Origin of the sequence: Tepidibacillus sp. HK-1, assembly GCF_001748485.2 — a bacterium.
GTDB classification, from domain to species: Bacteria; Bacillota; Bacilli; order Tepidibacillales; family Tepidibacillaceae; genus Tepidibacillus_B; species Tepidibacillus_B infernus.
The window spans coordinates 1-115343 of the sequence record NZ_BDGM02000005.1 but is presented as its reverse complement, the minus strand read 5'-3'; the positions used below and the strand labels follow the sequence as shown (position 1 = coordinate 115343).

The following is a 115343-nucleotide window of genomic DNA, read 5'->3' as shown; positions in this document are numbered from 1 at the left end:
ATTATCAGGCTTTTTTTCGTAAATACTGTTTATACGCTTTTGCTTTTCCATGCACATTAGAGGATGATCAAGCTCAAAAATTTGGAGTCGGGAAGCCCATTCAGGCTGCCTGTAAGCAAAGCTATCATATCCTGCGGCAAAGATCAGATATTGTCTCGCTCCAGAATTAACCGCGTTTTTTAATGCTTGCTCGGTAAAAGCCGATCTTCCCAGCGGTGAAGGTGACAATTGATTGTCAACAATCCACCTCAAGGCATCAACATCGCTCCCGCTAAATCCAGGGTTAAAAAACTGAATGCCTTGTGCCATGCTTTTTTCAATTTGACTGTACTCCTGTTCGGATAAGAGTAACCTGGCAACGCTGTCATTAAATATTTTGACATCGTTGTTTTCAGAATGATACGCTCTTGAAAAGGCACTAACAAGAGCGGTCATACTTTTCTGTTCCATATAAACATCACCTCTTATACTTAATACACCTTAAGCGGGAACACTTCAAGACTTGAAATTATTGGTATTTTATGGTATAGTAAGCATAGAAAATTAAAGGAATTTACATTTTCATCATAAATAATATGTGACAGATTCATGAGTCTTAACTATCATTCTTGAAATAACGGAATTGAAAAATCAGCGGGTATATTTTCTAACGAAGATATCCCGCTTTTTTAATGCTCTTTTTAGGGCTTCAAATTAACCATGTCAATAAAGAATGGAGGAAACCGAAATGGCAAACTAAACAATGCGTATCTTTTTCCCTTTGAAGATCATCACCTACCCCCAAGGCGAGTACGGATTGGATGACAATCCAATGGAAATCACACCCGCAGAGGCTGTGTCTTATGAGGAGGCTATCCTCGCTGCCATCGTCAAAGAGAACCGATTTTTTGAAAATGACCGAGGACTTGCAGAATACATCCATGACGAGTCAATAAATAAAAAGGTGTATAGCCTGTACCCGTCAGTTGAAATCGTCGACGGTGAGCTGTGGGGAGTCATGACCGCAGGGTTAAGAGACCCCCTTTCAGGTGAAGTAACCGCCGAGCTTCTTGACTTTGTGACTGGACAAAACAGTGACGGCTACGGCGAAGGTCTTGAACAGCGTCCGATTAAAACTCCTGACGGCGAGATCTACGTCAGCTTTTGGAATCATGAAAACTATTCCTTAAACTTTTACAGAAGATTTTATGACGGGTAAAAAAGCCAAGAATATCGGATAACGCAACGGGTATTATGTAAAAGAAAGCCATCCGGCCATTGTTTCCGCCGAAGTCTTCGATAAGGTGCAGGAAGAAATGTCACGGCGTGCAAGATTAATTTATAAAGAAGATGGAAAAGTGAAGCCTAGCGCAAGTAAATATAACGGTAAATATCTTTTGGGGAATTTGCTTGTGTGCGGCGATTGCGGAGCGTCTTATCGGAGAAGAACAGAAAGGGGTAAGGTTGTCTGGAAATGCGCGACAAGGATTGAAAAAGGGAAAGATTCATGTGCCAATTCGCCTACGTTAGATGAGGGGTGGATCAAGAAAATTCTTGGTGAAAAGGTATGCGAGAATGGCGTTTATGATGAAAGCGTAATCAGGAATAAAGTTGATAGAATTAGATCTTTAATTCGTATAGCATAATTTGTTATAAAAATGAAGATCAGGCTAAGATATTTTTTTAGAAAGATAGATGGCTGAAAAGTTTATATTATAATAATAGGAATATTGGTAAAATATAGTATAATTGAAATGATTATATCGGCTATTCGAAGATTAAGGTACGAAGAAAGAGGGTGATCCAATGGCAAAGAAACCTGTAAAAGAAACTATTCACGCCAAAGGTATGGATATTGCTATCTATACTGAAGATTTTCAAAATGAATTTATTTCACTTACAGATATCGCACGTTATAAAAGTGATGAACCCAAAGATGTCATTAAAAATTGGATGAGAAGTAAGGACACAATTGAATTTTTGGGTCTCTGGGAACAATTACATAATGATAAATTTAAAGGGGTCGAATTCGACTCCTTTAGAAATCAAGCTGGTTCAAACGCTTTTACATTGTCACCTCAAAAATGGATTGATAGTACGAATGCAATCGGTATTGTTTCCAAATCAGGCAGAAATGGTGGTACCTTTGCTCATTCTGATATTGCTTTTGAATTTGCTTCTTGGATTTCGGCGGAGTTTAAGCTCTATATAATCAAAGACTATAAAAGGCTAAAAAACGATGAAAGCAGTCGGCTTTCCCTAGGATGGAATCTCAATCGTGAGATTTCAAAACTGAATTACAGAATTCATACTGACGCTATCAAAGAAAACTTAATTCCGCCGGAATTGACACAATATCAAATATCTATAACCTATGCTAACGAGGCCGATGTACTTAATGTCGCACTGTTTGGTATAACTGCTAAGCAGTGGCGCGAAAAAAATCCGGATAAAAATGGAAACATCAGAGATTATGCAACTTTGAATCAATTACTGGTATTGGCTAATATGGAAAGCTATAATGCGATTTTAATTGAGCAGGGTAAATCACAATCGGAGAGGTTGCAGCTTTTGAATAAGCTAGCCATACGTCAGTTAGAAGCAATTCGAGAAATCAATACGGATACAATTAAGAAATTAGAAGGGAAAAAAGGTACTTGACAAATAATTCATTTGGATTGTAGATACAATCATTTAGTAGTAAGGCTTTTTGTATTAAGAATAGCTGTAATGAAATCAAGGAGGTGTTTGGTATGCCATATGAATTAGGGGGTAGAGCTGATAAAAGTGGAAATAGGTTTGAAATTAGATGGGTAATATACCAAATACTTAAAGTGTTGGATGAAAAATTAGATTATGTTGTTTTGGAGGCTCTTGGTGACGATGAACGTGGTGTTGACATCTGGATTGGTCAAAAAAATGGCAGCAGAGAAGGTCAGCAATGCAAAGGAAGAAATGGGAGTAAAGAATCTTGGGATTATGGAACTGCTAATGCCAAAGGGGTATTCACGAATTGGAAGTGTCAATTGGATAGAGATGAATCGAATACTGTTGCTTTAGTCTCACCTTTAGCTTTCACACTATTAGAGGATTTAATTGAAAGAGCAAAAAATACTAGTGAAAATCCTAATGATTTTTATAATAACCAAATACTCAATGCTAGCAAAGAATTTGTAGATTTCTTTAAAAATTTTTGCAAAGTGATGGAGATAAATCCGGAGCAAGATTTGGATTTAATAAAATGCATTTCTTATTTAAATAGAATAGCTTATCGTCAATTCCCGGATACAGAATTAAAAGAACTGATTTTATCTAAACTTAGTTATTTATTAATAGGTAATGAAGAAGAAATTTATGAGACATTTATTGCTTGGATAGTAGATGGAGATATTTTAGGGAAAACAATTAACCAGTCCGTTTTGTACACGTTTTTAAAAGAAAAGAATATAAAGTTTAAAAATCTTGCCACTGATGAACGCATTATGCCTAGGCTGGAGGAATTGAATCAGGAATATAAAAAAGCGTTTATTCCGTTAAACGATGGACTGATTAAGAGAAAAGAATTTTCTGTGTGCAGAGAAGCAATTGATTTAGGAAACTCTTTGATAATACATGGGAAGGCTGGAAGAGGGAAAAGTGGATGTACAATAGACATTATCAATTATTGTCAAGAAAAAAACATACCATATTTGGCAATTAAATTAGATAAACGAATTCCGAATGGAACTGCAGAGAAGTGGGGTAAAGATTTAGGATTACCTGCATCTATAGCTCATTGTATTCACAGTGTTTCTAAAAATGAAAGTGCAGTAATTATTTTGGATCAGTTGGATGCTCTGCGTTGGACTCAGGCACATTCCAGAGATGCTTTATTGGTATGTGCTCAGATTATTAATCAAGTAGAGAAATTAAACTTTGAAAGACAGTATAAAATATCTCTTATTCTTGTATGTCGAACCTATGACTTGGAAAATGATAATAATATTAAGTCATTATTTATAAATAATGATAAGAAAGATGAAGCTATTCAATGGGAGAGGGTTCCGGTTAATGAATTAGATGAGGATATAGTAAAGAAAGTTATCGGAAAGCGCTATGGACAATTAACCAATAAATTAAAAGATATATTAAGGATCCCAAGCAATTTATTTATTTGGCAGCAGCTAAATCCAGATAAGTTGTATTCTGAATGTTCGACTGCAAGCCATTTAGTATCAGAATGGTGGAGCCAATTGTCCGAAAAATGTTTGGAATTTGGATTGAGTGAAACAAATCTAAATGAAACAAAAGGGAAAATGGTAACATTGCTGGAAAAACATGGTAGAATATTTGTTCCAAGTAGCATATTAAATGTTAATAAGTCATGTCTAGATTTTCTATCTTCAAATGCTTTCTTAATTATACAAGACAATAAAGTATCATTTGCTCATCAATCAATATTAGACTGTTTTTTAGCTGAAAAAATGCTTAAGAGATATTATGACGGCGAAGACATTGTAGATATTATTGGAAGCAAAGAAAAACAAACCCCTGGGAAAAGATATCAAGTACAAATGTTTATGCAAAATTTATCTGAGTTTGATAGTCAGGATTTTATTAACGCAGGGCAAAAAATGTTTGGAGCAAAGCAAATCAGATATTTTGTCAAATTTGTTTTCCTTGAGGTATTAAACCAGATAGATACTTTGGATGAAAATATACAGAATTTTATTATAAGTAATTGTGAAAACGAAACCTATGGTAATCATATTATAAATAATGTTATATTCTCCCGGCCTAAATATATTAGGTTACTTAGGCAATATGGTATTTTAGATAAATGGTTTAACAACCCGCAAAAAAAGGATATTGTTTTCAATTTACTTATAAGTATGAGTCCGGATTATGATAATGATGATATTACATTCATTGACAAGTATGCATTTCATTCACAAGAAGATGATAATAAATTCTCTCGATGTTTTTCGCATGACATAAATCAAGATACAGATGAGTTGTTTGAATTGCGGATGAAATTTTATAACCGATATCCAGAAATGGCTAATATGTATCTTGACTTCAAGTCGATGCTCAAAAATTGTGAAATAAGAACAATACAGCTATTGGCATTTTTATTGCACAATAAAATTAAAAGCAAAGAGAAAAACATTTACAGATATGAAGAGGAATTTTTACGTGAAGATTCTGAAATTCTAATTGAAAATGGGATGGAGGTAATAAATTTATTATTGCCGTACATTCCCACGGAAAAAAATCAAAGCTTGCTCTATAGTGATTGGTCTGGCAGATATTTTCATAAAAGAAGTCTTGAGAGGGCATGTATTCAAATTATAAAAAAAGCAAACGCAGCAGTTATTGCCTTAAAACCAGAAGCGTTTTTGGAACGTTATAGCGAATTCATGGGGAAAGGCAATGATTTATATAATGAAATTATACTAGATGGATTATACCGATTGCCAGAGAGATATAGTGATGTAGTGATTACATATTTATGTAGTGACTTTGATAGCAACATATTTGATAAGACAAGCGGCAATGGTGATAAATTACTTCTTGCCAAACAAATATTAGGTAAGCATTCGGAATACTGTAGTGAGAATGTTTTTATTAGACTAGAAAAAACAGTTTTGAGTTATCTATCACCACGAGCTAAAGATATATACCAACATAGATTTAATTATAATAGAGAAAAAAACGGCAATACAGTATATTGGAGTTTCTGGGGCGATTTGCAGAAAGAAATTCTCGAAATTCTTCCCTATGACCGATTGAGCGATCAAGCAAAAGATTTACTGTGTGTTTTAAAGCGTAAGTTCCCTAAAGGAACAACTTTATATAAAGGTTCAAATGGACATGGCGGATGGGTGAGATCACCTATTGATGGGAAAAAAATAAATAACAAAAAGTGGCTAGAGATTTTAACCAACAAAAAACTTAAGAATAAAAGTCATTCCCATTGGAAGGAGGTCCCAGGGGGATTTATAGAAAATTCTATTGAACAATTTTCAAGTAGCTTCAGAAATGCCGTTTCTGAAGAACCTGAAAGAATGATAAAGTTAGTTATTTCATATAAGGATGAAATTTTGGATGCATATATCGATTCGTTATTTAGCGGAGTTGCATATAGTAAGGCTTTGGATAGTGTGCCGGTAGAGTTGCTAGAAACAATGATTTTGAGCTATCCTTATGATTATGCCTCATACCGAGCAAACTACATTTGCACACTGATTGAAAACAGGAAGAACGCGAAATGGTCTCAAAAGGTATTGGATATTCTTAAGGATATTGCGATTAATCATAAAAACCCGGAAATAGGTAAACCAAATGTAACTAATAATGAAGATAAAGAAATGCGTAGCTTTGATATGCTGCAAAGTAATGCAATAAACTGCGTAAGAGGCAACGCAGCTAAAGCAATAGCTCAGCTACTATGGAACGATAGTTCTTTATTTACACAGTTTAAAGGTACAATTGAAAGATTGGCGTTGGATGAAAACCCAGCAGTAAAATTGGCGAGTTTATTCGCATTATGGCCTTCGTATAACATTGAAAGAGATTGGGCATCAGAAATAATCTTAAATCTATATGAACACGATTACAGGCTATCGGGCTTCTACGATACGAAAAATATGCTCTTTTTGTTGTATCCGAAATATCGTGAACGTGTACTCGAAGTTATTAAAAAATGTTATGAGTCAGAAGATAAAGAACTGATTAAAATAGGAGCATATTGTCTATCGGAAATGTTTATTCTGAATAACGAATTTGCCGATATAATGAGTAATGTGGATACAATGAGTGAAACACAAGCAGAATCAGTTCTCCATATGGCTATTCTTTATTTCAATAAGGATGAATTTAACTCATTAGCTAAAAACATAATACTCAAATTTAAGACAAGTTCATTAGATCTGGAAATGCCTATTTCAAGATTATTTTATGATAACCTTATTGATTTAAAGAGAGACAAGGATTTTTTAATTGAAATAATGAATTCCAACTTAAGTCGCAGAACAGTGCATGCATTTGTACATTATCTTGAAGAAGAATCAAAGTCAGTAGTTGATTATAAAGATATTATTCTATCAATGAGCTATCACTTAATTAAAAATGGATACGGTAAAAACGAAGGCATTTGGGGAATCGAAGATGAAATCTCTAAGTTGGTAATTGGATTATATGACGAGACTTCTGGTTCACCAATACCTGAAATAAAAAATATTGCCAAAGAATGTCTTGATGTATGGGATTTGATGTTTGAAAAGCAAATTGGGCCAATTAGATTCTTAAGTCAAAAGCTGATGGAAAGGTGAAGTATTTTTAGAGTGATTTCATAAATGTAGGATTGCTTGCGGCTATCTACGGAGAAAATACAATGATTCATAAATAGAATACAAAGAGAATTTATCTGATTCCTATATAAACATTATCCCCGCCAAGGCCTCACTAGCGCCAAGCAGCATCATTTTTGTACACTCAAGGCATACAGAATGTTGCGTAAAAATTGAACGGGTGAAAGGCTGATGAATGGAGGGTTTGGTGGACTTTAATATTTTGCTATTCTTGGTTAACCCTTGAGTACATAAAAAAATATATCGTCAAGGTAATAGGGCTGCAATTAATATTGTGATAAATTTGATGTAGTATTTTACGAATAAGAATAAAATGTATATAATAATAGCAAAGAAGGAGGCGGTTATAAATGCCAAACATTAAACCCATATCAGATTTAAGAAATTACAACGAAATCCTGCGGGACATTGCCATAGGTGAGCCAGTGTTTTTAACAAAAAATGGCAGAGGAAAATTTGCTATTATTGATATTACTGAATATGAGAAATTAAAGGCTTCACTAAAGCTGATGTCACAGCTTGCCCAAGGAGAACTGGCCGGGAAAGAGAAAGGATGGATGACAATAGAGGAAGTGGAAGCAGAACTGGGGATTGAGGATGTATAAGTTGAAAATTTCACCTGAAGCTAAAGATGATTTAGCACAAATTAAAGACTATATTTCTAAAGAACTTGGCAATCCACAGGCAGCTATAAATCTTGTTTCTAAAATCACCAAAAAGATACGTGGGTTGACAGAGTATTCTGGAATAGGTGCGCCACTATCTTCCGTCCTAGATATACAAATAGATTACCGTTTCCTTGTTTGTGACAATTACTTGATATTTTACAGGTACGAAGATGGAATTGTTTTCGTGTCAAGAATCTTATACGGTAGACGGAATTATACGCGTATCCTATTCGGTGATTTGCATGAGGATGAAGAAATATAGAATATAAAATTTTATTTGATCAACTATTATATCGACTTAGATCCGGCAGAAAGCCTTGAGGATGTTTGCATGAGAATAAAAATAGTTGATATTCTTTCTAAAAAGGAATCAGAAAGAAATACAATAGAAGCGGCGACATTATTTTTGTACACTCAAAGCATTCAGAGACGGTTTGTCTGCTTGAAAGGCCATAAAGTCTTGCAAATAAAGGGTTAGGACAGTATCTTATAAGGAATAAGACTCAGAAATTTCAATGCTTTATGATGAATTATCGAGGGTTAATTGAAGAGTTAATAAAACCGTGGCTGCTTGTCACGGTTTTATTATTTGTAAGGGTTTATTTGTGAGGTTTAGTTTTCATATTGCAGATAGAACGTGTGTTTGGTATGATATATTTATGGCGCACATCAGGATATTGCTTTCGAATTTGCATCATGGATTTCGTGTCCCCTGGTCCTTGAACAGTGGAATAGCTGAGTTTGTGTAAAAATAGGTTTGGTGGTGTTATTTTGTCAAATCAGACTACTCATAACAATCATTATATACCACAATTTTATCTTAAAACTGGAGCAAAGACGGTAATAGTATCTTTGTTTACAGTTTACTTGTACCTGATTCCAGAATCCCTTATTAGAATCATAGAAAAATCTATTAAAAGGTCATAGCTTGGATGAAGCTGAATCAAAAAAGCTCGCCCGCTTTATTGGCGCTCAATATATGAGGACACCTCAAAGTAACGGTTGTTAAAGATATGAACAAGGTGAACGTTGATTCGTTAATAGGTAAAGGAATGTATCTATTTGCATTAAAGCATCTACTTACGAAAACGGTAAATGTTCTGGAAAAACATAAATGGTACTAAGACAAGTTGGAACAAATGTTGTTTTTAAAAGATTAAGAAAGTATAACTTTCTTCCATTGGTCATTTAAGGGTTTGTATATTCCATAAGCTGCGACATAGCGTGACTAGCAGCTTTAGCTGTGTAGCACGACTTGTACACTTTGTGTGCCTTCAGAAGTGCCCTTCTCTCCGTAATCTTTATTCATAGAAGGGCACGGATGACGGAGCGCGATGGAATATACAAACCTTTTTTAACCAATCGCCGGCCAACGGATTTTCTATATAAAAATATAGCATGTTTAATAGCTTGGCCGATTACGGCAGCTGCAGATAGTTTTCGATATCAAAAGCCACATATTTTCCATTTCAGCAGCACGGTGAAGATGGATCGAAATATTCTGACGCAGGAGTCTCAAATATCCTGGGAGACTTTTTAAAACTTTATTGGTATGAGGCAGATGAATATAATACGCAAACAATACCCTGCCGCCAAGGCCCCATCAGGCTCAGATATACAGATAACAAAAATCATTCCATAGTATAAACAGCAGATGCATCATACAATAATTTGTTATTGCATGATGGTAGAATATTGCGAACTTATTAACTATTTTTAAGCAAGGAGTGCAGTTAAATAAAATTGTACTCCTTTTTGTTAAAAGTGTTTGACTTGGAGTTAACTCCAAGTATTAAACTAATACTACAAAAATATTAAGGAGGTTTATTATGCTAAACTTTGATTTTTACAATCCAACACATATTATTTTTGGTAAAAGTAGATTAGAGGAACTAAACAATCATATTCCAGCCGATGCTACTGTTTTAATAACCTATGGAGGTGGAAGTGCTAAAAAGAGTGGCCTTATCGACAAGGTTAAAACTGTACTTGGAAACAGGAAAGTTTATGAATTCGGCGGTATTGAGCCGAATCCTCGTTACGAAACATTAGTAAGGGCCGTAGAAATTGTGCGGGATAAAAATATTGATTTTCTGCTTGCAGTTGGCGGAGGGTCTGTTATTGACGGAACTAAATTCATAGCACTTGCTTCTTCTTACAAAGGAGATTCTCGTGATCTGCTGAAGTACGGCTTTACTCCTATTACTTCTGAGATAGTAGGTGAAGTAGTTCCAATTGGAACAGTTCTTACATTACCTGCTACTGGTTCTGAAGCAAACAGCGGAGCTGTAATAAGCTATGAACATGGAAAATTTCCAGTTATGAGCCCACTAGTTTTTCCTAAGTTTTCAATATTAGATCCGACCATTACTTTTACGCTTCCAAGGATTCAGGTTGCAAATGGAGTAATTGACGCATTTGTGCATGTAACTGAGCAATATATTACATATCCTGTTGATGCCAAGGTGCAGGATAGAATAGCTGAGGGAATATTACAAACATTGATTGAAATAGGTGAAACTACAGTTAATGAATCGGAAAATTATGATGCGCGTGCAAACCATATGTGGTGTGCTACACTTGCATTGCAAGGTTTAGTCGGTGTCGGTGTTCCACAGGATTGGTCGGTTCATATGATCGGACATGAACTTACCGCGTTATTTGGTATAGATCATGGACAGACTTTAGCCATTGTATTGCCAGCACTACTGGAGATAAGACGGGATAAAAAACGGGCTAAACTTCTGCAATACGCAGAACGTGTATGGCATATAGAGAGTGGCAGCGAAGAGGAAAAGATAGACTTGGCAATCCAGAAAAGCAGAGAATTCTTTGAAAGCTTGGGTGTGAAGACTCGTCTGTCCCAATATGGCGTTGGAGCAGATCAAATACCGGTTATTGTTGAAAATCTAAAGGCTCATGGTTTGACAGCGCTTTCTGAAACTCAGGATCTTACATTGGATATAAGCCAAAAGATTCTTGAGAGAGCACTGTAGTTTTATGTCATAATTTGGCATGGTGCTACGCCAGATAGTTGGTTTGTGCATGTCGGAATAAACACTAATCCTCAAAAAGGGGATGCTGAATGTCTGGAACCCGTAACGGATGAAGAGTATTTTAAACAAAAAGCTGGATGATTCGCAAGGTGATTTGTCATTCAGCTTTTCTTATAGGTCAATGAAGTTAAACTGAAAAGTGAGTAAGAATTTCTTTTTTTCAAAGGACTTGACTTGGAGTTAACTCCAAGTGTTATGATATCGGATATCAGGAGATGAAACCATATGACTATTACAGAAGTGAGTGAAAAATTTAATGTTTCACAGGATACACTCCGCTATTATGAACGCATCGGACTGATTCCTCGTGTGAACCGTAATAAAAGCGGAATCAGGGATTATACTGAAGAAGACTGTAAGTGGGTCGAGTTTATCATATGTATGCGGAATGCAGGTCTTCCGATTGAAGTATTGATTGATTATGTTGAGCTGTTTCAACAGGGTGATGCGACCATTGAGGCCAGAAAAGAACTTTTGATCGAGCAGCGTAAGCAGTTAATTGCAAGAATGGAAGATATGCAGAAAACGCTGGAACGCCTGAATTATAAAATTGCAGTATATGAACAGATAGTAGTTGAAAAAGAAAAAGAACTAAAGAGATCGGAGAATTAATTATATGGGCACCAAAATGTATTGGCACGCAAAATCAAAGGAGGATTTATTATGCAAAATGTAATTTTGAACAATGGTGTCGTGATGCCTATTTTGGGCTTTGGGTTTATCAGATTACTGATGAGAAGGAATGCGAGCAGTGTGTTTATGACGTGCTTATAACAAATGAAGAGCAGGTGCAACAATGCACAATAGGTATGTTTCGTTCTACGGTAAAGAACCAGGGGATCCAGCAAAACTTGCTATGGCACGGATTAATAAAAATCTTAAATCTATAGGAAAGTGAGGACTATTCAAGTGGAATATACGAAACTTGGTAATACGGGATTAGATGTATCTAGACTTTGCATTGGGTGTATGGGTTTTGGAGTAGCGGAACGTTGGATTCATCCATGGGTAATTGATGAGGAGAGCAGTCGTCCTGTTATTAAAAAAGCTCTTGAATTAGGTATCAATTTTTTTGATACTGCGAATGTGTATTCCGACGGGACAAGCGAGGAAATAGTTGGACGAGCTTTAAAGGATTTTGCTAATCGTGATGAAATTGTCATTGCGACCAAGGTTTATTTTCCAATGCATGAAGGTCCAAACGGTAAAGGTCTTTCTCGAAAGCATATCATGAGCGAAATTGATAAGAGTCTTAAACGTCTCGGAACAGATTATGTGGATCTGTATCAGATTCATCGCTGGGATTATAATACTCCGATTGAAGAAACAATGGAAGCACTCCATGATGTAGTAAAGGCTGGCAAGGCAAGATACATCGGTGCTTCTGCGATGTATGCATGGCAGTTTTTGAAGGCGTTGCATGTGGCTGAGAAAAATGGCTGGACTCGGTTTGTATCGATGCAAAATCATCTTAACCTCATTTACCGTGAAGAGGAACGAGAGATGCTACCACTATGTAAGGAAGAAAAAATTGGTGTGATTCCATATAGCCCGCTTGCATCAGGAAGATTGACCCGTGATTGGTCGGAAACCACCCTCCGTTCTCAAACGGATCAAGTTCAAAAATCTAAATACGGTGCCACTGAAAATACCGACCGTATTGTTGTAGAACGGGTTGCGGAAATCGCCAAAAAACATGGTGTACCAAGAGCCCAAATCGCACTCGCCTGGTTGCTACAGAAAGAACCAGTAACAGCTCCTATTATTGGTGCTACGAAAATTTCCCATCTTGAAGATGCGGTTGCTGCTCTTTCAGTGAAGTTAACAACTGAAGAAATTGCCTATTTGGAAGAACCTTATGTTCCGCATCCTGTAGTTGGTCCTATAAATTTTTAAGTAGTAGTGTTTCAACAATAGCTTTTTGAAAGCAAAACCCTGATTTCCTTATACGGGAAGTCGGGGTTTTTATGTTTGAAGCATGCGAATGGAATAAATAAAATCGCCAAACGGGGTAGCGGGCAATGTAACCATTCCCGCCTGCCTGTGGTTCTTAACAAAGAATAAAAAATACGCAGGCCGGGATCGCAGCAACGAAATCCTCTTTATTGATGCCCGCAAGATGGGTACGATGGTTGACCGCAAGCACAGGGAACTTGATTATGAGACAGAGATAAAATATATCGCCGATATATACCACAAATGGAAAAAGGGCGAAGGTTACGAGGACATCAAAGGATTCTGCAAATCTGCCGCTTTGGATGAAGTGCGCTCCCATGAATATATTCTCACCCCCGGCAGGTACGTGGGCATTGAAGAACGGGTCGATGACGGGGAGCCTTTTGATGAAAAGATGACAAGGCTTACCGGTGAGCTTGCCGAGATGTTTGCAAAGCGCAAGTCTCTGGAGGAGGAAATCCGTAAAAGACTGGGGGCGATTGGCTATGAGTTTTGAAAATAACTCTGAAATCTTAATCTATCAAACAGAAGATGGCCAAACCAAAATCGATGTTGTTTCAGACCAGCAAACAGAATGTTAGTCTGCATATCAATAATGTTTTCAAGGAAGGCGAACTCAATGAGCTTTCAGTTGTCAAGGAATACTTGACAACTGCTGCCGACGGTAAGAAATATAAGACGAAATTTTATAACTTGGATGTTATAATTTCTGTTGGCTACCGGGTTAAGTCCCACCGAGGCACTCAGTTCAGAATCTGGGCAACCCAAAGACTTAAGGAATATATCATCAAAGGCTTTACTATGAATGATGACTTGCTGAAAAAAGCAGGCGGAGGCAATTATTTTGAGGAACTGCTGGAGCGGATCCGGGATATTCGCTCCTCAGAAAAGGTATTTTACCGCAAGATTTTGGATATTTACGCGACGAGTATTGACTATTCACCGGATGCGGCCATTTCACAGCAGTTTTTTCAAACGGTCCAGAACAAAATGCACTAGGCGGCCAATGGGCATACTGCTTCAGGCAATCCGCAGAAAACCCATGTACATGGCCGACTGGATAGAAAAATTGGACGATTTCCTTAAAATGAGCGATAATGAGATCCTTACGTACGCAGGCAAAATCAGCCACCAACAGGCTACTCAAAAGGCAATAGAAGAGTATGAGTAGTATAGGGAACGGACCAAAAATGAGCTTTCCGAAGTAGAAAAGCACTTTTTAGAGAGCATAGATAAGACTGCAAAGAAGCTTAAAGGGAAAAAAGGGAAGTATTGGAGGTAATGGGGTGTGAGTTTTAGTAAGTGGAGAGAGGTTAAACTTGGTGATGTATGCGAAAGTGTGTCAAATACACATTCTTTTGAATAGTCAGTGTTGATATTTTTAAATACATCTGATGTTTATGACGGCTCAATTTTGCATAATAAATATTCGCCTGTTGCGGATATGCCTGGCCAAGCCAAGAAAAAATCGATAATAAATTCCTTTATTTGTATCTAACGTCAAATGAGGTGCTAGACACTTTACAACAAGTCGCAGAAGCACGCTTTGGAACGTTTCCACAAATTACTTTTAGTCAAGTAGCAGAGTTGAATTTGATATGTTACCACTTACATCAGGTTTAAAATTACGCAATTGACATCAATGTAAGTCCCTCGTGCTACATGGAAGCCATAGTCCTGTTGCAAAACCTAAAACGCTGAAATTTTAGGGCTTTGCAGGATTGGAGATTAAAAACGTTTTGCCGGATCAGCACATTTGGATCGGCGCAACTGCGCAGCCTGGAGCTTCAGATAAAAACTTATATGAAGATGATACGAAGCCATTCCAATTAGATTTTTGCTGGTGTGTTCTTTGACGTCGAAAGCGGACTGCGTCGAAGCGGTAGAACTGGGCTGGACAAAATGCTCAGGAAAGCGGCAAAGGGCAAAATCGATTGCATCATTATCAAGTCAATCAGCATTGAGATCACACTGAGGGGAATGCTGGCACAGGACGAAAACAGAAATACCAGTGAGAACATTTAGTATCGATTTCAACGCAAGTTCGAAAAAGGCGATATCTTCACAAAGTATAAGAATTTCATGGGATACACTTGCGTAGACAGCGAGATTGTTATTGTCCCGGAGCAGGCAGAGGTTGTTAGAAAAATATTCAATTTATATTTATAGGGCTTAACATTTGAACAGATAAAATCTTAAAAAATTGGATGAGAAGTAAGGACACAATTGAATTTTTGGGTCTTTGGGAACAATTACATAATGACAAATTTAAAGGGGTCGAATTTGACTCCTTTAGAAATCAAGCTGGTGCGGAAATGCTTTAACAAATATTTTCCGACTATATGTTAGTCGCATACAAAACATTTGAACTTTTGTACGTTGACCGTTAAGGTCAATATAAGCTTCCCCCCAATCAAATTGAGTATATTTGTGAGCTTATATATGATGAAGTGCTTGTTACATCTCAAAAGGGAGAAACCATCTTTAAGGACTTCATTAGAGATAATAGAATGGCTGCTCTGTATGAGAAGTTTATACTTAATTTTTATAAAAAGGAGTTACCATCAATATTAATCTATTCTCCGATCTTTCAATGGGACAAGGATGCTGACTTTGAACACATTGGGGAAAGCTTTGTACCGGTAATGAGAACGGATATCGTACTGCAAAATGAGAAAAGACAATTGATAATTGATGCAAAGTAATATACGAATGCATTGCAAATCCGCAATGCTGATTTATCCTGTTGTAGACACTGAACTTGACTTTGTTTACAGTATTCAGGTAAAAAGATATATGTGAAAACATTGAACCTTAATACAAGATGGGAAAATATATATGGACGATTAAAAGAGATTGCAACAGTAATATAAAAACACAATCCGTTTTATCGGACACCTCTAGTGATATTATGGTATCATTGGAGGTGTAATTATTTGGAATAATGTTGCAATTATAGGGGTGCACTTATGGCAAAAAGCTCTAACCAGAAGTTGAAAATTCTATACTTAATGAAAATGCTTCTTGAAAAAACTGATGAGAAAAATACAATGACAATAAATGACATGATAGCAGAACTTGGACGCTATGGCATTACTGCTGAGCGAAAATCAATTTACGACGATATAGAGGCCTTACGTCATTACGGAATAGATATTGCTACTCGGAAAACAAAAACTACGGATTATTTTGTGGCAAACCGTCCTTTTGAATTACCGGAATTGAAACTATTGGTTGATGCTGTTCAATGTTCGAAATTTAACCGGCGGACAGAGGTTATTGTTAAAAAGTAAAATAGGATCATTTGGTAATGGGAGAAGAAAAATGTCAGAAGAAGTTGGATCGGATTGGCAAGGAGCTTACAATACAAACGGCTGCCAGTATGGAAATTTGACCTACACCCAAGAGAATGCTGAACAACCAGCGAATGATCTGGAGACAAATAACAATTGGAATTGGAACTTTAATTGGTATGAACATTTTTGGACACTCTACCGAAAGTGCATCTTCTGCTAATTTAGTGAGAACAGAAGTACGCTGGGGTGACTTAGATATGGAGTGGGTTGCTTTATTTACCTGCTCCTTCTTGAGACATGATTCTGATCAGGAGTGGATTGATGAGATAGGGTCGATGCAAAATGGCGTTCACTTAATACAAGGTTTTGCAACTACCATGTACATTGCTGATGGCCAGGGGCAAACTTACTATGACCACTTTACCGGCTCCGGTGTGTTCACATGTGGAGTCGGATGTATTGCTTAAAAGCAAGACTTTATTTTAAATTAATAAAGGCTTGTTTTTTTTCATGGGGAGAAATAGAAAAAACATTAAGAAAAATAACAAAAAACATTTAGAAATAAATAGGGTTTTATCATTCTTTATAGAATTTAAACTACAAGGTATTAGAAGTACCAATAAGTAATAGCTTGAAACCTATTATAGGTATAAATGAGTCAGGAAAAACCTCAATTCTTAAGGCTATCTTGGTAAAGGTAGAACAAGTCTAGCAGATGATGAAGGTGAACTAGAGTTACTTTTGAACTTCACAGAAGATGAGGAATACTTCAACTTCGAGTTTAATATTGTGGAAAAATCAGCAACTGGTATTGACAATCTTAAATCTGCAATTATTTTTGCTGTATTTTACTGAAAATGAAACAATAAACAACACAAGAACTTCAGCTAACACTATGTTCACGCATCGGGGCATACGCCCCTTGGTCGCCGGAAGCGGAAGGGGGAGAAGAAATTATAATGACAACAATAGGTATTGATTTGGGAACAACAAACAGCCTTGTATCTTATTGGAGTGACAATGGCCCAGTCATTATACCAAATGTACTTGGTTCTAATCTCACACCATCAGTAGTCAGCATTGATGAAAATAATGAAATACTTATAGGGGAAATTGCCAAAGAACGTCTAATTACTCATCCACATTTAACGGTTTCTAATTTTAAAAGATATATGGGAACCGAAAAACGATTTAATTTAGGCAATTATACTTTTTCACCAGAAGAACTATCCTCATTTATACTAAAATCTCTAAAAGCAGATGCTGAAGCTTTTTTGGGACATGAAGTACAGGAAGCGGTTATTAGTGTTCCCGCATATTTTAATGATGCACAAAGAAAAGCAACAAAAAGATCTGCAGAGCTTGCTGGATTAAAGGTGGAGCGTTTGATTAGTGAGCCTACTGCAGCAGCTATATCTTATGGACTTCACCAAGAAGAATCAGAAACCAAATTTATTGTCTTTGATTTAGGTGGTGGAACCTTTGATGTTTCTATTTTAGAAATGTTTGAAGGGGTAATGGAGGTAAAATCAATATCCGGGGATAATTTTCTTGGCGGAGAAGATTTTACCAATCTTCTTGTCTCTTATTTTATAGATAGTGAGAAAATTGATGTTCAGTTCCTAAATGAAAAGGCACGGTCAGCTCTTTATAAACAGGCGGAACTTTGCAAACGTGATCTTAGTAAGGATAACGTTGGAAAAATGAGTCTAACTCTGGAAGAAAAAACTTATGAAAAAATGATAAGTCGAGCTGATTTTGAAAAACTAGCAAGCCAACTTTTATTAAGAATACGTCATCCTATTGAGCGTGCATTAAGAGATGCCTCACTTACACCGAAGGAACTAGACGCAGTAATCCTTATTGGTGGAGCAACCCGAATGTCGGTAATTAAGTTAGCAGTGAGCAGAATGTTTGGGAAGCTACCCTATTCTAATATCAATCCAGATGAAGCAGTTGCTTTGGGAGCTGCGATTCAAGCTGCCTTAAAAGAGAGAAATGAAGCATTAAATGAGATTATATTAACTGATGTTTGCCCATATACACTTGGAGTAGAGATTGTAAAAGAAATAGAAAGAGATAAGTTCGAGCCTGGATATTTTTTACCGATTATAGAGCGTAACACACCGATTCCTGTAAGCCGGGTAGAACGTCTTTTCACAATAAAAGATAATCAGACATCAATACGTGTTGAAATCTATCAAGGAGAAAGTCGTCGTGTAGAAGGCAATATTAAATTAGGAGAATTAGATATTAAAGTTCCGCCTGCTGAGGCAGGAAAAGAAATGATTGATGTTCGTTACACCTATGATATAAATGGAATATTAGAAGTTGAGGTAACTGTTATCAGTAATGGAATGAAGAATCGGGTTGTAATTGAAAAAAGTCCAGGAAGTATGTCGAAGGAAGAAATAGAAGAGAGATTAAACCTTTTGAAAGATATTAAAATCCATCCTAGGGACAAAATGGAAAACAGGCTACTTCTTGCTAAAGGGGAACGCCTATATGAAGAATCCTTGGGTGAAAAACGTGAGTATATAGGTGAATTACTGCAAAAGTTTGAAAATGTTCTTTCTCGTCAAAATGAGAGAGAAATTAAGAAAATGGCTAAAGAGATTAAAGATAAGTTTGAACAAATGGATGGGTGGCTTGATTATTAATGAATTTTTGGGGTATTTTAGAAATTAATCCTACTGATGAAATTTCTGTAATAAAAAAAGCATATGCAAAAAAATTAAAAATATATCATCCTGAGGATAATCCACAAGGGTTTCAAAAGTTGAGAGAAGCTTATGATCGTGCTTTACAGTATGCAGAGAATTTTAAACTTCATAAAACAATAGATACCGAAAATACCGGTTTGATAACAGAAACAAATATCCCAGAAAATATTTTTAGTAATCCTATTACTGTTGATCTTTTTGATGATTTTATTGATGAAAACCCTAAGCATGAACAGGCTGTTCATGCTTTTATGCAAAAAGTAGAAGCTTTATATCATGATTTCTTCTCTCGCATTCAGGAAGAGAATTGGAAAGAACTTCTGAATGATGAGGTAATGTGGGATCTTAACCATAGACAATTTTTAAACAGGGAAATGTTAGTGTTTTTAATGGATCACCACCATTTCCCCAAAAATATATGGCAACTTTTCAATAGAAATTTTAATTGGATCGAGCTGGAAAATGATCTCTATGATGGATATCCAGAAACATTTATTGACTATCTTTTTAAACAGATAAGTCAAGATAGAGGGCTCCGCTATTCCTATTTTAAAGAGAATCAGCAAATTGATTATGAAGAATATTTAAATTATAGAGAAAATGCATTCATGGCACTCCTTGAAAAAAATTATAAAAGTGCTGAGCACTACATATCACTTGCCTATGAAATCTTTCCTAAGGATCCTGAATTACTTTGTATGAAGGGAGAATATTATTTAGGTATAAAAAAGAAGAGAAAGGCAGCTGCAGTATTTCGAGATGCAATTCGGATCAATCCCGATGATATGGAAGTGTATTTCTATCAAGCAGAAATACTGTATAACTATAATAAAACCTTTCAAGCTATTAAGCTATGTAAGTATATTCTATCTCGTAGATCTAACGATTTAGAAGTAAGTATGCTTCTAGCTAAATTATATTTTAAACTCAGATGGTGGCATAAGGCTAAAAAACTGTTCTTAAGTAATTTGAAAATAAATTCTTCTAATATGGAAGCCAAAAACTATCTTAGACATATCGCTGATAAATTTGAATTAAAATTAAAAATTCAACCTTTAAATTTAAAGTTAAGATCCGAGCTAAAGAAAATATATGTAGAACTAGGGGAAACAGAGAAGATAAACAATTTGAAAATAACACCAATGGGCGTATTAAAAAGGTTATATCATCTATTTAAAATAATTATGTATACGTTTATAATTTTAATTGGTATATATATTGCTTTTAAATCCTTTTTTATTCTAGTTTATTTGATCATACGGTTAATTGGCGAACTATATAAACAGTTAAGAAAGTAGTGGAGAATGATTTTGCAGAGGATAATTATTTAAAGCTTCATGTAAAAAAAGTTTTTAAGACCAGATATGATTTTGAACTATTTTCAGAAACGATTGTCGATATTAACGAATATGAAAAATTAAAGGCTTCGCTGAAGCTGACTTGCCAATGTAAAATTGGGGAATTTCAAATAAATAATGTTTCTCTAGATTTTTCGTCATTTAGATATCACGACATTAATGGTTTGTTAGGTTTAGATATATTGATAAAAGGTGGATATATTGTTGACACCACAAAGGTTAACTGTTAGATTTATAAGTAAATTATATGTTTATTTTTAGGAATGTTACCGATAGGGCATAACCTGATTTATTTTGATTACACTAGACGTGTGTTCAAAACAAATCAGGTTTTTTTGCTAAATGTGAAATTTTAACTTTTCTTAGTCTATCCATCATTTAAGAAAGGACGTGTTATTCATGTCAAATTACACATTTCCAAAGGATTTTTTATGGGGAGGAGCTATAGCTGCTAATCAATCTGAAGGAGCTTATTTAGAAGATGGTAAAGGATTAACTAATGTCGATCTATTACCAACTGGGGATAAAAGAAGAGATATAATGAAAGGTTATGTTCCATCTTTAAAGCCTCTAAAAGATGAATTTTATCCATCACATGAAGCGATAGACTTCTATCACCGCTATAAAGAGGATATTGCTTTATTTGCTGAGATGGGCTTTAAAGTACTCCGTGTTTCTATTGCCTGGTCACGTATTTTTCCAACAGGCGAAGATGAAACACCAAATGAAGCGGGCTTGAAGTTTTATGATGATCTATTTGATGAATTGCTCAAAAACAGCATTCAACCAGTCGTAACTTTAGCACACTTTGATGTACCAGTGAACTTAATTGAAAAATACGGAAGCTGGAGAAGCAGAGAGCTTGTCTATCTTTTTGAAAGATACGCAAAAACTGTTTTTAGCCGTTATAAAGATAAAGTAAAATATTGGATGACCTTTAACGAGATTAATATGCTTTTACATTTACCATTCTTAGCAGCAGGCCTTATTTTTAAAGAAGAAGGGAATAAAAAACAAATTCAATACCAAGCAGCACATCATCAGCTCGTAGCGAGTGCATTAGCTGTAAAAACATGTCACGAAATAATTCCAGATGCAAAAATTGGCTGCATGCTAGCTGCTGGTACCTTCTATCCTTATACATGTAATCCAGAAGATGTATTTCATGCCCTCGAAAAAGACCGTGAATCCTACTTCTTTATCGATGTTCAGTCACGTGGGAAGTACCCTGGGTATGCTAAACGTTTCTTCAAAGATCATCATTTGAATATCGAAATGAAACCGGAAGACGAAGAAATTTTAAAGAATCATACTGTAGATTTTATAGGATTTAGTTATTATTCAAGTCGTACAACGAGTACCGATCCGGAAGTTATTAAAAATATGACAAGTGGTAACGTATTTGGCTCAGTTTCAAACCCTTATCTCGAAAAGTCTGAATGGGGATGGACAATTGATCCAAAAGGCTTCCGCATCACGGCAAACCAACTGTATGACCGTTATCAAAAGCCTTTATTTGTTGTGGAAAATGGACTAGGCGCGGTTGATGAAGTAACGGAGGATGGAAAGATCAACGACGATTATAGAATCGACTACTTAAAGCAACACATCGCAGAAATGGCTGAAGCAATTCAAGATGGTGTTGAGATTATAGGCTATACAAGTTGGGGGCCGATTGACATCGTTAGTGCTTCTACTGGTGAAATGAAAAAACGATATGGTTATATTTACGTTGATCGTGACAATAAAGGAAAAGGAACGTTAAAAAGAATCAAAAAGAAAAGCTTCTATTGGTATAAAAGCGTGATTGAGTCAAATGGGGAAAATTTATGAAAGCGTTGACACTGTCTAAAAGTGAAGGTATACTGAAATCAAATTAATAAATATTATTTAGGGTTGTTACTGGTACGCAGGCAAAACCTAAGTCACTAAATTTTTTAAGATCAAAACTGATCTTATTTATTTAGTTATGACTTAGGTTATTTTTATTCAAAAAGATTTTTTTCATAAATCTATTAAATCGTTTGCAATCAGTAAAGAGAGGAGGGAAATCCTATGAAAATAGCAAAAGTTATTAACAATAATGTTGTAAGCGTTATTCAAAATGGTGAAGAATTAGTTATTATGGGAAGAGGAATTGCTTTTCAGAAAAAACCTGGTGAAGAAGTGGAAAAAGAGAAGATTCAAAAAATCTTTGCTTTGAAGAATAAACAAACATCGGATAACTTTAAAATGCTACTTCGTGAAGTTCCTATTGAGCTAATGGTTGTAGTCGAAGAAGTTATTCAATATGCCAAAAACATATTAGGAAAAAATTTAAACGAGAACATTTATGTTTCTTTAACTGACCATATTAATTTCGCAATGGAACGGCATCAAAAAGGAGCACAGATAAAAAATTCATTATTATGGGAAATTAAGCATCTCTATAAAGAAGAATTTTTAATAGGATTAAAAGCATTAGAACAAATAAATGAAAAGTTTAATATTTCTTTACCTGAAGATGAAGCAGGTTTCATCGCTATTCATATCATTACTGCAGAAATGAATGAAGATGTTACAAATACGATGAATATTACTAAATTCATTCAACAAATCATTAATATCGTCAAGTATCATTTTAAAGTGGAATTCGATGAAGATTCTTTAAACTATTATCGGTTTATTACCCATTTAAAGTTTTTCGCCCAAAGGGTTTTTAAAGGAACCCATTATGAAAACGATGATGATTATTTATATATAATGATTAAACAAAAGCATAAAGAAGCAGCAAGATGTACTGAAAAGATTAAGGATTATATTAAAAAAGAATATAACCATGATCTAACGAATGAAGAAATGCTATATTTAACGATTCATATTGAACGGGTAGTTAATAGAAAAGAATCTTAAAATTAGTTTACAAAAAATAGATAAGTAGAATTTCAAAATGATAGCGTTGACAAAATGGATTCATTAAGATATAATGAAAATATAGTAAAAAAATGAATAAATTAACATTTAGGATTGTTACTGTTCATTCAGGCAAAACCTAAGTCACGAAAATAGGTTAGGCAAAATTGTCTACTATTTTTGATGGCTTAGGTTTTTTTTTACCAAAATAAAAAACCTTGGGGGTGTAATTATGAGCTACGAAAAATTAGCCAAAGAAATTTTAGAGCTAGTAGGTGGTGAGAAGAACGTTATATCAGTCGTTCATTGTGCAACTCGCTTACGTTTTGTTTTAAAAGACAAATCAAAAGCAAACAAAGAAAAATTGGAAAATACTGAAGGGGTCATCACTGTTAAAGAAAGTGGTGGACAATTCCAAGTCGTTATTGGAAATACTGTTCCAGAGGTCTACAATGCATTAGGAAAAATATCTAATCTATTAAGCGATTCTAAAAGAACAGATGGTTCAAAAGAAGGGAAAAAGGGAAATTTATTTGGACGTATTGTAGACGTAATCTCTAGTATTTTTGCTCCATTGCTCGGAGTAATGGCAGGAGCCGGGATTTTAAAAGGTTTATTATTAATTGCAAGTAATCTAGGTTGGTTAAATAACACTGACACAACTTATATCATATTATATGCCGCAGCTGATAGTTTGTTTTATTTCTTACCATTATTGTTAGCGGTAACAACCGCTAGAAAATTTGAAGGAAATGTATTTACTGCATTAACCATCGCAGGTGCATTGCTATATCCTTCCATTGTGAATCTCAAGGCGGAAGGTGTTGCCACAACGTTCTTTGGTATTCCTGTAACGATGATGAGTTACTCATCTACTGTTATACCGATTATTTTATCTGTCATTGTAATGAGTAAGCTTGAAAAAGTATGTAATCGGTATATCCATGAAAGTGTAAAAAATTTTGTTACACCGTTAATTTCTCTAGTTGTTATGGTTCCTCTAACTTTAATTGTCTTTGGGCCAATTGGTGTTAATATCGGGAATGCGATCGCAGCTGGTCTAGTCGCAGCATTTGGATTTAATCCGATGTTGGCTGGTGCTTTATTAGGTGCTAGTTGGCAGTTACTTGTTATATTTGGAGTTCACTGGGGTTTGATTCCAGTATTTATCAATAACATTGCCGTTTACGGAAGAGATGGGGTTAAGCCAGCAGCTACAGCATCAGTTTTTGCACAGGCAGGTGCAGCGTTTGGGGTTTTTCTTAAAACGAAGAATAAAAAGTTAAAAGCATTGGCAGGATCTACTACAATTACTGCGCTATTTGGAATTACAGAACCTGCCGTATATGGTGTAACCTTACGATTAAAACGTCCATTTATTGCAGGGATTATTGGTGGGGCTGTTGGTGGAGCGATTATTGGCCAAGCTGGAACTCAAGCATTTGCCTCCGGTGCACCTGGACTCTTAACACTGCCAATATTCTACGGCCCTGGCGGACAAGGATTTATGGGTCTAATCATTGGCATCGTAGTAGCATTCGTAGTTTCAGCAACATTAACATACATTTTAGGGTTTGAAGATCCAGTTGAAGTAGATGAACCTATAAAAGCGCCAAAAGAAACAAAAGAAAAATCCGATGAGAAAGTATTTAGTCCGCTAGATGGCAAAGTGATTGCATTATCTAAAGTTCCAGATTCAGCATTTTCATCAGAAGCAATGGGCAAAGGAATTGCGATTGAACCAAAATCTGGGAGAGTTGTTTCGCCTGTCAATGGTACCGTTTCAGTTGCTTTCAAAACAAAACATGCGATTGGTCTTGTTTCAGATCATGGAGCAGAAATCTTAATCCATGTTGGAATTGATACGGTTCAACTAGAAGGTAAGTATTTCACTTCTCACGTAAAACAAGGTGATCAAGTAAAAGTTGGCGACCTACTAGTAGAATTTGATATTGATAAAATTAAAGAAGCAGGGTATGAAGTTGTAACACCAATCATTGTAACGAATTCATCGAATTATAAAGAGGTTACAACAACTTCAAAAAAGGCTGTAAATGAACAAGAAATGCTACTCGGTCTTAACATATATGGCAGTGAGAAAGGAAATATCGCTTAAATTTCCAAGTTTAAAAAATAGGGTGTCCTAAATTATTTAGGTACACCCTATTCTCGTTTTAAATAGTAGATTTATCAGCCGCAAAAACAATCCCAGCATCTTTTCTTGCAGCATCTAATACTTTCATAACGGAATAGCTATAATCTAATAAATCATAGCAATGCTTGAAATCTTTTTTCTTATAGATTTCGTTAAACACCGACAGTTCATAATATAATTTATTCGTATTTGTTTGTTCATTCAGCTCGATTTCATAGTCTTCTGTTGAGATTAGGATCTTTCGGCAATACAGGATTAAATACATTTGGTGTCTCACCATTAAGAAGTTGGTTATATCTACTAGAATACTGGCTGTAATTACACTGGATAAACCTAATTTGCCCGACAACCTTCATCGAATTCTTCTCCTTAAATATTACATTTTTAATATTGTACGCTAGAAACAATAATATCAATAATTCCCAACATAGTATAACCGATTATCTTAACACCATCAATGATGGTGACAGTAATGTAAAAATGTTAAAATTATGAATAAAGAAATCATCGAAAAGTGAAGTGACCCTGCTACTATGTTTATAGAATGATGATGTAGAAAAGAGGTATACAGATGTTTTCAAAACGTCAAATAGAAATTCTGTTATCGTTAATGGAAGCAAAGAAGCCTGTTACATCAGAATGGATTGCCAAAGAATTAGGTCTTAGTGATCGAACGATTCGGAATGAGATAAAAGCAATTCAACCAGAATGTCCAAAATTAGGCATATCTATTGAATCTATTCGTGGTAAGGGGTATCAATTAAAGATTCTTGACCAAACATTATTTGAAACCATATTTAGCCAGCTGACAAATGAATCGAAGGATGAAATAGCAAATGAATTTTCAAATCAAAATGATCGGGTTATTTATTTATTAAAGCAGCTATTATTAGAAAAAGAACCAATCAAATTAGAGAATTTTGAAGATGAAATGTTTGTATCAAAATCAACAATACAAAATGATTTGAAGATTGTTCGGCAAATTTTATTAAAATATAATCTAAAATTAGTGAATCGACCTCACTATGGGACAATGGTTAAAGGTGACGAATATATGAGAAGGCTATGCTTGTCCAATCACATTTTTAACCGCCATAGTGATATCAGCATTGATCAAGAGTCTTCTCAACTGTTAGATCAAGAATTGTTTGAAAAAATTAAAGAGATTATTATCAAAAAGGTAAATCATTATAAAGTAGAAATCTCAGATATTTCACTAGGAAATTTGGCTATTCATATAGCGATAGCATGCAAAAGAATTGAGGAAGGGTTTATAATCGAACACTTAAAGGATCATTTTACTAAAGAATATCCCTTTGAAAAAATTGTGGCAAAAGAAATCGTTGAAGAGGTTCAGGGCTATACAAAGCTTACTTTTCCAGAATCAGAGATCGATTATATTATTGTCCATCTGTTAGGCACGAAGTTATTGCATAAAAAGGAATTAACGGAATTTAGCGAGTTTGATGAGGCAGGAAGTATTGTTCAGTGCATGTTAAAAAGATTGCGAACTGAATTGAATTGGGATTTTGAAAACGATATTGAATTTATTCAAGCGTTAACATTACACATTCGCCCTGCTATGAATAGGCTAAGATATAAAATGAATATTAGAAATCCTCTTTTAAATGAAATTAAGATCAAGTACCCTAGTGCATTTGAGGGAGCTGTACTTGCAAGCAAATGTATTGAAGAATATTTATCCATAGAACCAGGTGAACATGAAATTGCTTATATTGCATTACACATTGGGGTTGCGTTGGAACGTATGAAAGGCAAGCATAAAAAAGTAAAAAGAGTGATAGTCGTATGTGCTTCAGGAGTAGGGAGTGCCAAATTGCTTTATTACCGTTTACAGCATTTATTTGAAAATGAGCTGGAAATCGTCGCTTCGATCAATTATTATAAGCTTGTCGAATATGATTTATCTTCAATTGATTTTATTATCAGCACAATACCAATTAAAGAAGACTTAGGTATACCCGTTCAAGTTGTAAATACTTTTTTGGGGGATGAAGATATTAATCGGATTGAGAAATATCTCTATAAGGATAATCAAGATGGATTGTCACTTTATTTAGATCCTTCAAGAGTATTTATTCATCAAGAACTAGAAGATAAAGAAAGTGTTATTCGCTTTTTGTGTAACGAATTATATAAACAAGGGCTTGTAACAAACGAGTATAAAAAACTGGTCTTAGAAAGAGAATCGTTGGCGCCAACAAGTTTTGGGAACTTAGTTGCTATTCCTCATCCTTTATCACCAGTGACGGAAGAAACATTTTGGACACTTTGCACGCTTAAACATCCTATTCTCTGGCATGGTAATCAGATGGTTCAAGTTGTATGTTTATTAAATATTCAAAAAGGTCCAAAGGGGAACCTAGAAAACATGTATCAAAAACTAATTAAAGTAGTAGAGAATAAAACGATCGTTCAAAAAATCATTAAGAGTCAATCAGTCAACGAAATTATTAAGATTTTGCATGAAAATTAAAGATTCAAGAAGTCGATTACGAAAATGTAGTCGGCTTTTTTGTTTTTTTAGGTATATGGTTGTAAACGTTTCCGTTACACAACGGAAAATCATTCGATTTAAAATAAAACGCTTACATTTTAAAATAAGATCATAAGGTAATTAAATAATACAATCAATTAGGAGGGATTAGATATGAAAACAATTATGTTAGTTTGTGCAGTAGGAATGAGTACAAGCTTGTTGGTAACAAAAATGAGAAAAGCAGCTGAAACAAAAGGTGTAGAAGCAGACATTTTTGCCATATCCGCATCAGAAATAGAAACTACTCTTGAAAATAAAAAAATTGACGTATTATTGCTTGCTCCACAAGTGAAGTTTATGAAAAGTCAATTTGAATCTAAATTAGCAGGTAAAAATATTCCGATTGATGCAATTAACATGCAATATTATGGAATGATGAATGGGGATAAAGTATTTGAACAAGCCATTAATTTAATTGAAAACAAATAATCTCACACCAATTTTAGATCACAAACCTTTCTCAGTAAAAATTTAAAAGGAAAAGAGGTTTAAAATATGGAAAAATTGCTCGAAGTATTAGAAAGTAAAATGGCACCATTAGCTATTAAATTGGATGGCAATCGATATATTACGGCAATCAAAGATGGCTTTTTTGGCGTAATGTCACTCTTAATTATCGGCTCTATCTTCTTATTGCTAGCCAACCTTCCAATTAGCGGATATCCAGAATTTATGGCATCTTTATTAGGGGAAAACTGGGCAACATACTTTACCGCTCCATATTATGTAACCATGAATGTTATGACGCTTTATGTTATTGTAGCAATGGCACGAAGTCTTGCAAGAACGTATCAATTAGATAGCGTTTCAGCAATTACATCGGTACTAGTAGCATTTTTACTTTTGACACCATTTGTTAAGTTCGAGGATGGTAGTTCTGGTATTCCAGTTGTAAGTTTAAGTTCTAGTGGTTTATTCTTAGGAATGATTACAGCTATACTTGCTGTTGAAATTGTTCGTTTTGTGGATAAAAAAGGCTGGAAAATCAAAATGCCTGATTCAGTTCCAGAGAATGTGTCTCGTTCATTTTCTGCATTGATTCCCGCATTATTCGTTATTATCGTTTTTAATGTCATTCGTATTGCTTTTTCATTCACAAGCTTTGGCACAGTACAAACATTCATTTATCATTATTTACAAATACCATTAACAAACTTGGGAAGTACACTGCCAGCAACACTACTCATAACAGTATTTGAAGCTCTATTATGGGCATTTGGTATTCACGGTTCAAACGTAGTCGGCGGTGTTATGCATCCAATCTGGTTAGCGTTAACAGCTGACAATGCAGCAGCTTATGCAGCAGGAGATACAATCCCGAACATTATTAACTATCAATTTTATTCAAACTTTATGAAAATCGGTGGTTTTGGAAGTACATTTGGTTTGGCGATTTTACTTTTGATAGCTGCAAAATCAAGTCGATATAAAGCATTAGGTAAATTAGCAATCGGGCCTGGAATCTTTAATATTAATGAACCAATCACTTTTGGACTTCCAATCGTATTAAATCCGATTATGATTATTCCGTTTATTATTACACCGTTAGTAATGGCTGTTGTCGCATATTTTGCAATGGCAACTGGTTTAGTTCCATTCACAAACGGGGCTAACATTCCTTGGACAACTCCACCAATTATTGCAGGTTTTCTTTTAAGTGGTTGGAAGGGTGCTTTATTAAATATTGTTCAAATTATAATTTCGATGGCGATTTATTATCCGTTCTTCAAATCAGTAGACCGCATGGCATTAAAACAAGAACAAGAAGAAAATGCTGCATAAAAGATTATTCTAACAAAAGTTTTTTTACTTGAATCAATTTCATATTTGAAAAGTCTTAACCCGTAAGGGTTTAAAGGTATAAAAAAAAGGAGTACCTCCCCAAAATCTCGAATTAAATAAGTACGAACAAATTTTAAGAGATTGGAGGTGACTCCCTATGCCTATTATACGTCAAGGAGGTCTATTTGGACTACAAGAATTATATGATTTAGAACCTACCCATCGGCTTGATGCAATTTTTTCAACAATTGATATAGAACCAATTTTAACTGTTCTTTCAAAAAGATCTCGAGTTGGTTCACCTGTAAAGCTCAATTATGTTGGAATGATCTACTCATTAGTGGCTAGAATTACTGAACGCATCCCAACCATAAAAGATCTTGTAAAGCGGCTAAAAAACGATTTTGTATTTCGTTTGGATTGCGGATTTTTATTTTCCGATTGGATTCCTTCGGAATCTTCCTATTCAAGAATGATTAAAAAAATTGTTAAAAGTAATGTGATGGAACGTGTAGAGGAAACGCTTCTAACTCAAGCGATTACTGAAGGCTTTATTAGTGATAACACCGTAGCTATTGATGCAACTCATATTGAAGCAAGGGATCATGCACCATTTAAAGAAAAGGATTCAATAGTTCCATCTAAAAAAGGCGGGCGCAAATCAAAAGAAGAAAAAGAAAAATGGCTACAAGAAAAAGCCGATAAAGAAGCAAATCTTTCTTTGTACGAAAAAACCATTGAAGCACAATTAGACGCATCTATTAATGAGCTTCGTTCCCTTATTCCAATAGATCCTAAATGGGGAATCAAAAAAAATAGCGAAGGTAAGAACGTATTTTGGTTTGGATATAAAGGGCATCTTGCTGTAAGTACAAAAAGCCAATATATTTTACAGTCTCTATTTTCGTCAGGTAATTTAAATGATGGTAAAGCTGCCATTCCTCTATTAAAAGGATTGAAAGAACGTTTACCACAGCTCCATTTTGATTATGTGACAATGGATGCTGGCTATGATTCACCAGCAATATATAAGCAAGTTTACCAACTGGGTAGGCAATCCATCATTGCCTATAACAAGAGAAATGAACCAGAACCGTTAGGTTTTGATAAAAACTTTGCTCCTACTTGTGTGCGAGAATATTCCTATCGGTATGACAGCTATGATGCAAAATATGAAACGTTAAAATACACGAGACCAAAAGAATGCAAGGATTGCCCACTATCCGAAGATTCATTGTGTCAAAAAGTTTACAAAGTTAAGATTACCACTGATTTACGTCGATATAGTGCACCAGCTCGTGGATCTGTTGCATGGAAACAAATCTATAAAGAAAGAACAGCCGTTGAAAGAGTAAACGCCTATTTAAAAGAATATTTTCAGTTAAATAATGTGCGTTACCGCACTGGAAGAAAAGCAAAATTTCATTTTGATCTATCTGTATTAGTATATAATGCTTCGAAGTTAGCGATTGACCGCATAAACCAACAGCTTAATCAGAAGGTAGCTTAAAAAATTTCAAAAATAGAAATTCTGATAGTCTACACTTTTTTAAAAATAGGAATTATGAAATTGATTCACTTAAATAATCTTACTAAAAAGGAGAATATGCATATGTATCATAAACAGTTAAAACCGTTCCCGGAAAATTTCTTGTGGAGTGCTTCCACTTCAGCATACCAAGTGGAAGGAGCATGGAACGAAGATGGTAAGGGACCTTCTACACAAGATGTGTTAACACCGCCAGAAAATACAACAGACTTTAAAGTAACAAGTGATCATTATCACCATATGGAAGAAGATGTGAAATTATTTGCGGAAATGGGATTGAAAGCATATCGTTTTTCAATTGCATGGTCTCGCGTCATTCCTGAAGGAAGAGGCGAAGTAAATCCAAAAGGTATTGATTTTTATAATCGATTGATTAACGAATTATTGAAATATAACATTGAACCGATTGTAACCATGTTTCACTTTGATTTACCATTAGCATTAGCAAAAGAGGGCGGTTGGACCAATCGTTCCATTATTGAAGATTTTAGAAACTATTCAAAAGTGTTATTTGAAAACTTTGGAGATCGCGTGAAATATTGGCTAACGATTAATGAACAAAATATGATGATTTTACATGGTAATATACTAGGAACTTCTACTGCCTATGGCCTACAAGAGATTTACCAGCAGAACCATCATATGTTGCTAGCACAGGCTGAAGCGATGATTCTTTGCCACAAAATGCTGCCAAGTGCGAAAATCGGCCCAGCACCTAATATTTCCAATGTTTACCCTGCATCAAGTAAACCGGAAGATAGTCTAGCTGCAGAAAACTGGACTGCCATACGTAACTGGTTATATTTAGATGCGGCTGTGAAAGGTATTTACAACCCAACCGCATGGTCTTATTTAGAAGAGCGTAATGCCCTTCCTAAAATCGAAGAAGGAGATATGGAAACATTAAAAGCAGCAAAACCAGATTTCATTGCATTTAACTATTATAACTCTACGACTGTATCGGCTGCCGATCCAACTGCTTCAGTAAAAACGGATAAGGTCGACCAACAAAAAGTGATTAGCGAACCAGGTGTATATCAAGGTGAATACAATCCAAATCTACCAGAAACACCTTTTGGATGGGCGATTGATCCTGTAGGTTTCCGTATTACTTTAAGACAAATTTACGATCGCTATCATTTACCAATGATTGTAACAGAAAATGGGATTGGTTTATATGAAAGCATCGATGAAAATGGCAAAATCAATGATGATGTTCGCATTCAATTTTATCAAGATCACATTAAAGAAATTCAAGAAGCTATTACAGATGGCGTAGAAGTGTTCGGCTATAGTCCATGGTCTGCAATTGATCTAGTGAGTACACACCAAGGCTTTAGAAAAAGATATGGCTTCATTTATGTAAACAGAGAAGACTTTGATTTATTAGATATGAAACGTATTCCAAAGAAAAGCTTTTATTGGTATCAAGAATTGATTAAGGGGAATAAGCTTCCAGAATCTAAATAATTGGTAAAAAAGTTAAGTGAAAAATGATTATTTCTTAAGGGAAAAGGGAGTGGAATAAGTGGCTGAAGAAACTACTGCACTAGATATGGAAGTAATTGGTTTTACGATCATTAGTAATGTGGGAATGGCAAAAAGCTTGGTTATGGAAGCTCTTTATGCAGCAAAAAATGGAGATTATAAATTAGCTGAAGAGAAGATCGATGAATCTAAAAAATATTTTATAGAAGGCCATAAAGTTCACTCATCGTTAATTCAGAAAGAAGCTAGTGGGGAAAAATTACATGTTTCTCTCATCTTAATGCACGCAGAAGATCAATTGATGAGTGCAGAAACGATTTCTGAATTAGTTATAGAAATGATTGAGATGTATAAAAAGATTAACAAATAGATGTAATAGTTAAAGGATCATTACAATGACTTTATGTAATGATCCTTTTATACAATACAAATAAAATATGGAGGATACCCTAAAATGTATATAATTTCTCCTTTGTTCGCATTAATATCATGATAGAAAATCAATCGGAGCGATCTATCGTGATATAATAAACACTTAGTGTAAAAGTTATATTTACTACATGGAGGTTAAGGCATGGAAAAACAATTAATCTTTTTTGATATTGATGGTACGCTATTGAATCACGAAAAGCAGTTACCCATTTCTACGAAAAAAGCTATTAATCGTTTACAAGAATTAGGACATGATGTCGCAATAGCAACAGGAAGAGCGCCATTTATGTTTCAGGAGTTACTCAAGGAATTAGATATTCAAACATATATAAGCTTAAATGGTCAATATGTTGTGTATAAAGGAAAAGCTGTATATACTAATCCTTTAGATAAAGAAGAGCTCCATCGTTTAACTGACCTTTCCAAAAGCGTAAACAATCCAATCATCTATGAAGACCACGAGGCGATGAGATCTAATTTTGAATCCCACCTATATATCGATCATGGAATAGGCTCGTTAAAGATTCAATCTGAACCGATCTTTGATCCCGAGTATTACAAGCATCATGATGTGTATCAATCCTTACTCTTTTGTACGGAAGAGGATGAAAAGGCTTATTATCAAGGACAATTTAAAAAGTTAGAACTTGTCCGCTGGCATGAATTTTCGGTCGATGTCATGCCAGTAGGTGGATCAAAAGCCAAAGGTATAAAAGAGTTAGTGAAATTTTTAGGTCTATCAATGGATAACGTATATGCATTTGGGGATGGTCTAAATGATATTGAAATGTTGAAGTTCGTAAAACACAGTGTAGCAATGGGAAATGCTCATGATGATGTTAAAAAAGTGGCCAAATATGTCACCAAACATGTCGATGAAAATGGGATCTTAAAAGGCTTAGAACTGGTAGGTTTATTGGAAAAAGGAGCAGTTTAAGGGAAGGATATAAATTGAATACCTGGATAAATATCATAAGGAGGAGTAAATATATGACTAAATTTCTAGGCTATATTGGTACTTATACAAAAGGGGATAGCGAGGGGATATATTCCTTTACGCTCAATACTGAAGCTGAAAAGATTGAACATATAAAGGTTGCTGATAAAATTGAAAATCCCACTTATTTATCGATTAGTAAAAATAATCAAGGCAGTGCCATACACATCTCGTCTGATGGCCGTTTTATTTATGCTGGTAATTGAGGACATAATAGCATTGTAGTATTTAGCATCGATCAAGAATCAAGTAATCTTGTTTTATTCCGAAGAAATGTTGAAACTGGAAAGCTAAGCATATTACAGGTCGACATCATAGTTCCATAACCTGTTTGTGTGAAATTCATGATATCCAATTAACTATTCATTATAATAAAAAGGAGAGCTTTATATAAAATGAAAACTGAAAAAGAAAAAATGTTAAATGGTGAACTTTACAATCCAGCTGACCCAGAATTACTAAAAGAAAGATTAAACGCTCGAAGATTAACAAGATTATTCAATCAAACACTAGAAACGGATGAAAACAAGAGAACTGAACTATTAAAAGAACTATTCGGTTCAACTGGAAAAAGTTTATTCATAGAACCAACGTTTCGATGTGATTATGGCTACAACATACATGTTGGTGAGAATTTCTTTGCTAACTTTGATTGTGTTTTTTTGGATGTTTGTGAAATTCGAATAGGTGATAACTGTTTTATTGCACCAGGAGTACATATATACACAGCGACTCACCCATTAAATGCGAAAGAAAGAATTTCGGGTGTAGAATATGGAAAACCGGTAAATATCGGCCATAATGTCTGGATTGGAGGGAAAGCTATTATAAACCCAGGGGTTAATATAGGTAATAATGTCGTTATCGCTTCAGGTGCGGTCGTAACAAAAGATGTACCAGATAATGTTGTGGTAGGTGGAAACCCAGCGAAAATAATTAAACAAATCGAAGAATAGAATACAAGTTTAGGAAGAAATTATGTGATTAAGTTAGTGTTAACTGATATGGATGGAACGTTCTTAAATAATAATGGTGATTTTAACAGGGAATTGTACAAGGAAGTAAAAAAAATCATGAAAGAAAAAGGCGTTGTTTTTGCTCCTGTTACTGGTAAGCAATGTGAACGTGTAGAAGAGTTATTTGGTAATGATGCAAATGATCTTTGGATTTTAGGTGATAGCGCAACTCGTATCAAGCATAATGGAGAATTTGTTTATGAATCGCTAATAAGTAATAAATTAGGACTTGAAATTATCCGTTTACTTGAGGAAATAAGCTTAGATCATACCATTATTGCATGTACCAGGAACGGGGCAGTAATAAAAGAAAACACTCCTTATGAAGAAGCAGCTATTGTCAGAAGGTCCTATGCACAAGTAAGACAAATCTCTGATTTTAATAAAATAACAGATGATTTTGTTAAAATCACTATTCATGACCCTTTATTAAGATGCATAGAAACCAGAGAAAAACTAAATCCGTTTTTTGAGTCTGCTTATATTGTTGCTTCTGAGGCAGCTTGGATTGACATTGCTAACGCTAATGTACATAAGGGAACTACCGTTGAACAGTTGCAACGTTTATTGAATGTTACTTCTGAAGAAACAATGGCATTCGGAGATGGTTACAATGATTTAGAACTCATGACTCGTGCTAGCTATAGCTTTGCTGTTCGAAATGCTGTGCAAGAATTAAAAGATGCTGCGAATTTCATTACCCGTACAAATGAAGAAGATGCTGTTATGAAAACAATCATTCAAATGTTATCCTTACAATGAAATGGGAAATATGGGAGTGGTAACCGGGTTATAAATCAAGTTTATCCAAATAATAAAGGTAGACGGTGCCAGGTTAACATTTACCATTTCGGCAAATACCGATAAGGTCGTCAAAGATCATGGTGATGACGAAAATCTGTTGATCGTGAAAATGGATCTTCCTGACCCTACTGCTGCCGAGGCCGCCGTCGGTTCGAAGAATTCGAAAATTCCGCCTGAATTTCTTTTAAAAACATATCAACAGCATCGGAAAAAACCTGATGCTTTTTCCAAACAATATTTAAGTCAGATTCAAGTCTTGGCTCTAGCGGTATAAAACAAAGGTTACTATCACTAGACGTATTCACTATTTTATCAAGGACTACTGCATAACCAATGCCCTCTTCAACCATAATGGCAGTATTAGATGTGTGTTCACATATTCTCTGAATTCATGACTTGTATATTGAGAACCTAAATCGGTATGTAAGGTTAAATTTTTTCTAGTGTTTTGTGCTGTTATCACATTTTCTAAAGCATGGATGACTAAATCTGTTGTCATGGATCGGGAGAATGAATGTCCTACAATTTTCTTGGAATGCAAGTCCATAAAAGAAGCCAAATAACACCAACCGTTTTTTATGGTGTGGAGTGAAGTAAGAGACAATGCGTAGTCGAATTATTTCCCTGCCTCTCCTTCCCGAACTGGACTTGCACCTCTCAGCGCATCCGGCTCTCCATTTAAGTGTTGCTCAAAGCAATACGAATAACGGGAGTCAGTCTGCGACCTGCCTGTTAAGCGGTGTAGGCAGGGGTGACATTTCAACCCTCAGATACGGTTTAATAGGTTCGTGTTCCTCAAACGTCCCATGCTAAGCCTCATCTTGGCGTAACCGCTTCGCCGCAAGCCCCTTTTCCCGCGGACTACGTCACCTTGCCAGTGTCGGCAAGTCACCGCCGCTTCGGCTCACTTCTTCTCACAGCAGAAGAAGGGCATGTCTGTAAATATAAATGGACATGCATTCCAACATGCTCAAGTAACTTTATTCCATAGCAGGAACTCAGCTAGCTGGGCGTACTGTATGTGATATCGATAGACCATACTTGGTTAGGACTGTTGATATTAAGTTTTCTAAGAAGATAAGGGTACGTTTTAGCCATCTTCGCTCGCTTACTAAGGTTGGAACCAGGATAGAATGCGACAATGTCCATTTCCTCCATGTAACGCTTTACAAGACGTCTTCCTACTTTGAATCCAAGTTTATGCAGTTCATTTCTTATTCGCCTAACCCCAAATGAAGGCTCTTTATAGTGGATTCTATCAATAACATTCTTAATGTTGATTTCGTCTTGTGATGGAGCAATTTCAACCGGCACATTATAAGCGGTCGATCTTGATGAGGCTACATTGACGTTTTATCGTTAACTTTGAACCCTTAAAATCAATTAATGACTTTTTTCCTCATTTGTGAAACCTGATTGTGCTTTTTTTTAAACCAATCTACATCAAAACCAATGTATTTTCTTCTCTTAGGATCTCAAGCACTATTTCCGCTTTTTCCTGAGAGGTCCAATTTCTTCTCTTTTTACTCATCATATTTATATCATAACTTATTTTCAAGAAATTGTGTCCAACTGTATGTGCACATTATAGTTTATCATTTTTGTAAGCCAAAATTTAATAGGTATAACTTTATCGTATTTATAAAAAATTTAGTTCTTTTAAGAATCACTGGAATTAGTCATATTTTTACTAATTGTTGCTTGTCTTTCTAAATAAGATAATTACGATTAAGGAAAATAGTATCCCAATAGTTATAGCCAAATTATCACTAACATTTTCCCAAATGCCAATCATAGATAAAAATGCAGGAATAGTTGCTGTGAGCCAGGATTCTATAAATGTTACCCATCCTGTAAAAATACTAATTTCTTTTTTTAAACCTAAAAGAACATAAAATAGTCCCCATAAAAAAGCCCACATTATCCATATTATTCCAAACTTTATGTCGTGAAAATACAAGAAATTTATTAATGAGTATGCAACAGCAATAATGGCAACCCACAAAGAATATAATCCTACTCCTGTAGAATCTAATTGAAATAGATTCGTAAACCCAACGAATAAGTACGTAAAACCAAAGAGAAAAGTACCAGCAGTATTATAGATTAACCATTTATCTCCATTTGCCTCAATAAGAATTAAAATAGGGAAAACAACTTGCATGAAACCAATAAATAAGTTGAATATTGCAGCACTTTTAGCATGAATCTTTCCTAAAAGCAAAAAACTGTTCAAAAATAATACAGCTCCAACATAGAACAATCCAACATTTCCCATGATTTTCACTCCTCCATTTTATACTAATTACCTTCTGTTATTTCTAATTGATTATTTCTCTTTTTAACAACTAAATGTTGAAATTCCCCTCGATGTAAAGAATGATTTAAAAAAGTTGCAATAGGAATTTCTAAATTTTTTCGTATTGAACGTTTTAAAGCACGAGCACCATAATGTTTATCAAATCCTTGTTCTACTAAATATTCAATTGCGGATGCTTCAAGCTTAATATGACATTGGTGTTTTTGAAGACGTTGATTCAATTCTTTGATTTGAATATCAACTATTTGAAATAAAGTATCTTTGTTTAACCAATTAAAGATATAGATATCGTCCAATCTATTTATGAATTCTGGTGCAAAATTTTTTTCTAATTGTTCCATAACGATCTTTTGAATAATAACTCGACTATTTTTACCGAAAAGCTTAGGATTTAAGTAATATAAAAACTTTCTGAACAGATTTGAAAAATTGCGATCAGCAAACTCAAAGATCTGTTTAGAACCTAAATTACTCGTCATAAAGATAAGTGAATTACGGAAGTCTATAATTTTTTCTCCTGATGCCATTACCATTTTGCCGTTATCAAAAACATTAAGTAGTGATTGAATTACTTGAGAACTGGCTTTTTCGATTTCATCAAAAAGAACAATTCCAGGTTTACTAAAGGTTCCCTCAACTTTTTGTTTATCTAAAATAGAGGAACCTTCTTTGCTTCCAACATATCCTGGAGGAGCACCAGTTAAAGCGGCTGCATAATGTTCTTGGGATAATGTATTCATATCTACCCGACTAAAATAGTCATCACTTCCATGTATAGCATTAGCAATTGTTTTAACAATTTCTGTTTTTCCTACACCTGTTGGTCCTAATAATAGGGCAATAAATAGAGGGCGGTTAGGTTCAGTGATATCTGCCAATACCACCTCCAACATACTTTTTATTTTTTGGATAATTTTGTCTTGCCCAAAAATTTTAGTTCTTATTTCTTTCATGACGTTTTCTATATCAAAACGAAATCGAGATTTTGATAACATTTTTTGAGATGATTGGGTCAAGATATTCATAGAAGAATTTTGTTTACTCTTCTCAATATCAGTTAACATATCGGTGATAAAAGGCATAACCTTCACCTTCCTTTCTTAAAAAATGTAAGAATAAGAGTCAGACACTAAATTCAATACTTAATGATCTGACTCTTATCTATAAAAAGATCCGGATAAATGATCAATTAGCTCCTGCTTCTTTTTTTAATGGTTTGTGTGGGATTCCGGCAATTGGACATTCAGCTGTACCAACTTCTTGTCTAGTAATCTTTTCAACATTTTCTTGAGCTTTTTTTGCATCTAATACCCATGTTCTATAAAATTCAAATGGACATTCTGCAACTCCTTTATCTCCATCATCAGATAAGATAGTTCCGGTATACCCTCTATGGAGTAATTTAAATAGATGATTTTGGGATTGCCAATTTGTTCTGGCATCTCGAATTTGTGATACTGATAACTCGGCAAATTGAAAACTATTTTCTTCTGTTCCACATTCACCTAACGTTCTTCCATCAAAACCGACAATTGCCGAATGTCCAAAGTAGGAGTATACACCATCAAAGCCTGTTGCATTGGCCACAGCTACATAGACGTTATTCATCCATGCCATTGTTTTTGCAACCATGATTTGTTGCTCTTTTGCTGGGTACATGTACCCTTGACTTCTGACGATTAATTCTGCACCTTTGATAGCAAGGTCTCTCCAAATTTCAGGATAGTTACCATCATCACAGATAATGAGACCAACTTTTAATCCTTTCGGACCTTCTACTACATATGTTTGTTCCCCGGGATACCATGGTTCAATAGGATTCCACGGAATAATTTTTCGGTATTTTTGAACAATTTCACCTTTGTTGTTGATTAGTATTAATGTATTATAAGGTGTTTTATTTGGATGATCTTTATGCTTTTCGCCGGTAATTGAAAAAACACCCCATACATTTGCTTTTCTACATGCTTCCGAAAAAATTTCCGTTTCTGGTCCAGGAACGTCTGTAGCTGTAGCATACATTTCCTCTGGGTCGTACATGATACCCATGGTACTATACTCTGGAAAAACAACTAAGTCTAATCCAGGAAGACCAGATTTCATTCCTACTACCATATCAGCAATTTTACGGCTATTCTCTAAAACATCTTCTTTTGTATGAAGTCTTGGCATTTTATAATTGACTACAGCCACTCCAACAGTATCACGGCTATTTCCAATATCACCATGTCTCATTTTTTATTTCCCCTTTCTTTTATTTAGATTTAGTGAATGATATTCACTATGTTTATAGTAAGTAAGACTAAGCACCCCCTTTTAATGAATTCACTTTTTATATAAGCAAAATTTGTGCCAACTTGTCTTTAAAAATAGAGACGAAATAATAAATTGAAAATTAGAAAAATTCAAAATAATAACTATATATTGTGTTATAATTTAAATAAAGTTTACAGTCTCAATTTCAAACAATGTCTAAAAATAAGACATTTTTGGGGGGATAGAAATGGATAAGATTAAAATTGGGTTGCTTTTTTCATTAACTGGGACAACGGCAAACACTGAATATGGGCAATATCAGGCTGCCCTTTATGCATTTGATGAGTATAAACAAAAAAATTCACATTTACCTTTTGATTTAGAGATTGAGGTCAGAGATATTCAATCAGATCCAAATGTAACAAAGAAAGAAGCAAAAAATTTGGCAGAGAAGGGTGTGAAGTTAATGATAGGCTGCTATACTTCAGCCTGTCGAAAAGCTGTTTTACCTATCTTAGAGGAATATCATTGTCTTTTAATTTATCCCTCACTTTATGAAGGATATGAAATTCATCCAAATGTTTTTTATACAGGAGAGGTACCTAATCAACAAATATTATTGATGTTAAATTACATAATTTCTCATTTTGGGAAAAAGTTTTTTTTAATAGGAACCAATTATATTTATCCACATCTCACTAATCAGCAAGTTCATGATTATTTGGATCAGTTAAATGGAGAAGTAGTTGGTGAACATTATGTGCCGTTTGGTTACGCTCAATTTACAAATATATTCCAAGAAATTATTGAAAATAAGCCAAATGTTATATTATCAACAATTGTTGGCACTAGTATCATTCCCTTTTATCGTACTTACTACGAGATGGGAATCCAGCCTCTGAAATTGCCTATTTTTAGTCCAATCACGACAGAAATTGAAATTAATGGGACTTTTACAAAAATTTTTACTGGACATTATAGTTGTGCTGGTTATTTTCAATCCATTGATAAGGTAACTAATCGTGAATATGTTAAAAAGTTTAAAAGATTGTACGGGGATGATATTGTAATCTCTTCTAATATGACTAATACATACCTAGGAGTAAAAATGTTATTGGATGCTATTGTCAGTATAAAGACACTAGAATATACAGAACTAATCAATTATTTAAAAGGTAAAACGATCGAAGGACCTGGTGGAAAAGTAATGATTAACATTCAGAATCAACATATTTCACGTAAAATGTATATTGGAAAAGCAAACGAAAATGGTCAATTTACAATTGTATGGAAATCAGACGAATTAATATATCCAAGCCCATACTCAAACGAAATAAATGTTTTAAATAAAGAAGAAAGTAGTTGGCAAGCAATGATAGAAGAGTGTGGCAAAGAGAGAAATGAAGCAATTATTGTATTGAACCATTCTGGATCCATACTATTTAAAAATGAAAAAGCGAAGAAATTAATAGGTGAAAAAATGTTACTAGATGAAAAAGACTTTGAACTGTTACAAAAATCTTACAAAATTTCTAAACAAAAAATAGTAACAAACAAGAATGTCTATTTAATATTGTTGAAAAAATTGGATGATAAAGCTGTACAACAATTAAATGATGAAGGGTTATATACTTTTCATCGTATTAAAACAAAGAATAAGAAATTTATCGAGCAATTAAAAATGGCAGAAATTGCTGCAACATCAGATGCCAATATTCTAATCTTAGGAGAAACAGGTACAGGTAAAGAAGTCTTGGCTCGAACCATTCATGAAAAAAGTAAGCGAAGAGATGGGCCTTTTATTACGGTTAATGCTGCAGCCATTCCAAGGGAGCTAGTAGCAAGTGAACTATTTGGCTATGTTGAAGGAGCTTATACTGGGGCTAGAAAAGGAGGAGCCATAGGAAAGTTTGAGGCTGCAAATAAGGGAACTTTATTTTTGGATGAAATCGGTGATATGCCTATAGACATACAAGTGAGTTTGTTAAGGGCAGTAGAAACAAAAAAAATTATTCGAGTTGGGGATCATATCGAACGACCGATTGACGTTAGAATTATAGCTGCAACTAATCGAAATTTGAAAGAAGAGATTGCATACCAAGGCTCTTTTCGTTCAGATCTTTATTATCGATTAAATGTATTTACGATTACAATACCCCCATTACGTGATCGAAACGATGATATTAAATTAATCGCATTAGACTATCTACAACAATTTTACAACCAATACAACAATGGACCAAAAAGGATAGATCAAGAAGTGATCTCAGTTCTTAAATCGTATTATTGGCCAGGGAATATTCGGGAACTTAGGAATGTGATTGAGCGTTCTTATATTCTGTCATTGAATCAAGAAGAATTAACAATAAACCATTTGCCAGATGAAATCAAAAATTTTAATAAAAAAATAGAAAGGAGAACAAATAATGAGTTGCTTAGTTATCATTTATCTATTAAGGAGAACGAAAAAATTTTGATTCAACAGGTGCTTAAAAACTCTCATAGTATTAATGAAGCAGCAAAAAAATTAGGTATTGCTAGAAGTTCAATTTATAGGAAAATAAAGGAATATAATATATCCATTAGAGAAAATTATAAAAATTAGAGTCCTATTTTCGAGATTATTGTAAAAAACTATTTGTTATAAAATTCCCACCAGCGGAAATAGATTCGTTTGAGTATGCGAATTAAAATTGAGGTGGTTAATTCTGTTTTTAATTCTTATTCATCGCCATTTGATAGGTTAAGTCAGAGGGATTTACAAAACTTTGCTAATATAGGGGAGCAACTGTTTCTTCTTTATGATGAGGGCTACATAACTGTCGGCGAAATAATATTGTTACATAGAATCGGCTATCAAGGGCGGTTGGCTCATCTCCAGAGAGGAGGTGATGCTATGGAAGTAAAGGACGCTTTAATTCTGATGTTCATGTTCGGCATGTTCATCTTGGCCTTACTTTCCTACTTGAAAAACAAGTAGACCTCCCTTGAGCCCGGAAAGCTTGGAGGTCTACCATCCACTTTCTATAGGTCGATCGCCTTTAAGGCAATCTATTGTAAGACCGTAGATCCTGCAACATCTGCGGTCTTTATAAGTTTATGTCAAAAAACTGATATATAAACTATCTCTAGAATCATTTTATCATAAAAAAATTTAATTGGAAATGATTGAATTTACATTAGAAAATGTATTTTTGATCTACATTAAGATATAATATCAGTATATAGAAAATTAGATATCGGAAATGAGAAGAGGGATCAAAAATAGTTACTTTTAAAAAAATTGAAGAACTGTTACACCAGTTAAATTCATATAGACCTCTAAACGAGGGTGAGTTATTGAGATTAAGAGAAGAATTTTTAATAAACTTCACTTATAACTCCAATGCCATTGAAGGTAATTCTCTTACACTACAGGAAACAGCCCTAATAATAAAAGAGGGTATTACAATCGATAAAAAGCCTTTGAAAGATCATTTGGAGGCAGTGGGTCATAAAGAGGCTTATTTATATGTTGAGGAATTAGTACAGAAAAAAGTTCCAATATCCGAGAAGGTAATTAAGGAAATTCACAGCCTTGTTTTGATGGATAGACGGGAGGATAGAGGAATATACAGGCGTGTACCAGTAACCATTATGGGGGCTATTCATACACCTCCTGAGCCATATCTTGTGCCGGTACAAATGGAACAGCTTATAATGCATTATGAGCAATTGTCATCTCTCCACGTTGTTGAACGGACGGCAATATTTCATTTGGAATTTGAAACCATTCATCCATTTATTGATGGTAATGGTAGGACTGGACGTTTGCTTTTAAATTATGAGCTGATGAAAGAGGGCTATCTTCCCATCAATATTAAATATGGTGACCGTAAACGTTATTATAATTGTTTTACAAGCTATCACACGAACGGAAAGAACCCTTCAGAGATGGTTTCCCTTATTAGCCAATACCTTGAGGAGGAACTTTCAAGATATGTTGAGATTGTAAGAACCGCCAATGAAATTCGTTAAAGCCGGTAGTATTTACTATCGGTTTTGTTGTTATTTTTCTCAAATAGTATGCAATGCCAATTATAAGACCAAGCTCCGATTTGAGAAATAATTACAATGAAATTTCGCAAACGTGTCCCATTTTTCCAACCTTTCGAGAGTTTCCAAAAGAGACAAAATTCTATAATTTTCATTTCGTCTACGTGGATTTTAGGTTCTATTTTCTAATTATAAATCTTTTTTATCCATTCAACCTTTAATAAGTATGGTATTACAGGCGGTATACTTAGAAGTGCGTAGTTATAAAGCGCTATTATCCGGCTTAAAAAAATTCCAAAAAAAGATTGTAAACGCTTAATTTATATCTTATAATTAGTTAAAGAAATCGATTTCTCCAGAAAGGGGAGACAAAATGACAACGATTTCTGATGTAGCCAAAATTGCAGGCGTATCAAGAGCAAGTGTATCTAGAGTTATTAACAATAATTCAAGCGTTAATGAAGAGATTCGACAAAAGGTTCTTAAGGCGATGGATGAATTAGGTTTTACACCCAATGTTTCTGCACGAAATTTGAGAATAAAACAAACAAAAACCCTTGCCGTTATTGTTCCACTTATTTCGAATCCTTTTTTTAGTAGATTAGTTCAAACGATGGGAATAGAAGCTGAAAAATTAGGATATAAACTATTAATCTGTCAATCTCGTCATGATTTAAAAGATGAAAAGAATTTTTTGGATCTTTTAAAGACACGTCAAGTAGATGGAATTGTTATGGCATCAGTTCGTAATTCTTGGGAATTTATTAAAGGATACTTACAATATGGTCCAATAATATTATGTAATGAGTATTTTACAGATTCGGACGCCGCAATCCCTATTGTAAAAGTAGATCAAAAGCAAGGTGGCTATTTATCAGCAAAACATTTGCTTAAATTAGGGCATAAACGTATAGCATTTTGTATTAGTGATAATGAAAGTCGTTCAGGTCTTGAAAGGAAAGAAGGATTTTTACAGGCCTTAAAAGAGTTTAACCTTACTTTTAATGATTCTTTGATAATGAATAATGCTTTTGATATTACAAGTGGAAGAGAGATTTTTTATCGGTTAAGGTCTCTTCCGGAACCGGTTACAGCCGTATTTACTGGAAGTGATGAAGTAGCAGTAGGTATTATTTCAGAAGCAAAGAAAAACGGAGTACGTATTCCAGAGGATTTAGCTGTTGTTGGGTTTGATGATTTGCCTATTGCGAAAATTATCGAGCCTAATTTAACAACCATACACCAACCAATTGATAAAATAGCCACAACTTCAATTGAAACGATCATTAAACTGGTTGAAAATGAAATTGATTCTAGCGAAATACGACCTATAGAATTTCCTCTAGAGTTGATCATTCGTGAATCGACAGTAGGTGTGTGATAATTTTTTTTTTGAACATTCAAGAAATCGATTTCTTAAAAGGTAGTAATTCTTATATGATATGAAAAAAACAATTGTGTCTAAAAATTCTAAACGACTACGGATATTAATAAAAGAGGTTAATTTACTAATTGAAAGTGAGGTAATGATATGGATGTGGTAGGTAAGGCAAATCCGGCAATCGATTCACCTATTCAAGGTAAAAAAACATATAAACTGAAAAAGGTTTTAAACAATTATCAGCTCTACTTATTTATTTTACCTGCGTTAATTTATTTTATTGTATTCCATTATATTCCAATGTATGGAGTATTAATTGCATTTAAAGATTTTGTAGCAACGAAAGGAATTATGGGAAGCCCATGGGTTGGATTTAAGCACTTTGAGCGTTTTTTCGATTCCTATCAATTTTGGAGCCTTATTAAAAATACACTTGGCCTTAGTGTCACTCAGTTAATCGTTGGATTTCCACTCCCTATTTTTCTTGCGCTTATGTTAAACCAAATAAGAAGTGAGAAATACAAACGTTTTGTTCAAACCGTAGTGTATGCCCCGCATTTTATATCAGTGGTTGTATTAGCCGGAATGATTTATGTATTCTTTTCAAGCAATGGATTGATTAATAATATCGTCATTATGTTTGGTGGAGATCCAATTTCATTTATGGCAAAACCAGAATGGTTTAAACCACTATATATTGCTTCAGGTGTGTGGCAGGAAACGGGATGGGCTGCGATTATTTATCTAGCAGCGCTTGCAGGTGTTAGTCCAGAGTTACATGAAGCAGCAGTGATGGATGGAGCGAATAAGTGGCAGCGGATTTTACATGTGGATATTCCAGCAATTATGCCGACGGCTGTTATTCTATTAATTCTATCAGTTGGCAACATTATGAACATTGGTTTTGAAAAGGCTTACCTATTACAAACGCCAATGAACCAGCCAGCTGCAGAGATTATCCCAACCTATGTTTATAAAATGGGTTTGCAGCAGGCACAATATAGCTTCGCTGCAGCAGTAGGATTGTTTAATGCAGTGATTAACTTAATTTTATTAGTTGCAGTAAATAAATTCGCGAAGAAATTATCTGGCCAAGGATTATGGTAACAGGGAGGTACAATAAAAAATGAGTTTACTAGCCTTGAAGAAAAGCAAGATTATAAGACGATCAAAGGAAGATAAGGTTTTCGATATAATTAATATTATTCTAGTTGCGATTATTCTAATATTGGTAATTTATCCTTTGTACTTTATCGTAATTGCCTCTATCAGTGATCCCAATATGATATACGACGGGAAGGTATGGTTATTACCTAAAGAAATTACCTTTGAAGGGTATGAACGAATTTTTAGAGATAGCAAGATTTGGTTGGGCTATATGAATTCAATCATCTATACGGTTGTGGGAACAATTATAAATGTATCTTTTACATTAATGGCTGCTTATGCATTATCAAGGAAAGATTTGTATGGAAGAAACGTGATTATGTTTTTATTTCTCATGACGATGTTTTTCTCAGGTGGATTAATTCCAACCTATTTAGTTGTAAAGAATTTAGGCTTACTTAATACAATGTGGGCATTAATCTTACCAAAGGCTGTAGCCGTATGGAATGTTATTGTTGCTAAAACATTTTTTGAGACTTCCATTCCTAACGAATTATTAGAAGCTGCAAAAATGGATGGATGTTCGGATGTCAAATTCTTTTGGAAGATCGTCCTCCCATTATCAAAACCGATTGTCGCTGTAATGGTTTTATTTTATGCTGTAGGACATTGGAATTCATACTTTGATGCATTAATTTATTTAAACAATGAAAACTTATATCCACTTCAATTAATTTTACGAAATATCTTGGTTCAAAATCAGGCATCCACAATGATGATTAGTGATCTGGACTCATTAGCTGCGAAACAAAAAATTTCAGAGTTAATTAAATACGGTGTGATCATTGTAGCTTCCATCCCGCTTTTAATCGTATATCCATTTGTACAAAAGTATTTTGTAAAAGGGGTTATGATCGGCAGTATTAAAGGCTAATAGAAAAGATCAACGATAAGGGGGTGATGGGAAGCGTAAATGTTAGTTTGCCATCCAATTTCTATCAAAAGAGGAGGAAAATAAATGATTAGACGAATTAAAAAAAGTATGCAGAGAAACAAGAAGAAGATAATGACAATAACATTGACTTTAGGATTAAGTGTTTCACTAGCTTTGACAGGATGTGCAAGCAAGGATTCAAAGACCACGGAGAAAAAAGAAGAGGTTGCCTTTAATAAAACAGGTTTACCGATTGTCGACAAAGAAATCACGTTAAACTTTGTTTCACCAAAGGCAGCTCTTGCACCTGACTATTCGGAAATGGTCATTTTTGACCGTCTTGAAAAAGCAACGAACGTTCACATTAAATGGAATAATATCCCTGGCGATGGATATCAAGAAAAGAAAAATTTAATGCTGGCAAGTGGCGACCTGCCAGATGCGTTCTATGCGTCAGGCTTTTCAGATCATGACCTTGTGCAATATGGTCAGAACGGTACCATTATACCATTAGAGGATTTAATCGACAAATATGCACCTAATTTAAAGAAGGTATTTGAGCAAAGACCAGAGTTGAAAAAAGTTGTAACAGCACCAGATGGACATATTTACTCACTGCCGCGCGCGGAAGAAATGGATCTTATTGGAATGCCAAATATTATGTTCATTAATAAAACATGGTTAGATAATCTTGGTTTGCAGATGCCGACTACATTAGAAGAATACCATGATGTGTTAAAAGCATTTAAAGAAAAGGATCCGAATGGAAACGGAAAACAAGACGAAATTGGTTTGACTTTCTGGTATAACGGTTGGACCGGTAATGAAGGAGATTTAATTGGATTATTTGGGCTGCCGGATTCTCCTAACGATGCTGATCACCGTATTGTGAGAGATGGGAAAGTCCTCTATGCGGCTGTACAACCAGAGTTTAAAGAAGCGATCCAATATTTTAATGGCTGGGTGAAAGAAGGATTAATTGATCCAGAGGTTGTAACACAAAAGGTCGAGCAACTGTTTGCAAAAGGTAAAACACAAGATCCAACATTAGGTTCTTTCATATGGTGGGAGAATACAGAAGTGGTTGGACCTGATCGAGTTAAAGATTACGTAGTTTTACCCCCATTAAAAGGGAAAGATGGTAAGATTGTAATTGGGCGTTCGAATTATTCTGAATATGGAAGAGATGCCTTCGTCATTACATTAGCGAACAAATACCCTGAAATTACCATGCGTTGGGTCGACCAATTGTATGAACCAAAAATGTCAGCTCAAATTAACTGGGGTCCAATTGGTGAAATATACAAGGAAGATGCAAATGGGATGTTAGTGAATAAAGAGCTTCCTCCAGGTGTAGCAATGGGTGAATTACGACAAAAGGTGGCTCCGGGAGGACCGTTTGTGGTATTAAAAGAGTATTTTGGAAAATTTGTAGACATGGAGCCAAGAGCGAAGGAAAGATTACAAATTCTTGATGAATACTACAGACCATATATGGTAAAAGAAAATTACCCATTTATCTTCTTTAGTCCTGAAGAGCTGGAAATTATCAATACGATTGAACCGGAAATTAAAGCATTTGTGAAGCAAAAAGAAGCTCATTGGTTGATTGAAGGCGGAATTGAGAAAGAATGGGATGACTATGTTAAACAATTAGATGCCATGGGGCTTAATAAATTAATGGAAGTGTACCAAAAAGGATTAGACCGTTTCAACAAACAATAATTCAATAAAGAAAACTTGGCTTGTGACAAGCTTTTGGCGTAGGCAGAAGCCTTAGTTGCACTTATACTTTCTTAAAGTGATATAAAGCCAGACAAAATTATCGTCTGGCTTTTCTCTTCAAAAAAGATAATTTAATAACGGGAAATAGGATGATGTATATGTATGATGTAACTGCTTTAGGAGAATTATTAATCGATTTTACACCTTCGGGTCACTCAGAAAAGGGAAATATATTGTTTGAAACGAACCCTGGGGGTGCTCCTGCAAATGTACTTGTAGCACTCTCTAGATTAAATAAGAAAACAGCGTTTATTGGTAAAGTTGGTAATGATCAATTTGGTCATATGTTAAAGGGTGTATTACAGCATCAAAATATCGATACAGGCAATCTTTTATTCTCGGAAAAAGTAAATACAACACTGGCTTTTGTTCACTTAGATGAAAACGGTGAACGTTCCTTTAGTTTTTATCGAGATCCAGGTGCTGATATTATGCTAGAGAAGGATGAAATTAATGAAGAGATTATAAAACAATCACGTATCTTTCATTTCGGTTCATTATCTCTAACAAATGAGCCAGTAGCCACAGCAACTTTTACGGCTTTACAATATGCAAAGAAAAATAACATATTAATCTCGTATGATCCGAATTTACGTATTCCTTTATGGAGATCCCTTGATGATGCAAAAAGACAGATATTAAAGGGGTTTGAATATGCAGATATTGTGAAACTGTCTGAGATAGAACTAGAATTTTTAACTGGTTATCGTGATGTGTTAAAAGGAACAGAAGTTTTACAGGAACAGTATGGTACATCCGTTATCTTTGTAACGTTAGGATCAGAAGGCTGCTTTTATCGATCCAAAAAGGTATATGGAGGAAAAGAAGGATTCCAAGTCAACGTTGTAGATACAACAGGAGCTGGAGATGCCTTCGTTGGTGGTGTATTATATAAAATTCTTGAAATGAATAAACCTTTAGATTTGTTAAATCTATTTGAATTTGAAGAAATCGTCACTTTCGCTAATGCAGTAGGAGCACTAACTACAGAAGGAAAAGGTGGAATTCCCAGTATACCAACATTGGAGCAAGTGAAAGTGTTTTTGAATAGAGAATAACAACTTATTCTCTAAAGAAATCAATTTCTTATTATAGAGGAAAGGAACAAAGAAATGAATAACATCCAAGAAAAACAACAGTATTATACAGAAAAATATCGTCCTCAGTTTCACTTTTCACCTGAGAATCAATGGATGAATGATCCGAATGGTATGGTATTTTATAATGGGGAATATCATCTTTTTTATCAATACCATCCCAATGGAACAACGTGGGGACCAATGCATTGGGGGCATGCTGTAAGTAAAGATCTTGTTTGTTGGGAACACCTTCCGATTGCGTTGGCACCTGACGAGCATGGGATGATCTTTTCAGGAAGTGCCGTGGTAGATTGGAATGATACGAGTGGTTTCTTTGAAGGAAATCCGGGATTAGTAGCAATATTCACTCATGCGGATACCTACCCTGATTCTGAACGTCCGAGACAAAGGCAAAGTCTTGCCTATAGCAAGGACAATGGACGTACTTGGGTAAAATATGAAGGGAACCCTGTTATTACAGAGGGAAATATCACAGACTTCAGAGACCCAAAAGTGTTCTGGCATGGTGAAACAAACAAATGGGTCATGATTTTAGCTGCGGGTCAAACTGTTAGAATTTATACTTCACCGAATTTAAAGACATGGGAGTTTGCGAGTGAATTTGGAGAAGGGCATGGATCCCATCAAGGAGTTTGGGAGTGTCCTGATCTCTTTGAATTACCTATTGATGGAAATCTTGATCAAAAAAAGTGGGTTTTATTTGTCAGTATCGGTGATGATCCAAATTACGAAGAAGGTTCAAGAACTCAATATTTTATTGGGGATTTTGATGGAAAGACATTTATAAATAATCATTTGCCAGAAACGACTCTTTGGATTGACCATGGACGTGATAATTATGCGGGTGTAAGCTGGTCTGATATTCCAACTGAAGACGGTAGAAGAATATATATAGGGTGGATGAGTAATTGGCGCTATGCCAATGTAACCCCTACAAAAGAATGGCGAAGTGCGATGACGATTCCAAGAGTACTTGGACTAAAGTCTACAAAAGAAGGTGTTCGTCTCGTCCAAACCCCGATTCATGAATTGCAGTCTCTTCGAGAAGAAAAGATATCAATACAAAACGAAGAAATTGTACCTGGAGAAAATCTTTTGGCAAATGTGAATAGCAACACATTTGAAATTATTGCAGAATTTGAAATAGAAACCGCAACAGAATTTGGATTTAAAGTTTGTAAATCAGATGGTGAAGAAACGATTATCGGATATAACAAAGAAAATAAAAAAATGTTTGTAGATAGAACAAATTCGGGAGAAGCTAATTTCCATGAAGCTTTTGTAGGCAAACATGAGAGCAATTTAGGTCCACAGAATAATAAGATAACACTTCATGTCTTTGTTGATCGGTCATCAGTAGAAGTCTTTGGGAATGACGGGGATTTGGTCATAACGGACCTAATCTTTCCAAATGAAGAGAGTAAACAAATGGAACTTTATGCGAAAGATGGAAATGTTAAGCTGAATTCTTTAGAGCTTTATATATTAAAATCAACTTGGCGTTAATAAGGATAAAAAGGTGATAGGGGGATTTTTTGAATGAATGCTTTAAACAACAGGCTGTTTCACACATTGAATATAATAGTAGACTTATTTCTTCTTAATTTACTATGGGTCTTTGCTTCAATTCCTTTAATCACCTTTTTTCCAGCCACAGCAGCAATGTTTGGTGTTGTCCGTAGACGAATATTACAAAAGGAAACAGAAGGTATATTTAAAAGTTTTTTTAAAATGCTTAAGGAAAATTTCAAACAGAGCTTTGTTTTATCGATTTTTTGGAGTGTACTAGCAATTTTCTTATATTTTGATTATAGGCATATTAACCCAGCCAGTTCTGTTGTTCAACTCATTCTTTATATCATCTTAATTATTGGAATTTTGTTGTTTAGCTCCATATCCATTTATCTTTTTCCGATAATGGTCCATTTTGAACTAAGTTGGAAGCTGGTTATTCGAAACGCCTTTTTCTTCTCTCTAATGAACCCGGTTCTTACTGTGCTTTTATTAATTATTGTCGGGGCGGGTGTTACTTTATTATACATTTATCCTGTTTCCATCTTAATCATCGGCAGTCTAATAGCAAGTACAGTTTATTATTTATGTCAAATATGGTTCAATCAACTACTAAATATGAAGGAAATGAACTGAGTGTTTAATCAAATTTAAGTAATAGACAATATGATCCCGTGTAGTAGAAAATAAAGAAACGAGCCCAATTACGTGTCACAATCTATAAATAGATCAAGGCATATACTCCTATAGGTGAGGGAGAAGAAGCACAATCCCTAAAGAAATTGCGGATATCCAAAAGGAAAACCTACGGTTAAAACAGGAGATTGAAATCTTAAAAAAGACAATAACCATATTCGCAAAGGACGGATATAATTCTTTTTCTTTTTGAGTGGAGGCTACACAAAATGTTTCATCAGTAACTCCAAAGGATAATAAAGCTAACCATTTTGGTGTAGAAGAATATATCATTGTTTCTCAAATAAGTAAGAAGCAACTTCCTATTTTGCCTTTTCACCGAACACTTTCTACAAGTTGTTTATCTAACCGCAACGGTTCTAAACCTCTGTTAGTAGTAATAATTTGCCAACGGTTACCTCTATTCCTGTGTGGTACCGTTGGTATTTTTTATATCTTCAATGTCTGTCTTTATGATTTTTTCTTGTAACATTTATTAATATTATTAAAAAATATTTTCAAAATTTAGCAAAAGTAAGGTAATATTCCTTCAGTATAATTGGCTTCGAAAGGAGGGAAGGTTTAAAATCTTCGGGAGAGGTGATAGCAGTGTAGCAAACCAAAAAGGGATTTAACGTGAAAATTTCAGACGAAGGGAAAAACAGATTTGAGGCCCTGAAGGGCAAGAGTGTTTCCTAAATAAAAGTTAAGGAGGATAAATTTATGTTTGTGTTAAAAAATGAATTAGTAAAGATTACCATGGGTTTTATGGTTGCATCTATTCCGACCTTCATGACCATCATGCCTGTCAGCGCTGCAGATTTTCACCCCAATTCTGACCTAAAGGAGCATGCTGCAGCACAGATCACTGTCATGGAGGATGGGAAAACAAGACAAATATTAGTTGAACCAAGATCCACCGCACCAATAGATGAAGGACAAGTGGTAGATGAAGAAAGCACCGCACCAATAGATGAAGGACAAGCGGTAGATGAAGAAAGCACCGCACCAATAGATGAAGGACAAGCGGTAGATGAAGAAAGCACCGCACCAATAGATGAAGGACAAGCGGTAGATGAAGAAAGCACCGCACCAATAGATGAAGGACAAGCGGTAGATGAAGAAAGCACCGCACCAATAGATGAAGGACAAGTGGTAGATGAAGAAAGCACCGCACCAATAGATGAAGGGCAAGCGGTAGATGAAGAAAGCACCGCACCCGCCGGCCAAGAGAGTGTGCAAAATAGATTCTACAGCGGGCTCCTTAACTCATACGACAGATTACTGAGCATCTACGAACGGTTATTAGATTTTTTTGGAATGACCGCCACTAACTAATTTACTTTAATAACACAATATTACCAGTTCATGACGTCCGGCACAGGGAGTAGATTCCCGTCGCCGGGCGTTTAATGCTTCACCTTAATACGACATTAGCCATTCAGCAGATGCAACTAAAATTTCCCAGTCGTTGACAAAAAAACAATATAAGAGATATTATGGAATTTATAAAGGAAACGATGACAAGCTATTCTTTACTAAAAAAAGGAATGAGAAATTTATTTGCAGGTTAAATAATCTTGAAATCATAGAATTCTTTCTTTGTTTTGGCACACGGTTTTCCCTAGGTAAGCTTCATCTGGAAATATCAGGCAATTAAGAGGCGTCGGATGTGATTGGGAATACTTTAGATTCCAGAAGCCTTCCAGATGAAAAAAAGATGGCCGAGGAGGGGAAAATAATGTCTTATTTGGGTAAGGTTTTGGTAGTTGATGACGACCAAAACGTAATGGAATTGGTTAAGTTGTATGGAGAGAGGGAAGGTTTTGAAGTTATTGGGGTAAACGATGGTGACCTGGTACTGGCCACATTTGACAGAGAGAACCCTGATGTGGTAATACTGGACATCATGCTTCCGGGTATGGACGGGCTTACTCTTTGTCGTAATTTAAGGTTGTTACGCATGATTCCCATCATTATGCTTACAGCTAAGGGAGAAGAAGCAGACCGGGTTCTAGGACTGGAAATGGGAGCCGATGACTACGTCTCCAAACCTTTCAGCCCTAGGGAACTAGTCGCCAGAATCAAAGCGGTACTACGCCGTACCCAACAGGTTGACGTTACAACGAACTGGAAATTGAAATATCCGGAGCTGGAAATCCAGGCCGATATCAGAAGAGTTAAAGTTAATAATATTGAAATAGAAGTTACTCCCAGAGAATTCGATTTACTCTATCACCTGGCCCTGAATCCTCGAAGGGTTTTCACCAGAGAGGAGCTGTTGACAGCTGTATGGGGATATGACTACTTTGGTGATCAGCGTACAGTAGATGTCCACATTCGCAGGTTAAGGACAAAGCTAGAGCCCTTGCCCCATGAATATTTGACAACTGTTTGGGGTGTAGGATACCAGTTTACACCTCCTGTCAAAGGGAGGAGTGACTAAATCGTGAAAACTTACCTACAGCTAGGCAGGAAAAGACTTCAATTGGTAATCCATGCTCGAGCTGTGCGCAGATTCTTGCTTATTATTAAACGCATACTGCTAGAACAATTCAACAAAAATCTTTATACAAGAATATTATTTACTAATGTTACAGTGTTTATCTTTGCTTTGATTGCCGTGACGATGTTTTCTGTCTTTGTGGTTAAACAGGTAACCTATGATCAAATACAACAGGAATTGTTACGCAAAGCCAAAAGGGTAAATTTTGCCTTGCTCCAGCAAAAGGAACAGGCATGGGAAACTCCAGCAAGCAAACAAACAAGTGGTCAGTCTGATGCTCAACAGGACTTGTTAAAATTTCTGGCCGATAGCTTTGATGCTAGGATTACGGTCTTTGACAAGCAAGGAAAAATTTTGGGTACTTCAGCGGAGCAGGAAGTGGTACCTGGGAGTAAAGTAAATGCAAAATTCATCGAAATACTTACCAGAGGTGAAACTGAGGTTACCAGGACAATGGATAAGGAGACAGGGGAACTCACCTTTGTTGCCGTTGTCCCCATGGGAAACAATGAGGATGCCATTGAAAACGGCATCCTGCTGGAAACGAAGCCGACTAATCTCGACCTTGCTTTAAACAAAATGCGTTTTTACCTAGTTATCGGAGCGATAGTCATACTGGTAATTATTATTATCGTTTCCGTTTATCTCGCTATGTATATTTCCAGACCGATCTCTCGATTGGCTACCACCGTTGCAGAGATTAGCAGGGGGAGTTACGTTTTTAACGCTGATGACCAGCCTCTGGATGAAATCAATGTCCTTGCTAACCAGCTCAATAAACTGACGGTAAGACTACAGAAGATACAAGGCGAAAGCTACAGAATGGAAGAAGAAAGAGCCCGGCTGTTTGCGGAAATATCGCATGAGTTGCGTACCCCTCTTACTTCTGTTCAGGGCTTTGTTGAGGCTATCCGCGATGGTATGGTGCAAGACGAAGCGCTACAGGAGAAGTATTTGAACACGATTTATACTCAAACGGTGCATATTACCAGGTTGGTAGATGATATATTGTCATTAAGCCGCCTGGAAAGCGGGAATATAACCGTAGAAAAACTGCCGGTGGACTTGATCGCTCTCGCTCAAGGGGTGGTCATGTCCATGGAGGGTTTGGCCAATAGCAAAAATATCTCGATGGTGTTAGAGAAAAAAACAGAGAATGCTATCATGGTAGGGGACGTTGACCGGATGGAACAGATTATTAGGAATCTGCTGAAGAATGCTGTCAGAGCCACGGAGAATGGTACCATCAGGGTTAGCGTGGAATCCCGGCAAGATGAAGTGATACTAACCATTGAGGATAATGGTATTGGCATACCGCCTGATGACCTGCCGCACATTTGGGACAGGTTTTATCGAGTAAAAAACCAGCGCAATAGTAACATGCAGGAAAAAGGGACTGGTGATTGTGAAAAAGCTAGTTCAATTACAAGGCGGGAAGATAGATGTTGCAAGCCAATTAGGAAAGGGAACGACTTTTACCATCAGTTTTCCTTCTTTTACATCGAAATAGGTAATTTCCCTTATTAATAAAAGAAATACCAACGGTTACCTGCTATTGCTGTACGGAAAACCGTTGGTATTTCTTTTATTTGTAACAATTATTAACATTATCGCAAAGTATTTTCAATGTTTGGTAAAATCCAGTCAATATTTCTCCGGTATAATTGCCTGTGAAAAAGAGAAGGAATCTCCAAGGAGGTTTATACCTTTGTAGTAGGGTTGAGGGTAACAAAGGATACATAGTTAGGGAAAAGGCTTATGAAAGGAGAAATAATATGGTTTTAAACAAGGGATTTATGGTCATAATGGCAATTTTTGTATTAGGAGTTGTTTTATTGACTGGCTGTGTAGATAGCACCGGGGGAGAAACTGAGCTAGAGAGGGAAGCCGGGGTAACCGATTTCAGCGCTAGCGCCAACGAAGAGAAAGCAGTGGCTGGAGAAGAAGATGCTCCCGTTGACGAAGAGGAAGTGGGTGAGTCCCAGGCTATTGCTACTACCAGTGGTACGTTAAAGGCGATCAATGCTGTTGACGGTACAGTTACGATAGCTACCGAAAGTGATAATGAACTGGTACTTAAGATTACTAGCGGGAGCAAGATTTTTGTAAGCGAATCTCTTCCGCCTCTTACTCAATTAGATACTGTAATTGGTTCCAAAGTTAGCGCGGAGTACCATGCTGAGACAAAAACCGTGATGGTTATATATATCCAGGACTAGAGCAACATATCTCTTAAAAAAATTAAGAATAACACAAAAAGTACGCAGCATTAGCAAAGTGAAGGATACGTTTCCAACTCTAATTTTTTTAAGGATTCCCTTTTATTCTTTTCCCCTGTTGGAGTACCACCTGGAATACTGGAAAAACTTTCAACTTCTTTAAGCTTTACTCCTACATATTTGTTATGCTGGATGGGAATAATAAGCAGTACCCATAATTATTAAGGGCGAACATATTGGTACTATTATGTTGTACAAAAAAGATAGGAGTGAGGTATATTGTCTACAAAAATTATAATTAGTCCAGGAAAATATATTCAAGGAAATGGAGAATTAGCCCATATTGAGAACTACACAAAAAATTATGGCAGAAAACCTTTTATCATTGCCGATGAATTTGTTACAGGTTTAACAAAAGACATTGTAGATAAAAGTTATAAAGCAAACAATGCAGAGTATGTGATGGAATTATTTAAGGGTGAATGTTCAAAAGTAGAAATTAATCGTTTAAAAGCCCTAGCAGAAGAAAAGGGTTGTGATATGGTTGTTGGTATTGGTGGGGGGAAAACTCTTGATACAGCTAAAGCCATTGCGTTTTATATTGGTTGTCCGGTGATAGTTGTTCCTACAATTGCATCTACGGATGCACCATGTAGCGCCCTTGCAGTGCTTTATACAGAAGAAGGAACTTTTGATGAATATTTATTACTACCTACTAATCCGTCTGTAGTACTTATTGATACTCAAATCATTGCGGCAGCACCAGTGCGTTTATTGGTTGCAGGTATGGGAGACGCATTGGCAACCTATTTTGAAGCTAGAGCTTGTAAGCGTTCTAACGCAGTAACTATGGCAGGTGGTAATGTGACAGAAGGTGCCTTCGCTTTAGCAGAGTTATGTTACAAAACTTTAATTTCTGACGGCTTAAAAGCAAAATTAGTAGCGGAAAGTAAAATATCCAATAGTTCAGTTGAAAAAATTATTGAAGCGAATATATATTTGAGTGGTATCGGTTTTGAAAGTGGTGGTCTAGCAGCTGCACATGCTATTCATAATGGTTTAACTGTTCTTGAAGAGTGTCATCATTTATATCACGGTGAAAAAGTAGCTTTTGGTACATTAACACAATTAGTATTAGAAAATGCACCAATGGAAGAAATCAAAGAAGTGATAGAATTCTGTAAGAGTGTTGGTCTTCCAACTACTTTAGAGGATATGGGCGCACAAAACGTAACGGAAGAACAATTAAGAAAAGTAGCAGAAGCATCTGTAGCAGAGGGTGAAACAATTCATAATATGCCTTTTAACGTAACAGCTGATGATGTTTATGCAGCAATTATAACAGCTGATAAATTAGGAAAGTATTTTAAATAATAGCAGGACGAAATGCTATCCTTCTATCCGTATATAGGTTTCATCACAACAGAACGAGTGAGATAGTTTATAAGGGTAGTGGTCAATAAGCTGTATTCCTGGAACCACATCATGGTCAAATTCGCCTCGGCATTGACCTCACCTCATCAAAAAAAGTTAGAGATTCAAAAAGAGAAATTAAAAAATATGAGAGATCAACAAGGTGTTCCAGAAAACTTAAATACTATATTGTTAATAGAATCGCATGTTCATCCTTACCTTACTTTCCTACCTAAAAAATAAGTAGACCTCCCTTGAGCCTGACAGCTACGGAGGTCTAACTTCTGTTACTGTTATGCCGATCGCCCTTGATGGCAATCTATTGTATGGACCGTAGATGCTACCAAATGTCTATATGAATATGATTAATATACTCCTTCAGCGAATGTTTTGTATGTCCATCTTTTCCAACGGTTTTTTCTGCGCAGATGAGTGAGTTTAATATAGATTCTTCTACGGTCTCGGCAACTGCCTTAAAAACGGGATCTATTTTATTATCGTTTAAGACTTTGATTTCGTATATATCCTTTTCTGCATAATGGTTTACCTTATTTGAAGTTGTAAAGGCAATAACAATATCTCCACTTCCATTACCTATGAAAGAACCTGTTCTTGAAAGACCCACCACTGCACGTTTGCATACCCTTTTAAGCTGTCTTTCGCTAAGCGGTATATCTGTGGCAATTATCATAACAATAGATCCCCTGTCTTGTTCTTCATCACTTCTGGAAAGCAAAGATTTTATATTCTCACCTGCTTTAATTCCATTAATCAAAAGTTCTTCTCCTACTCCAAAATTTGATAAAACAAGGCTTCCAAGGATATAGTCTTTTCCATTAAGCTTTATAATCCTTGAAGAGGTACCCACGCCACCCTTAAGGCCAAGGCAGGACATGCCGGTTCCAGCACCTACAGAGCCCTCTTCAAATTCAACTTCTGCATTCATTATGGCATCTATCACATGGGATTTTTCTACCTTTCGTTTTCTTATATCGTTTAAATACCCATCGTTACACTCGCATACCACTGGGTTTATAGTACCGGTTGTATGGCCTATGTCATCATTGTTACTAAGCATATATTCTACAACCCCATCAAAGGCAGTGCCAACGCTTAAGGTGTTAGTTAAAATGATAGGAGTTTCAATGGTTCCCATTTCATCTATCTGAATTAATCCAATAGACTTTCCAAAACCGTTGATAACAAAGCTCGCAGCCATAACCTTTTCTCTAAAAAGGTTTCCACCATGGGGAAGAATGGCAGTTACCCCTGTCTTAATTTCGCTATCATTAAGTGTAACATTGCCAACTCTTATACCTTCAATATCAGTAATGGAATTTAGTTTGCCAGGTTGCATTCGGCCAATGGTTATACCATAATCTCTAATTCGCTTTTGTGACTTCACTATAATCCCACCTAATATGTATGTAATAAACGGATTCGCTTTATAAGGTCATCTACTATTTCTAGAAAAATTATCACATAAACTTGTCTTAAAAGATAGATTTATTTTATCTGCGATACACGAGTAGATATCCATATTTTTCATGTCTGAGTGATTTTAATGGAAGAACTCAATTATCAACTCAATGAAATAGCTAGATCTTTATTTACGATTAAATGAATTCATTGATTTCAACGGGAAGAAAATTCCAGCAAGTACTGATCTCTTTTCCTTATTTGCTAATTTGCCAGCAGATCAACTACTCAAGATAAGCCAGTAAATGTGGATACGCTCAGCCAAACTCTGAATCAGGTTACGATTAGTTGGCAAATGACTTTGGTAGCTCTTGGGATCAATCTTATCTCGATGGTCATTATAATGATGATTGCAAAGCGTTCTCAGAAGTATTTTAAACAGCAGCAAGTCCAGTTGCATACTTGTCTTAATACGCTGTGAATCGTAGGTCCCCTAGGCCACTAAACATCTCCAATGATCTTCTTTAGTGTATTTAGCTGTTTTTTCTTTTAAAATTTTGTATGCATCACTGTTCCCCCAACGTTGTTTTATTTTTTCATCGTACTGTTTTTGTTCTCCTTCTAAATGGTACAATGTTTCTTTGGGAGCTTTGTTGTAATTACTACGAAATCGTACAAAATGAGGAAGGTTTATACTGTAGAATGGATTTCTAAATTTAAGGGATAATAAATATGGAAACTACTTTTATTTTGTGATGCTTAAGCGTTAAGGAGAAGATTATGGAGAAAAAACATAAAGGACTGTCCGCATGGCAGCTTACAATGATGGCATTAGGGACTGTAATAGGAGGTTCATTTTTTCTAGGTTCGTCGGTAGCGATTCATGCTGCTGGACCTGCTATTTTAATATCCTATATCTTGGGAGGAGTACTCGTTTATTTTATACTCTTTGCCTTGTCTGAGATGACTGTAGCAAATCCTGATACAGGTTCTTTTCGTACCTTTGCAACACAAGCATTTGGTCCGGGAGCTGGATTTGTCGTTGGATGGGTATACTGGACAGGAATGGTTCTAGCCATGTCAAGTGAAGCCACTGCTGTATCCATTTTGGTACGTGAATGGATTCCAAATATATCCATTTCTTTGCTAGGAAGCTTGATAATAATTGGTGTTACGTTGCTTAATCTTTTAGGAGCTGATAAGCTAAGCAAGCTGGAAAGCGGTCTTGCTGCAGTAAAGTTATTAGCAATAGCTTCTTTTATCATAATCGCATTATTATTAATTATAGGAATATTTCCAGGGATTTCAACAATCGGTGCCGGAGAATTAGTTAGGGAACCTTTAATGCCTAGGGGAATAAAGGGGATTGCGGGAAGTATGCTTGTCGTAATTTTTTCCTATGCTGGCTTTGAAATCATTGGATTAGCTGCTTCAGAAACAGATAATCCTAAAAAAACGGTTCCTAAAGCAATTACTTATACCGTTTTGTCACTTGTAGGATTTTATATCCTTTCTATTGCTGTACTTCTTCCACTCATTCCTACAACCACGCTTAGTGAAGATGTAAGTCCAATGGTAGCAGCTTTGAATAGGTGGGGAATTGGGTGGGCAGGTACGGTTATTAATCTGGTACTGATAACAGCTATTCTTTCTACAATGTTGGCAGCCATGTTTGGACTTGGAAGAATGATGAGGTCTCTTGTTGATGATGGCCTAGCTCCTAAGTGGCTAAAAGATAAAAAGGATGTTCCTTATCGCGGAATATTATTTTCAGGTCTAGCTATGTTTTTAGGATTAAGTATTGGTTTTTTGCTTCCAAAAATTTATCTATTTTTAATAAGTTCAGGTGGTTTTGCATTACTTTTTACATATGTCATTATAATTGCTACTCATATACGCTTTCGTAAAAAGAATGGATGTCCTCCAGAAGGTAAGTGTCAGATGCCCGGATACCCATTAACCTCTTGGATTGTTTTATTAAGTATGGTTATGATTATTTTGAGTATGCCATTTATTTCAGGGCAGACATCAGGGCTTATAGCAGGAATTATAATGACCGCATTATATTCTTTCATTTATATTTCAATAAGATTGATGAAAAGTTCTAAAAAGAACAAAGAAGTTTATTTAAGCTTGAACAATAAGAAATATCAAACAAGATTGTCAGCAGAATTCTCTAAGGAACTGACCGAAGAGATAAAGGAGAAGGAAATAGATAAAAATAAATAATCAAAAAAAATAGTGGATTTTTTCATGTTACGGAAGAGGAGCTAGAAAAATTAAAATCTCAAGATATGCTTAACTCTAAACTCAATGATTTTACTAAAAATTTCTTAAGTTAAGATTCCTTTAATTGATGAAAAAATTAAAGAGGCTCCAGGGCAAAAGGTAGTTGCTATGATTTAGAAGTATTAATTAAGGTTCCAACTACTTTACATCCCTTGATTGCGGCTGGATGGTTTGCTGGTCTTACTCAAGAGTATATTCGCCAAAGAGTTAAAGACTTTGAAAATCTTGCTGAAGATATTTTTAGCCTTAAGGGTTTTAGGAATAATAAGGTAACCAGAAAAGAAAAGACCATACTGATACGATTATTGTCTTTGAATCAAACAATGCCCTCGATTGGGCATTTAAGGGTGAGTTAGATGTTTAAATACGCTCAACAAAGCTTTTTAGATAAAAATCAGAAGATATTGCTCTTAGCTTGGGCCGGCTCAGGAGAAATTGCTTACCCCACAGATCAGGAATCATGGGTACATTGTTTAACGATTCCTAGAGAGTTGGTTTTAAAAGAAGGTAAGCTCTACCAGAAGCCTGCCGAACAACTAAAATTATTACGAACCGACTCAATCTCTGAGCAAGGGATTCTTCAAGATGAAACGATGGAGATTGAAAATGAAAGTGATGTGTATGAGCTAGAAATCAATTTTAAAGAAATTGAAGCAAGCCGATTTGGAATTGAACTATATAGCTCAGAAAAAGAAGGGCTAGTTTTACAGTTTGATCGAGAAAAGCAAGTTATTATTTAAGATAAGAAACCCCTACAATAAGCAGGAGTTTGATTATTTAAAAAGAGTATTATATTTTACCAACAGATTCTCCTTCAACCAACGTTACGTAAATACGATCATTTTCTACAGGTTCATTCGCAATTAATTTTAATAATTTTTCCGAAGCTAAAGCACCCCATTTTCGCTTAGAATAATCAATTGTTGTTAAGCGCGGTTGAGTATAATGTGAGACTTCAATGTTATCGAACCCAATAATATGAATATGTTCTCCGACACGATAATCTGTTTTCAATAAATAATTGTACATACCAATTGCCATCTCATCATTTAAACAAAAGACAGCTGTTGGTTGTGTATATTGTTGAATGATTAATTGCGCTGCTTGCTCTCCGGCAGGTTTATTAAAATCGCCTTCAATTTCCGTATAGTTAATATTTTGATAATGTTCTACAGCTTGTCTAACGGCTTGTAGACGCTGATTTGAGTCATAAGACCCCTTAGGGCCGGTAACAACATACAGTTTTCGATGACCTTTCTCAATTAAGTAATCGATTGCCAATGTAGCTCCTGCTTTGTTATCCAGTAACACTTGGATGACATTCGGATGATCTAATTCTCGGTCTAGAACAACTATTTTATGTCCTTGATCGGCATATTTAAGCAATTCTTCGTTTTTAAATGTCTCATCTAAAATGATAGCACCATCAATCATTCGTTCTGGCAGAAAACGATGTGAACGCATACCACTAATAACAATTAATTCATAACCTTTACTATATAAAGTTTCTCGCATTCCTTGTAATAATTGTCCATAAAAAGCACCACTATAATCTGTTAGGAAGACACCGATGATTTTTGTCTCTCTTTTTTTTAGTGTCCGAGCTGCCGCATTTGGGACATAATTCAATTCTTTTGCAATCGCTAATATTTTAGCAGCCGTTTCTTCGGTTACCTTAGAACTACCATTTAGCGCGTAGGAAACAGTCGAAATCGAAACGCCCGCTTTTTTAGCAATATCTTTAATACTGACCACGGATTTCTCTCCTATCTTTTTAAATAAGCGTTTACATTATTTATTATACAGTGTTTTATACATTTAACATACAAATATAATAAGCTTAAGAAGAAAGAGGCGGTTAAATTGAAACCGCCTGTTCAGCTATTCCTTAAATATTTCAAATATATTTTTATCATTCTTTAAGCGATGTTTTAGTTCTTGTTGATTTATCCTGACCCCACTGTTTCGGTAACGGTTTGATAAAGCGTTTGTTGTCGCCTCTAAACCATTAACTAATACTCGTTTTACTTTATTTCCTTTTAAATGGTAGATAAACGTAGCTGGGTAGTCCATAATTGAGAAAGTAAATTGTATTCCATCCAAACTATTTGGCAATACCGGATCAATGATTAAGTCCCCAGCATTTAATCGAATTCCTAAGACGTTTGAGATCAATTGGTTCATATATATTCCTGGACCACTTGAATAAATTCTCCATCCACCCTTTACAGGTATTTCCCCTTCACGTAATTCATGAAAGCGTTCTTGAGCTTCATAACGAGTATTAAACTTACCATCTGAACTGCTGAAATACGTGTTACTTTGTCTACGTTCAGCGTTTGGTACGACTTGTTGGATTCCGATTGGGTTAATCATTGCTAGGCCATTCCATACTTCTTCAGCTTTTCCAAGCTTCGCCATCGCTTCAACGAAACGGATATGTGCATGTACATATTGAAGACCAATTTCTCGACCAAAATTAGCCGCTTGCTCTGCACGCTTAAAATGGATGCTTACACCACCATTGTATTTGGCTGGTCGATCCATTAGTCGAACACCATCTGGAAAATATAACTTTTCTTTAATGACTTGATAATGTTTTTCTGCTTGTTCAGGTGTTAGAAGTTCGCTGATTATACTTCGAGTCATAGGAAGAAGCCGATAATGGATTCCCGTTTTTGAATCACTTGGATGAAGCAGCAATTCAGCCTTCTCAGGTTGCTCCATATAGATAAAGCCTGGAATTACACCTGATTGTAATATATAGCGATTGAAGTCTGATTCGATTCCTGAGACTAAAGTTTGCAGTTCTTTCGACTCTAACTTACTCACTTCTTTTAAAACATCGGAAAACTGTTTTAGCGTTTGGTAAGTCAAAGCAACTGTCCAACTGCTGACCATGTATTGCTTCAACTGTGCGTTAGCTGGCTGAAGTGTATCGTCCCAATCACCATCACCATATGAAGATAAATACGTATCATGTAAGAAATGTTGTTTCATGTAAGCAATTTGTTTTTTAACGTGTTCAAAAATGGTTGCGGGTTTTTCTGTGTATGTGAAACTACCACGAATGGTATATGGCACTTTTTCCTCAAGAATGTCAAAATCTTTTGTTACGGTTAAATAATCACTTAACACTTTCAATGGCCAAACGATTATGTCTCCATGACTTACTTCTAGTTGGATAGTATAGTATTTATCAAACATAAACCATTGGGGCCAGTTTCCATCATTTTCATACTGATGAGAATATACGGTTCTTATAATATCACGTACCGTGTCATGTTTTTGAGTAGCGAGAAAATATTCTGTTGGCCCTTGACATACGTCTCGTGTACCCCAAGCTGCTCCGCCGTATTGTTCAAGACCATGCGGAACTGAAAAATGAACGAGCATATTGTGGGTATACCACCAAGCAATTGCATTTATTTTATCTAGTTCTTCTGTGATTGTACCGTTTCGTGATAGATGGAATTCATTCATCACAGTTCGATAAAATGCACGATAATGTTCAATTTCTAATTTTGCTTCTCGTTTAACAAAAGGTATTTCCTCATTATAGAGGAGGCCTTGAATGGTAATCGCCCATTCACTTGTTGCACTTAATTCAAGTACAACGAGTGAAGCAGATCGAGGCAAAATGTTTGAAGCAAGCATTTGTTCATCTTCTACAGTCATAGTAGATCCTGTTACATGTAGTCGATAGCATAAGTCTGGATATGTTTTAGCACTATCTGACTTAGTATCTGCATAAAAAGAGATTGTTTGACTGTCTTTTTTTATACGAAATGGGGCTTCATACTCATTGTTATTCATCGAAATTTGGTGAGTTACTAGAAAACGATATGATTTACCACTTATGGAACGAACATGTAATTGCACCTCAGGTGTGTCTACTGTTGTAAAGTTAGTAATAATCAGTAAATCATCATTAGTTTTATAATACCAACGAGAATAGTTAAATCCTAATTCATACATGGATGGCATCGTTAATAAATGATACACACCATCGAATTCTACATATATACGTTGGCCAGACGTTTTCATAATATTTAAGGCATTACGAGTATTTGTCAGCATTTTATTGAAGGCAGTGTTGCCAACGACAAGCTGTGAGTTAAATACACCATACATATAAGATGTTGATGTGATAATATTCTCAGACTTTTTAGCCTTTTGACCAGTCATAATAATATGACCATGAGGCCGTTCTACGATTAATTCTTTTTCTTTTAAAACGACATGCTCGTGTTTATTTGTAAAGAATGAAAGCAGTTTATCCTCATCCCATTCTTCATGATGACGGTAAGGAAAGTATATATCAATTTCTTCCTTCGTCATGGATAAGGTTTTTAAGGGTAACCCGATAATAGGGGATACATTCACTTTGTCTAAAAAATGAACAGATGTTAAGTTTTGATTGTTTACTTGTTTCCAAGCATCTAATATTTCTGTTTCAAATTCTAAAGAACGAATGGCTGTAGGATGATCTTCTTTAAAAAGGCCATAAAAGACAAATCTAGCATTTCCTTGTAATTTTATCCTTTTAGATTGTAATGCAGTATATGCAAATTCATACTGATAGATTTCATTTGCAAGCAATTCTTTTGTTAATACTTCTGGTTCATTTGTTTCTTTATAGGACAAACCGAAGAATTGAAATCCGTCAGTTGAATAGCCGATTGATTTTGTTAAAGATCCTTGTTGGATATATGGGAAAGTACCCAGTTGTGGTTGGTTTTGTCGTGAACAAATCACATATCCCTTGTGATCGTCTTCAAAAACCTTATGATCAATATATTGAGATACGTAGGCTTCATTTGTTCGAACTGCACCCTTATCAGCAAGACCTAAATCTTGACCGTAAATGATATCGATTTCCTCATCATAGCCGTTAACTTTGATATCCCAAAACCAAATTCCTTTTTCTGTAAGGGTAAAAACAACTTGGTATTGAATTTGTTCTATATTTCCTTTCCAAAATACTTGTGATTTCGAAAAACCTAGTTTACTAGCAGATCGAACACCAAGTAAAGGAATAACTTTTAATTCTGATTTCCGATGCAATCGTAAATATAGATTGTTTAATGAACCATCAATTGGGTTAGCTATCCATTGATTAAGCATTATCCCCTTATGCATTACTTCATAAATATCCCCGCTATTTAAAAAGGTAAATTGAAGATCCTCTGCTTCGATCACAAACTTTGAATCAGTCATTATTGTCATGCTTCTTCCCTCAATTCTTTATTTCACTAATTTGAACATAAGAGCCAATCCTTCTTTACTATTCGGACCGATATAAGCAATAAATTCCCCTGCATCACTTTTAAATTGTAAGTCTGAATGATAATAGCGCAGTTGTTCTTCTGTTAAAGTAAATGTTACTGTTTTTGTTTCTCCTGGATGTAACATAATCTTATGAAAAGCTTTCAGTTCTTTAATTGGGCGGACAACTTCACCTACGACATCACGTATATAAAGTTGTATAACTTCTTCTCCAGCAATTTCCCCGGAATTCGTTACCTGTACAGATACTTGGATTGGCTGTTCAGGTGTCAGATAATCTGATGAAAGAGTTGCTTCACTATAAGAAAATGTGGTATAGCTTAACCCAAATCCGAATGGGAAAAGGGGTTCATTTGGAATATCTAAATATTGTGATACGTAACGCTCTTGTGCATCAGGCGCATCTTTTGGACGCCCTGTATTAAAATAGTTATAATACACTGGTACTTGTCCTACAGAATAAGGGAAAGACATGGTTAAACGACCAGAAGGATTTGCATCACCATAAAGTAAATCGGCAATTGCACCTCCCCCTTCTGTACCAGGGTACCAAGCTTCTAACACTGCATCTACTTGATCAATAACTCCATGTAAATCAAGAGGGCGACCGTTAAATAGCACAGCTATCATCGGTTTTCGCAATTCTTTTAATCTCGAAATTAATTGCAGCTGAACTTCAGGTAAACGGATATCTGCACGACTTCCTGCTTCTCCACTCATTTCTGAACTCTCGCCTAACGCAAGAATAATGACATCTGCTTGATGGGCAATTGTTAATGCTTCATCCAACTGTTCCTCTGTTCCAGTTTCAATTTCGCACCCTTTTGCAACGAAAATATCGGATGATTTTACTTTCAATTTTATACCGTCATATAATTGAATGGTGTCTTCTTTTGATCCAAGCCAAGACCATGGTCCCAATATGTCACCGTTTTGAGCGAATGGACCAATCAACGCAACTCTTTGCTTTGGTTGTAATGGTAGAATTGCTTCATTTTTCAATAAAACACATGATTTTGTAGCTAGTTTATGGGCAATTTGGCGGTGCTCATTGCAAAGTACAATCTCTTTCTCTAATTTTTCGTCTGCACCACGGTACGGATTATCAAACAACCCTAATTTATCCTTTAAGCTCAATATACGGAAAACAGCTCCATCAATTAATGTCTCATCAATTGAACCATTCTCTACAAGTTGTTTCAAGTTCTTCACATAGCAGGATGACATCATCTCAATATCAACACCTGCTTGAATTGCTTTATAAGCAGCCTCTGATTCATTTTCTGCAACACCGTGTGGAATTAACTCTTTGACAGCGCCCCAATCTGAAATAAGGACACCGTCAAATTCCCACTCACCTCGAAGCAAATTGCGTATCAATCGTTTATTACCAGTAGCCGGAATACCATCTACTGTATTAAATGAGGTCATTACCATTTCACAACCTTCATCTAAAGCTGCTTTATAAGCTGATAAATAGGACTCACGCAACTGTCGTTCGGACATATTAACAGTATTATAATCACGTCCACCTTCTGGTGCTCCATAAGCAGCAAAATGTTTTACGCATGCAGCAACCCGATTAAGATCGTTCTTCAAATTAGTTCCTTGAAAGCCACGAACGAAAGCTCGTGCGAATTGACTATTTAAATAAGGATCTTCTCCTGTAGATTCCATAACTCTTCCCCAACGAGGATCGCGAACTAAGTCAACCATTGGTGCAAATGTAACATGAATTCCAGAAATAGCTGCCTCTTTAGCTGCAATTTCAGCACTTTTTTCGGCTAATTCCAAATCCCATGAGCAACCAATGGCTAATGGAATAGGAAAAATCGTTTTATAACCATGAATAACATCAGCCATGAATAACAAAGGTATTCCTAAGCGATTTTTGTTTAAATGAGCTTGTTGAATACGGATAACCTCTTTTGCTCCAGAAGCACCTAAAACGGAGCCGCTATTACGTATATCTTCTTCCTTAATCCCTAGCGTTGCCATTGGCCCAGTAATCTGACCTTCATGATCTGATCCTTCAAAAAACGGAGAAGCTAATTGCGTTAATTGTGCGATTTTTTCTTCTAAAGTCATTTGTTCAATGATCAATATCAATTGATGCTTGTTCATTTTAATCCCTCACGATCGGAATAAGCCTGAATTTTTAGAAACGTTTCGAATACGTATATAAATGGATTATAAACGCTTTCATGATTTGAGTCAAATTTTTATAAAAACGTTTCGATTAAAAATTTAGTAATCATTAGGTTTTAAATATAAAAAACCTTGTGTTCTAGTATTTCTTATCATAGAAATTTATTATTATTATTTAGAGAAAACATCTTATCCCAAAAATGAAGTTGGAATGCCCGTTTTAAAATATAAAAATTTTTACAAAAAAAGCTATTGAAAACGGTTACGAGTTTAATTTATAATTGCTATATCGAAACGTTTCAATAAAATTAACTTTGTATATGATTATATTTTTGAGTTTTCAATAAAAACGTTTCGATAATAAATGTATTTATGCATTTTAAGTTGAATGGAAAACGTTTTACTTCGAGGGGGTATGAAGTAAATAAAGACTATTACTATTAACTGAATAATTTTAATGAAAAGATTTCAAGATACCAAGCGAGAATAATTATATTGGAGGGATAAAAATTGAGTGGGAAAATGTTTGCAAAGAAAAACAAAAAGATGATACTTATCGTTTTATCAACATTATTAATTCTATCAGGGGTACTTGCCGGATGTTCTTCGAGCTCAGTTCCAACGGATAATAATGAAAAAGTAACAATTAACGTTTGGGGAATGGGAGAAGAAGCCAAATCTCTTCCTAAAATTGCTGAAGAGTTTAAAAATCAAAATCCAAATATCGATGTTAAAGTTCAAGCTATTCCTTGGGATCAAGCACATGACAAATTGTTGACCGCTGTAGCATCAAAAAGTGGCCCAGACGTAGTACAGATGGGTACAACTTGGATTCCAGAATTTGCTTTTGCAAATGCGTTAATGGATCTAAAACCATATATGAACCAATATCCTGAGTTTAATGAAAACAACTTCTATCCTGGTTCAGTTGAAACTGCTAAATACGAAGATAAAGTAGTTGGTGTACCATGGTATATTGATACTCGTGTTCTATACTATCGTACAGATTTATTAAAACAAGTAGGCTATAATGAAGCACCAAAAACATGGGACGAATTAAAAGATGCTGCAAAAAAATTATCTCAACGTGGTAACAATAAATATGGAATTAGCATTGACACCAAAGAACAATCGTTAGCTTTTATGTTTGCTCGTCAAAATGGATCAAAACTATTTGATGAAAATAACAAACCACTTTTTAATCAAAAAGAGTTTGTTGGTGCAGTTGAGTATTTAAATGGTTTTTTCAAAGATGGTTCAGCTCCTATAGATTTAGGAATAGATATTGTTCAAGCGTTCCGTGGTGATGGTATTCTTCCAATGTTTATTAGTGGTCCATGGATGGTTAAGATTATTAATGATCAGGCTCCGGAATTAAAAGGTAAGTGGTCAACTGCAGTTCTACCGGCAAAAGAAAATAATATGTCAGTTTTAGGTGGTTCAAATTTATCTGTCTTCCAATATACCAAAAATAAAGATGCTGCATTGAAATTTGTAGCTTTTATGAGCAAGCCTGAAACTCAATTGAAATGGATGGAAATGACAAACTCACTTCCAGCAGCAAAAGAAGCATGGAATGATAAAGCATTACAAGATGATCCATTATATAAAACTTTTGGTCAGCAAATGGAAAATGCTAGATCAATGCCTGTTATTAAACAATTTGAAGAAATTGCCCAAACTTTCTTAAGTAGTTTTGAAAAAATTTACCGTGGTGGAGCAGATGTCCAAAAAGAAATGGACGAATTTAATAAAAAGGCTGAAGGAATTTTAAAGTAATTATAATTGGTATAACTGAGTTAACTAGCAGGAATTCCTGCTAGTTAACCTATATTTTCAACAAATATGGGCATATTGAAGGAAGTGACAAACTATGAAAGGTACTACTAATCAAAAAACACCATATTTCTTCATTGCACCAGCCATCATCTTATTAACATTATTTTCTATACTACCAATATTTGTGGCGCTTATTATTAGTTTTACAGATATTGATCTAGCAGGATTAGCTGATTGGTCTGTAATTCGCTTTGTTGGTTTGCAAAACTATAAAGACGTCTTCAGTGATCCAATTTTTATCAAGTCCATTCTAAATACCTTGTTTTATGTTGTATTCGGTGTTCCATTAGTTATAATTTTTTCTTTAGGTATTGCGTTATTAATTAATTTTGGGAAGGCACCAATTTTTAAAGCTTTTCGTGTAATTTTTTATATGCCTTCGATTACAAATGTTGTGGCAGTAGCGGTAGTTTGGAGTTATTTGTATAATCCGCAATTTGGTTTGTTTAATTATCTACTTAATTCCATACATTTACCCGCAGTTCCTTGGTTACAAGATCCGATATGGGCAAAATTTTCGTTAATTGCATTAGCTTTGTGGCGCGCGATTGGAGTTAATATGATTATCTTTTTAGCAGCACTTCAAGGCATCCCAAAGTCGTATTATGAAGCGGCGCAACTTGACGGGGCCAATAGCTGGAAGCAGTTAACAAAGATTACTATTCCATTATTACGCTATGCTATTTTTTTTGTGTCAATTACGACAATGATTGGTTGGTTACAATTCTTTGAAGAACCATTTGTTATGACAAAAGGTGGACCGCTTGATAGTACGACTTCAGTTGCATTATTTATCTATCGCAATGGCTTCCAATTCAGCAAATTCGGTTATGCTGCTGCCGGCTCATTTATTTTATTTATTGCTATCATTATTGTGACTCTAGTTCAGTTTAGATTTCAAAATAAAGAAGTTGACTATTAAGTGATAAGTGAGGTGGATAAGCCATGAAAGCAAAGAAATTACAAAGACAGTCGTTCCAAAAGGATTGCTTACAACAATGGATTGCTGGAATTATACTGACTTTAGGTGGTTTGATAATTTCACTTCCTTTTATTTGGATGATTTTGTCTGCCTTTAAGATAGAAAATGAAGTCTTGCAAATCCCTCCAACACTTATTCCAGAGAAATTTACATTTGATAATTTCCATTATTTATTTGAGAATATGAATTTTATGCTATATTTTAAAAACACAATTTTAGTCGTGCTTGCTTCCTTTGTTGGATTATTCTTAAATGCAATGGCTGGTTATGGATTTGCAAAATATAAATTTAAGGGAAAAGATAAGTTGTTTTATCTTGTATTAGCGACTATGATGATTCCTGGGCAAGTAACTATGATTCCCGTGTATTTAATTTTGAACGAATTACATTTAACTAATACAATGATTGGTATCGTTTTACCAGGTCTTGTCGGAGCATTTAGTATCTTTTTATTTCGTCAGTTCATGTCAACGATTCCAGATGAACTACTAGAAGCAGCTCGACTCGACGGAGCTAGCGAATTTCGCGTTTTCTTACAGATCGTTTTGCCGATTTCAAAGCCAATTCTTGCAGTACAAGGTATTTTAACATTTATAGCAGGATGGAATAGCTTCCTTTGGCCGTTGATTATTGCAAATGATGAGAGACTTTATACATTATCAGTTGGACTATCTTTATTAAAAGGGCAATATGGCGGTAATTTTGCTTTACAAATGGCTGGCTCTACTTTTATGGTTGTCCCAATCATTGTTGTTTTTATGATTTTCCAAAAACATATTATTAAAGGTTACACGATCTCAGGTATGAAGTAATAAAAAAGTTAATCTTTTTGAAAGGAGATTCAAAATGATCAGAAGTAGATTTGTGATAATGCTAGGAATTTTGGTCTTACTTACTAGTTTTATAGTTTCACGAATAGCTTTTGCAAATGAAAATGTACATGATATCGCTTTACAAAACCAATTAGAAGCGGTTGCAAAGAAAACATATCGTTATTTTGAGGATTTTACCGACCCATCAACAGGTTTAACATACGATGCCGTTCGTTTTCAGGATGGAGAAGTGAAAGAGGCAAAATATACTTCTCCAACTAATATTGGAATGTACTTATTAAGTACGATTTCAGCAGAACAGCTTGGGATCATATCACGGGAAGAAGCTGTTTCAAGAATTCAAAAGACTTTAAACACATTAGAAAAATTAGAAAAATGGAATGGGTTATTTTATAACTGGTATAATACAGATGGTACTTTAAAAACCGATTGGGGACAATTTATATCCCAGGTGGATAACGGGTGGCTATCTGCTGGTTTAATTGTTACGGGCCAAGCATACGAAGAATTATTTAAACAAACAAGCAAGCTTGTTGATGCAATGAATTATGAGCCATTATATGATCCAAAGGTAGGCCAGTTCCGAGGCGGTTACTTTGTTGATCGAGGGGAACTCACTGGACACCATTACGGTATGTTTTATACTGAGCCTCGTTTGGCAAGTTATATTGCCATAGGGAAAGGTGATGTTCCAGCAGAACATTGGTGGAAAATGTATCGAACTCTTCCTCCAGAGTGGGATTGGCAAGCTCAAATTCCAACGGGCGCCTTTGTTGAATATGATGGGGTTTCTGTATTTGAGGGTCATTATGAATATAATGGTGTAATTTATGTACCGAGCTGGGGCGGCAGTATGTTTGAAGGTCTTATGCCCAGCCTGGTTTTAAAAGAAAAAGAGCTTGGAACTAATGCACTTGGTTTAAACAACAAACGTCATGTTGAACTCCAAATTGCTTTCGCTAAGGAAAAAGGTTATCCTGCATGGGGTTTTTCACCGGCAGCCACTCCAGATGGATACAGTGAATTCGCAGCTACACCACTAGGAACATCTGGTTACAAGGATAATGGGACTGTTACAGCTTATGCAACTTTCTTGGCACTTGAGTATGCTCCTGAGGAAGCTTATAAAAATATAAAAGCATTAAAGGATTTAAATTCATACGACAAATACGGCTTCTATGACTCCGTCAATGTTTTGACTGGTCAGGTCACCCAAGCCTATTTATCCCTCGATCAAGGAATGATCATGGCTTCAATTGCAAACTATTTGTATGATGGCGTCCTTCGAAATTATTTTCATAGTGATGAAATTGGCCGAAATCCTGAAGATTTATTACGAAAAGAAGTATTTTCAATTCAATAAAACGAGTAGCGTCGGTAAACATTGATAACCGGCGCTTGTCTATTTTATTTAAGTGGAGATCGTTGCTATTAGGGATATTTACTTTAAACTTTTATTCAAATTTTTCCATGATTATCGTAGAAGTTTGTATTTTTGGTTTCTTTCTTTATTTAAGAGAGAAATAAGAAGCATTCATTGTTTATGTTACAATTAAAAATATTACAGAAAGGGGGATATCAATGTTTGAAATAAAGCCATTACAAGGAGAAAAGCAAGAAATCTATCCTAGAATTCTAGAGCAAGATAAATCTTTGATTGAGGATGAAAAGGATTGGTTGGTTAATTTAGCAAATACATCCCTCGCTTTTATATCATTTCTTGGATCATGTGAACTGGGTTGGATTTTATCTATATAAGGAAGAACATTTGTACTGGATCCTTACAGGGAAAACCGGCTTGCACCAGAATTCAAATAGGTAAAGGGGTCTGTGGGACAGCGGCAGAAAAGAGGGAGACCCAGGTTGTCGTTGACGTAAACCAATTCCCAGGCCATATTGCTTGCGATGCTACTTCTTAATCGGAAATTGTTGTACCTATTATCAATCAAGGGAATTTGATTGGTGTACTTGATACAGATAGATTTTACTTAGAAAAGGTTGTCGAACTGTTAGTGGAACAATGCGATTGGGATAAATAATCTGCTGTATTCATTCTCCGAGCAACTCCCATAGCTAAAAGAATAAACACAAAGGTAGCAATAATAACACCCTTCCAACCAAAGGGTTGCCAGATATAGCCTAAAAGAGTACTACCAATACTTGCCCCTAAATAATAGGATAAGAGATACAAGGCTGAAGCACTTGCTTTAGCTTTTTTTGCGTGATGACTTACCCAACTACTAGAGGCAGCATGAGTAAAGAAAAAGCCAAAAACAAGAACGACAAGACCAATTAAGATCAGAGGTAATTGTGGGAAAAGCATAAGCACAAGCCCAATAAAGATGATCACTAAACCAAGAAAGATCCGAACAGGAATCGTCAGCTTTCCTTCCAATTTTCCTGAATAGGTTGAGCTAAATGTCCCCGCAAGATAAGAGATAAACAAAAATCCAATGACTGTTGTTGAAAGAAAATAAGGAGCCTGACTTAAATAAAATCCAATATAGTTAAAAACACCCATAAAAATAAAATAAATAATACCAGCTATATAATAAGCTTGGCGAAGAATTGGATTTTGCCAATGGGAAATAAGTTCTTTCATTGCCTCATTGATTAAAAAGGGCTTTCGTTGAAAATGATTAGAATCGGGGAGAAATATTAGAAATAATATAAAACTAATGAGACCTATCATACCCATAACTAGATAAGAATATCTCCATCCCCAAAGATCAGCGATAAACCCACTGATTATTCTTCCGCCCATTCCTCCAATCGTATTGCCACTGATATAAATACCAATTACTGCACTAATACTTAGATGGTCAAATTCCTCGCCAATATAAGCATAAGCAATGGCAGGTAAACTGGCCAAAAAGATTCCCTGCACCGCACGTAGGAATAATAACATGAAAAAGTTAGGTGCGAAGAAAATAAGAATGGATAAAATAGAAGATGCTATTAATCCTAAAGACATGATATTTTTACGCCCCATAGCATCAGAAATCGGTCCAAATACTAAAAGGAAGACACTTAGTGTTAAAATTGTAAGCGAAATAGATAAGCTAGCTGTTGCAGGTGACACACCGAATTCTCTAGAAAATAAAGGGAGAAGTGGTTGTGACATATGAAGATTTGAAAAAATAAGAAAGGCACCTATACTTAAAGCAAAAGTTGCCTTCCAGAAACCAGGGGCTCCCATCTGTAAATACTGCTGTCTATCCATGATCCGTTCAACTCCTTATAGTATTATTATAGAAGGAATCAAGTAAAAGATAAACAAAACATTTGAATATTCTGGATATAATAAACTAAATTAACCCCTGCTAATGTTAATATCGTTCATTGTTCTCTACTCCTATTACCATCCTTGTTATTTCCTCTTGTTTTTCATTTTTAATAATTCCCTTAAATAGAAGAGTAAAGGCGGAATTGAAAACTTCATGAAAGGGGATCTTGTGCGTATTAAGGAATTGTGGATGGATGATCTGTTCGATAATGGCAAATAGCATTTTCGAAATCACTTTGGTGTTGATCTCTTCCCGAATATATTCTTCCTTTTCGTTCTCTAATAAGTTTGCAATTTGATTTAGAAGATCATGCCGAAAGCCATCAATCGTTTGCCAAACCTCCGGATAAAGGGATGGCAACTCTTCAATGATTGAAGGACTAATGGGAAAGAAAGGAGTTTCTTCTTCGTTTAAAGAGTAGTTGGTTTGTGGACTTATCATTTTCTTAAACTGTTGGATAATTCGAAGCAAAATGACCATCGGTGGCACTTTTTCCCGAAGTCCTTTTTCAAATATTCCAAAAAAGACCTGACGATTAGACATAAAAATTTGTAAAAGTAAATCTTCTTTGTTTCTAAAATACTTATAGAAGGTTTTTTTTGAAATTTTTAATTCTTGACAGATTTGTTCAATGGCCGTATTTTTTATTCCTTGTTGAATAAAAAATTCCCATGCTTTGATTTTAATCTTTTTTGAATAATCCAAATCATACCCCCCTTTCTCTTATCTATTTTATTCGATTTTCTTACGGAATTTAAGGATTGCAACAGTACAAATGAAAATGGCAAAAATAGATAGAATAAGCGTTTCTTTCCAAAGATATTCCAATCCAATCCCCTTTAAAAAAATACCACGAAGGATCTCTAGAAAATAAGTTAAAGGGATCACACCGCCAATCCATTGGATCACTACAGGCATTGTTTCTCGAGGGAAAATAAAACCAGATAGCAACACACTAGGTAAAATAAATGCAAAAGAAATTTGCATAGCTTGTAATTGGGTTTTGGAAATGGTTGAGATTAGCATACCAATCGCTAAGGTTGTGGTCAAAAATAGTAAGCTTAATCCGATCAAAAGTAGAACACTTCCTTTGACAGGAACACCGAACCAATAGACCCCTGTTGCTAAGACGATACTAAAGGAGAAAATCCCAATCCCTACATAGGGAAGTAGCTTGCCGATAATTAGCTCTAATGGACGAATTGGCGTTACGACCAATTGTTCCATGGTCCCTCGTTCCTTTTCTCTGACTAGAGAAAAAGCGGTTAGAATGGCTATGACATTTTGCATGATCAGGCCAATTAAGGCAGGGATGTTAAAAATCAGGCTTTCCATATTGGGATTATATAAAACTCTTGGAAGTAATTCGATTGGTTGATTGATCCTTAAACCACCCTGTTTTTCCAAAAAGCTTTGTTGAATTACAAGGTCTTTGTACTGTATAACCAGTTGAGCATTACTTAAAGCGGTTCTTGCTGCATTAGGCTCTGAACCATCAATCAACATCTGAACCTTTGCTGTTTGTTTTTGGTCAAGGGAATGACTGTAATCAGGTGGTATTACTAAACCGGCTCTAATCTTTCCTTGATCCATTAGATCTTGTAATTCTTTATAGCTATTCACATTCCAATTGATATCGTAATAGGTCGTATTGACAAGTTCTTGAATCAGCTGTCTACTTTGCTGACTTTTATCTTGATCCCATACAGCAGTGGAGATATGATCTACATCTGTGTTGACTGCATAACCAAATAATAAGAGCATGAAGAGCGGCATCATGATAGCAATAACTAAGCTTGGTGGATCCCTTCGGATTTGTAACATTTCTTTTTTTACAATTGCCATAAATCTAGAAAAGCTAAATCGCTTAAGATTCATTTGTTGCATGATTCACCACTCCATTCTGCTGAGCCTTGTTGACAAGTTGAATAAATAAATCGTCTAAGCTTTCTAAGCCAGCTTGTTTCTTTAATTCACTGGGTTTGCCATGAACCAATAAATGGCCAAAATAGATAAATCCGATATAATCACAAGTTTCTGCCTCATCCATGTAATGGGTACTAACAAGAATCGTAATTCCTTGGTTGGCCAATTGGTGAATGACATCCCAGAAGATTCTTCTTGATACGGGGTCAACACCAGCAGTGGGTTCATCGAGAATCAGAACATCAGGTTGATGTAGCATTGCACAAGCGAGGGCTAATCGTTGTTTCCAGCCACCAGATAATGAACCAGCTAATTGTTTTTCTCTCCCTGTCAAACCAGCCATTTCGATCAATTCAGTCTTTCTTTTTTTTGCCGTTTCTCCATAGATTCCATAAATACCAGCATAAAAATCAAGGTTTTCAATGACTGTTAATTCTTCATAAAGACTAAATTTTTGTGACATATATCCAATCCGATGCTTAATCCGTTCCGTGTCCTTAATGATATCATAGCCAAGAACCGTTCCATGTCCAGATGTTGGGGTAATTAGTCCGCATAGCATTCGAATAGTTGTTGATTTTCCAGAGCCGTTTGGACCAAGAAAGCCATAGATCGAACCTTTAGGAATTTCCATACTGACTTGATTGACAGCAGTTAAGGAACCAAACTTTTTGGTAAGTTGGGTACAGGAAATGGCAATTTCCATTATAGATCCTCCTCTGACTGGAAGGTAATATCTGCAGGCATTCCTGGTTTTAATTGATCAAACCCATTGGTCGTTTCAATCGTTACAGCGAAAACCATTTTCGTCCGTTCATCAGGTGTTTGCACATTTTTAGGAGTGAATTCAGCTTTATCTGAGATATGGACGATTTTTCCTTCATAGGATTGGTCAGGAAATGCATCAACCTTGATTGCAACTTTTTGCCCAATTTTGACTTGATTGAGATTGGTTTCAGGTACATAGACCTTAATATTTAATTTTTTTGGATTTAAAAGGGTAAATATTTGCGAGTTAGGCTTTAGGATTTCTCTTTGAGAAACATTTTTTCTTAAAACGATTCCATCAATTGGAGAATTAATCGTGGCCTTTTCCAGTTGAATGAGAACTTGTTCTTTTTTGGCGATAGCTTGCTGCCAAAGTTGGTATAAACGCGAAACCGTGTAAGATGATGCTCCTTCTTGTTGTAAGCTTAACTTAGCTTCAGCAATTTTCTTCTTAGCTTCAACAGCTTGAAGCTGAACCTGTAAAGCTTCTTTATCCTTTTGCTCAGCTAAATATTGAGCTTTGATTGAAATAAGTTGATCATTTAAGGTATTAACCTTCGCTTCCGCCTGATTGACGATCTCCTGTTGGGCTTTAAGCTGGTCTTCAGATATCGCTCCTTGTTGAAAAAGGGAGGTTTTTTTTTGTAATTGTTCTTTTTGATAGGCAAGTGTTTTTTGGGCAGCAGCTAAGGAATGGGAGGTTTGTTGGATCTGTGATTCATTTATTTTTAAGAGATCGTCTGCTTTTTTGGTTTGGATCTTGAGCTGTTCCATTTCTGAATCGATCTGTTCTAAGTTGGCAAGAGTTTGTTTAATTTCTTGGTCCCTTGCACCTGCTTTTGCTTCATCCAAAGAGGCCTTTGCTGCCGCTACTCCTGCTTCTGCCTCCTTTAATTGTGCTTTTAAAATGCGATCATCAATTGTAGCTAAAGTTTGATCTTTTTTAACACTTGTTCCCTCATCAACTGATAATGTCTTGATCTGCCCACCTAGTTCTGCTAATACAGGAATTTCTTCGCCTTCAATAGTACCTGAGTAGATATTTTGATTAGTGGAGCAACCTACTAATAATAACAATGAAACAAGTAGAAAACTTAGGAATATCCGAACATTCTTTTTTTCCATGGTTCTTCCTCCTCGAATTGTAACATTTGACGTACATTTTTCTTTCTATCTTTAATTTACGCAATGGAAACGAATATGTCAATAATCGTTTCCAAGGAAATAATAGAAAAGAAGCACGTTATTGAGAAGGAGGATTCTGTTATAAGATATTTAAGGTTATATATAGCGGAAAATAACTCGTTATGAATAATGTTATGTTTTTTTATCTTCTTTTAATTTCCAAAAAAAAGCACTGCTTTTTAGGCAGTGCTTAGAGAAATTATTTACCCAAGAATGCATTTAGCATCCACAGATGTTTTTCTAGACTTTTGGTTATACCAATTAACATGTCTGCAGTAGCATCATCCTTTAGATTGTCTGCGATTTCGATCGCTTGCTTTACTTCTTGAATGATTGTACTAAAATCATTAGCGATATTTTGCACCATTTGCTGCGCAGTTTCATTACCCGATGCTTCAGTAATAGAACTCTGTTGTAAAAAATCCTTCATCATTGCAAGCGGTTTTTCCTTTAATGTCAACAACCGCTCCGCAAGTTCATCAATGTAAGTTGCCACTTCAGTATAGAATTCCTCGAACTTGGTATGTAATTCGTAAAAGTGATCACCTTTTACGAACCAATGATAATGGTGCAGTTTCACATATAAAACACTAAAATTGGCAATTTGCTTGTTTAAGCTGTCAGTTAAAGTGACAGGAGTAGCTGTCGTTTGAGACATTGATTTTACCAACCTTTCTAGAAAAAATGAGTTGTACATTAATAACATTCCCAAACCCGGATACTTTTATGTTTTACTTCCCCAACTTGGATTTTTCTTTTAATCACATACGATTAAGACGGTTGACTAATTTACCAAATAATTTCACTAGCAGCCATTGTTTCTCTTTTGATCTTTCTTATCGAATCGAGTTATGTTTTTTTATCCTATTTTTACGGCAGTCTTTTTTTAAAGATTAAGAAAGTATAACTTTCTTCCATTTGTCATTTAGGGGTTTGTATATTCCATAAGCTGCGACATAGCGTGACTAGCAGCTTTAGCTGTGTAGCACGACTTGTACACTTTGTGTGCCTTCAGAAGTGCCCTTCTCTCCGTAATCTTTATTCATAGAAGGGCACGGATGACGGAGCGCGATGGAATATACAAACCTTTTCTTATAGAGAAAAAAGAAGATCTCTGATATAATCCTTACAAAAATATACGAGGAGAGGAGTAAGGACATGCTAAAACTAATTAAAAATGGTAAAGTTTATGCACCAGATTATCTTGAACAGAAGGATATTTTACTTATTGGTGATAAGATTGGTTATATTGCAGAACAGATAGATGAACCTAAGAATTTTGTAGATATTGAAGTGATTGATGCAAGTGGTAAATTAGTTGTTCCAGGTTTTATTGATTCCCATGTACATATTCTTGGTGGAGGTGGTGAAGGAGGGTTTAAAACAAGAACCCCTGAAATTCAACTCACAGATTTGACAAGAGGGGGCGTAACCACTGTTGTTGGTTGTTTAGGGACCGATGGTACCACTCGAAGCATGGCAGGATTATTAGCTAAAGCAAGGGGATTAGAAGAAGAAGGGATCACCACTTTCATCTATACAGGAAATTATGCAGTTCCTGTTCGAACGATAACAGGGAATATTCAGGATGATATCATCATGATTGATAAAGTGATTGGAGTAGGAGAAATCGCCATTTCCGACCACCGGTCTGCCCAACCTACTGTTCAAGAGATTACAAGAATTGCTGCAGAGGCAAGAGTAGGGGGAATCTTGTCAGGAAAAGCAGGGATCGTTAATATCCACGTTGGTAGTGGTTCTAGAAAAGTGGATTTTCTTTTAGATATTGCAGAAAATACGGAGATTCCAATTAAACAATTTGTACCCACTCATATGAATAGAAATCAGGAATTATTTGAGCAAGCCATCTACTATGCGAAAAAGGGAGGAATTGTGGATTTTACCACAAGCTCAATCAAAAAAAGCACTGATCATGGTGAGGTCAAATCTAGCAAAGCGTTAAAAAGAATGCTAGACGAAAACATTGCCATCAATCAAATTACTTTTACCTCAGACGGGCAGGGAAGCCTCCCAGAGTTTGATGGAAATGGGAATTATCTAGGACTGGGAGTAGGAAAGGTCATTTCCTTATATCAAGAAGTGAGGGATGCGGTTTTAGATGAAGGAGTCGCAATAGAAACTGCTATTCGAGTCATTACTTCTAACCCTGCAGATCTTTTAAAATTAAACGGAAAGGGTTATATCAAAGCACAATATGATGCTGATCTAGTATTGCTCAATCAAGATGATTTACAAATCGATACAGTCATCGCAAAAGGGCAAACCATGATCTTACATGGAGATATTTTAGTAAAAGGTACATTTGAAAAATAAAGATTTTAAGAGTCCCTGCAAAAGTAATCGGAATAAGCTTCGAAGAAAGTTCGTCACTTTTGTGGGTAAGTTTTTTAAAAACGTATATATGGAGCTTGCCTACAGACACTTGGAATACTACGTTTTAATGCTCCGATCGTTTTGATTCCTCTCTCTTCTAATTGCTCCAAAAAGAACTGGAATAATAGTGCTGTCATTTTTGCATCTCCTAGGGCAGAATGACGATCAATGATTGGGATCTGATACTTTTCTAAGATGACATCAAAGTGATGAGAAGTCCAATCAGGATGTAGGTGATACGATAGCATCATCGTGTCAATAATTGGATGTAGAAGGCGAGTATTTGCTCCTCTTTTTAATGCAACATCTAGAAAATGCAGATCGAAGTCAGCACAATGTGCGACTAAATACGTATTTTCAGCAAATCGTAAAAAATCAAGAGCAGCTTCGAGAATCTTAGGTTTGTCTTGTAACTCATGATTGTAAATCCCTGTTAACTCTTCAATTTCCTTTGGTACTTCACGTTCTGGGTTTACAAGACAATGAAAGGATTCCTTGATCTCGCCTTCTTTTAGTTTAACAGCGCCAATGGAGATGATTTTATCACCCGCGTAAGGAAAGAAACCAGTGGTTTCTGTATCAAATACGACAAACTCAATCGTTTTTAATTCATCATCAAGGTCAATAATGTGCTTTGTACTAGAGGTCAATCTTCTGATTTCAGCAATGAGAGCCTTATCATAGACTTTAGTATCAAACATTTCGCTTGTTTTTCTTCTTCTTTGTAAAAAGCCCACCCTATCATCTCCTTTACAGAAACTAGTTCAAATATGGGTTAATATCCTCTTAAGTGGGATCCTGGCATCGCACAATGACGGGTCGCTTTGATTTGTAACCAGCGGGCTGTCATCAACGCCTTTTTTAACCTTAAACGTTCCCTTTTTGAAAGTGAATTAGGTTGAATATAATGACTCACTTCCTCACCATTCTTCATCTGTTCTATATTTCTTTTAATCCGAAAAAGCATGATATCATCTAAGGCTTGAGCTATTTCTGCATGTTCATCATTGGTGAATATATCCATTTCATAAAGCTTATCTAGGCGTTCCCATGAATTTAATTCACTAATTTTAAATTTGAGTGCTAATAATCGTAAACTATTAACAATATGAATTAATCCACCATATTTTAGGTCAATGAGACCATGATGTTCACTCTTTTTTGTTTGAAAACGACCAAAGCGATTGATCGCCAATTCAATCGTTGTTTCATCCTCAGCCAAAAAATGTAGAAAAATCGCAGGAATGATGTTTTCCGTGAATAGATATTCCCTTATGGAATCAGCTAGGTGCTTATCTCCGTATATAGGGCGAAAATCAATAAAGATCGTAAAGCGACGGATTAAGTCAGGTGTATTTTTATTTATCCATAGTTGAATCGAATGTTTCCATCCAGATAAGCTGTTTCTCCATTCCTGGTTTGAAGCCATCACACCACCTGTACATTTAGGGAATCCACATTGATATAATCCCTCAACTACTTTTTCGGTTAGTTTTGAAAAATAAGTATCTACTTTAGCTTGGTCTTGTTTAGGCACATCTGCATAAATCAACGCATTATCCTGATCGGTTTGCAGAGTTTGTTCCTTCCTTCCTTCACTCCCTAAACTAAGCCAACAATAAGCGACAGGAGGATAGCCATATCCTTCTTTGTTCATTTCGAATTCAGCGTTCTGGATTAGCTTTTGTGTCATTCGGTCATTGAATTCTGAAACAATCGCACATAGCTCTTTTGCTGTGACATGTTCTTCTAACATATTTTGGATCATGGTGTCCACTTTTTTCTTTACATTGACTATTTCTCTAATGCTATTGGCTTGGTCAAGTTCTTTGATTAGGCTAAAGGTATGATCTGATAAAGATTGGATTAAGTTTTTCATTGTGATCATACCAATGGTCATACCATTGTTAATAATTGGAATATGTTTAATATTATGCTTAATCATTAAATGTAACGCATCAAAATAGAGGGATTGGGGTTCAATACTGATGAGTGGGGATGTCATGATTTTTTCAGCAGTCAGTAATAATTTGTCACTAGATGGATCTTTCCGTTCATTTGTAAAAGCTTTAATTAAATCTTTTTCTGTGATGATGCCAATAGGTTCATCAAGTTGATTGACGACAACGACAGAGCCGATTTGGTTTTTTAGTATTTTTTCTGATACTTCGATGATCGTTTCATTTAAGTGGCTTGTAATAATAGGGTAGGTCATGAGTTCAACCACTTTTTTTCGATAAGGATTTTTCGAAAGCTTTAGTTGCCCAGAGGTTTCTTTTCCGATCTGAAGGTAAAGCTCTCTTAATCGTAAAGTAATCAGCTTTGCGACTTCCTCAGTAAAAGGAGGATGCTCTGCCATCATTTTATCAAAAAAAGAAATAGGGATGAGTAGAAAGCGCGTATGATTCACAGCCCTGATCGTATAGGTAAAACCATCCCCTGACATGGCATGGATCAGTCCGATTACATCGCCTCTTCTATACATTTTTAGAGTGATTTCTTCCTTTGCATCATTTAACAATATATTTTTGGCAATCCCTTCAACCAAAACAAAAATATGCTGAATATCCTTCTCATTTTGCTGTACAACAACTTGATCATCTGAATAGGTTTTTAGCAATGAGATTTCAATGAGTTCTTTCAATTTTTCTATAGGTAGCAAGTGAAAGGGAGGGGTTTTACTTAGCAGTGGAAATAAATCAAGTTCCATCATATCAACCTCCAAATCCCATTAGATCAAGTTCATTCTAAAGTAAATCTTTGAACGATTTTTTCTAATGTAGATTTTGCTTTTTTTGTTTTAAGAAGATTTTCTTGTTTCATCATAAGGCCTCCGGAAATAGTTACTTTTATGGATTATATATATGTTTTAATTCGTCATGAATGAAATAAATTCCTTTAATATAACGAAAAATTTACTTATTTCCTTTTACATAATCCACATTAAACAAGAATAGCCGCATTAACAAAATAAGAGAAGGGATAAGAAGAGTGAGTCCGGCTATAAATCCAATAACCAAGTAAGTTCCCATCGTTTGGTTAACGATACCATCATAAATCGTTAGATATGGGTACAACAGATAGGGAAGATGGGAAGCACCATAACCGAAAAAGGCAAAAGCGAATTGTAGCATCACCATTAAAAAGGCGATTCCAAACCTTTCTTTGCGGTATAACAAGTAGATGGCAGTTAAAAAAGCAAGTAAACCCAAGAGAAATGTCCAAGCATACCCATATAGCTGGTTAAAATGCCATGCACTTTCTCTTTGTAAGAAAAAGATCATCACAAAGCTGCTAATCATCATTGGTACACTAGAAAAAAGGGCTATTTTCCTTAATACTTCTCTAGCCTCTAGATCTTCTGCCTTGTTTGCGTAGTAGGAAAGAAAGGCTGAACTGATAAACAATACACTAAAGACAGCTAATAAAGCAACAGACCAAGTTAAGGGGCTAGACAATAATGCAGACATATTTAAGGAAATCGTATCCCCTAATTCTGTGATAAAACCACCTTCAGAAATCACAAGCACAGTGGAAAGAGACGCAGGAATCAATAATCCTGTTACCCCATAACTGAATAGAAATAATTGATTGTCCCTTGCGCCATAATTGGCAAAGGCGTAAAAGGATCCGCGAATAGCTAACAAGATTGTGGCAATACTAGCTGGAATAAGTAAAACTGTGCCATAGAAATAGGCAGTGTCAGGGAAAAAACCGACTAATCCTACAAAGAAAAAGACTAAAAAAACATTCGTTACTTCCCAGACAGGTGATAAATAACGGTTAATCACCCCATTGATCAGATGGTCTTTTTTACGCAACTTTCCGTAATAAGAGAAAAAGCCAGCGCCAAAATCAATTGAACCTATGATCATATATCCATATAAAAAGATCCAAAGAACCGTAATTCCAAGTAACTCTAAAGACATCTTCATTCCTCCCTTATTACTGCATAGTTTAAACTTTCTTCCCCTTGTTATTTAGTGTTTCTTACATTATTTTTCATTCAAAGAAATACACGGACGACGGAGCGCATTGGAATATACAAACATTTTTACAGGATAATTCCTCGTTTTTCTAATTCAATCTCAGGTGTGTTCTTTTTGAATAGACGTGTAAGGATATATACAGTAAGGGTACCAAGGATGACATATAGCAAAGCAAAAACAATTAATAATGTTCCAACATTAGTAGCTGTGGTTACTCCTTCAGCTGTTTTCATATACCCTCGTAAAATCCATGGTTGGCGACCAACCTCCGCAAAGATCCATCCTACTTCAATTGCAACAATCGATAAGGGTCCACCTAGTATAATGAGTGCCATCAGCCATTTCTTCCACATAAGCTGAGGTTTCCATTTCCAAAAGAAAAGGAATAGACCAGAAACAAGGGTCAAATAGACTCCTATCATCACCATTAGGTCAAAAAGATAGTGGACATAAAGTGGTGGCCATAAATCTTTGGGGAACTCATTTAATCCAACAACCTCGGCATTTGGATTACCATGAGCCAGAATACTAAGAGCCATCGGTAACTTAATTGCATTTTTAATTTGCAGATCATCGGTTAAAAACCCACCGACTATAAGCTCTGCCTGTTTTCTGGTTTCAAAATGCCACTCAGCCGCAGCTAATTTTTCCGGTTGGTAATCAGCAAGGAATTTACCTGATAGATCACCTATTAAAGCAGTAGCAATTGCAAAGATAAAGCTGACAATCAAGGTTAATTTCAGCGCTTTTTTATAATATTCATGGTTCCGCCCTTTCAAAAGATAGTAAGCGGTAATCGCTGCTAAAACAAAGGCAGAAGTTAAGTAGGCAGAAGATAGGACATGTGCAACCTTTGTTGGTGTGGCAGGGTTAAACATCGCTTTTAATGGTTCAATATCAGTAATCACACCATTTTGCATTGTAAATCCTTCTGGTGTATTCATAAACGCATTGACCATCGTAATAAATGTTGCTGATAAAGATGAACCAAGGACAACTGGAATAATCAATAGCCAATGGTAAATCGGCTTTTTAAAGCGATCCCAGGTATAGAGGTAAATCCCCAGAAAAATCGCTTCTAAGAAAAATGCAAATGTTTCAAGAAATAATGGTAAACTAATCACTTGACCAGCGATTTTCATAAAACTTGGCCACAATAAGGATAATTGCATCCCTATAATCGTACCAGTAACGACGCCAACGGCAACAGTAATCACAAATCCTCTTGCCCAACGACGAGCAAGTAATATATAGTGGACATCATTTCGTTTGATTCCAAGCCATTCAGAAAGCATAATCATAATAGGGACACCAACACCAATGGTGGCGTAAATAATATGAAACCCTAGAGTGAGTCCAGTTAAGATTCGACTCAACATGAGCGTATCCATCATAAAACCATCCTTTACTAACATTCTAATTTTAGATATATTATACTCTATTTTCGCTATTTTAATGTTGTTAAAAGTATAATGAAATATAAGCTATCTAGATAAAATAAAAATATAAAAAAGGAGAAAAATGGATGAAAAGGAAATTCAAAATAACGATTGAATATGACGGAAGTAGATATAAGGGGTGGCAAAGGCTTGCAAACACAGAGAACACGCTCCAACAAAAAATTGAAACGTTACTCTCTCGGATTACGGGTGAAACGATAGAAATATACGGTTCTGGGCGGACTGATGCAGGGGTTCACGCATATGGTCAAGTCGCTCATTTTGAAACCCATGCAGATCTAAATTTAGACAAATTTCTTTTTACTTGTAATGAAATGCTGCCACAAGATATTGTATTTAAAGATATTGAAGAAGTACCGATGGATTTCCACGCTAGGTTCAGTGCTAAAGGCAAAAAATATGTATATCGAGTTTGGAATAGTCCAATCCCTTCTGCTATTGAGAGAAAATACACCTTTCATGTTGCTGATTCATTAAATATTGAAGCGATCAAAAAGGCGGCAAGTTTTCTAATAGGTGAACATGATTTTCAATCGTTTACGGCTATGAAATCAAAAAAGAAGTTAACCGTTAGAAGAATTTATTCCATAGAGATAACGAAAAAGGAAGAATTGATTGAATTTTACTATAATGGAGAAGGATTTCTATATAAGATGGTTCGAATTATGACGGGGACATTAATTGAAGTGGGTTTAGGAAAAAGACAACCAGAGGAGGTACTTGAGATTCTAGAACAAAAGAAAAGAATTTATGCGGGAGAAACAGTACCAAGTCAGGGATTATTTTTGCTTCATGTTGAGTATTGAAAAAATAAAAAGGAGTGATGATTGGTCACTCCTTAAAATACAACCCTTTTTTTAGAATTACTGACTTAGTTGTGATTTTACTTGTTGTATATCAGCCGCAGAAGCTGGCTGTGCTGGTTGATAATACCCTTTTTGTTGAGCTAGATTAGCAAGTTGATATTGGAATTGCTCATCGCCATTACGAATTTGTTGTAGCGTTTGCCGCAAGTTGGCGTTAGAGGTCTCAGCAATGACACGAGCGTAATTACCTAGGCTACCTTTTAATTGGTTCAATACATCATTTACGATTTCTTTTTCTTGCATATTTTTTCACCCTTTCTATTGTAAGAATGACATGAGTTTTTGTTTTGTATTTTGAGCAGATTGGGCAGATTGTTGTAGCATTTGTTTTACTTGAGGGTCAGTTGCTTGATTCGCATAATCTTGTAGTTTTTTTGCTCCAAGATCATGGGCACTGATTAGCTCTCTTAAGCTTTGTAATTCCATTTGTGTTAGTTGCTCCTGCATGTGAATAGCTCCTTTCATTTTAAGTACAATTGTAATGTTCCCAAAAGAGTGTTTTTTTTATGCATATAAAATTCGTTGATTTCCACATTTTTTCATTTAGTGTTAGAATAAAGTAAGTACCTATTTATATTGCCGCTTTTCTAAATATTTCAAAAACAAGGGGGAATTCAAATGAGTTCATTTTTTATTGAGAAGATTTCATTTCAAGATCCTAAAGAAGTTGAAACAAAACTAGAAACTTTGTTAAAAAAGGAAATCCATTCTACCCGCGATTTAGAAAACTGGTTACGTGAGGAAAGCCAATTATTTGATGAGATTGATGAAATTTTGACTGGCCACTATATTGAATTTCAAGGGCATAATGATGATGAAGAAATTAGACAGCGATTTGAACATGACCAAAACGTGATTACACCTATCATTAAAAAGTATGAAGCATTGCTAGACAAACGCTTTTATGATAATCCATATCGGGAACAGTTAGATACAGAGAAGTATAGTGAACTGATTAAGCGAAGAGTCAATTCTATCGAAATTTTCCGTGAAGAAAACATTCCTTTAGAGGTACAGGAACAAAATTTAAGTACAGAATATTACAAAGTGACAGGTAACATGACAGTAGAGTGGGAAGGAGAAGCAAAAACCCTTCAGCAAATGTCAATTTATTTAAAGGATCCTGATCGTTCAATACGAGAAAAGGCGTGGAAATTAGTCCAAGCTAGAAGATTAGAGGATAAGGACAAGTTAGATGAGATCATGGATCAATTAGTGAAAATACGCCACCAAATTGCTTTAAATGCTGGCTTTGAGAATTATCGCGATTACATGTTCAAGAAATACGAAAGATTCTCCTATACGCCTGAGGATACATATCAATTTCACGAAGCTGTACAAAAATATGTCGTACCTTTAAAAGATGAGATTGAAAAAGAACATCAAAAAGAGCTTGGATTAAAAGATTATCGGCCATGGGATTTAACAGCAGTCAAAGAAGGTGATCAGCCATTAAAGCCATTCACAACGACCGACGAATTAGTTGATGGTGTGACACGCATCTTTAGACGCACAGATTCTAATTTTGCTAAGATGTTAGAAGATATGAACGATCATCATACATTGGATTTAGACAGCCGGAAAGCAAAATCACCTGGTGGTTTTTGTGCTCCATTATCTGTTTCTAATCGTTCCTTTATTTTTATGAATGCATCAGGAACACATGATGATATGACAACCCTTGTTCATGAAGGTGGTCATTCAGTCCACAACTTATTTAAATCCCAATTAGATTTAAGAATCTATAAAAGTACGCCAATGGAATCGGCGGAATTTGCCAGTATGGGCATGGAATTGCTTTCGATGGATAAATGGGATGAATTCTACAAGAATGACGAAGATCTTAAAAAAGCAAAAAGAGAACAACTAGAAGGAATCATTAAATTTCTACCATGGGCAATGACTATCGATAAGTTTCAACACTGGATCTATTTAAACCCTGAGCATTCCGCAGAAGAAAGAAATGATCAGTTTAAAGAGATCGCTTTATCCTTAAGTCAACATTATGAGGATTGGTCAGGCTATGAAGAAGAGTTAAGACATCGTTGGAAAGCACAACTACACATCTACGAGGTTCCTTTCTATTATATCGAATATGCAATTGCCCAATTGGGTGCGGTACAAATATGGAAACAATATAAAGAGAACCCTGAGCAGGCTTTAGCAAATTATAAAAAGGCACTATCTTTAGGTAGCTCAAGGCCTTTGCCAGAGATCTATGAAGCAGCTGGCATCAAGTTTGATTTTTCAGAAGCAATGATTAAAGAATTAATGGAATTTGTGAGAGAAGAGTTAAACCAACTAGGAACTCATAACTAAAAAAGTTTATTCTGGAAATGACCTAGCTCTATATCGGAAAGGATATAGAGCTTTTTGGATATAATACAACATGATAACAGGACGGGAGGTGAAATCATTTGTTTGATCCAACGATCTATGAAAATATTAAAGTGGTTCTTGAAGGGGAAATATATGACCTTGATTTAGGGCAAAAAATTATCGTGATTGATCGAAACGATTTGATCGATTTAGCTAGAATGTCTAGAACTTTTCAAATACAGTTTAAAATTGTGGGTTCAGAACAAGAAAAAAGTGCTAAAATACAACTTAAAGCCAATACGGAAGATTTGTCTAAGGAAATTTTAGAATGGGAAGATGAGTCAAAACCAGGCTGTGAAATAAAAATTGAATTTTCAATCCCTATCTCCAATCCTAAAGTGGATTGTGAAAAGATAGAGATGACCATCAATCAAATCTGGGAAGGTAGACCAGAGATCACACAAACCATCACTTACGATTTTAAAAAAGAAGATAAACCTTTATATTATGACCATATCCAGTTGAATTTTGGTCGAAAAATTGATGAAGATAACATTGAAGATATCCATGAATTAGTGAACTATACCTATATGACACTACAAGAGCTATAAGAACTAGTAAATACAAGAGAACAATGGGAAGGAGATCAGGAAAATGACAATCACACTAAGAGGGCATCATTTACTATGTATTCATGGGTTTCAAGGCATGGGTTATAGTGAATCCTTTGTCGAGAAAATGAAAGAAGTTACTCACCTCATCCGAGATGATTCTACGAACCCTCTCTTACCCATTAAGGTGATACAAGAACTTGACGATGTTTGCTCCACTTGCCCTCATCATGGAGGAACCATATGCTTGGCAGATAAAAATTCCGATGCACATGTAAAGGAAATTGATCAAAAAGTGATAGCAAAACTAGGATTGATTCCTAATCAAATCTATACAAAGCAAGAACTTCTTATGAAAACACAGAAAATGATTGAACCAGCAGATTTAAGTCAAATCTGTAAAGGTTGCTCATGGTTAGAATATGGGGTATGCCAAGAAGGAATCCAACGGTTAAATACAAAAAAATTACCCCTTTTTTCCTAAATCTATTAGATTTGGGACTAATGGCTCAGTTTATAATAATGTTCAATTTGTGATAATTATATTATATACTGAAAAAAATATCAGTTTTTGTCGAAGGGGTTAAATAATGGGATTCCTGATCAATTATTTATTTATTTCATTACCAGAATTTTATGGTATGCTTCTGTTAGGAACTGTTCTTTTTGGGTTTTCCTTTTCAAAGATAAAATATAAAATTCTATTCATGGCGATCATCTCTGCCTTTATTTCTGATTTGATGTGGCAATTAGAATCCTTTGCAGATTTTAGAATCATCATCACAATCATTATTAATACTATACTTTATAAGTTATTCATACATAAGAATTGGAAATTTGCTTTTGGTATGACCCTTACCAGCATTCTTTCTATTTTAATTTCTGAAATAATTGTATTAGTTGTGATTACGCAATTTATTTCCTACCAACAAATCCTAGGAAGCTTTTGGCTCAAATTACTAGTTACATTTACTTATATGTTGCCTTTAATCATTAGTAGTTATTTTATCGAAAAAAAACATTGGTCAGTAACAAAAGGATTCAAAAAACTATTTATTAACAAAAATATTGCTTATTGGATCTCTAGTTTAACCCTAATTCTTCTTCAATTGTTTTTTATCATTTATCTAAACTATTCGTTTTATATGAATAGCCAATTTTTACTAAAAAAAATAATTCTAAATATTCATGGATTACCTCTTTTTAGTTTAGGGCTTGTTATTGTGAATATTTTACTTATTGTTTCTGTCATTCAATTGAAAAACATTTATATGCAAAAAGAGATCATTCAAACTGAGAGTGACTATAATCAACACTTAGAAAACGTATTAAAGAAGTTGCGAATGGAACGTCATGATTTTATCAATGAGATTCAAACGATTCATGGCATGATTCAAGCGAAAATGTATGATCATTTACAAGAATATGTTCATGATCTTGTTCAGCATGTTCGTGCGTCCAATCGGCGTATTAAAATTAAAAATATCCCAGTGAGCGCTTTATTACATACAAAGATTGAATTGATGGAAGAAAAAAAAGTAGAGTATAGAGAAATAGTAGAAACGGATGATACATTTCCTTCTATTAAAGGCTATGATTTAGTAAAAATAATCAGTAATATACTAGATAATGCATTAAGAGCTGTAACTGAAAGTCATACAAGAAATCCTTTTATTGAAATATATTGGGGCAAAAAGGATTCGACAGCAATCATTCAGATTTCAAATAATGGGCCAAAAATTGAAAAAAAAATAGTTGATTTGTTATTCGAAGAAGGATATACTACTAAAAAAGAAAAGGAAAATAGTGGATTTGGTCTTAGTATTGTTAAATCTATCGTACAAAAATATAAAGGAACAATTAGAGTTGAATCTAGCAAAAATTTGACGACTTTTATTATAGAATTGCCTCTTTAAAAGGGGGAGAAACTATAATGGTTACAAAAATATCTTATTGGTTAGCCAAAAAATTAGCTGAGAAGGCTGAGAGAGACGATGTAGATTACATTCGGTATGGGATCGAAGTGACATTGACTGGTTTGGTAAAAGTTATTGTTCTATTTTCGATCTCTCTCCTTTTTGGTGTTTTTAAGGAAATGGTTACGATTTCATTATTCTTTGCATTATTGCGAATCATTTCTGGCGGCGTTCATATGTCAACCTATTTGCGTTGTTTAACCACTTCGATGCTTCTCTTCTTTATTCCAGCCTACGTATTGCAGCAGATTGCAATTGAAATATCCCCATTCTATTTGCTATTACCAATATATATTTTTTCAGTGATCGTTACCTTCATCTACGTCCCAGTTTCAGCAGTAAATCGTCCGATCCCAAGAGAAAAGCATCATTTTTTTAAATGGGCAAGCTTTGTATTTTTATCCATTTGGTTCATAGGGAATATTTTAATCGATATATTTTACACCTCATTTCATGTGATCTCATTCTTTTCGGCTATTGGAATTTTTCTACAATCAATTACTTTAACTCCTTTTGGAATTCAACTTTTCCACAACATAGATGATTTCTTTATAAGAAGAAAAATTGTGGGAGGTGAAAATCAATGAAAAAGGTATTTAAAGCTCTTGCTTCATTGTTTTCTTTACTTGCTTTAATGGAAGTCTCAACAGCTAGTGTAATCTTGGTTTACCAACCAGAATTACCTAAGAAAAATTAAATCCGCCACAGCATAGATAAAACCAACTAAAAAAGATGGGACATAAACCCATCTTTTTTCTTTATTGGAAGAGAAAGTTTTACTTACATTCTTTTCCTTGTCATTTGGGGTTTGTATATTCCATAAGCTGCGACATAGCGTGACTAGCAGCTTTAGCTGTGTAGCACGACTTGTACACTTTGTGTGCCTTCAGAAGTGCCCTTCTCTCCGTAATCTTTATTCATAGAAGGGCACGGATGATGGAGCGCGATGGAATATACAAACTTATTTTATAGATATAAACTTGATTTTCATGTAAAATAAAAGGAAGAATATTTACCTATGGGGGTATCTAGATGTCTACACCAATCTATAATAAGAAAAAACAATTGAAATATATTAAAGGAAGATTGCAACTTCTTTCTTATATGGTAGATCAATTTAATCCTGAGGATGTAGAACTAAAGGATTTTGAATCAATTGAAGCAGAATTAAAGAAATTGATCGTTAAAACAAAAATATTTCACTATCGAAATGAACATCAGGTACAAAACGAAAAGGAGTAACCCTTTTTGGAGTTACTCCTTCGGTATTTTGTTACTGGCTTCATTTTTTTGAAATTCTATTACTTTGATTATACAGATGCTTTTTTAAAGCTCTTAACATACCAATTCCTTAAGTAAGGAATAACCCAGCGGTCTAAACCTATTTTACCTGCATTGAATCCAGCAACAATGACAAAGATACTTACAAGTACCATTTGTGGGTTATGGCTAACAGTGCCACTAAACAAGAAAGCAAAGTTCATCATCATACCAAAGAAAACAGCGGCGGTTGTAAGACATCCAAGTATAAGTCCTAATCCTACCAAAAATTCACCTAATGGAATCATAAAGTTAAAAAATCCTACATTAGGGAGTGCAAAGTTTTCAACAAAGCCTCCCCACCACTGGGATACTGATGGGTGTTCACCACCCATTTTTTTTAATGCTCCTTGTAGGAATCCCTCTGCACTAAATGGTTCTGAACCCGTAAGTTTTTCCCAACCAGCTGTCATCCAATTCCAACCTAAGTAAAGTCTTAAAAGCAGTAGTCCGTAGGCAGCATAAATATTTTCCCGCAAAAAACGTACCATCAAAACCCCCTCCTTTTGCTTTATTATTAAAGAAGATAAAGTAAGATGTTCATCTTACATATGAAGGAAAAGTAACAGGATTATGTTTTCCTTCCGATATATATATAAGAAGTACTTTTCGTTTTTAGCACATTTCTAGGTTTTCTTTCATAAATTTTTCACATAAAATGTGAACAAGTGATTAAACTTTGTAATCATTTTGAGGTGATTAGATGTATAATCTTTGTCCATAATAAAGAAAGAATAGTTTTTTTATGATGAAGGAGGCTAAAGGATGAATAATCAAACGAAAATTGTTGTTGTTGGAAGCGGAGCAGTTGGATCCACTTTTGCCTATACGGTACTTTTAAGAGGACTTGCGGACGAATTAGTGATCATCGACAAAAATCAGGATAAGGCTGAAGGTGATGCATTAGACCTTAACCATGGCTTACTGTTAGCACAACCAATGAAAATAACTGCAGGTGATTACCCTGACTGCAAAGATGCTGATATTATTGTGATCACCGCTGGAGCAGCACAAAAACCAGGTGAGACAAGATTAGATTTAATGCAGAGAAATGTATCTATATATCACCAAATCTTAACTGAAATCTTAAAATACAATTCGGAAGCGATTTTTCTTATTGCCACAAATCCAGTCGATATTCTTACCTATATCACCATTAAATTAACTCATTTACCAAAGGAAAGAGTTATCGGGTCAGGAACGTTACTAGATAGTGCTCGTTTTCGTTATTTGATATCCGAAAAAATGAATATTGATCCGAGGAGTATTCATGGTATGATAATTGGAGAGCATGGAGATACAGAATTGGCTGCTTGGAGTTTATTAAATATAGCAGGAATGACGCAAGAGCAAGTAAAAGAACAATCCAGGTATTATTTATCCTCAGCAGAAAAAGAAGAGATTTATTTACAAACCAAAAACGCTGCCTATCAAATTATTGAGAAAAAAGGTTCAACCTATTATGCCATCGCTCTATCTTTGGCAAGAATTTGTGAAGCAATTTTACATGATCAAATGTCAATACTACCTGTTTCTGCCTATTTGGATAATTATAAAGGGATTAGTGATGTTTGTTTGGGAATTCCAAGTATTATAGGAAAAAATGGAATTGAAGAGGTTCTTGATCTTCCTCTTACAAAGGAAGAAGAAGAAAAACTTCAACATTCAGCGAATCAATTAGGGAACTTTATTCACCAAATACAATTGCCTAAGATTTAGTATGATATACAACCCTTAAATAAAGGGGATTACGGGAAAAGGAGAATATCGATGTCAATTAATCTTTTTACAGATAGTAGCTGTGATTTACCAGAACAAATCATTAAAAAATACAATATCCATGTCATTCCATTACATATCTCCTTTCAAAATGATCACTTTCTTGATCGTGTTAATTTGAGTGTTAATGAATTTTATCAAAAAATGAAGGGACAAGAAGAGTTACCTAAAACGGCTGCACCTTCTCCCCAGGATTTTCTTGATCAATTTGAAAAAGTAATGAGACCAGGCGATCAAGGAATTGTAATCACATTATCCTCACAATTAAGTAGTACTTATCAAAGTGCTAAGATGGCTGTTGACACCTATAAGGAAGAATATCCTCATGTAGAGATGATCGCTCTTGATGCAAAAAATGCATCGATTGGATTAGGTGTAATTCTCATGCAAGCTGCTGAACTAATAAAAGAAAGTTTTCACTTTGAAGAGCTTATTACTAAAATCAAACATGTGATTGACCATTCACATATCCTGATTTTCTTAGATACGTTGGAAAATGTGATCAAAGGCGGTCGTTTGGATCGAGTCAGAGGCAAAATAGCCTCGGTATTATCCGTCAAATTAATTATGAAAAATAGTTTTGAAGGTTCAATTGACGTGATTGAAAAAGTTAGAGGATCTAAAAATACAGTGAAACGTTTGATTGATTTAATTGAAGAGTATGGGGTTAATTTAGAACAAAAGATCTTAGGAATCGCTCATTCCAATTGCGAAGAAAAGGCACTACAAATAAAAGAGATGGTTGAGAAGCGGTATAAAACTGCCCAAATTATTTTAACTGAAATTGGTCCATCTATTGGTACTTATGCTGGTGAAGGCGGTATACTAGTTGCTTTTTAAAGGTGGGTTTATCTATTATTAAACGGTCGTAACTTGGTTACGATCTTTTTTTCATTACAAATTGATTCTTAAGTTTGGTTATCTTATAGTTCTTATTAAAACCGTAAAGAATATGAAAGATATGGTTATTTAGAATGGGGTGGTTTTATGAAAAAGTTTCGAATCGATGTAGGTGCTGGAATCGATTTAGTTGGAGATGTTCATGGATGCTATGAAGAATTAATAGAAGGAATGAAAAAGTTAGGTTATCATAAGAATAAAAAGGGAATATATTTCCATCCTAAAAATAGAAAGCTGTTATTCCTAGGAGATATGATGAGTCGGGGCTCTTACTCCTTAAAGGTGATGCGCCTTGTGATGGATATGGTGAATGAAACACAAGCTTATGCTATTGATGGCAACCATAATTGGAAGGTTGCTCGTTATTTAATGGGGCGAAATGTAAAAATGGTCCATGGCGACGAGAAGTTTGTCTCTGAACTAGAACAATTTGAAAAAGAAGAGGGGAAAGAAAAATTAGATAAATTAAAAGAAGAGATGAAGCAGTTCCTACTTGCATGCCCATCCCATTATATCCTTACGAAGGAAGGGAAGGATGTAGCAGTAGCAGTGCATGCTGGAATTCGCGATCAAGATATTGGGAAAGATTCAGAACAAGTACGCTCCTTCACTCGTTATGGGGATACAGCCGGTATAGATGAAAAAGGGAGACCGATCAGAAAGAATTGGACAGTAAACCACCACAACGATCTTTTGATTATTTATGGACATGATCCTAGACCTGAACCGATTATTATTTGTCATACCATCAATATTGATCAGGGGTGTGTTTTTGGAGGGCGGTTAACTTTTCTTCGTTATCCTGAAATGGAAATCATTCAGGTTGATGCAAAAGAGGATTATGCTGGGGATAAGGAACATCATATTACAAAACATTTTCGAGGGTAAAGAAATCTTTAAGGAGGAATGACTCATGGTTGATGAAAGTAAAAAAAGTCTACCAAAAAGAAGTGAGATTGACAAGAAGTATCAATGGAATCTTGAAACGATCTATACGACTGATGAAAAATGGGAAGAAGATTTTAAAAGGGTAAAAGAGCTTGCTGAACAATTAAAAGGATTTGAAGGTAAACTAAAATCCTCTGCAAAAAACTTGCTTGAAGGATTAAAGCTACAAGATCAGCTTTCTGAAACACTTGGCAAAGTGTTTGTCTACGCAAGGTTAAGAAAAGATGAAGACAATACTAATGCGAAGTATCAAGCTTTAGCAGACCGAGCAAGTAGTTTAAGTATTCAAGTAAGTAGTATAACCTCTTATATTGTACCTGAAATCCTTTCTATTCCAACAGAAAAGCTAGAATCTTTCATAAAAGAGGAAAAAGGACTTGCTTTATATAGACATTATTTAGATGAAATAGTTCGAACAAAACCACATATTTTATCTCCCGAATTAGAACAGTTGCTGGCACAAACAGGAGAAATCGCACAAGCGCCAGACCATATATTTGGCATGCTAAATAATGCTGATATTAAGTTTCCAACGATTAGAGATGAACAAGGAGAAGAAGTAGAGCTAACGAAAGGCCGTTATATTCAATTTATGGAGAGTACGGATCGTCGTGTTCGCAAAGATGCTTTTGAAGCAATGTATCAAACCTATGGAAGTTTGAAAAACACCTTTGCAGCTATCTTAAATTCTGATGTAAAGAAAAATATTTTCTATGCAAAGGCAAGACATTATGCTTCGGCGCTAGAGGCTTCATTAGATGATGATAATGTGACACCAGAAGTATATAACAATTTAATTGAAACGATAAAGAAAAATATCAATCTCATGCACCGATACGTAAGTTTACGTAAAAAAATGCTTGATCTTGATGAGTTACATATGTATGACCTATATACCCCTATCGTAAAAGATGTAAAGATCAAAGTTCCTTATGAAGAAGCAAAAGAAACGGTAAAAAAAGGGCTAAAACCATTAGGGCAAGAATATTTAGACCAATTAGCAAAGGGTTTTGAATCCAGATGGATCGATGTATATGAAAACCAAGGGAAAACGAGTGGGGCATACTCATGGGGATCGTATGGAACACATCCATATATTTTGTTGAATTATCAAGATAATGTAAATGATCTTTTCACTTTAGCACATGAGTTAGGTCATTCGATGCATTCTTTTTATTCCAATTCAAACCAACCATACATTTATTCCCATTATAAGATCTTTGTTGCTGAAGTCGCTTCTACATTAAATGAAACCTTACTAATGCATTATCTATTGGAAAACATAACTGATAAAAAAGAAAAATTGTATTATTTAAATCACTATTTAGAGCAATTCAGAGCAACGGTTTATCGTCAGACTATGTTTGCAGAATTTGAAAAAATGATTCATGAAAAAGTTGAAGCTGGCGATTCTCTAACCCCTGATCTTTTAAATGAAATGTACCATCAATTAAATGTTGAATATTATGGACCTGAAATGGTCGTTGATGAATTGATCGATTTAGAATGGGCAAGGATTCCTCATTTTTACATGAATTTTTATGTTTACAAATACGCAACAGGTTTTTCGGCAGCTACCAGCTTGGCAAAGCAAATTTTAGAAGAAGGAGCACCTGCTGTTGAACGCTATCTAACTTTCTTAAAATCTGGTGGGTCTGATTATCCTGTTGAACTTTTAAAAAAGGCAGGCGTGGATATGAACACACCTAAGCCCATTCAACAGGCTCTGGATGTATTTAAAGATCTATTAGATCAAATGGAACAATTGTTAGCTGAGTAAAATGAGAATGTAAGTTTCAAGTGAACGAAGGGTATATCAGAAGTGCCCTTGATTTTATTTCCTTTTTTCGATACATTGTTCTATGTATAAAATAAACATATACTGGAGGTCGAACAAAATGGTTAAGCCATTGCAATTTGATTATAAAAAGGTGCTTGGTTTCGTGCATGAGCATGAAATCACTCAAATGAAGGACCTTGTAAAAACGGCCCATGAGATGTTACATAAAAAAACTGGAGCAGGTAATGATTATGTAGGTTGGGTTGATTTGCCTGTTCAATATGATAAAGATGAATTTGCAAGGATTAAGCAAGCTGCAAAAAGGATCCAGGAAAACTCCGATGCTCTTGTTGTCATTGGGATTGGCGGTTCTTATTTAGGGGCAAGAGCAGCGATTGAAATGCTCACTCACTCTTTTTACAATCAATTACCAAAGGAACAACGGAAAACACCAGAAATCTATTTTCTTGGGCATCAAATTAGTTCCACCTATTTGAAACACCTGCTTCAGGTATTAGAAGGAAAAGATATTTCAGTGAACGTTATTTCTAAGTCTGGAACAACGACTGAACCGGCCATTGCTTTTCGAGTAATGAAGGAAGTTTTAGAAAATAAGTATGGTAAAGAAGAGGCTAAAAATCGAATTTATGCTACAACGGATGTTTCCAAGGGCGCGTTGCGTAAACTGGCTGAAGAAGAAGGATATGAAACCTTTGTTATTCCAGATGATGTAGGGGGAAGATACTCTGTATTGACAGCTGTTGGATTGCTTCCTATTGCTACAGCAGGAATCGATATTGATCAAATGATGGCAGGGGCAAAACACGCCTATGAGTTATATCAAAATGATAATGTGTTAGAAAATGAAGCTTACCAATATGCAGTCGTTCGCAATGCACTATACCGTAAAGGAAAAACAATTGAAATTATGGTCAACTACGAACCAAGCCTTCATTATTTCTCCGAATGGTGGAAACAATTATTTGGTGAAAGCGAAGGGAAAGATCATAAGGGAATCTACCCTGCTTCTGTGGACTTTACGACAGACCTTCACTCCATGGGTCAATACATCCAAGAGGGTAGAAGAGATCTAATGGAAACCGTTCTAATAGTAGAGAAAGCAAAAGAAGAAGTTGTGATTAAGAAAACAGAAGATAATTTAGACGGTCTTAATTTTCTTGCAGGAAAAACCATGGATTTCGTTAATAAAAAGGCCTTCGAAGGAACATTACTTGCTCATACAGATGGTCAGGTACCTAACTTGATTGTAAAATTAGACCAATTAAATGAATTTACTTTTGGTCATCTGGTTTACTTTTTTGAAAAAGCTTGTGGAATGAGTGGTTATTTACAAGGAGTAAATCCATTTGATCAACCTGGAGTAGAAGCCTATAAGAAGAACATGTTTGCTTTATTAGGTAAACCAGGTTATGAAGCTGAAAAAGCAAAACTTGAGGAAAGATTAAAATAAGATTCTAATTTTAAAAATATTTAAAAATAATGAATTAACATCTTGACGTCACCATAAAATCGTGATAAATTCTAACATAAATATTGAAGAAGAAAAAATAACGATGAAAGAGAATTTTAATGATAGAGGAGCAAAGAGAGCCAGTGGTAGGTGGAAACTGGAGGAATCTACATTAAAATAGCGCTCTGGAGTTGTCAAATCGAAAATTGAGTAGGTTTGACCGGTTAAAGCCGTTATCAGAGTAGATAGTGTTTACACTACCTATAGAGATCATTATTGTGAAATAATGATAAATTAGGGTGGTACCACGAAAGATAACCTTTCGTCCCTATACTGATTAAAATCAGTGTGGGGGTGAGAGGTTTTTTATTTTATGTTCTAGCTTTAATCCTGCACAGATGAGCTGGATTAAAGCGAATCATATAAAAGCAATAAAAGAAAAGAAAGTAGAAAGGGAGTGGAGAAAATGTTTACTGAATACCAACATTTAAGGATTCCAGGCCCAACACCAATTTCCCCAGAGGTGCAAAGGGCGATGGAACGAACGATTTTAGGCCATCGGAGTGGCGAATTTTCGAAAATCTTTGGCGAGGTTTTAATCAAAGCAAAAAGATTGTTCCAAACCAACCAAGACGTTTTGATTGTGGCAGCAAGTGGAACAGGGACTTTAGAGATGGCAGTGGCCAATCTTGTTGAACCGGGTGATCAAGTCCTTGTTATTGTTACAGGAGTTTTTGGAGGGCGGTTTGCAAAGATTGCAAAAGCTTTTCAAGCTGAAGTGCTTACCTGTGAATTTGAATATGGAAAAGCGGCAGACCCTGAACAGATCCGCGAAATGCTTGTTCAGAATCCTAAGATTAAAGCAGTATTTGCCACCCATTGTGAAACCTCTACCGGAGTTGTTAATCCGATAAAAGAAATTGCGGAGATTGTTAATGAAACGAATGCAGTCTTTGTTGTCGATAGTGTCTCAGCTCTTGTCGGAATGGATTTAAAAATGGATGAATGGGGTGTGGATATCGCAGTAACGGCTTCTCATAAGGCTTTAGGCTTACCACCAGGTTTAGCATTAATTGCAGTCAGTCAAAAGGCATGGCAAGTGATTGAAGAAACTCATAGCACGCGCTTTTATTTTGATTTAAAAGCTTACAAAGAGAATGCAATCAAAAATACGACTCCATTTACAGGACCTGTCTCATTAGTATTTGGATTATCTACCTCTATTGATTTAATTGAACAAGAAGGACTAGAAAATAGCTTTGCAAGGCACAAACTGCTTCGTGATATGGTTAGAAAAGCAGCTATAGCTTTAGGGTTGTCATTGTTAGTGGAAAATGATCAAGATGCCTCTTGTACGGTGACAGCGATTAAGGGGGATGAACGATTTGATCCTGAACAATTAAGAAAAGTCCTACGTGAGGATTATAAGATTGTTGCTGCAGGGGGACAGCAACATTTAAAAGGAAAAATCTTTCGGATTGGCCATATGGGATATACTCATCCGATGGATATTTTAACGACCATTGCTGGGCTAGAATTGGCATTAAAACAAATTGGGTACCCTGTAGAACTAGGTAAAGGAATAAAAGCGGCAGAGGAGGAATGGCTATATGCACAAAATATTGGTAAGTGACCCTATTTCTGAAGTAGGCTTAACAAAATTACGAGAAGCGGCAGATATCCAAATTGATGTGAAAACGGACTTAAGTCAAACAGAATTATTGGAGATTATTGGGGATTATCAAGGATTATTTGTTAGAAGCCAAACAAAAGTAACTGCAGAGGTGCTTGCCGCAGCAAAACAGTTAAAAGTGATTGGACGGGCAGGAGTTGGAGTTGATAATATTGATGTGAAAGCTGCTACAGAACGGGGAATTGTGGTAATCAATGCACCAGATGGTAATACCATATCAGCTGCCGAGCACTCTTTTGCGATGTTAATCGCCATGGCAAGATGGATTCCCCAAGCCCACCAAGACCTAAAACAAGGGGAATGGAATCGAAAAAAATATGTAGGTGTGGAGTTAAATCGTAAAGTATTAGGGATTGTAGGAATGGGAAGGATCGGAACAGAGGTTGCCAAAAGAGCAAAAGCCTTTAATATGAATGTGATTTGCTATGACCCATATTTAACCTCCGAAAGAGCAGAACAATTAGGGATTGCTTTAGGTACGTTAGAAGAAGTAATCAAGCAAGCCGATTTTATCACTGTTCATACTCCACTAACTAAAGAAACCAAATATCTAATCGATACTCCCCAATTTTTTATGATGAAGAAGGGGGTCAGAATCATCAACTGCGCAAGAGGTGGGATTATCCGTGAAGAAGCTTTGCTTGATGCGTTAGACAAAGGGATTGTGGCTGGGGCAGCTTTAGATGTCTATGAACAAGAACCACCGATGGAAAGTCCACTAAGACAGCATCCAAAGGTAGTCACCACTCCACATCTTGGGGCATCAACAGAAGAGGCACAATTAAATGTTGCCATCGATGTGGCCGAAGAGGTTTATCATTTTTTGAAAAATGAACCATTCAGAAATGCTGTCAATATGCCTTCATTGCCGTTAGACATGCTAAACCATGTGCGTCCTTATCTTCAACTCGCTGAGCGAATGGGACGATTGGTTGCAAATGTGATCTTAGGAGCAATTGAGAAAATAGAGATTACCTATTCGGGAGATATCATCGATAAAGAGATTGATATTATAACTAGAACAGTATTAAAAGGAATTTTATCGGTGCACCTTGGGAGCGTTGGTGAAGTGAATGATGTGAACGCCCCCATATTGGCAAAATCTCGAGGAATTGCCGTAGTGGAAAGTCGATCAAATAAATCACATGGCTTTACCAATCTTGTCACCGTTAATGTAAAGACAAATCATGAAGAAAAGCATTTAGCAGGTACAGTACTTAATGGTTATGGCGCAAGAATTGTGAATTATAATGGCTTTACTGTCGATTTAAGCCCTGAAGGAAATATTCTTGTGATGGAACATATCGATCAACCTGGAATCATAGGAAGGATCGGTACCGCATTAGGAAATGCTCGAGTAAATATAGCTACCATGCAAGTAGGGCGTAATCAAGTAGGTGGAAAGGCGATTGCCTTTTTAGGAATTGATCACCCTGTTGAGAATGAACTAATAGATAAAATCAAATTCGTTCAAGGCGTACAAAACCTTTTTCAAGTAGATTTATAATCAAATTTCCACTAATTATTTAGGGGTTTGTATATTCCATTAGCAAAGACACGGCACGCTGGAATATACAAACCTTTTTTTATAAAAAGATCTATTGCCATCCTTTTACCAATTGTCTATATTTAAAATCATAAGCAGTTTCTTTTCATGTTTCGGTAATTTTTTGAAAAGATAAAATGGTATAAATCTTTTATTTGAATTATAATATTTCATAGAAAGAAGGGTATAAGGTAAGATATCAGACTTTTTAAACATTTTATTTAACCATTGGAGGGGGAAAAATGAGGAGAAACTTTAGTAAGATTAGTTTTTTTCTAACACTTGCTTTATTGTTTAGCTTAGTTACACCTTTTCAATTCGTAAATGCAGCAGAAACAACAAAAACTATTACGATTTTAGGCACTAGTGATATTCATAACGCGATTTATCCATGGGATTATAAATCTGGTGTAGCTGATGATGATGCTGGACTTGCAAAAGTCTATACAATTGTAAAGGAAGTAAGAAAAGAAAACCCCAATACAATACTGATTGATAATGGGGATACCATTCAAGGTACTGAGCTTTCTGATGTATATAAAAATGATACTTCTGTTACATATCCAATCATTGCCGTAATGAATGAAATGAAATATGATGCATGGACATTAGGAAACCATGAGTTCAACTATGGTTTAGATGTATTAAACAGAATCATTGGTGAAGCGAAGTTTCCAGTATTAAGTGCAAATATCTATAAAAAAGCAGATAATTCCAACTTTGCAAAACCATATATTGTGAAAGAAATTGATGGGGTCAAAGTTGGGATTCTAGGGATGACCACTCCTAACATTCCTAGATGGGATGGGGAAAAAGTTAAGGATTTACAATTTAACAGTTTAATTGATGAAGGGAAAAAGTGGGTTAAGGTTCTAAAGGAACAAGAAAAAGTAGACCTTATTATCGCATCGATTCATGCTGGGGTTGATGGTGAGTACTTTGAAGATGGTGGAGATTCTGTAAAAGCAGTTGCAGAGCAAGTTCCAGGTATTGATGCTATTTTAGCTGGTCATGCTCATTCAGATATAGAAGGCCAACTCATCAATAACGTTCTAATTTCTGAACCAAAAAGTACTGGAAATAAAGTTTCTAGATTTGATATTTCTCTTGAAAATGTGAATGGTGAATGGAAAGTAACAAATAAAACTGCTAAAAATATCGATACAAAAAATGTTGAGGCAGCACAAGAAATTCTGGATTTGGCAAAAGATTATCATCAAAAAACTATAGATTATGTAAATACACCAATTGGAGAAGCGACTGGGAATTTCCTTCCGAGTTCTGAACTGCCTGCGATTCCAGTTGCTCAAATTCAAGATACTGCTTTAATGGATCTGATAAACAAGGTTCAACTCTACTATACAGACGCAGATGTTTCTCTAGCTGCTTTATTTACTTCAAAATCTGACCTTAAAAAAGGGCCAATCTCGATTAAAGATGTGGCTAATATCTACAAATACGAAAATACTTTAATTAAAACGGAAATTACGGGTGCACAATTAAAAGCACTCATGGAAAAATCAGCAGCATACTACAATACTTACAAACCAGGTGACGTTACCATTAGTTTTAGCCCAAATATTAGAATGTACAACTATGACATGTTTGCAGGCGTAAATTATCAGATCGATATTTCTAAAGAACCTGGTAAGAGAATTCAAAACCTAACATTTAAGGGTAAACCAGTTACAGATGAGATGAAATTAACGCTTGCATTAAATGATTACCGCTACAATGGTATGAAATCCCTTGGGTTAATTACGGGCGATAAATTAATAGATACAACTACCCAAGGTGAAGAAGGGCAAATTAGAAACCTTATTGCTAAATATATCAAAGAAAAGAAAACTATTGCTCCAGAGGTAGATAATAACTGGAAAATCGTTGGAACAGATCTTAACCATTGGGCTAAGAAAGATGCCTATGATTTATTAAATAAAAAGGTAATTGATATTCCAGTTTCAGAGGACGGAAGAACACCAAATGTTGCTTCTGTTAATTTAGAAGAAAAGGTGACTCGCGGAGAATTTATTAAAGCATTAGTTAAAGCGAAAGGTCTTGAATTACCCAACGTAACGACAACGAAATTTACCGATGTCGATGCAAAGTTAGCACCATATGTTCAAGCAGCCTTTGACGCAAAAATTACAAAAGGTGTAGCAGCTGACCGATTTGGGGTAAATGATGTTATCACTAGAGAGCAAGCTATTTCTTTAGTGATGAATAGCTTACATCTTTCTATAAAACAAGACTTAAATGCCTTTAGCCAATATAAGGATCTAAAAGAAGTAAGTGACTGGGCAAAAGGAAATATCGCTGCAGCATTAAAAGTCGGCCTCATTCAAGGAACCACATCTTCTACCATTAGTCCAAAAATGGAATTTACCCGTGGACATATGGTTGCGATTATTAACCATTCTCTTAATGTAAACTTAAAACAAATTGATATTTTCTCTACCAATGACTTTCATGGTAATTTGGAAGGTGGATATGAAGCAGGGATAGCAAAATTAGCAGCAGTGTATGAGGAATACAAAAAACAAAATCCCCAGGGAACGTTGATTCTAGATGCTGGTGATCGTTATCAAGGTACTCCGTTATCCAATATCTTCTTTGGGGAACCTGTAGCAAAAGCCTTTGAAATGATCGGATATAAAGCAGTTACACTCGGCAATCATGAATTTGACTGGGGAATTGAAAAAGTATTGGCTACAAGAAAAGAGGCTAATGTAACTTTCCCACTATTAGCAGCAAATATTTATGATAAAGCCACTAATAAACCTGTAGAATGGGCCAAACCCTATACAATCATTGAACAAAATGGAGTAAAAATTGGAATTATTGGTTTGGCTACCCCTGAAACATTAGAAACAGCAAAATTAGAATTTATTAAAAACTTTGATTTTAAAGATCCCATTACGGTAGCCAATCAACTTGTTCCAGAGGTTAGAAAAGATGGGGCAGAGCTTGTCGTTCTATTAACACATGTTCCAGGTTCACAAGATCCTGACACGAAAGAAATCTCTGGCGCATTAGCAGATCTTGCAAATGGTGTAAAAGATGTTGATGCGATTATTGGTGGTCATAGTCATGAAGCAGTACAAGGGATTATCAATGGGATTCCAGTCGTTGAAGCATCCAAAAATGGTAGAATGATGGGGCACATTACTATCGTATTTGACCAAAAAAATCAAAAAGTGATCGATCGTTCTGCAGCTTTAGTCGAAGTACGTAAGACTGCGCTTGAAGTCACACCAAATAAGGAAATTCAAGCGATTGTAGATAAATATAATGAAGATGTAAAATCAATTTTTGATGTCGTAATTGGTAAGACAACAGTTGATTTGAAACCAGATTACAACAATGAATCTAACATTGGAAACTGGATGGCAGATGTGATGAAGGAAAAAGTAGATGCTCAGATCGCTTTCCAAAATGCTGGTGGAATTCGAACTGAACTACCTGCTGGAGATATTACTGTTGGAAACATCTTTACTATGATGCCTTTTGACAATACGATTGTAAAAGCCGAAATGACAGGTGCACAAATCAAGGCAGTCCTCGAGCAAAGTGTAACTTTGTATAAAGGAATGATGCAGATCTCTGGCTTAAAGGTGAAATATGATTCAACGAAGCCTGAGTATCAAAGAGTAACAGAGATTACTTTAGAAGATGGAACCCCTGTAGAAATGGATAAGACGTACACTGTTGCGACAAATGATTTCTTATCAGGTGGTCAAGATGGATTTAAAACATTAGCCGAAGTCACATGGACAAATACCTATGAGTTAGTTCGTGATGCATTGATTGAAAAAATCAAAAATGCTAAAGTGATTGCTCCTACTGTTGAGGATAGAATGATAGATATCAGCAAACAAGTCAGCATGATAAACTATGAATTATTAGCGGCATAATTATTAAAAGATCAAAGGCTACCTTCCTATAGCGGATCGGTAGCCTCCTTTTTATCCTAAATGAACTATTTTTCGTTTACGTTTTTCAAATGTACTAATTTGATCGATACCGTATTCTTTTAAATACTTTATTCCTATATCATAATCAGCACCAACATGTTCAGGCCGGTGAGCGTCAGAATTGATGATCATAGGAATATTATATTTTGCTAACTTTTCCATTAAAGCTGGAGCAGGGTATAGTTCTTGGACAGGTTTTCTTAAACCGGCAGTACTCATTTCTACTGTAATTCCACTTTGGGCAATCTTCTCTACAACCCGATCATAAAGGGAATAAAGGGTCTCATGTTCATCGTCACTGGGTCTATAACCAAACACTTTAATCACATCAACGTGACCAAGAATGTCAAATTGCTTTGTATCCAAAAGCAGTTCTACCCTACTAAAATACTCCTGATATGCCTCTAAAATTGCTCTTTGATTCCACTGTTCCCTCATTTCGATTAGGTCAAATCCCCAATCGTCAAGCCAATGAACTGACCCTATGACATAGTCCCAGGGATAGGGAGCTAAAAATTGTTCGATTTCTTTCTCCTTTCCGGGGAAATAATCCAATTCAATTCCTAATTTCACTGGAAGCCCCCGTTTTTTTGCTTCTAAAATAAGCGAAACATATTCATCTACATCTTCAGTTTGCCGTTCTTCAATCCATGGATTAAATAAAATAGCCTTAGATTGTTTGAAGCGATAACCATGTTCTGAAAATCCTAAATCGGTAACTCCTCGTTCATTTGCTATTTCAAGATACTTCATGAGCCAATTTATGGTATAAGGCCCTGTTTCTAAATGGACATGATAATCAGTAATCATATCATACATCCTCCTTCCGACTCTTTTTCAATCTATTGTACCATATTCCTTAACATTAGTTTATTTCCTTCACATATAATGAAATAAGTTTATAATAAGTTTATAATGAGCTTTATAAGGAGGAGAAACATGGTTCCTTTTAAAAATACATGGCCCTACGAAATAATTGGGGAAGATCTCTATTTTCATTTATGCCCTTTTTGTGCTAAAGAAAATGTATTATTGCCTTTAAAAATAAAAGATTTAAAGAAAATACAATCGGGTATAAAAAAATTATTAGTCTTACCCTGTTGTCATCATTCGCTTACGATTCTTGAAGTAGATACTGACTATCTTTTAACTGACAAAGAATTAAGGTAAATTGGTATAGAAAAATGATTTCCCCCAAATACTAAATAAGACTGAATTTTGTTGAGGGGAAAGAATATATGAAAAAAATAATTATGATTCTGATCGATGCTTTAATGCCAGAAGCATTAGAAAATGCAATCAAAACGCAAAAAACACCTGCTCTTAAATTTTTAATGGAGCACGGTACTTATATCTCTGAATGTGTAACCGCATTTCCAACGATGACGGCATCAGTAGACAGTACATTAATGACAGGGGTTTATCCTGATCAACATAAGGTTCCAGGATTGATTTGGTATCATCCTGAGGAAAAACGTATTGTCAATTATGTGAATGGTGCAAGAACTGTTTTAAAGTATGGATTGATCAAAACAGCAAAAGATGTATTGGTTCATTTAAATGAAAGCCATTTAAATAAAAAAACTAAGACAATTTATGAAGAATTAGCGGATCATAGTAAAACGTCAGGAGCGATTAACTTTATCATCCATCGTGGAAAAAGTGAACATCATTTAAAGCCACCATTTTTAATAAATCTTTTTACACTCTTTTCCTTTAACAATAGGAAAATAAGTGGCCCCAATATTCTAAGCTTAGGCGCCATCCACAAACCAGCTTTCTTTGGCAGAACTATGGTTTGGAATTGGAATCAATCGGTCTTTCAACAATTTGGAATCAACGATGATTTTGCTGCAGAAGCAACAAAATTGGTGATCCAAAGCGGAAATCAACCAGACTTTTTAATGGTCTATTTTCCTGACCACGATCATTTCTTGCATAAACATATTCACCAGCCGCTAGCCAGTTTAGAGAAAGTAGACCAAAAACTAACCAAAATATTAAATGTCTTTGGATCCTGGGATCAAGCCCTTCAACAAACCACGTTCATTATTATTGGCGATCATGGACAAACGGCAATTGGTAAAGAGCAGCACCATAACATTGATCTAGATCAATTATTAAAACCATTTAAAGTTACACCTGTAGGGAAAAAAATTAGCGAAACAGATGAAGTGGTTTTTGCGAATAATGAACGAATGGTTTATGTTTATCCGTTAAAAAAAGATAAACGAGAACAGGTAATTAAAACGTTGCTATCCGATGATCGGATTGATTTTGTTGCTTGGAAGGAAAAGGATCAAATTCATGTTAAGAACCATCAAGGGAAAGAGCTTCATTTTACAAAACAAGGGAAAAAAATAGATCCTTATGGGGTGGGATGGAATGTAGATGGTGATCTGAGTCTTTTAGATATAAAGATAGAGAATGGAGCCATCTATTTCAATCAATATCCAGATGCATTATCACGATTATACGGTGCCTTGTTTTCACAAGAGATTTTTTCTATTGTTGCTACTGCAAAACCTTCCTTCGAATTTATTTCAAAAACCTTCCCTGTCCATTTAGGTGGAGGAAGTCATGGTTCATTACATCGAACAGACTCAATTGTACCTTTATTAGTTTCTGGTGCAACGAAAAATCCAAAGCCCAATACCCGAATCGTCGATCTAAAAGATTATGTTCTAGATCTTTTAAATGTGACCTCTACGACAACAGGATAGTGATCAGAAAAGGTTACATCTAATACTTCGTAATTGATCAGTTCTAATTCTTTAGAGATAAAAATATAATCGATCCGTTTTTTGGTGAGCATCATGGTTGATTGGTGCTCTTTTTTTGATTGTTTACCAGTATCAATCAGTAGAGAAGAATCTAGTTCTGGAAAAATGGTGTTAAAGTCGCCTAAGAAAATAAAAGGCTGGGATAAAGAACGAATGTATTGTTCAATTTCTTTAAATTGAACGCTTCTTTCTTTCCCATTTAAGCCTAAGTGGGTGTTTAAAAGATGTACCTCTTTACGATCAACCTTAATAACCGTATCAAGGAAACCTCGTTGTTCTTTCTGACTGGTTAAAAGAATTTGTTTTCGATCGAGAATAGGAAAACGGCTTAATGTAGCGATACCATAGTGACCTTTGCCAATAGATAAGTGTGGGCCAAAATGAACATTCATTTTTAATTGATGTTCCAATGCAGTCACTTGCGATCCCCTTTTATTATTCTCATTCACTTCTTGTAGTCCGATCACATCAGGTTGTTCCTTTTGAAAAAAACGAATCATTTTTCGAAAGGAAGGAATCATCCAAGTATTCTTACCACTATGAATGTTATATGACATGATTTTCATTAGACCTACCCTTTCTATTAAGAGTTCTCTTCAAATAATGTAACCAATTCGCTAATTGTGATACGATTAACTCATTCCGATTACTTTTGTGGGACCCAATAATATATTGAGATGTATATTATAACGAGCTCTGTCATCTATGCCTTTCTATTGTAATATACATTCATTTTATCTAGAAAAAATAGGAGGAATAAAAGTTATGAGGCTACGAAAAAGACCTTGGGTTAAAGATGAAATATTCCAATATACCAGCTATTCTGTTGAGGATCCTACTCAACTTAAAGGAAAATGGCAAGAATGGTTTGGTAATCAGAATCCTATACATATAGAATTAGGAACAGGTAGAGGACAATTTATCACAACATTGGCCAAACGAAATCCTCTGATCAATTATATTGCCATTGAACAAAAACAGGAAGTACTTGTACAAGCAGTACGTAAAGCTGTTCATTTTGAATTAAACAATATCAAGTTTATTTTGGGTAATGTAAATAACCTTCTGAATTTTTTTGGAGAACAGGAAATTTCCAGGATCTATTTAAACTTTATTGATCCATGGCCAAAAAAACGACATGCAAAAAGAAGATTAACACATCACCTTTTTTTAAAGATGTATAAACAAATCCTTGTTGATAGTGCAGAGATTCATTTTAAAACAGATAATGAGCTACTTTTTGAGTTTTCATTAAATGAACTAAGTGGCCATCATTTTCAATTAAAAAATATCAGCCTAAATTTATATCGGGATGAAGAAGAGATTGAAAACCATGTTCAAACTGAATATGAAGAAAAATTTATCAATCAAGGGAAACCAATCTATCGTTTAGAAGCAAAATGGTTAGGAACAAATCAAAAAAACTGGAGGAATTAGTGAGCGAATATTGAAAATGATAAATATGGTAAAAATGATAGGAGTGACCGATTTGAACCCATTCGTGACAGAAAGAGAATACATAATCCATTATTATGAAATCGATTATCAACAAAGAGCCTTACCAACTACTTTGATCAATTATTTTCAAGATATTGCTCTTTTTCAAAGTGAACAAGTTGGGATTGGCTTAGATTTTTTACAGAAAAATCATTTGGCTTGGTCATTATACCAATGGGATATTTCAATAAAGAATTATCCAGTCTTTGGGCAAAAACTAAAAGTCTCAACAAATGCCTGTTATTTTGAAAAATTTAACTTCCCTCCGAAAGAAGTCTCCCACTGCTAAACGTGAAGGTGTGCCAGCACCAGTGAAAGTGGGAGATGAATTTCGGTTAGGCGTAGCCTAAAGTTGTCTTTTTTTGCTATGATATAATCAGTCTTATATAAATGAAAGGCTGATATATCAATGAAATTAGACTGGGTGAAAATTACAATATTTCCTTAGTAGAATGGAATCACGATGTTGAGAAGCTTTTGCTTACTCACAACGGGTGGTGCGCCCATTGAAGCGAGGTGATTCGATATGGCAAACAAAGCATATAAGTTCCGTCTGTACCCAACACAAGAACAAGAGCAATTTCTTGCGAAAACCTTCGGTTGCGTTCGTTTCGTCTACAATAAAATGTTGGCTGAACGAAAAGAAACATATGAGAAGTTCAAGGACGACAAAGAAGCCTTGAAAAAGCAAAAATTCCCGACTCCTGCCAAGTACAAAAAGGAGTTTGCATGGCTCAAAGAAGTCGATAGCCTTGCGTTGGCAAAC

The 115343-nt window shown here is 35.4% G+C and carries 98 protein-coding genes, 4 pseudogenes and 1 other annotated feature (1 of these 103 running past the window's edge); of the genes and pseudogenes, 75 read left to right on the top strand and 27 right to left on the bottom strand.

Annotated features, from left to right (window positions below; translation table 11 throughout):
* A protein-coding gene (locus BEN26_RS03910) for a class I SAM-dependent methyltransferase (protein WP_069798960.1) crosses the window boundary here: on the bottom strand, positions 1-450 show its start. It extends 465 nt beyond the left edge of the window; the window shows 450 of its 915 coding nt (coding positions 1-450); it begins with the start codon at positions 448-450; its stop codon lies off the left edge, out of view.
* Positions 451-796: 346 nt separating this feature from the next.
* Between BEN26_RS03910 and BEN26_RS03905 the strand changes: the two genes are divergently transcribed.
* From BEN26_RS03905 to BEN26_RS03815, 21 genes and pseudogenes are all read left to right on the top strand, one after another.
* Positions 797-1198 (top strand): hypothetical protein, encoded by a 402-nt coding sequence (locus BEN26_RS03905; RefSeq protein WP_220126404.1) that lies wholly within the window; start codon positions 797-799, stop codon positions 1196-1198.
* A 97-nt stretch (positions 1199-1295) separates the two neighbouring features.
* Positions 1296-1625 (top strand): recombinase zinc ribbon domain-containing protein, encoded by a 330-nt coding sequence (locus tag BEN26_RS14255; RefSeq protein WP_220126403.1) that lies wholly within the window; start codon positions 1296-1298, stop codon positions 1623-1625.
* A 160-nt stretch (positions 1626-1785) separates the two neighbouring features.
* Positions 1786-2640 (top strand): KilA-N domain-containing protein, encoded by an 855-nt coding sequence (locus BEN26_RS03895; RefSeq protein ID WP_069798962.1) that lies wholly within the window; start codon positions 1786-1788, stop codon positions 2638-2640.
* A gap of 92 nt (positions 2641-2732) precedes the next feature.
* The gene (locus BEN26_RS03890) at positions 2733-7292 is read left to right on the top strand and encodes a hypothetical protein (protein ID WP_069798964.1); all 4560 of its coding nucleotides are present in this window, start codon (positions 2733-2735) and stop codon (positions 7290-7292) included.
* Positions 7293-7681: 389 nt separating this feature from the next.
* On the top strand, positions 7682-7936 hold the full coding sequence (locus tag BEN26_RS03885; RefSeq protein ID WP_069798966.1) for a type II toxin-antitoxin system prevent-host-death family antitoxin: 255 nt from the start codon (positions 7682-7684) through the stop codon (positions 7934-7936).
* Entirely contained in the window at positions 7929-8261 is a 333-nt protein-coding gene (locus BEN26_RS03880) for a type II toxin-antitoxin system RelE/ParE family toxin (RefSeq protein WP_069798968.1), read from the top strand. Before BEN26_RS03885 ends, BEN26_RS03880 begins: the two co-directional genes overlap by 8 nt.
* 1567 nt (positions 8262-9828) lie before the next feature.
* Positions 9829-10995, top strand: a complete 1167-nt coding sequence (locus BEN26_RS03875) for an iron-containing alcohol dehydrogenase (protein ID WP_069798973.1) — start codon at positions 9829-9831, stop codon at positions 10993-10995.
* A 15-nt stretch (positions 10996-11010) separates the two neighbouring features.
* Positions 11011-11136 (top strand): annotated as a pseudogene (locus BEN26_RS14055) (cupin domain-containing protein); the annotation flags it as partial.
* A gap of 144 nt (positions 11137-11280) precedes the next feature.
* Positions 11281-11667 carry a MerR family transcriptional regulator gene (locus BEN26_RS03870; protein WP_069798975.1) on the top strand — a complete coding sequence of 129 codons (387 nt, stop codon included), beginning with the start codon at positions 11281-11283 and terminating at the stop codon, positions 11665-11667.
* Positions 11668-11964: 297 nt separating this feature from the next.
* Complete coding sequence (locus BEN26_RS03865; RefSeq protein ID WP_069798977.1) at positions 11965-12951, top strand: aldo/keto reductase; 987 nt, start codon at positions 11965-11967, stop codon at positions 12949-12951.
* A gap of 97 nt (positions 12952-13048) precedes the next feature.
* Entirely contained in the window at positions 13049-13507 is a 459-nt protein-coding gene (locus tag BEN26_RS03860) for an N-6 DNA methylase (protein WP_220126406.1), read from the top strand.
* Between the two features lie 53 nt (positions 13508-13560).
* Positions 13561-14010 (top strand): RhuM family protein, encoded by a 450-nt coding sequence (gene rhuM, locus BEN26_RS13915; RefSeq protein WP_220126402.1) that lies wholly within the window; start codon positions 13561-13563, stop codon positions 14008-14010.
* A complete protein-coding gene (rhuM, locus tag BEN26_RS14250; protein ID WP_399167913.1) occupies positions 13958-14182 on the top strand; it encodes a RhuM family protein in 225 nt (74 codons plus the stop codon). Before rhuM (BEN26_RS13915) ends, rhuM (BEN26_RS14250) begins: the two co-directional genes overlap by 53 nt.
* 1339 nt (positions 14183-15521) lie before the next feature.
* Entirely contained in the window at positions 15522-15716 is a 195-nt protein-coding gene (locus BEN26_RS03850; protein WP_069798981.1) for a hypothetical protein, read from the top strand.
* Between the two features lie 264 nt (positions 15717-15980).
* Positions 15981-16304 carry a hypothetical protein gene (locus BEN26_RS03845; protein WP_069798984.1) on the top strand — a complete coding sequence of 108 codons (324 nt, stop codon included), beginning with the start codon at positions 15981-15983 and terminating at the stop codon, positions 16302-16304.
* A 116-nt stretch (positions 16305-16420) separates the two neighbouring features.
* Positions 16421-16774: a DUF6345 domain-containing protein gene (locus BEN26_RS03840; RefSeq protein ID WP_181482182.1), complete on the top strand. Its 354-nt coding sequence runs from the start codon at positions 16421-16423 to the stop codon at positions 16772-16774.
* A 492-nt stretch (positions 16775-17266) separates the two neighbouring features.
* Positions 17267-18967: a molecular chaperone HscC gene (locus tag BEN26_RS03835; RefSeq protein ID WP_069798989.1), complete on the top strand. Its 1701-nt coding sequence runs from the start codon at positions 17267-17269 to the stop codon at positions 18965-18967.
* Positions 18967-20328 (top strand): J domain-containing protein, encoded by a 1362-nt coding sequence (locus tag BEN26_RS03830; protein WP_069798992.1) that lies wholly within the window; start codon positions 18967-18969, stop codon positions 20326-20328. Before BEN26_RS03835 ends, BEN26_RS03830 begins: the two co-directional genes overlap by 1 nt.
* Before the next feature lie 459 nt (positions 20329-20787).
* Positions 20788-22221, top strand: a complete 1434-nt coding sequence (ascB, locus tag BEN26_RS03825) for a 6-phospho-beta-glucosidase (protein WP_068722401.1) — start codon at positions 20788-20790, stop codon at positions 22219-22221.
* A 222-nt stretch (positions 22222-22443) separates the two neighbouring features.
* Positions 22444-23280 carry a BglG family transcription antiterminator LicT gene (gene licT, locus BEN26_RS03820; RefSeq protein ID WP_068722402.1) on the top strand — a complete coding sequence of 279 codons (837 nt, stop codon included), beginning with the start codon at positions 22444-22446 and terminating at the stop codon, positions 23278-23280.
* A gap of 232 nt (positions 23281-23512) precedes the next feature.
* A complete protein-coding gene (locus BEN26_RS03815) occupies positions 23513-25396 on the top strand; it encodes a PTS beta-glucoside transporter subunit IIBCA (RefSeq protein WP_069798994.1) in 1884 nt (627 codons plus the stop codon).
* Positions 25397-25454: 58 nt separating this feature from the next.
* Here BEN26_RS03815 and BEN26_RS03810 read toward each other — a convergent pair whose 3' ends face one another.
* A complete protein-coding gene (locus tag BEN26_RS03810) occupies positions 25455-25784 on the bottom strand; it encodes a hypothetical protein (RefSeq protein ID WP_181482181.1) in 330 nt (109 codons plus the stop codon).
* A 222-nt stretch (positions 25785-26006) separates the two neighbouring features.
* Here BEN26_RS03810 and BEN26_RS03805 point away from each other — a divergent pair, with 222 nt between their 5' ends.
* The 10 genes and pseudogenes from BEN26_RS03805 (at position 26007) to BEN26_RS03760 (ending at position 36021) form a co-directional block, all read left to right on the top strand.
* The gene (locus BEN26_RS03805; protein ID WP_069798998.1) at positions 26007-27932 is read left to right on the top strand and encodes a BglG family transcription antiterminator; all 1926 of its coding nucleotides are present in this window, start codon (positions 26007-26009) and stop codon (positions 27930-27932) included.
* A gap of 174 nt (positions 27933-28106) precedes the next feature.
* Positions 28107-28424, top strand: a complete 318-nt coding sequence (locus BEN26_RS03800) for a PTS sugar transporter subunit IIB (RefSeq protein WP_069799000.1) — start codon at positions 28107-28109, stop codon at positions 28422-28424.
* Positions 28425-28490: 66 nt separating this feature from the next.
* The gene (locus tag BEN26_RS03795) at positions 28491-29777 is read left to right on the top strand and encodes a PTS sugar transporter subunit IIC (RefSeq protein ID WP_069799001.1); all 1287 of its coding nucleotides are present in this window, start codon (positions 28491-28493) and stop codon (positions 29775-29777) included.
* A 157-nt stretch (positions 29778-29934) separates the two neighbouring features.
* Entirely contained in the window at positions 29935-31287 is a 1353-nt protein-coding gene (locus BEN26_RS03790; protein ID WP_069799003.1) for an IS1182 family transposase, read from the top strand.
* 102 nt (positions 31288-31389) lie between these two features.
* On the top strand, positions 31390-32796 hold the full coding sequence (locus tag BEN26_RS03785) for a glycoside hydrolase family 1 protein (RefSeq protein ID WP_069799004.1): 1407 nt from the start codon (positions 31390-31392) through the stop codon (positions 32794-32796).
* Positions 32797-32854: 58 nt separating this feature from the next.
* The gene (locus BEN26_RS03780) at positions 32855-33184 is read left to right on the top strand and encodes a PTS lactose/cellobiose transporter subunit IIA (protein ID WP_255421851.1); all 330 of its coding nucleotides are present in this window, start codon (positions 32855-32857) and stop codon (positions 33182-33184) included.
* Between the two features lie 204 nt (positions 33185-33388).
* Positions 33389-34183, top strand: coding sequence for a Cof-type HAD-IIB family hydrolase (locus BEN26_RS03775; RefSeq protein WP_069799006.1), 795 nt, complete (start codon positions 33389-33391; stop codon positions 34181-34183).
* A gap of 53 nt (positions 34184-34236) precedes the next feature.
* Positions 34237-34395, top strand: a pseudogene (locus BEN26_RS14245) (beta-propeller fold lactonase family protein); the annotation flags it as partial.
* Positions 34396-34638: 243 nt separating this feature from the next.
* Positions 34639-35199, top strand: coding sequence for a sugar O-acetyltransferase (locus BEN26_RS03765; protein ID WP_069799009.1), 561 nt, complete (start codon positions 34639-34641; stop codon positions 35197-35199).
* A 24-nt stretch (positions 35200-35223) separates the two neighbouring features.
* Positions 35224-36021 carry an HAD family hydrolase gene (locus BEN26_RS03760; protein WP_069799011.1) on the top strand — a complete coding sequence of 266 codons (798 nt, stop codon included), beginning with the start codon at positions 35224-35226 and terminating at the stop codon, positions 36019-36021.
* Between the two features lie 167 nt (positions 36022-36188).
* Here BEN26_RS03760 and BEN26_RS14050 read toward each other — a convergent pair.
* From BEN26_RS14050 to BEN26_RS03730, 6 genes and pseudogenes are all read right to left on the bottom strand, one after another.
* Positions 36189-36425, bottom strand: a pseudogene (locus tag BEN26_RS14050) (LysR family transcriptional regulator); the annotation flags it as partial.
* Positions 36383-36610, bottom strand: coding sequence for a DDE-type integrase/transposase/recombinase (locus BEN26_RS03750; protein ID WP_399167935.1), 228 nt, complete (start codon positions 36608-36610; stop codon positions 36383-36385). The gene BEN26_RS03750 and the pseudogene BEN26_RS14050, both read right to left, overlap by 43 nt.
* 455 nt (positions 36611-37065) lie before the next feature.
* Positions 37066-37377, bottom strand: a complete 312-nt coding sequence (locus tag BEN26_RS14240; RefSeq protein ID WP_084818789.1) for an IS3 family transposase — start codon at positions 37375-37377, stop codon at positions 37066-37068.
* A 376-nt stretch (positions 37378-37753) separates the two neighbouring features.
* Positions 37754-38341: an AmiS/UreI family transporter gene (locus tag BEN26_RS03740; RefSeq protein ID WP_069799012.1), complete on the bottom strand. Its 588-nt coding sequence runs from the start codon at positions 38339-38341 to the stop codon at positions 37754-37756.
* 23 nt (positions 38342-38364) lie between these two features.
* Entirely contained in the window at positions 38365-39465 is a 1101-nt protein-coding gene (locus BEN26_RS03735) for an AAA family ATPase (protein ID WP_069799014.1), read from the bottom strand.
* A 103-nt stretch (positions 39466-39568) separates the two neighbouring features.
* Positions 39569-40618, bottom strand: a complete 1050-nt coding sequence (locus BEN26_RS03730) for an aliphatic amidase (protein WP_069799015.1) — start codon at positions 40616-40618, stop codon at positions 39569-39571.
* A 268-nt stretch (positions 40619-40886) separates the two neighbouring features.
* On the opposite strand from BEN26_RS03730, the gene BEN26_RS03725 reads away from it, so the two are divergent.
* The 15 genes from BEN26_RS03725 (at position 40887) to BEN26_RS03665 (ending at position 59267) form a co-directional block, all read left to right on the top strand.
* Entirely contained in the window at positions 40887-43244 is a 2358-nt protein-coding gene (locus BEN26_RS03725; RefSeq protein ID WP_069799017.1) for a transporter substrate-binding protein, read from the top strand.
* Positions 43245-43319: 75 nt separating this feature from the next.
* Positions 43320-43619 carry a putative holin-like toxin gene (locus BEN26_RS14205; protein ID WP_308789517.1) on the top strand — a complete coding sequence of 100 codons (300 nt, stop codon included), beginning with the start codon at positions 43320-43322 and terminating at the stop codon, positions 43617-43619.
* A gap of 359 nt (positions 43620-43978) precedes the next feature.
* Entirely contained in the window at positions 43979-44656 is a 678-nt protein-coding gene (locus BEN26_RS03720) for a Fic family protein (protein ID WP_255421850.1), read from the top strand.
* A gap of 391 nt (positions 44657-45047) precedes the next feature.
* Positions 45048-46055 carry a LacI family DNA-binding transcriptional regulator gene (locus BEN26_RS03715; protein ID WP_069799022.1) on the top strand — a complete coding sequence of 336 codons (1008 nt, stop codon included), beginning with the start codon at positions 45048-45050 and terminating at the stop codon, positions 46053-46055.
* Between the two features lie 150 nt (positions 46056-46205).
* Positions 46206-47162, top strand: a complete 957-nt coding sequence (locus tag BEN26_RS03710) for an ABC transporter permease (protein ID WP_069799024.1) — start codon at positions 46206-46208, stop codon at positions 47160-47162.
* Positions 47163-47181: 19 nt separating this feature from the next.
* Positions 47182-48096 (top strand): carbohydrate ABC transporter permease, encoded by a 915-nt coding sequence (locus BEN26_RS03705; RefSeq protein ID WP_069799025.1) that lies wholly within the window; start codon positions 47182-47184, stop codon positions 48094-48096.
* A gap of 132 nt (positions 48097-48228) precedes the next feature.
* The gene (locus BEN26_RS03700) at positions 48229-49821 is read left to right on the top strand and encodes an ABC transporter substrate-binding protein (RefSeq protein WP_069799044.1); all 1593 of its coding nucleotides are present in this window, start codon (positions 48229-48231) and stop codon (positions 49819-49821) included.
* 158 nt (positions 49822-49979) lie between these two features.
* Complete coding sequence (locus BEN26_RS14045) at positions 49980-50939, top strand: PfkB family carbohydrate kinase (protein WP_069799027.1); 960 nt, start codon at positions 49980-49982, stop codon at positions 50937-50939.
* A gap of 54 nt (positions 50940-50993) precedes the next feature.
* Positions 50994-52487 (top strand): glycoside hydrolase family 32 protein, encoded by a 1494-nt coding sequence (locus BEN26_RS14040; protein ID WP_069799028.1) that lies wholly within the window; start codon positions 50994-50996, stop codon positions 52485-52487.
* A 33-nt stretch (positions 52488-52520) separates the two neighbouring features.
* A complete protein-coding gene (locus BEN26_RS03690) occupies positions 52521-53129 on the top strand; it encodes a YesL family protein (RefSeq protein ID WP_069799030.1) in 609 nt (202 codons plus the stop codon).
* A 762-nt stretch (positions 53130-53891) separates the two neighbouring features.
* Positions 53892-54506, top strand: a complete 615-nt coding sequence (locus BEN26_RS03685; RefSeq protein WP_181482178.1) for a hypothetical protein — start codon at positions 53892-53894, stop codon at positions 54504-54506.
* Between the two features lie 403 nt (positions 54507-54909).
* Entirely contained in the window at positions 54910-55614 is a 705-nt protein-coding gene (locus tag BEN26_RS03680; RefSeq protein WP_069801147.1) for a response regulator, read from the top strand.
* A gap of 3 nt (positions 55615-55617) precedes the next feature.
* A complete protein-coding gene (locus BEN26_RS03675; protein ID WP_220126400.1) occupies positions 55618-57201 on the top strand; it encodes a sensor histidine kinase in 1584 nt (527 codons plus the stop codon).
* 143 nt (positions 57202-57344) lie between these two features.
* A complete protein-coding gene (locus BEN26_RS03670) occupies positions 57345-57893 on the top strand; it encodes a hypothetical protein (protein ID WP_181482177.1) in 549 nt (182 codons plus the stop codon).
* Positions 57894-58172: 279 nt separating this feature from the next.
* Positions 58173-59267 (top strand): glycerol dehydrogenase, encoded by a 1095-nt coding sequence (locus tag BEN26_RS03665; protein ID WP_069801141.1) that lies wholly within the window; start codon positions 58173-58175, stop codon positions 59265-59267.
* Positions 59268-59646: 379 nt separating this feature from the next.
* On the opposite strand, the gene BEN26_RS03660 is transcribed toward BEN26_RS03665, so the two are convergent.
* Positions 59647-60711: a DmpA family aminopeptidase gene (locus tag BEN26_RS03660; RefSeq protein WP_255421848.1), complete on the bottom strand. Its 1065-nt coding sequence runs from the start codon at positions 60709-60711 to the stop codon at positions 59647-59649.
* 794 nt (positions 60712-61505) lie between these two features.
* Here BEN26_RS03660 and BEN26_RS03655 point away from each other — a divergent pair.
* Positions 61506-62954 (top strand): amino acid permease, encoded by a 1449-nt coding sequence (locus BEN26_RS03655; protein ID WP_069801140.1) that lies wholly within the window; start codon positions 61506-61508, stop codon positions 62952-62954.
* 416 nt (positions 62955-63370) lie between these two features.
* The gene (locus BEN26_RS03650) at positions 63371-63754 is read left to right on the top strand and encodes a glycoside hydrolase family 32 protein (RefSeq protein WP_068722429.1); all 384 of its coding nucleotides are present in this window, start codon (positions 63371-63373) and stop codon (positions 63752-63754) included.
* A 49-nt stretch (positions 63755-63803) separates the two neighbouring features.
* Here the strand turns inward: BEN26_RS03650 and BEN26_RS03645 are convergent, their stop codons facing one another.
* The 3 genes from BEN26_RS03645 to BEN26_RS03635 all read right to left on the bottom strand — a co-directional run bounded on the left by BEN26_RS03645 (position 63804) and on the right by BEN26_RS03635 (position 70427).
* Positions 63804-64769 (bottom strand): LacI family DNA-binding transcriptional regulator, encoded by a 966-nt coding sequence (locus BEN26_RS03645; protein ID WP_069801139.1) that lies wholly within the window; start codon positions 64767-64769, stop codon positions 63804-63806.
* Between the two features lie 126 nt (positions 64770-64895).
* Positions 64896-68243, bottom strand: a complete 3348-nt coding sequence (locus BEN26_RS03640) for a GH36-type glycosyl hydrolase domain-containing protein (protein WP_069801138.1) — start codon at positions 68241-68243, stop codon at positions 64896-64898.
* A gap of 18 nt (positions 68244-68261) precedes the next feature.
* Positions 68262-70427: a glycoside hydrolase family 3 N-terminal domain-containing protein gene (locus tag BEN26_RS03635; protein ID WP_069801137.1), complete on the bottom strand. Its 2166-nt coding sequence runs from the start codon at positions 70425-70427 to the stop codon at positions 68262-68264.
* Positions 70428-70973: 546 nt separating this feature from the next.
* Here BEN26_RS03635 and BEN26_RS03630 point away from each other — a divergent pair.
* The 5 genes and pseudogenes from BEN26_RS03630 (at position 70974) to BEN26_RS03610 (ending at position 76144) form a co-directional block, all read left to right on the top strand.
* Complete coding sequence (locus BEN26_RS03630; RefSeq protein WP_181482185.1) at positions 70974-72230, top strand: sugar ABC transporter substrate-binding protein; 1257 nt, start codon at positions 70974-70976, stop codon at positions 72228-72230.
* 94 nt (positions 72231-72324) lie between these two features.
* The gene (locus BEN26_RS03625; RefSeq protein ID WP_069801136.1) at positions 72325-73212 is read left to right on the top strand and encodes a carbohydrate ABC transporter permease; all 888 of its coding nucleotides are present in this window, start codon (positions 72325-72327) and stop codon (positions 73210-73212) included.
* 23 nt (positions 73213-73235) lie between these two features.
* Positions 73236-74084, top strand: coding sequence for a carbohydrate ABC transporter permease (locus BEN26_RS03620; RefSeq protein WP_068722435.1), 849 nt, complete (start codon positions 73236-73238; stop codon positions 74082-74084).
* 34 nt (positions 74085-74118) lie between these two features.
* Positions 74119-75468, top strand: coding sequence for a glucoamylase family protein (locus BEN26_RS03615; protein ID WP_069801135.1), 1350 nt, complete (start codon positions 74119-74121; stop codon positions 75466-75468).
* 218 nt (positions 75469-75686) lie between these two features.
* A pseudogene (locus tag BEN26_RS03610) lies at positions 75687-76144 on the top strand (GAF domain-containing protein).
* Here the strand turns inward: BEN26_RS03610 and BEN26_RS03605 are convergent.
* The 6 genes from BEN26_RS03605 to BEN26_RS03580 form a co-directional block, all read right to left on the bottom strand.
* Positions 76090-77328: an MFS transporter gene (locus BEN26_RS03605; RefSeq protein ID WP_069801134.1), complete on the bottom strand. Its 1239-nt coding sequence runs from the start codon at positions 77326-77328 to the stop codon at positions 76090-76092. The pseudogene BEN26_RS03610 and the gene BEN26_RS03605 sit on opposite strands and share 55 nt — an antisense overlap.
* A 106-nt stretch (positions 77329-77434) precedes the next feature.
* Positions 77435-78097 (bottom strand): TetR/AcrR family transcriptional regulator, encoded by a 663-nt coding sequence (locus BEN26_RS03600; protein ID WP_069801133.1) that lies wholly within the window; start codon positions 78095-78097, stop codon positions 77435-77437.
* Positions 78098-78124: 27 nt separating this feature from the next.
* Positions 78125-79279 (bottom strand): ABC transporter permease, encoded by a 1155-nt coding sequence (locus BEN26_RS03595; protein WP_084818915.1) that lies wholly within the window; start codon positions 79277-79279, stop codon positions 78125-78127.
* Positions 79260-80024, bottom strand: coding sequence for an ABC transporter ATP-binding protein (locus BEN26_RS03590; RefSeq protein WP_068722441.1), 765 nt, complete (start codon positions 80022-80024; stop codon positions 79260-79262). Before BEN26_RS03590 ends, BEN26_RS03595 begins: the two co-directional genes overlap by 20 nt.
* A complete protein-coding gene (locus tag BEN26_RS03585; RefSeq protein ID WP_069801132.1) occupies positions 80024-81211 on the bottom strand; it encodes an HlyD family secretion protein in 1188 nt (395 codons plus the stop codon). Before BEN26_RS03585 ends, BEN26_RS03590 begins: the two co-directional genes overlap by 1 nt.
* 259 nt (positions 81212-81470) lie before the next feature.
* Positions 81471-81929 (bottom strand): Dps family protein, encoded by a 459-nt coding sequence (locus BEN26_RS03580; protein ID WP_068722443.1) that lies wholly within the window; start codon positions 81927-81929, stop codon positions 81471-81473.
* Between the two features lie 500 nt (positions 81930-82429).
* On the opposite strand from BEN26_RS03580, the gene iadA reads away from it, so the two are divergent.
* Positions 82430-83605 (top strand): beta-aspartyl-peptidase, encoded by a 1176-nt coding sequence (iadA, locus tag BEN26_RS03575; protein WP_069801131.1) that lies wholly within the window; start codon positions 82430-82432, stop codon positions 83603-83605.
* Positions 83606-83679: 74 nt separating this feature from the next.
* Here the strand turns inward: iadA and BEN26_RS03570 are convergent, their stop codons facing one another.
* From BEN26_RS03570 to BEN26_RS03555, 4 genes are all read right to left on the bottom strand, one after another.
* Complete coding sequence (locus tag BEN26_RS03570; RefSeq protein WP_069801130.1) at positions 83680-84402, bottom strand: 3'-5' exonuclease; 723 nt, start codon at positions 84400-84402, stop codon at positions 83680-83682.
* Positions 84403-84440: 38 nt separating this feature from the next.
* Positions 84441-86375, bottom strand: a complete 1935-nt coding sequence (locus BEN26_RS03565; protein ID WP_069801129.1) for a DUF294 nucleotidyltransferase-like domain-containing protein — start codon at positions 86373-86375, stop codon at positions 84441-84443.
* 205 nt (positions 86376-86580) lie between these two features.
* Positions 86581-87594: a cytochrome d ubiquinol oxidase subunit II gene (locus tag BEN26_RS03560; protein WP_069801128.1), complete on the bottom strand. Its 1014-nt coding sequence runs from the start codon at positions 87592-87594 to the stop codon at positions 86581-86583.
* 125 nt (positions 87595-87719) lie between these two features.
* Positions 87720-89045, bottom strand: coding sequence for a cytochrome ubiquinol oxidase subunit I (locus tag BEN26_RS03555; RefSeq protein WP_069801127.1), 1326 nt, complete (start codon positions 89043-89045; stop codon positions 87720-87722).
* Positions 89046-89179: 134 nt separating this feature from the next.
* Here BEN26_RS03555 and truA point away from each other — a divergent pair, with 134 nt between their 5' ends.
* A complete protein-coding gene (gene truA / locus BEN26_RS03550; protein ID WP_069801126.1) occupies positions 89180-89920 on the top strand; it encodes a tRNA pseudouridine(38-40) synthase TruA in 741 nt (246 codons plus the stop codon).
* A gap of 57 nt (positions 89921-89977) precedes the next feature.
* On the opposite strand, the gene BEN26_RS03545 is transcribed toward truA, so the two are convergent.
* Positions 89978-90223: a spore coat protein gene (locus BEN26_RS03545; protein ID WP_069801125.1), complete on the bottom strand. Its 246-nt coding sequence runs from the start codon at positions 90221-90223 to the stop codon at positions 89978-89980.
* Between the two features lie 15 nt (positions 90224-90238).
* Positions 90239-90427 carry a hypothetical protein gene (locus BEN26_RS03540; RefSeq protein WP_068722460.1) on the bottom strand — a complete coding sequence of 63 codons (189 nt, stop codon included), beginning with the start codon at positions 90425-90427 and terminating at the stop codon, positions 90239-90241.
* A 171-nt stretch (positions 90428-90598) separates the two neighbouring features.
* On the opposite strand from BEN26_RS03540, the gene BEN26_RS03535 reads away from it, so the two are divergent.
* The 7 genes from BEN26_RS03535 (at position 90599) to BEN26_RS03505 (ending at position 96128) form a co-directional block, all read left to right on the top strand.
* Positions 90599-92299 carry a M3 family oligoendopeptidase gene (locus tag BEN26_RS03535; RefSeq protein WP_069801124.1) on the top strand — a complete coding sequence of 567 codons (1701 nt, stop codon included), beginning with the start codon at positions 90599-90601 and terminating at the stop codon, positions 92297-92299.
* Positions 92300-92397: 98 nt separating this feature from the next.
* Positions 92398-92910, top strand: coding sequence for a hypothetical protein (locus BEN26_RS03530; protein WP_069801123.1), 513 nt, complete (start codon positions 92398-92400; stop codon positions 92908-92910).
* Between the two features lie 43 nt (positions 92911-92953).
* On the top strand, positions 92954-93394 hold the full coding sequence (locus tag BEN26_RS03525; protein WP_068722464.1) for a DUF1284 domain-containing protein: 441 nt from the start codon (positions 92954-92956) through the stop codon (positions 93392-93394).
* Positions 93395-93500: 106 nt separating this feature from the next.
* Positions 93501-94826 carry a sensor histidine kinase gene (locus tag BEN26_RS03520; RefSeq protein ID WP_069801122.1) on the top strand — a complete coding sequence of 442 codons (1326 nt, stop codon included), beginning with the start codon at positions 93501-93503 and terminating at the stop codon, positions 94824-94826.
* Between the two features lie 17 nt (positions 94827-94843).
* A complete protein-coding gene (locus tag BEN26_RS03515) occupies positions 94844-95473 on the top strand; it encodes an accessory gene regulator ArgB-like protein (RefSeq protein ID WP_069801121.1) in 630 nt (209 codons plus the stop codon).
* The gene (locus BEN26_RS03510) at positions 95470-95583 is read left to right on the top strand and encodes an AgrD family cyclic lactone autoinducer peptide (protein ID WP_082732290.1); all 114 of its coding nucleotides are present in this window, start codon (positions 95470-95472) and stop codon (positions 95581-95583) included. Before BEN26_RS03515 ends, BEN26_RS03510 begins: the two co-directional genes overlap by 4 nt.
* Before the next feature lie 335 nt (positions 95584-95918).
* Positions 95919-96128, top strand: a complete 210-nt coding sequence (locus tag BEN26_RS03505; protein ID WP_068722470.1) for an SE1561 family protein — start codon at positions 95919-95921, stop codon at positions 96126-96128.
* Positions 96129-96196: 68 nt separating this feature from the next.
* Here BEN26_RS03505 and BEN26_RS03500 read toward each other — a convergent pair whose 3' ends face one another.
* Positions 96197-96700 (bottom strand): DoxX family membrane protein, encoded by a 504-nt coding sequence (locus BEN26_RS03500; protein WP_068722471.1) that lies wholly within the window; start codon positions 96698-96700, stop codon positions 96197-96199.
* A 271-nt stretch (positions 96701-96971) separates the two neighbouring features.
* Here BEN26_RS03500 and BEN26_RS03495 point away from each other — a divergent pair, with 271 nt between their 5' ends.
* The 8 genes from BEN26_RS03495 to BEN26_RS03460 all read left to right on the top strand — a co-directional run bounded on the left by BEN26_RS03495 (position 96972) and on the right by BEN26_RS03460 (position 110237).
* Positions 96972-97925 (top strand): L-lactate dehydrogenase, encoded by a 954-nt coding sequence (locus BEN26_RS03495; RefSeq protein WP_068722472.1) that lies wholly within the window; start codon positions 96972-96974, stop codon positions 97923-97925.
* A 51-nt stretch (positions 97926-97976) separates the two neighbouring features.
* On the top strand, positions 97977-98825 hold the full coding sequence (locus BEN26_RS03490) for a DegV family protein (protein ID WP_068722473.1): 849 nt from the start codon (positions 97977-97979) through the stop codon (positions 98823-98825).
* 147 nt (positions 98826-98972) lie between these two features.
* Positions 98973-99773: a bis(5'-nucleosyl)-tetraphosphatase PrpE gene (gene prpE, locus BEN26_RS03485; protein WP_069801120.1), complete on the top strand. Its 801-nt coding sequence runs from the start codon at positions 98973-98975 to the stop codon at positions 99771-99773.
* A 25-nt stretch (positions 99774-99798) separates the two neighbouring features.
* The gene (gene pepF, locus BEN26_RS03480; RefSeq protein WP_069801119.1) at positions 99799-101613 is read left to right on the top strand and encodes an oligoendopeptidase F; all 1815 of its coding nucleotides are present in this window, start codon (positions 99799-99801) and stop codon (positions 101611-101613) included.
* A gap of 118 nt (positions 101614-101731) precedes the next feature.
* The gene (locus BEN26_RS03475) at positions 101732-103084 is read left to right on the top strand and encodes a glucose-6-phosphate isomerase (protein WP_069801118.1); all 1353 of its coding nucleotides are present in this window, start codon (positions 101732-101734) and stop codon (positions 103082-103084) included.
* Between the two features lie 94 nt (positions 103085-103178).
* Positions 103179-103417, top strand: a binding site (T-box leader).
* Between the two features lie 133 nt (positions 103418-103550).
* Positions 103551-104717 (top strand): pyridoxal-phosphate-dependent aminotransferase family protein, encoded by a 1167-nt coding sequence (locus BEN26_RS03470; RefSeq protein ID WP_069801117.1) that lies wholly within the window; start codon positions 103551-103553, stop codon positions 104715-104717.
* A complete protein-coding gene (gene serA / locus BEN26_RS03465; protein WP_069801116.1) occupies positions 104695-106284 on the top strand; it encodes a phosphoglycerate dehydrogenase in 1590 nt (529 codons plus the stop codon). Before BEN26_RS03470 ends, serA begins: the two co-directional genes overlap by 23 nt.
* A 281-nt stretch (positions 106285-106565) precedes the next feature.
* Positions 106566-110237 (top strand): 5'-nucleotidase C-terminal domain-containing protein, encoded by a 3672-nt coding sequence (locus tag BEN26_RS03460; RefSeq protein WP_069801115.1) that lies wholly within the window; start codon positions 106566-106568, stop codon positions 110235-110237.
* A 51-nt stretch (positions 110238-110288) separates the two neighbouring features.
* On the opposite strand, the gene BEN26_RS03455 is transcribed toward BEN26_RS03460, so the two are convergent.
* The gene (locus tag BEN26_RS03455; protein ID WP_069801114.1) at positions 110289-111107 is read right to left on the bottom strand and encodes a histidinol-phosphatase; all 819 of its coding nucleotides are present in this window, start codon (positions 111105-111107) and stop codon (positions 110289-110291) included.
* Positions 111108-111236: 129 nt separating this feature from the next.
* Between BEN26_RS03455 and BEN26_RS03450 the strand changes: the two genes are divergently transcribed.
* Positions 111237-111467, top strand: coding sequence for a hypothetical protein (locus tag BEN26_RS03450; RefSeq protein ID WP_069801113.1), 231 nt, complete (start codon positions 111237-111239; stop codon positions 111465-111467).
* 68 nt (positions 111468-111535) lie between these two features.
* Positions 111536-113020, top strand: a complete 1485-nt coding sequence (locus tag BEN26_RS03445) for an alkaline phosphatase family protein (RefSeq protein WP_069801112.1) — start codon at positions 111536-111538, stop codon at positions 113018-113020.
* Here BEN26_RS03445 and BEN26_RS03440 read toward each other — a convergent pair.
* Positions 112975-113646, bottom strand: a complete 672-nt coding sequence (locus BEN26_RS03440; RefSeq protein WP_084818913.1) for an endonuclease/exonuclease/phosphatase family protein — start codon at positions 113644-113646, stop codon at positions 112975-112977. The genes BEN26_RS03445 and BEN26_RS03440 overlap by 46 nt on opposite strands.
* A 199-nt stretch (positions 113647-113845) precedes the next feature.
* On the opposite strand from BEN26_RS03440, the gene trmB reads away from it, so the two are divergent.
* From trmB to BEN26_RS03425, 3 genes are all read left to right on the top strand, one after another.
* Positions 113846-114517: a tRNA (guanosine(46)-N7)-methyltransferase TrmB gene (trmB, locus tag BEN26_RS03435; protein ID WP_069801110.1), complete on the top strand. Its 672-nt coding sequence runs from the start codon at positions 113846-113848 to the stop codon at positions 114515-114517.
* A 52-nt stretch (positions 114518-114569) separates the two neighbouring features.
* Complete coding sequence (locus tag BEN26_RS03430) at positions 114570-114866, top strand: acyl-ACP thioesterase domain-containing protein (protein WP_181482176.1); 297 nt, start codon at positions 114570-114572, stop codon at positions 114864-114866.
* 237 nt (positions 114867-115103) lie between these two features.
* A partial coding sequence (locus BEN26_RS03425; RefSeq protein ID WP_181482175.1) for a helix-turn-helix domain-containing protein occupies positions 115104-115343 on the top strand: 240 nt, incomplete at its 3' end.

Coding starts and splice junctions, on each gene's coding strand:
- BEN26_RS03705 (WP_069799025.1), top strand. CDS start 47,182: ATGAGTTTACTAGCCTTGAAGAAAAGCAAGATTATAAGACGATCAAAG.
- BEN26_RS03540 (WP_068722460.1), bottom strand. CDS start 90,427: ATGCAGGAGCAACTAACACAAATGGAATTACAAAGCTTAAGAGAGCTA.
- ascB (WP_068722401.1), top strand. CDS start 20,788: ATGTCAAATTACACATTTCCAAAGGATTTTTTATGGGGAGGAGCTATA.
- BEN26_RS14255 (WP_220126403.1), top strand. CDS start 1,296: ATGTCACGGCGTGCAAGATTAATTTATAAAGAAGATGGAAAAGTGAAG.
- BEN26_RS03655 (WP_069801140.1), top strand. CDS start 61,506: ATGGAGAAAAAACATAAAGGACTGTCCGCATGGCAGCTTACAATGATG.
- BEN26_RS03740 (WP_069799012.1), bottom strand. CDS start 38,341: ATGGGAAATGTTGGATTGTTCTATGTTGGAGCTGTATTATTTTTGAAC.
- BEN26_RS03470 (WP_069801117.1), top strand. CDS start 103,551: ATGTTTACTGAATACCAACATTTAAGGATTCCAGGCCCAACACCAATT.
- BEN26_RS03700 (WP_069799044.1), top strand. CDS start 48,229: ATGACAATAACATTGACTTTAGGATTAAGTGTTTCACTAGCTTTGACA.
- BEN26_RS03650 (WP_068722429.1), top strand. CDS start 63,371: ATGTTTAAATACGCTCAACAAAGCTTTTTAGATAAAAATCAGAAGATA.
- BEN26_RS03445 (WP_069801112.1), top strand. CDS start 111,536: ATGAAAAAAATAATTATGATTCTGATCGATGCTTTAATGCCAGAAGCA.
- BEN26_RS03690 (WP_069799030.1), top strand. CDS start 52,521: ATGAATGCTTTAAACAACAGGCTGTTTCACACATTGAATATAATAGTA.
- BEN26_RS03830 (WP_069798992.1), top strand. CDS start 18,967: ATGAATTTTTGGGGTATTTTAGAAATTAATCCTACTGATGAAATTTCT.
- BEN26_RS03840 (WP_181482182.1), top strand. CDS start 16,421: ATGCTGAACAACCAGCGAATGATCTGGAGACAAATAACAATTGGAATT.
- BEN26_RS03835 (WP_069798989.1), top strand. CDS start 17,267: ATGACAACAATAGGTATTGATTTGGGAACAACAAACAGCCTTGTATCT.
- BEN26_RS03805 (WP_069798998.1), top strand. CDS start 26,007: ATGTTTTCAAAACGTCAAATAGAAATTCTGTTATCGTTAATGGAAGCA.
- BEN26_RS03875 (WP_069798973.1), top strand. CDS start 9,829: ATGCTAAACTTTGATTTTTACAATCCAACACATATTATTTTTGGTAAA.
- BEN26_RS03565 (WP_069801129.1), bottom strand. CDS start 86,375: ATGGAACTTGATTTATTTCCACTGCTAAGTAAAACCCCTCCCTTTCAC.
- BEN26_RS03555 (WP_069801127.1), bottom strand. CDS start 89,045: ATGGATACGCTCATGTTGAGTCGAATCTTAACTGGACTCACTCTAGGG.
- BEN26_RS03560 (WP_069801128.1), bottom strand. CDS start 87,594: ATGTCTTTAGAGTTACTTGGAATTACGGTTCTTTGGATCTTTTTATAT.
- BEN26_RS03450 (WP_069801113.1), top strand. CDS start 111,237: ATGGTTCCTTTTAAAAATACATGGCCCTACGAAATAATTGGGGAAGAT.
- BEN26_RS03730 (WP_069799015.1), bottom strand. CDS start 40,618: ATGAGACATGGTGATATTGGAAATAGCCGTGATACTGTTGGAGTGGCT.
- BEN26_RS03880 (WP_069798968.1), top strand. CDS start 7,929: ATGTATAAGTTGAAAATTTCACCTGAAGCTAAAGATGATTTAGCACAA.
- BEN26_RS03750 (WP_399167935.1), bottom strand. CDS start 36,610: ATGGACTTGCATTCCAAGAAAATTGTAGGACATTCATTCTCCCGATCC.
- BEN26_RS03595 (WP_084818915.1), bottom strand. CDS start 79,279: ATGCAACAAATGAATCTTAAGCGATTTAGCTTTTCTAGATTTATGGCA.
- BEN26_RS03725 (WP_069799017.1), top strand. CDS start 40,887: ATGGATAAGATTAAAATTGGGTTGCTTTTTTCATTAACTGGGACAACG.
- BEN26_RS03545 (WP_069801125.1), bottom strand. CDS start 90,223: ATGCAAGAAAAAGAAATCGTAAATGATGTATTGAACCAATTAAAAGGT.
- BEN26_RS03885 (WP_069798966.1), top strand. CDS start 7,682: ATGCCAAACATTAAACCCATATCAGATTTAAGAAATTACAACGAAATC.
- BEN26_RS03785 (WP_069799004.1), top strand. CDS start 31,390: ATGTATCATAAACAGTTAAAACCGTTCCCGGAAAATTTCTTGTGGAGT.
- truA (WP_069801126.1), top strand. CDS start 89,180: ATGAAAAGGAAATTCAAAATAACGATTGAATATGACGGAAGTAGATAT.
- pepF (WP_069801119.1), top strand. CDS start 99,799: ATGGTTGATGAAAGTAAAAAAAGTCTACCAAAAAGAAGTGAGATTGAC.
- BEN26_RS03630 (WP_181482185.1), top strand. CDS start 70,974: ATGTTTGCAAAGAAAAACAAAAAGATGATACTTATCGTTTTATCAACA.
- BEN26_RS03710 (WP_069799024.1), top strand. CDS start 46,206: ATGGATGTGGTAGGTAAGGCAAATCCGGCAATCGATTCACCTATTCAA.
- prpE (WP_069801120.1), top strand. CDS start 98,973: ATGAAAAAGTTTCGAATCGATGTAGGTGCTGGAATCGATTTAGTTGGA.
- BEN26_RS03615 (WP_069801135.1), top strand. CDS start 74,119: ATGATCAGAAGTAGATTTGTGATAATGCTAGGAATTTTGGTCTTACTT.
- BEN26_RS03680 (WP_069801147.1), top strand. CDS start 54,910: ATGTCTTATTTGGGTAAGGTTTTGGTAGTTGATGACGACCAAAACGTA.
- licT (WP_068722402.1), top strand. CDS start 22,444: ATGAAAATAGCAAAAGTTATTAACAATAATGTTGTAAGCGTTATTCAA.
- BEN26_RS03460 (WP_069801115.1), top strand. CDS start 106,566: ATGAGGAGAAACTTTAGTAAGATTAGTTTTTTTCTAACACTTGCTTTA.
- BEN26_RS03895 (WP_069798962.1), top strand. CDS start 1,786: ATGGCAAAGAAACCTGTAAAAGAAACTATTCACGCCAAAGGTATGGAT.
- trmB (WP_069801110.1), top strand. CDS start 113,846: ATGAGGCTACGAAAAAGACCTTGGGTTAAAGATGAAATATTCCAATAT.
- BEN26_RS03535 (WP_069801124.1), top strand. CDS start 90,599: ATGAGTTCATTTTTTATTGAGAAGATTTCATTTCAAGATCCTAAAGAA.
- BEN26_RS03815 (WP_069798994.1), top strand. CDS start 23,513: ATGAGCTACGAAAAATTAGCCAAAGAAATTTTAGAGCTAGTAGGTGGT.
- BEN26_RS03845 (WP_069798984.1), top strand. CDS start 15,981: ATGGCAAAAAGCTCTAACCAGAAGTTGAAAATTCTATACTTAATGAAA.
- BEN26_RS03795 (WP_069799001.1), top strand. CDS start 28,491: ATGGAAAAATTGCTCGAAGTATTAGAAAGTAAAATGGCACCATTAGCT.
- BEN26_RS03635 (WP_069801137.1), bottom strand. CDS start 70,427: ATGAACAAGCATCAATTGATATTGATCATTGAACAAATGACTTTAGAA.
- BEN26_RS03455 (WP_069801114.1), bottom strand. CDS start 111,107: ATGATTACTGATTATCATGTCCATTTAGAAACAGGGCCTTATACCATA.
- BEN26_RS03800 (WP_069799000.1), top strand. CDS start 28,107: ATGAAAACAATTATGTTAGTTTGTGCAGTAGGAATGAGTACAAGCTTG.
- BEN26_RS03580 (WP_068722443.1), bottom strand. CDS start 81,929: ATGTCTCAAACGACAGCTACTCCTGTCACTTTAACTGACAGCTTAAAC.
- BEN26_RS03870 (WP_069798975.1), top strand. CDS start 11,281: ATGACTATTACAGAAGTGAGTGAAAAATTTAATGTTTCACAGGATACA.
- BEN26_RS03775 (WP_069799006.1), top strand. CDS start 33,389: ATGGAAAAACAATTAATCTTTTTTGATATTGATGGTACGCTATTGAAT.
- BEN26_RS03495 (WP_068722472.1), top strand. CDS start 96,972: ATGAATAATCAAACGAAAATTGTTGTTGTTGGAAGCGGAGCAGTTGGA.
- BEN26_RS14040 (WP_069799028.1), top strand. CDS start 50,994: ATGAATAACATCCAAGAAAAACAACAGTATTATACAGAAAAATATCGT.
- BEN26_RS03510 (WP_082732290.1), top strand. CDS start 95,470: ATGAAAAAGGTATTTAAAGCTCTTGCTTCATTGTTTTCTTTACTTGCT.
- BEN26_RS03490 (WP_068722473.1), top strand. CDS start 97,977: ATGTCAATTAATCTTTTTACAGATAGTAGCTGTGATTTACCAGAACAA.
- BEN26_RS14045 (WP_069799027.1), top strand. CDS start 49,980: ATGTATGATGTAACTGCTTTAGGAGAATTATTAATCGATTTTACACCT.
- BEN26_RS03515 (WP_069801121.1), top strand. CDS start 94,844: ATGGTTACAAAAATATCTTATTGGTTAGCCAAAAAATTAGCTGAGAAG.
- BEN26_RS03640 (WP_069801138.1), bottom strand. CDS start 68,243: ATGACAATAATGACTGATTCAAAGTTTGTGATCGAAGCAGAGGATCTT.
- BEN26_RS03625 (WP_069801136.1), top strand. CDS start 72,325: ATGAAAGGTACTACTAATCAAAAAACACCATATTTCTTCATTGCACCA.
- rhuM (WP_220126402.1), top strand. CDS start 13,561: ATGTTGTTTCAGACCAGCAAACAGAATGTTAGTCTGCATATCAATAAT.
- rhuM (WP_399167913.1), top strand. CDS start 13,958: ATGCGGCCATTTCACAGCAGTTTTTTCAAACGGTCCAGAACAAAATGC.
- BEN26_RS03620 (WP_068722435.1), top strand. CDS start 73,236: ATGAAAGCAAAGAAATTACAAAGACAGTCGTTCCAAAAGGATTGCTTA.
- BEN26_RS03440 (WP_084818913.1), bottom strand. CDS start 113,646: ATGAAAATCATGTCATATAACATTCATAGTGGTAAGAATACTTGGATG.
- BEN26_RS03715 (WP_069799022.1), top strand. CDS start 45,048: ATGACAACGATTTCTGATGTAGCCAAAATTGCAGGCGTATCAAGAGCA.
- BEN26_RS03585 (WP_069801132.1), bottom strand. CDS start 81,211: ATGGAAAAAAAGAATGTTCGGATATTCCTAAGTTTTCTACTTGTTTCA.
- BEN26_RS03605 (WP_069801134.1), bottom strand. CDS start 77,328: ATGGATAGACAGCAGTATTTACAGATGGGAGCCCCTGGTTTCTGGAAG.
- serA (WP_069801116.1), top strand. CDS start 104,695: ATGCACAAAATATTGGTAAGTGACCCTATTTCTGAAGTAGGCTTAACA.
- BEN26_RS03765 (WP_069799009.1), top strand. CDS start 34,639: ATGAAAACTGAAAAAGAAAAAATGTTAAATGGTGAACTTTACAATCCA.
- BEN26_RS03520 (WP_069801122.1), top strand. CDS start 93,501: ATGGGATTCCTGATCAATTATTTATTTATTTCATTACCAGAATTTTAT.
- BEN26_RS03790 (WP_069799003.1), top strand. CDS start 29,935: ATGCCTATTATACGTCAAGGAGGTCTATTTGGACTACAAGAATTATAT.
- BEN26_RS03735 (WP_069799014.1), bottom strand. CDS start 39,465: ATGCCTTTTATCACCGATATGTTAACTGATATTGAGAAGAGTAAACAA.
- BEN26_RS03525 (WP_068722464.1), top strand. CDS start 92,954: ATGACAATCACACTAAGAGGGCATCATTTACTATGTATTCATGGGTTT.
- BEN26_RS03685 (WP_181482178.1), top strand. CDS start 53,892: ATGTTTGTGTTAAAAAATGAATTAGTAAAGATTACCATGGGTTTTATG.
- BEN26_RS03590 (WP_068722441.1), bottom strand. CDS start 80,024: ATGGAAATTGCCATTTCCTGTACCCAACTTACCAAAAAGTTTGGTTCC.
- BEN26_RS03850 (WP_069798981.1), top strand. CDS start 15,522: ATGGCTGCTCTGTATGAGAAGTTTATACTTAATTTTTATAAAAAGGAG.
- BEN26_RS03505 (WP_068722470.1), top strand. CDS start 95,919: ATGTCTACACCAATCTATAATAAGAAAAAACAATTGAAATATATTAAA.
- BEN26_RS03890 (WP_069798964.1), top strand. CDS start 2,733: ATGCCATATGAATTAGGGGGTAGAGCTGATAAAAGTGGAAATAGGTTT.
- BEN26_RS03475 (WP_069801118.1), top strand. CDS start 101,732: ATGGTTAAGCCATTGCAATTTGATTATAAAAAGGTGCTTGGTTTCGTG.
- iadA (WP_069801131.1), top strand. CDS start 82,430: ATGCTAAAACTAATTAAAAATGGTAAAGTTTATGCACCAGATTATCTT.
- BEN26_RS14205 (WP_308789517.1), top strand. CDS start 43,320: ATGCGAATTAAAATTGAGGTGGTTAATTCTGTTTTTAATTCTTATTCA.